Here is a 115,343-nt window from a genome sequence, read left to right as displayed (position 1 = left end):
CCGTTGTGTCGCACTTGATCCATCAATGCATTGTTGGCTTGCAGTGGTGATAACAAGAGCCCAGCTTGATGGGTGGATGTGCCATTGATAAGCGGTCCAAAAGGAATGGAATCAATGATGATGGGTTTACAATTGCTGATTGTGGAATTGGCGCGCTGAGTTGGTTTCTCGTGATAAAACTGGAACCGCGTGCCGCGTGTAGTACTCGAATTGTGCCAAAAATTGGCGATTGAGAAATTGTCGGACAGGTGTTGGCCCGCAGGCCGTCGGTTAAATACACGTGTACCTGATCGTGGACTAGTGTCGTTGCTGGTAAGCGCGTCGGCACTCAGACCATAAAAATCACCATGAATAGTAATACTTTGATTATTGTGTGAGTGGCTATGTGATGGCAGGGGCTTGGGAGTGTTTCCAACAAAGCGGGGTACCATCCGCGCATGATCGTTTAGCGCTGTAAAAATGACACCATTATCGGAAAAGGCAGCGATGGTGTCCGTCGCAATGGCTGCGTGAACGGTGGCCCAAAATTGTTGGCTGCCATCGATAGATAACGCGCGTAACTTTACACTCATGCCATTCTCCTTTACTCACTCTCTATTTAGTGTAGTGCCTAAAGCAAAACAGGTAAACACAGTGCAGTTTTCCTGGGAGGGTATTGGTGATCTGCGCAGCTAGTTGGCTCTACGAAGAGGGCCCCCCCAGATGAAAATAATTAGCCCTATCAAACCTGCCAATGCCGCAAGCCAATAAGCGCCGCCGTAGCTACCGCTAAAACTAAAAGCCAAACCCAATACCATTGGGCCTGCTGCAGTTCCCCAAGAAGAAAGTAAGCTTGCGAAAGAGAATATTTTTGCATAGTCACGTGGACCAAAAGCTTCGGCGATCAATAGAGGCTGGAGCATCAATAGATTACCGACGGTAATTCCAAAACACGCTAGTCCAAGGCATAGCGTAAATGGAGCGTAATCCGTGGCTAATAAAGTCAGTGCGAACACCTGCAAGAACATGATATTAAGAGCAAATACTCTTAAGGACATAAGCCCGATAAGCCAGCCCCCGGCTAAACGCCCAATAATACTGGCAGTGGGCAAAATCGCGACGGCAAGCGCGGTTTGTGTTTCGCTAAGTAATTGTTTTGCGAGACCATACTGGTGGGCAATACCACCCACCTGGGCCAGCATAAGCAAAATAAAGGAAAGACTCACTCCCCAAAAAAATCGCTGATGCTTGGCATCACTGTAACTGATGCCATTGGCTATTTTGGTCGAGGATGTGTTTAGTGTTGTTTCCAGTGTGACTGGTTTCTCATTGATTGGCTTGTCACCATCTGGGAGCAGGTTCATGTCGGCGGGATATGGACGAAGCCACAGCCAAGCTGTTGGGATTATGCCAATTAAAAATACCAAACCAAAAACCGGTGTCGCTGCGCGGAGTCCCCAGGCTTCAACGAGTGCTGCGCAGGGGGGTGTCACCAGGATGCCGCCCAATGACAAGCCGGTAGAGGCGACGGACAATGCAACCGCTCGTCGACGAACAAACCATCGCGTGATGAGGGTTGTTGCAGGCAATAAACCCGCTGCCGAAAAACCTGCACCGAAAAGACTGTAGCTCAAATACAGTTGCCACAGAGCATCGGAGTAACGAACACCGATTAATGCCAAACAGCTGAGTGCAGCGCCTATCGAAATGAGAACTCTAGGATCTACTCTGTCAATTACTTTGCCGATCCAAAGCCCCGCAAAACCACTACTCAGAAAAAATATAGTTACCGCTAGTGACGCATCTTCTAGATTGAATAGCCCTTCTTTGGCGAATGCGTCGAGAAAAACGGCATGATTGTAAAAACTCAGGCCGGAGGTGAAGGTAAGAATGACCAGCAACGCCAGTGCTACTTTCCAGCCAAAAAACATCGGCTGTTTGCTAAGACTAGAATGACTGTTGCTGGACATAGTGATCGAAAATCAATGTAAACGAGGTGACTAATTTTGGGGATACAAAATCATTTGTGTGCAGCGAAACAGCGCGATGGTTTTGCCGGTATCTCGATGGACAACCTCGGCATCCCACACCTGCGTGGTTTTGCCTTTGTGAAAAACCCGTGCCGTACACTCAACCGTGCCTTCTCTTGCGGTACCCAGGTGATTAGATTTTAACTCTATGGTGGTAAAGCCTTGTGCGCCTTCCGGTAGAATGGCCATGCAGCCTAACCCGCAGCAGGTATCCGCAAGACTTACAACACTCCCAGCATGCATAAAACCGTTGGGTGCCATAACGTGTTGGCTAACCGGCAACTCTGCAGTAAAACTGTCCTCATCGACATTTAATACTTTGATGCCTAAGTGTCCTGGAAGGTAAGATCGGATACGTTGATTGAAATCATCAGGGGTCATATGCTGGGGCCTTTTCTCAAAGTCTGGCGAAGTATTTTAGCCAGCCAGAATATTTTAAATTGGTGTAAAGTGCGAGTTAGAATCGCCGAATGTAAGGTTAGAATAGCTAAAGAGTGGCGGTGGATCATTTAGATCGTAGAACGAGGTAAGAAAGTGAGTGAATTTGACGGAGAGTTGCTCGTGGCTGCGGTAAACCAGGTGATGCCATTTGGAAAGTATAAAGGGCGTATTTTGTTAGAGTTGCCGGAGCCGTACTTAGTTTGGTTCAATCAGCAAGGGTTTCCTAAAGGCAAGCTTGGCGAACAGTTAGCAATGATGTATGAGGTCAAAAGAAATGGCCTTGAAGACATTTGTCGGCCGTTGGTTACTGCACGCACAGTTGGCAGCAAAACCTAGCTGGGACATAAGTGTATTCGTATTTAGTTTGACAGGTGCTTTAGGGCAATAATCGCTGCGCCAGTACGGTTTTCTACATTCAATTTGCGAAAAAGTTGCTCTAAGTGTTTGTTGACGGTGCGAGGACTCATTGAAAGAATTGTGGCGATTTCCCGATTGGCTTTTCCTCGAGCGACCCACAAAAGAACCTCCGCTTCACGTCCGGTAATCGCTAGTGATTCTTTTAAGATTTCGCTTTCTTGGGGCTTTTTCATATCGACTATTTGCAGGAGAACCTCGTCACTGTGAGTTTGTCCTAAATAATCGACACGTAAAGGCTGGGTGCCTTCGCTCACATTAATGCCTTTGTCTTTGTTAAAATGCGGCGACAAAAGTTTGCGAATTAATTGGGGTAGCGAATCTATTAGCCAAGCTTCATCAAGGCCGGCACGACTGAATAACTGGTGAGCTTGGGGTGTTCCCCATTTCAGTTCACCCAGGTTGTTGGTCGCGAAAAGGAACTGTCCCGCATTATCTAGTGCTGAGCGAGCACTGAGAGTCAGTCTGGCATTGTTTAAGTGAGTTTGCATGCGTGCGACTAATTCAATACCGTTTACCGGCTTTGTAATGTAGTCGACACCTCCCGCATCGAAGCCTTTGACGATACTGTCGCTGTCAGATAAACCGGTCATAAAAATTACTGGTACATGTTCTAATTTTCCGATTGCTTTCAGTCGCTTGCATGTTTCAAAACCATCCATGTTGGGCATGAGCGCATCCATTAATATAATGTCCGGGGTGATATTACTTGCGATCGTTAACGCCTGTTGACCTTCTAGAGCAACCAGTACAGTAGCGCCCGCTTGCTCTAACGTATCATTTAACATGCTTAAGGTTTCAGGCGTATCATCAACCACGAGAACGACATCACGCTTCTTCGATTGGCTGGTCATGCCTCGACCTCCAACACCTGAATCAGCGCGGCGAACTGGAATTGATCTGACAGGTTCTGTAATTTTTTGACTAAGCATGGATCTGCCTCGTTATTCATAGTGAGTTGTCGTAGCTTTTCATTGATGCCATTGGCATAGCCAATTTTTGCCAAGCGAATAAGCTCATTGCGAACGTCATTATTGAGGTCAATGGTTCGACGTTTGATATTGATAACCTCAGCTTTCGAAGGCGTTAAGCTGTGTTGGGTTGCTTCAGTGAGTTCGGTTTGAACTTCGCCATTCTCGCTATAGGACCAGTTAATTGAAGTGAAATGCGCAATGTTTTCTAGTAATTGATCGATAGTAATGGGCTTTACTATGTAGCCGTCGTGAGGAGAAACCTCAAATTCATGGGGCGGTTGTGGGTGGGCATCCGCAGAAATCATTAGAATGCTTGCGGAGGGTGCGAGCTTTCTAAGTTGCTGGGCCAAAGACCAGCCACTCATTCCCGGCATGGTGATGTCGAGCAAAAAAACATCGGGTGGAGAATCGAGATGGCTGAGCATCTCGAGACAGTTTCTACCGTCCGAGGCTTGTAAAACGTTAAAGCCTAGAGGAGCCAAAATATCATTTAGAAGGCTGCGATGGCTTGGTTCATCATCAACAATAAATAGTGTTTTTTCCTCGCCTTCGTAGCCGGTTGGCACTTTTTTGGTTGGAATTGTTGACGCTGTGTCAGTACTTGACAGCATCAACGATACGGTAAAAGTACTCCCAATACCTGGTTGGCTATTAACTTTAATATCGCCGCCTAGTATCTCAATGAGAAGGTTAGTAATGGTCAGGCCTAAGCCTGTCCCCGCAACATAGGGGCCACCAGCTTTTCTCACTCGCTCAAATGGTCGAAAAACTCGATCCATATCTTTTTCGGCAATGCCTACACCTGTATCGCGAATGGTGAATACCGCTACTTGGCTGCGGTATGAAACGCTGAAGTCTACTGCACCCTCGTGAGTATATTTAACGGCGTTAGACAATAGGTTGATTAATATTTGTCGCAGCCGTTTTTCGTCAATTTTCACAGTGTCAGGTAAAGGCGTTAGGCGAGAATAGTGAAAACCAATGTTTTTATTGTGTGCTTGCATTTGGAACATGCTGACGATTTGTTCCAGCAATGTACTTAATTGAACACTGGAAGGCGCTAACTCGAGGCGTCCTGCTTCAATGCGTGATATATCTAACAGCCCTTCAATTAAATCCGCTAGATACTCGCTACTCCGTCGAATGATACTTAGAGCACTGCGTCGTTTTGTAGGCAGGTTACTGTCTTGTTCGAGTAATTGCGCGTAGCCCATAATGGCATTCAGCGGACTGCGTAGCTCATGGCTGATGCCTGTTAGGTATCGGCTTTTAGCTTGATTTGCAGATTCCGCCACTTCTTTGGCTTTTTGTAATTCCCTATCGGTCTCTTTATGCGCTTTGATTTCAGCAATAAGCAATTCGGTTTGGTGTTGGGTTTCTTCCAGTGCGACACGGCGTGCTTCATGAACGAGCGTAAACATCCATGAAACAACCCCTGAAACGATAAAAAGAATAAAAAATACATTGACTAGTGCGCTGGATATGAGGGTATTTTCAACATCCTGCTCCCAAGAAATTTGTACATAAACCAAGAGCAACAAGCTTGCGATGACAAGATTGATCAGTATAAAAATGCCAATAAAGTGACCAAAGCGGCTTTGCAATAGGCGAGTCCAAGAATTCGGTAGGAGTAGACCTAACCAGGATGTGAGTTGATCTGATAATCGAGATTCTGTTTTGCACATATCATGGCAACGACTGTCCAACGAGCAGCAAAGTGAACAGATTGGACCTGCATAGGCTGGGCAATTTGCCATATCTTCGCGTTCAAATTCATGATTACAAATACAACACTCGATTTTGTTGTGCTCGCTAAACGGAATGCTTTCTCGTGCTATGTAGTACTTGCCTTTCGTTAAGTAAGCTATGGCAGGAGCACTGACAAATGTTGATCCTAAGGCAATGTAAGATGAAAGCGCTTGCGCGACTTCACCAAATATTCCGAAATGGCTGGCAAAGCCGAGGCCGCTTGCAATGATCATTGATCCTACGCCAACGGGGTTGATATCGTATAAATGGGCGCGCTTAAATTCCATTGTAGCTGGACGTAAACCTAGCGGCTTATTAATGACAAGGTCAGCAACCAAGGACCCAACCCACGCGAGTGCGACAATAGAATAAACGCCCAATATTTCTTCGAGTACCCGATACACCCCTAATTCCATAAGCATTAATGCGATGGCAACATTAAACACAACCCAGACCACGCGACCTGGGTGATTGTGCGTTAAACGAGAAAAGAAGTTAGACCAGGCAATCGATCCGGCGTACGCATTAGTCACGTTAATTTTTAGTTGCGAAAGAATGACGAACGCACAAGTTAGCCATAAGGTAAGTTGAGGTGAGCCGTTTAGGTAGCCAAATGCGGTTAGATACATTCGGTTAGGGTCTGATGCGCGATCGAACTCTATGCCATGGCTAAGCGCTAGTACGGCCAGGAAAGAGCCAATTAGGATTTTGGCAGTCCCAGTGATGATCCATCCGGGCCCTGCTGCAACCATCGCAAACCACCAACGAGCACTAGGTTTTTCTGTGTGCTCCTTAGGTAAGAACCGTAAGAAATCGACCTGCTCGCCGATCTGAGCAATGAGCGAAAAAAGTACCGCCGACGCTGCGCCAAACGCGAGAAGGTTGAAATCACTAGTTTGGGTTGCCGGAGAATAGCTGGTCCACAGATCAATGGCGTTATCCGATTGGAATGCGATGCAGGCAAGAGGAATGATCTGCAATAGTATCCATACTGGTTGTGACCAAACTTGAAAGCGACTGATTAGTGTTATTCCGTGTGTTACCAGCGGAATAACCACAATCGAGCTAATGACATAACCGATGGTTAAAGGAATACCTAATGTTAGTTCTAGCGCAAAGGCGAGAATGGCGGCTTCCAAAGCAAAAAAGATAAAGGTAAATGACGCGTAGATGAGAGAAGTAATCGTGGACCCGATGTACCCAAATCCTGCACCACGAGTAAGCAAATCTATATCTGTGCCCTGTTTCGCAGCATGGTAGCTAATAGGCAACCCGGTCAGAAAAATGATAACGCCTACCACCATGATGGCCGTCACAGCGTTACTGAATCCATAACTCAGTGTAATGGCACCGCCAATGGCTTCTAGGGCAAGAAATGAAATCGCACCCAATGCGGTTTGTGAAACATGCGCAGCACTCCAACGGCGAGCGCTTTTTGCGGTGAAGCGCAGGGCATAGTCTTCTAACGTTTCATTCGCGACCCAGCGATTGTAGTTGCGTCTCACGCGAAAGACTTTTTGGTGTGGATTCATAAAAACGGAATTGCGCCGTATGGCAATGATGACAATGAATGGTCAAAAAAATACGCGGTTAGGTTAATAGCTCGTGCTTGCTAAACGCCCCCAGTGCTACCTTTGTATGCTTAGTGCAATTCTTAGACCCTATGGGTTTACACCCTTCACATTCTTGTGACTGAAAAGCCGCAAAATTTCTCAAAGCTTGGTTTCGTCGTATTTGCCCTGCAGCCGCCAAGAACGTCTCAAAACTATCTTGAAAACGAGATTTTCCATATACGTCAATTGACGTACTTGGTTAGAGCATCCTGCGAATAGCCGAATGCGGCACTCCCGCGCACACTATCCCTGAATTTACATACCAGGCGAGGCGACATTGCATAGAGCGATGTCGGTAAATGCCTGCGACGGGGGAGACGTTCCGACAAGAGCGTTGCCGCTATTTCAAACTGAGGAGAGCAAGACTATGAGCAAGTTTTCTGTAAAAAAACGAATACTGCTTCGAGCATTAAGCGCAATACCAGCCGGGCTGCTGATGGCTGGTGTGGCGTCAGCTGAAGTCAATACAACTGGCCTCGCGGTGACTGACGACACAGTCACCGTCGGAATTTTACATTCAGTGACCGGCACCATGGCCATCAGCGAAACAGGTTCAGTGCAAGCCGAAAAGCTTGCGATTGAACAAATCAACGCAATGGGCGGTGTGCTGGGTAGAAAGATTGAGTATATCCAAGAAGATGGCGCTAGTGATTGGCCCACCTTTGCAGAGAAATCCAAAAAATTACTGGTAAACGATAAGGTGGCGGCAGTGTTTGGTTGTTGGACTTCTGCTTCACGTAAAGCTGTATTACCAGTATTTGAGCAATACAACGGCATGCTGTATTACCCAACATTTTATGAAGGCTTAGAGCAGTCGCCGAATGTAATCTATACCGGCCAAGAAGCAACGCAACAAATTATTGCTGGAATCGATTGGGTGGCGAAAGAAAAAGGAGCAAAAAGTTTTTACTTATTAGGTTCAGATTATATCTGGCCTAGGACATCCAACAAAATTGCGCGCAAGCATATCGAAAAGTTAGGGCTCAAAGTGGTGGGTGAAGAATACTACCCGCTAGGCCACACGCAATTTAACTCAGTAATCAACAAGATTAAATTGAAAAAACCTGATGTCATCTACGCGATTGTCGTCGGTGGTTCCAATGTTGCGTTTTACAAACAGTTGAAGGCAGCGGGTATCAATCTCACGAAAGAAAAACCATTGTTGCTCACCATTTCGGTTACAGAGGATGAGATTCTCGGTATCGGAGGTGAAAACATTGAAGGCGCTTATGCGGCGATGAAATATTTCCAAAGCCTTGACAACCCCAACAACGAAGCATTTGTGAAAGCGTTTAAAGCCAAGTACGGAGACGACATCGTGATCGGTGACGTAACGCAAGCTGCGTACCTCGGGCCTTGGTTGTGGAAAGCAGCTGTCGAAAAAGCAGGATCGTTTGATATCGATAAAGTACGTGAGGCATCACCAGGTATCGAATTGACAACAGCGCCAGAAGGCTACGTCAAGATTCACCCCAATCATCACCTCTGGTCTAAAACCCGTGTAGGTTTAGCGAAAAAAGACGGCCAATACGATGTGGTCTATGAAAGTTCTGACCTCATCGAGCCAAACCCTTTCCCTGAAGGTTACCAATAAATCTCACTGCGGAAATATAGGGCATAGAGAGCACTGCAAGAAAGGTGGCGGCAGTAGTCGCCACCAATTGACAACACAGTATCCCGTCGGTGTGATTATTGGAGTATTTCGACATGTTTTCAGAATATAGTACCTCGGAGTTAACCGCGATATTCGCAATGCAAGGCTTCGCCGGCCTGATACTATTTTCCGTCTTAGTCTTAATGGCGCTCGGTTTGGCGATTATTTTCGGTCAGATGGGCGTTATTAACATGGCGCATGGAGAATTTATGATTCTCGGTGCATACATGACATATCTCACGTCTAACGTTTTTTCTAATTATATGCCGGGTTTGTTTGCCGGCTACTTCTTTGTCGCGATGGCTATCGCCTTCGTTGTCACGTTTTCCCTAGGGGTTTTCGTGGAGTGGAGTTTGATTCGCTTTTTATACAAGCGTCCACTCGATACGTTACTCGCTACCTGGGGTTTAAGTCTTATATTACAGCAGTTGTATCGTACGGTATTTGGTGCGCGGGAGGTTGGCGTAACGCTACCGGATTGGATGATGGGCTCCTATCAACTGACAGAGATTGTCGAAGTGCCTATTAATGGAATATTCGTCATGGTACTGACTTTGTGTATTGCAATTGGTGTGTATTTTCTGATGTACCGATCGCGCTGGGGTAAAAAAGTACGCGCTGTTGTGCAAAACCGACCAATGGCAGGTGCAGTGGGTATTAATACCGAAAAAGTCGATCGCTATACCTTTGGTATTGGTTGTGGCATTGCTGGTATAGCGGGGAGTGCATTTACCATGATTGGTTCGACCGGACCAACAGCAGGGCAGCTATACATTGTCGATACTTTTTTAGTTGTAGTGTTTGGCGGTGCGCAAAGTTTATTGGGAACCATCGCATCAGCTTTCTCTATTTCGCAAGCACAATCCACAATGGAATTTTTCCTTAGCGGCTCGATGGCCAAAGTCCTTACGTTGTTGTTTGTGGTCGGCATATTAATGCTGCGTCCACAAGGTTTGTTCGCTTTGAAGATCCGCCATTAAGGAGGCTGTTATGTCGGACCATTCTGTATCTACCTTTATGCCGCGCAAAGACATCGTTAGCTTTGCGTTACTGGCGTTCATCCTATTTGCGGTGCTGCCGATGTTTCTCGACGTCTTTCGGTTAAACCTCATTGGAAAGTACTTAACCTATGCGTTTGTCGCACTGGGTTTGGTGTTGTGTTGGGGTTGCGGCGGCATTCTAAGTTTGGGCCAAGGCGTTTTTTTTGGCTTAGGCGGCTACTGCATGGCAATGTTTCTGAAATTGGAATCGTCAGACCCTGAGTCGACAAAAATTCAATCGACACCGGGCATCCCAGACTTCATGGATTGGAATCAGATAACTGAACTACCTTTTTGGTGGGAGCCCTTCTACAGCTTGCCATTTGCTTTAATCGCCGTCGTCATCGTGCCCACGATTTTCGCTTTTATTATTGGCGTGGCGATGTTTAAGCGCCGAGTTGGCGGTGTCTATTTCGCGATCATTACACAGGCGATTGCGGCGATTTTGACAATTTTAATTATCGGCCAACAAGGTTACACCGGTGGTGTAAACGGGATCACCGATCTCCGTACATTGTTGGGATGGGACATTCGTACCGACGGTGCCAAAGTAATTCTTTATTACGCGTGTTGTGTGCTGTTGTTTGGTTGTTTGTTTCTGGCGCAATTTGTTCGCAAAAATAAACTGGGTCGAATTCTAGTCGCGATGCGCGACCGAGAAGATCGTGTGCGGTTTTCAGGTTACGACGTTTCAAATTTCAAGATCTTTGTTTTTTGTCTAGCGGCTGCGTTCTCTGCCATTGGCGGAGCCATGTTTACCCTTCAAGTAGGCTTTATGTCGCCTTCTTTCGTCGGCATCGTGCCTTCAATTGAAATGGTGATTTTTTGCGCTGTCGGTGGCCGACTGTCCATCTTGGGCGCGGTATACGGCACGCTATTGGTTAACTGGGCAAAGACCACCTTCTCGGAAAGCTTTCCAGAATTGTGGTTGTTCGCAATGGGTGCGCTATTTATCGGCGTTGTCATGGCATTTCCGAATGGCATAGCTGGACTATTCCAAAAGTTTATCGAGCCAAAATTACCGCAGTGGTATTCCGGCAGCACACCTGAGGCTTTAGGCGAGAAGAACTCGGCTTCGGTAGAGAGCGTTAGCGCTGAAAGCGATTTAGCTGGCAGCGTCGACGGGTCAACTGAATCCAGTGTCGAAGAGGACGCTGATAAAACCGATACGGCGCAAGCCGGTGCCGCCTAAGGAGAACTAACAATGACTGCTTCAAACACAGATTTTGTTCTGGCTGTAGAGGGCCTAACAGTTTCTTTCGATGGCTTTAAAGCTGTTAACGACCTTTCGTTCTATGTTGAAGAAGGGGAAATACGCGTAATTATTGGTCCTAACGGTGCAGGCAAAACGACCGTACTCGATCTTATTTGTGGCAGAACACAAGCCACTGAAGGTTCAATTAAATTCCGTGGCAAAGAACTGACCAAGATGAAAGAGCACGCCATCGTGCATGCAGGTGTGGGTCGCAAATTCCAAAACCCATCAATTTATGAAGACCTAACCGTATTTGAAAACCTAGAAATATCCTATCCCAAAGGCCATACCGTCATAGGCGCATTAGCGTTCAAACGCGATGCAGACGTAGTCGCTGAAGTTGAAAAAATTGCCGAGACGATATTTTTAACCGAGCAGCTGGATATGCAAGCTGGGTTACTCAGTCATGGTCAGAAACAGTGGCTGGAAATCGGCATGCTACTTATTCAAGACCCTGAATTACTGATGTTAGATGAACCTGTCGCTGGAATGTCAGTCGCTGAGCGTAAAAAAACGGCGGAGCTATTGCGGCGCATTACTGAAGGACGATCAGTCATTGTTATTGAACATGATATGCAGTTTGTCGAAGACATTGCTGATCGGGTGACGGTACTTCACCAGGGTAAGGTGTTGTCGGAAGGCTCAATGAGTCGAGTAAAAACGGATCCTAAGGTTGTTGAAGTGTATCTGGGTCACTAACTGTCGGTATTTAAAGGTCGAGGAAACACTATGTTATCGGTGAAAGATTATCACGTGTCATATGGGCAAAGCGAAGTGTTGCATGGTCTTAATTTTGAGGTTAAGCCAAAAGAAATCGTCGCCATTATGGGGCGCAATGGCATGGGGAAGTCCACGTTGATGAAATCGTTGATTGGCATGTTGCCGACATCGAAAGGTAAAGCGACGTTGGAGGATCTGGATTTTACTCACATGAAAAGTCATGACCGAGTTAAAGGTGGTATTGGATTCGTACCACAAGGGAGAATGATTTTTTCCACTATGACGGTAAAAGAAAATATTGAAACTGGATTGACTGTAACCGGTGAAAAGAAAGTGCCGGAAGACTTATACGAAATATTTCCGGTGCTCAAGGAAATGGGGTCGAGACGTGGCGGTAACTTATCGGGTGGGCAGCAACAACAACTCGCCATCGCGCGGGCTCTAGCAAGTAATCCAAAGATGCTCTTACTCGACGAGCCTACCGAGGGAATCCAACCATCAATCATTCGCGAAATGGCGCGAACGCTCAAGAAGATTCGGGACACTCGAGGATTGTCGATCATCGTGTCGGAGCAAGTATTAAGTTTTGCACTGGATATCGCCGATCGAATACTGGTGATTGAAAAGGGAGAGATTGTGCACGAAGAATCAAGGGACACATTAGATGAAGCCAAGGTGGCTTCCTACTTGGCGGTTTAATTTATTCAAACTTGTACGAAGACTTTTTTATAGAAAGACATTTTAGATTAATCGAATAGGAGCATCAGCTATGACCGAGACCATTATTAAAGTCGACCTAAACTCATCACCCTATGATAACGACAAGATTCATAACCGTTGGCATCCAGATATCCCTATGGTTGAAACCGTGAAACCGGGGGATGACTTTATTGTGGAGTGCGTGGATTGGACCGGCGGCCAAATCGCTAATGATGACTGCGCTGATGATGTGCGGGATGTGGATCTATCAAAAGTCCACTTCTTGTCAGGGCCGATAGCGGTTGAAGGGGCAGAGCCAGGTGATTTGTTACAAGTAGAGATCCTAGATATCGGTACGTTTGACGAAAGCCAGTGGGGTTTTAATGGCTTTTTCTCGAAACAAAATGGTGGTGGGTTTTTAACAGAGCATTTTCCAGAGGCACAAAAGTCTATTTGGGATTTTAATGGAATGTTTACTAAGTCGCGGCATGTCCCCGGCCTTGAATTCGCTGGTTTAATTCACCCCGGACTAATTGGCTGTTTACCATCGCGCGAGATGTTAGATGAATGGAACGCTCGCGAATCTGCCTTAGTCGCCACCGACCCTGACCGAGTACCAGAACTAGCAACACTTCCTGTAGCGGATACCGCGCACATGGGGCGTATGCAAGGAGATGCCAAAGATGCAGCCGCTGCCGAAGCTGCGCGTACGGTTCCACCACGCGAGCATGGTGGGAACTGTGACATCAAAGATTTATCTCGTGGCTCAACCGTTTATTTTCCTGTGTATGTCGATGGCGCAGGCTTAAGTGTGGGTGATCTACATTTTAGTCAAGGTGACGGTGAGATTACGTTTTGCGGCGCAATTGAAATGGCCGGTTGGGTTCACATGCGTGTCAACCTTATTAAAGATGGTATGTCGAAGTATGGTGTTAAGAACCCCATCTTTAAGCCTAGCCCTATAACACCGAAATATGACGACTACTTGATCTTTGAAGGAATATCGGTCGATGAAGATGGTAAACAGCATTATCTTGATGTGCATATTGCCTACCGACAAGCCTGCTTGAATGCGATTGAGTATTTGACGAAGTTTGGATACACCAAAGCACAAGCCTACGCGATTCTTGGCGTTGCGCCCGTACAGGGGCACATTAGTGGTGTGGTCGATATTCCTAATGCCTGCGCCACGTTGTGGTTACCAACGGATATTTTTGAATTCGATGTGAAGCCCAATGCAGACGGACCGAAGATTGAATTAGATGGCAGTGTTGATGTGCCTTTGTCCAAGGACGTGTAAGGAACGAGATACATAAGACGAGACTACCATCAGCGAGTGCAAGCTCGATACGTGAATAGCAAAACCCGCATTTACGTTCCGAGCTTGCGCCACTAAGGAGAATGACAATGCCTTTGTACGATTACAAATGTAAAGACCACGGTGTGTTTCACCAGCTAGCTACCATGGCTGACAGCGGTAAGCCGCAAGCTTGCCCAACATGCGGTGTAGCGAGCGGACGAATTATTATGATTCCGCCGGAAGTTTTAGCGATGGCGCCAGAAAAACGTAAAGCGATGGAAAAAAATGAGAGGGCGCGTCATGAGCCTCATTTTTCTACGACTGACAGCCGCGCAGAAGAGGCAGAAAAAAAAGCATTTGAATTAAAGCGTAGCGGATGTTGTGGACACCGCGCTTCTGGAGCGCATCATCATGGTAAGCCACAGATCATTGGCGCCGCGCCGGATCAAAGTAATCTAAAGCAACAAGTAATTTATCTAGCGGATGGAAGTAAGGTGTTTCCTTCACAGCGGCCGTGGATGATTAGCCACTAATCGTTTATGACCAAAAATTTCCCATAGCCCTCCGGCTAAACAAGCCTCGTGATTGTAGGTTTAAGCCCTTTGGGCAGCTTCGCTGCCCTTTTTTTACATTTTCGATAACGAACTTGTTTATCGCAAGTGGCCTTCTCGTCGGACTGGCAGCTCATAAAAATAGATATCTTTACCTACTGATACACTCAAAGAATCAATCAGCTTATCAACTAAACTGGCTGCCATGGTGATTTCAAACTGAATGCGTTTGCGCCTGCCTGTCACCTGTTCTACTAAATGCCAAGCACCAGCTTCACCGTGGCCATTGACCCTATAGCTGGTAAACCCCGAAATATCGTCTTGCTCGAGTAAAAAATCCACCATGTCTTCTTCTAATTCGAGAGACGTATTCAGAACGAGTAAGCTTTTCATAATAGTTGCCTAAACTGGGTAGCGATGGGTATAGCGATAAACGATCGGAAGTAAAAATAGCGTTAACAGGGTTGAGCTAATTAACCCTCCTATCACCACGATTGCCAGTGGTTTTTGTATTTCGGACCCTGGGCCTTCGGCAATCAGCAGTGGCACTAAACCAAATGCACAGGTGCTTGCCGTCATCAATACTGGGCGCAGGCGTCGTAGCGCACCTTCTCGGACTACCTCTTCAATAGGAATCCTCTTTGCGTGTAGGTAGTTAAAATGCGACATCATCACCACGCCATTTAACACCGCGATGCCGAGCAACGCGATAAACCCCACTGAGGCTGGGACGGATAAATATTGACCTGTGACAAAGAGGGCAAAAATTCCACCAATCATGGCGAAGGGTATGTTCGATAGAATAACCAGTGTTTGTTTTATTGAGTTGAACGTTAAGAATAGCAGTAAACCGATAAGGGCAATCGCTACTGGGACAACAATACTTAAGCGAGTTGCGGCACGTTGTTGATTCTCAAATTCACCGCCCCAGGAGAGGGAATAACCTTCTGGTAATTTGAGTTGCTCGTTGATCGTTTGTTGTGCTTCGGCAACAAAGCCGACTAGATCCCGTCCTTCTACATTGCTGCGAATGGTCGCAAAGCGTTGGCCTGATTCACGAGATATAGAAACTGGGCCTTCCACGCGTTGTATCTCTGCTAGCTCAGAGAGCGGAATGATTGAGCCGTCGGGGAGGTTGATGAAGTCATTGTTGAGCTTCATTTGACCATCACCTTGTAACTTGTCATACCTCAGCACTAACGGTACCCGCGCGCCTTCGTCGATGATCGTCCCGACTTGCATTCCCTCTATCTCGGAGCGCAATTGACGCTGTAGTTGATCCGCATCGACACCAAGCTGTCCCGCACGAGTACGATTAATATTGACTTGTAAAAATTGGGCGCCTTCATTGAGTGTTGCCATCGCGTCAACACTGCCTGGAACTTGACTGACAATTTTTTGGATACGTTGGGCGTAATCGTTGAGTAAATGAAGGTCAGTGCCAAAAAGTTTGATGGCGACGTCTCCCCGGGAGCCTGTGAGCATTTCGGAGACGCGCATATCGATTGGCTGTGTAAAGCCAAAATTGATGCCTTTGAATGACTCCATGACAGTGCGAATGTTCTCTTCCAGCTCAGCCTTGTCGTCAACGTGCCACGCGTCGGTTGGCTTTAGCTGAAGAAACATATCAGTTTCGTTGAGACCCATTGGGTCCATGCCAATTTCGTCGGAACCACTGCGTGATACGACGCGCTCAATCTCTTGAATATTGTCCAATAAAGCTTTCTCGACTTGTTGCACCATCCGTGTGGTTGTAGATAGGTTTATTGACGGGATAAATTCAAGCTGAATAATAATGTCACCTTCATCCATTGTCGGCATAAAGGTTTTGCCAATAAAAGGAAACGTACAGGCAGCAGAGAGTAGTAGTATTCCAGCTGACACAAAAACAGCTTTGGGCTTTGTCAGCGCTTTTATCAATAGCGGCTCATATAGTTCATGTAGTTTTCGGCTTAGCCAAGGTTCGATGTCTTCTTGCTTATTAATTAAGTACGAAGCGAGGACAGGGATAACTGAAAGCGAGAGAAATAAAGCACTCACCAAGGCGAATACGATGGTCAGTGTTACGGGGCCAAACAATTTGCCTTCGAGGCCCTCAAGCGATAAGAGCGGGAGAAAAACAATCACAATGATCGCCACCCCAGACGTCACAGGGATAGACACTTCTTTGACTGCTCGATAAATAATATGAAGTCGTGGCAGTTTGTTGTGCGCATTGCGACCAAGTGACGCAACTATGTTTTCGACAATAACAATCGATGAGTCAACTAACATGCCGATCGCGATGACCAGTCCACCCAAGCTCATGAGATTGGCCGTCATGTTCATTTTTCCCATGAGTAGAAACGTGGCTAGCGCTGACAGCGGTAACACAGTAGCAACTGTGATAGCGGCGCGTATATTTCCCAAGAACAGGCCGAGTAAAATTAATACTAATATTACAGCTTCAATAAGGGCTTTCGACACCGTACTGACAGCGCTATTAATGAGCACGCTTCGATCGTAAAACACATTAATACGAGTGCCGTCGGGGAGGGTATTTTCTAGTTCTTCAAGTTTGGTTTGTACACCGTTAACGACTTCGCGTGCATTTGCACCACGTAGACCAATCACTAAGCCTTGAACCGCTTCAGAATCTCCATCGGCAGTTACAGAGCCATAACGTTCGAGGGAGCCGATGTTAACGTTGGCAATTTGATCAAGCGATACTGTCTTTTGCTCAACGTTGGTGATTTGAATTTTTCTAAGATCGTCTAATGACTGTATTGCACCGTTTACACGCACGAGAATGGCTTCCTCGCCCTGGTCTATGCGTCCAGCCCCGTCGCTGCGATTATTGGATCGTAGTGCTACGGTTATGTCGTTGTTTTTAAAGCCCAGTAAAGCCATGGCTTCGCGTTTAGGCGCTACTTGGAATGTTTTTACGAATCCCCCAAGCGAGTTAACATCCGCCACACCAGGTACGGTACGTAAGGCCGGTCTAATAGTCCAATCCAGTAGAAATCGTTTCTCAGAGTTGCTGAGATCGGGGTTGTCGATAGTAAACATGAACATGTCGCCTAACGGTGTGCTCATAGGCGCAAGACCACCGCTTATATCGCCTGGTAAATCATTCCATACGTTATTGACGCGTTCAGCGACTTGTTGTCGTGCCCAATAAATATCTGTACCTTCGTTAAAGTCCAAGGTGATTGAGCTGAGTGCGTATTTAGAAATAGACCGCAACATGGACTGTTCGGGAATGCCCAAGAGTTCTACTTCGAGAGGTTGCGTGATTAATGTTTCGACCTCTTCTGGTGTCATTCCCGGGGATTTGACGATGATTTTTACCTGGGTTGGTGAGATGTCAGGGAATGCATCGATGGGCAAATCACGCATAGCTTTCACGCCAAACCCCAGGAGTACGGCGGCAACGAGTACTGTCATTAAACGTTGACTGAGGGCAACCTCTATTAATTTTGATAGCATCATTCACCTCCGCCTAGGCCGAGAACAATACCTTTAACGACAGCGGCACCTTTCACAATCACTTCGGTGTTGGCTTCAATATCGTCAGTGGCAAGATAGTGATTGCCAGCGGGTATTAGGTTTACGTCTTGTGCTCTCACACCATTATTCGTCTTTATAAACACAGTGGCTTGATTACCAAGGTAAACGACGGAATCTGCAGGAATTAATACACCAGCTTGGGCTGGCGGAATAATGAGGGGGATAACTTGCCCAGGCATCAAATTATTCGGTGCATTGTATTCGGCAAATATCTGGATCGTTTGTGTCGCGGTATCAACTTCATAGTCTCGTTGCTTTACCGTTAGGCCTGCACCACTGCGCCCGTCTGTTAATTGCTGACCAATGTAAACTTGAGACCCAATCGTTGCGGGTAGACGGGCTCGCAACCACAGCTTGCTGGATTGTTGAACTGTGGCAATCGGGGTGTTTGCCTCAACGTATTCACCTATTTCAGCTGCTCGACGTACGAGTACACCCGTTGCGGGAGCGCGCACGTAAAAAATGCCTAATGCTTCGGCATCCGTTTCAAGTAGCTGTAAGTCATTAGTGTTTATGCCAGACTGATTGAGCAGTTGTTCGGTACTTAGCTTGTCAAATCGAATTTGGTTGTAGGAATTTTCTGTGTTCAACAGCCTTTGTTTAGCAATAACGCCAGCGTCAAAAAGCGACCGGTCTCGTTCGAGAGCTGTTTCTTGTTTAACGAGTTCTGCATTCAAAACCATCCATTGATTTTGAAGTGAAACAATATCTTCGCTAAGTACACTGCCTATGATCTCGCCTTTGTTAACTTTTTGTCCTGGTTGGATGCGCCATTCACTGACTATTCCTGCATGCCTAATAAATACTTGGGCGGTTGTATTCGGAGCGTGAACAGTGGTGCCGGGCAATTCAATCCCGTGACTAGCGTCAACTGTTTGCAGTCTCGCATATGCGATGTCAAGGCGTAGTAAATCTTCATCATCGAGCGTAATATTTTCTGCTTTCAAACCCGGTGAGATGAAGCCTAATGAGATGAAGCATGTTAAACATAGAGATATGGCATAACTTTTCATGATTACAGTCCCAGTAGGTGATTAAATTGTACGAGTAGCATTCTTCGTTTTTCTTGCAGGAGCAGCGCATCGCGCTCGGTAGTGTGAACATGCTGAAGGGTGTAGAGTGTTTCCGCGAGGTTGGTTTCGCCGGCGTCAAATGCTGTTAGTGCCATCAATTTCTGTTGCTCAAGGGCCGCAACTTGGCTTGCCATAATCGCCAATGCTTGTTGGTTAACATATAAAGAATGCTCTAGTTCATGCATCAGGCGCTGCATCTCGCGCTCTTGCTGATGTAAGGCAACTTTCGCGTTGGCAATTTCAATCTCCACCTCACTGGTTACTGTTCGTATATAACGGCTAGAGGCGATAGGTAAGCTAAAACTGAGGCCTACACTAGTGATGGTGTCGTCTTGGTAGGTGGATTGTTGCTTTCTAACACCAAGCCTCATTTGAGGCGATGGTGCCGCTGCGAGCTTAGCTTTGTTGAACTTTGCTTCCGCTACCTCGAGTTCTGCACGATATAGCTTCAGCGTCACGTTATTGTGTACGTGATTCTCGATCTCCTGATCGGAGAGGTTGAGATCGATAGCACTAATAGATTGGTGTGGGCGTCGATCAAGCCCGGTAAGTATTTGATACTCGCGTTCAGCGTCTACCATCGCTGCCTCGTGTTCCAGCAATAACGATTGTTGACCCGCTAAAACAGACTGTGCCTGCATGAGTTGCAGCTGAGAAATGCTTCCAGCTTGGTAAAGCTGTTTGGAGGCGGACACAAGGCGCTCGGCATCGTCGACAGCCATTTTTTGAAAACTGAGCAACGCTTCAGCATGCGATAACGCAAGTAGCGTTTGGTTAACCTGACCGCGGAGATTCCAGTCGATGAAGTCTCGCCAATCCTGAGTCAGTGCCTGGTAATGGCTGGCAAGGGATTGGCTTGCGGATCTTTCCTTCCATCGCCAGAGGTCAAATGTGACGCCGGCCTCCCACTCCTCTAAGCCGATATCGTCTAACATCTTGTCTTGCCAATAGATAGCATCAACAGACGGTGAACCGTTGGTCCAGCGCTTTCCTAGATCAGTAAAATTGTCCGCACGTTGCTGTTGTGCCGTTAAAATCGGCTGTTCAATTGCTCGCTGACGCGCGCTGTTAAAAACATCTGAAATGCTGAGCGCTGGATCCAGGGGTAATGATTGATGTTGCATACCTGAGCCGACGGACGATAACGGGGTTACCGATAACAAAAATAGGATGGCAGGGCGGAGTAAGGGCGCCAGGTAGGTGACAAGACATGTGCTAATTGACGTATTTTTCATTGCTGTATGGCTATCATGAGATTGGTGATGGCCATAGTAAAAATGGGTATGTCAAAATTATGTCGACAAAAGGCACTAAGAAACGTAAATACAGCTTTATCAGTCTTCACATTTGATCTTGGTCAACTAGCTCGGCATGATTTGACCAAAATTTCACATTCAATAATTTATAGTTAACCCTTGGTATCAACACACTCATGGCTCACCGTAATGAAAGTACTTATCATTGAGGATAATAGGGATATCGCGGCGAATATTGCCGACTATCTAGAGCCCAGAGGGTTTGTGCTGGATTTTGCTCAGGATGGAGAAAGTGGACTACGCCTAGCAAGTAATGAACAGTTTGACGCGATTGTGCTTGATCTTATGTTGCCGAAAATGGACGGCATCTCGGTCTGTGATCGCCTACGAAGCCACGCTCATGTCTCTACTCCAGTTATTATGTTAACGGCGCGCGATCAACTGGATGACAAATTGGAAGGCTTCTCTGTTGGCGCTGATGATTACCTGGTCAAACCCTTTTCAGTAAAAGAGCTTGAGGCGCGACTGATAGCGCTCGCAAAGCGTTCACAAGCCATAGGGCACGGAGACAAGTTGGAAGTTGCCGACCTGCTTTACGACCTCAATACGAAAGTGGTTAGTCGTGCTGGCGCGGTTATTGAACTGAACCCTATCTTACGCAAGTTGCTCAAGTTACTGATGCTAAACAGTCATCGCGTGGTTACTCGAGCAGAGCTAGAAGATGAAATTTGGGGGGATTCCCCGCCCGACAAGGATATATTGCGAACCCACATCTACAATTTGCGCACAGCAATTGATAAACCCTTTTCAGAAAAATTAATTCATACTATTCACGGTGAAGGCTATCGGCTCACACAGCAAGTCGACCTGTTATAGTTTTGGGTAAAGATTTTATATGAGTATCAAAACGATTCGTGCTCGCATTATTTTAACGTTGGTGGTTATTGTAACCATTACAAGCGTAGTGTTTGCCGTGGGGTTGTTATTAATCAAACAAAAGCTCGAAGAGGCAACCTTTGGCAATATGGTGCATGGTCAAATGTTGTCATTGGTGGCGCAATTAGATCAAGGAACAGAGGTCAATCCACATTTTCTCGGTGGTTGGGATTTATATGGCATTACTGATTCGCAGCCCGTGCCAAAGGAACTAAAACAGCTCGCCGTTGGTTCGTATCACAGTCTTAGAATTGCTGACCATCATTATCAAGTCGAAGTATTGGAGTATCGCGGCCGACATTTGGTGCTGACCTATGATATTTCTGAATGGGAAAATCAAGAGCACGCTATCTTAGAAATTCTGCTGTATGGCGGAGTGATTGTTTTAGCATTCGCAGTTATTGTCGGTTTGCAAGCTTCGTCTTCCATTTTATCGCCAGTACGTGCGCTCTCTAGCCAGCTTTCGAAGATAAAACCAGCGCAGCGCAATTTGCGTATCGCTCCTGCGTATAGTGGAAACGAGATAGGAGAAATTGCATTGGCTATTGATAGTTACTTACAACGATTGGATGCTTTTGTTGCCAGAGAGCAGTCTTTTAGTGCAGCGGCTAGTCATGAGCTACGTACACCGCTCTCAGTAATTATTGGAGCCGTTGATATACTAGAAGGTCAGCCATTGTCGGACATCTCGCACCGAGCGGTGGCGAGGATTCAACGCGCAATTACAGAAATGTTGGGTTTTATCGAAGCAACATTGTTCCTCGCGCGCGAAAACTGCAGCACGATCACGGCCGAATCAGTCAGTCAAGTTAAGGTAATCATTGATGAAGTGATTGACGATGCTGATGTCTTGGCATCATCCGCTAATAACCAATTAACTTTGCGCACATTGGCGGAGCCAACGCTTGCCGTCCCTCCGAGTATTGTGAAAATAACTATCGGTAACATTGTACGCAATGCGCTCGAGCATACTCACGAAGGTAGCGTATCGATCACGCTTGCGGAAAATTATGTTGATGTGGTTGACACTGGTGAAGGCATTTCCGCTGATCATATCGGGCAAATATTTGATCGCGACTATAGCACTAAGTCTGATGGCACTGGCATAGGGTTAGACATCGTAAAACGCGTATGTGAACGGTTTGATTGGAAAATTGATGTTGATAGTCAGGCTGGCAAAGGGACGCGAGTACGCCTATGGTTTAACGCGTCTTCCAATTAAGGTTGTGTGTAAACTTGAGCTTCCGGTGTGGGAAGCGCCTTTTCTGCAATGATGCAAGTCACTACATCGCCGAGCACGTTCACCGCAGTTCGACACATATCGAGAACTCTGTCGACGCCCAGAAGCAATGCGACGCCTGCAGCCGGTATGCCCACGCCTTCTAGAACCATGCTTAAAATTACGATGCCTGCGCCAGGTGTTGCTGGCGAGCCAATGGATGCAGCTACGGCCATAGAAATGACAAATAAATAGCTGGCGAACGACAAATCAACGTGAAATACCTGGGCAAGAAACACGGTTGCTACACCTTGATAAAGGGCCGTGCCAGTCATGTTGATGGTTGCCCCAAGTGGGATTACAAAACGAGCGACGCTTGGGTCTATCTTTAGGTTATCCTCTGCGACCTTGAGTGACAGAGGCATAACCGCAGCCGAACTGCTCGTTGAAAATGCCAGTAGCAAGAGTTCTTTTAAATGGGAGGCAAAACTAACTATTGATTCGCGCGAAATAATGATGGCAATGCCCAAATAGATTAACATCATGCAGGCCAAGCCGAGTAACACAGTGACAACGTAAAGTAACATCCCGCCTAGCACGTCTAAACCGAGGTTGGCCACTAGTTTGGTAATGAGTCCAAATACGGCAAATGGGGCAAGCTGCATCGCCCAGGACACAACTCGCATACTGACTTCTTGTAAAGCGCCAAGTAAATCAAACAGGGGTTGCGCTTGCTTCGCGGGAATAGCTAGCAGAGCAAAACCAAGCACTGCTGAAAACAAAATCACTTGTAGCATCTCGCCTGACACCATTGATGCCATCGGATTACTAGGGAAAATTGTCAGCATCTTGTCGGGTAATTCTGCAATACTTGGAAATGCCCCCGTCGGGGTGATCGGTTGTAATTCAAAATCTAACAGGTCACTGGCGTTAACATGTGACCCTGGTTGAATGAACTGCCCGAATGAGATGCCGATGGCCGTTGCGCAGGCAGTGGTTAAGAGGATGAAGACGATTGCGACCAGTCCGATTTTTTTCAGCGCATCAGGATTGTTATTGCTTGCTAATCCACGCACGATAGACGCCATCACTAGCGGGACGACTATCATCTGAATTAGCGCGAGAAAGATTTGTCCTGGGAGCGCTAGCCACGCAGTAATTGCATTGACCGTGGGCTTTGAGGCCCATCCAAGATTAGGGCCGAGCAATAGGCCTAGAAGAATTCCCGCGGCTAAACCGAGAAGCACTTTTAGCCAAAGTCTTCCTTCGACTAACTTTTCTAGTCGTCCAGATAAAAGCTTAATGGGATTAAAGCGTGCGGTGCTCATGCGTATCACCATCGCATCTATGAATGGTAAGTGGCCAAGTTGATTGAACGAAATCAACTTAAAATAAATCGACGAACTGAGTGCTAAGATAATAACTCGATAGAGTGAGGAATATGAATGCCACATCAGCAAATTGCAAGGCTGCTAAATGATCTAGAACATGAAATGCGGCGAATAAATATTTGGTCAGATAGCCGCCCTAGTGATGCGGCATTGGCCAGCCTACAACCCTTTTGTGTGGATACGCTCAATTTTATGGAGTGGACGCAGTTTATATTTATCGAGCGCATGCGACAGGTTATTGAACAGCAACACCCATTACCTTCAGAGTGTGGTATTGCGCCGATGGCTGAAGAGTATTTCAAAGGGCAGGTGTTTGATGGTCTGGCCGTCATTACTGCGATGCAGGCTATTGATCAGATACTATCGACGGGTAATCAGAATTAATAAAGCCAAAAAAAGGGAAGCCCGTTAAAGGGCTTCCCTGAAAATGTGCGCAATATCGGGCGCACTTGTCAGTTGCGTAGCTTAAGTGGTTTTATTGGTCGCCTAACAACGCATTCCAAAAACCGCATTTATGCGTTTGCGCAAAATTGTTGATTGTTTGTGGGAAGGGAGGTTCTAGTGATTTGACCAGCTCGCTTGCGCCGAATCGTGGCCATATCGGCGCGAAGGTGAAGTTTGGTGTGCCGAAGCGGGCAAAGCTTGTCCAATAATTTTGCATGATATTGGATAGCATTTCTTGATCAGCATCAAATGCGGGTGCCCCAGTCGCTGGATCCATTAAATATTGGATTTCTGTCGTATGGGCTGAGCGATAAGGAACCCCCACAAATGGTAATGTCGTGAATGGGGCGTTCGGGTCATTGAATTCAAATGCATAGGTACGCGTGTGTTGCGATAGTAATTGCAACGACGTACGGGAGTTGCAAGAGAACAAGAAATCAGTCCCCAACGCAGTGAATGCGTCGCTTGGCGATGCATAGTCAGTCAGCGGATATTGGCTGGCAATTAATGCAGCGACCTCAATTGGAAAGCCTAATGTCGTGATAAGGCTAACAAAATTTTCTTCAGTCACTGGGTTGCCGGCGAGCGCAAACTGTAGGGCAACGAACAAGCTGTACTCATCACGTGTCGTACCCTCCATCACCGGCACTTTGTTAAATTGGCCTGTGGCGAGTGATGTCAGTACAGACGTTGGTAATACATCGCCATCTACAATGGGCAGAAACCCGAGTGCGCCAGGGTCGGCATTTGCAACGATGGTATTTACGTCTGCGTTGCGTAAACACTCTAGAGATTGATCAGGGCAGCCGATAGCATTGGCCATGGCTAGACCGAGGTACTCCCAGTCTTGCAAGCTTGGTTGTTCCAGAAGGTAGGCACCACTTTGAATAATGGCTCGATGAAACAATCCCTCTGATTGAGGCGAAGCCAAGTGTGCGTGGACACTCAATCCACCGGCGGACTCACCAAAGATTGTGACATTGTTGGGATCTCCACCAAACGCACGGATATTTTCCTGTACCCATTGTAGAGCCGCTTGCTGATCCATTATCCCGTAGTTACCAGATGCCCCAGTACTTGATGTCGCAGAGAGTGCTGGGTGAGCCATAAAGCCCAAGGCGCCTAAACGATAATTAAACGTTACAACGATCACGCCTTCATCCGCTAATTTAGCGGGATCGTAAGAGTGACCTTCGCCATAGGTGAAAGCACCACCATGAATCCAAACCATAACGGGTCGCTTGCGGAAATGGCGATGATGTCCACGAGATGACGTGTAGACATTGAGATAGAGGCAGTCTTCACTCGCGCTGGGCTGGCCAAATGGCGAGATCGACTGAGGACAACCGTTGCCCACCGTACCTGCAGTTAAAATACCTTCCCAGGGTTCAACTGGAGCAGGTGGTTGCCAGCGTAAATCACCGGTAGGCGCTGCTGCGTAGGGGATACCTAAATACTGGGAACCGTAGTCAGTTGTGACTCCTCGAACTTTGCCCGCGTTAATTTTGACAACGGGAGTTTTGGTGCTTTTTCCGTGAGATGTCAAATGAGATGTAAATGGCGTCGCATAAGCGAGGGAAAAGCATGATAGACCGAGGGTCAGAGCGGTAAGCGCAAGACGAAGTTTTTTAGTCTTTGCAGTGAACGAAACCATAACAGCTACACTCCATATTATTATTTGATTGGCTAGTGTGGCTGGATGTTAACACTCGGTCTTAGTAAAACATTTATACGATTCTATCGTTTTTGGTGCACTTTTATGATGTGGGTAGCCGCTACGCTGAAAAATATCTGAATATTGCTGGACGTAGCCGCCGAGATTGATGTTTGAGAATATTGGAATGGCTTGAGACGTTACCGATTCTCAAGCCGGTTGTAATCCAAAATGCCTGCACGCAGTGGTTCCATTACACGATATTTTTCGTGTATCTCATCGCTTATAGCCCAAAACCTAGAATCTGTACGTCTTACTCCAAAACGGTCTAATAAATGTCGGTAGCTTTCCTCTGAGGTAACGCCTTGTACCATTTCAACAAATTCTGGGATTTGAGCGGTAGACAACTGAAATATTGTATTCGGATAAGCACCGATAATTCCGTTGGCGAGTAGTATGGTGTCTTTTGCTGGCACGCGACGGTCAGCTGAGCCAAAAATAGAAGAAATGTTGGTGTAGCGACGGTTCGCCAATAGCGTCAATACGCCATGATCTTTAATGTTGATGAACGAAGTATCTGAAAAATATTGTGCGCCTTTTACCGGTGCAATATTCAATTTATCTAATTCTCGAATCGTACTGTCGGGAAGTCTGCTTTCTTTTACTGCGTATGGATTTTTTAAAACGTCTTTGACTTGATGTGTAAGCAATGCGAGTAACTCCGCTTTGGGGTTGTCGGTTTTGTACTCGTAGGGTGCTCTTGCTTGGTTATTGTTGTAATAGTCTGTGAGGTATTTGCTGACATCATCTTCTGCATCAATGTACCACGGTGCCATTACGTTACTGCGCTGATTAGCAGGTAAAAAGCCAGTGAAATTGAGCTCTGATTCCATCCGTAAAAAATCCATATAGAGTCGAGTCATTGCCTGATGTGATGCTGTTCCAAAGACATCAAACCCGGCTACTAAAAGGTAATGAATCCGTTCGAGAACAGAGTAATCTATCACCCACGGAATAGTGTCCGGTTGGCCCACAAGGCCTTTCACAACAGTTGCACTATCGTGATGACGGAATACCGTAAGCGATGCATTGTCGTTGGTCTTATAGCCGTCCCACACGAGATTGATTTGCTCTTTGGAGATAATGTCGTGGTTCTCACGCAGAAATTCTCCCTTTGCTTTGATGTAGTTTTCTTGCGCCTTAGCGTACCGACGCCAATGTGTAATTGACCACACGCCACTTTCTGATTCGGCTGGAAGCCGCAGATGATCCGCTTGCTCTGCCAGGAAATCATTTTGTGCACTTGAGGCTTCTTCGAGCGGTGCGATGAAAAATACCCAAAAGTGATCTTGAATGACATTTAGCGCTGCATTGCCACGACAAACGGGACCTTTAATAAAGTTCATGATGGTGAATTGTGCTTCGTCTAATAAAAAACGATGCCGGTATTCCATAGGAATTGCTTTGAACGTTGCAAAGGGATTTGATGCCGCAGCGCCGTAACTGGGTAGTTTTTCTACCGTATAATCAGAATCGAAAAACCAGCGTTTCCAATTTTTTAATTTTTTATTATCGAGAGGATAAGGCATGTGTGTTTTGGCGGTAATACTTGAGGGTTCTCGCCATAAACGGTAGTAAAAATCATCTGTGCGAGGGTGGTCGTAGGGTCGCACGGTGCTAATAATAGAAATAGGCTCACCTGGTGGGGTGTAAGACCTAACTAGTTTAAAATATACAGTGTCCTGCCCTTTGTCTTCAAAATACAAATTGGCAATAAATAAATGCTCATAAAGGTATCGAGCAGCGAGTTGATGTTTGAGCGAGCCGCCATTAAATATTTCTTCCCACTGCTTTACTTGGCTGTCGATATGCTGAGGCAATTGTTCTCGAGCTTCGGCTTCTGCACCGTTGGCAAGCCAATTAATGAGTGTGCGGTGCTCTGATTGGCTGAGGCCAGGTAAGGCAAAGGGCATTCCCCATAGTGGATAGTCCTCAGCAAAATCTGCGAAATTCTCGATATCACTACACTGTTGGTCGCGATTGATCGAGAAGTCAAAGGTATCCGGCAATTGATCGGCCTTAGGTAGTGGATTTTGCTGTTTTAGCTCGAGCATTTGCCCAATTAGCCCGGCCTTAATATTTGTGTTGGCTGAATTGGTACGTTCGTTGATGACGGGGTGAAAGTCTCTCGCCCGCCACGCCGCGGTGGATTGAGCATCAATGAATAGGCGCGTAGGGTAAACAGAAGAAAGTCGGGCTCCGTTATATACTTTTTGTGGGCTAGCTCCGCGTAAGATGCCTTCATATGATTCAAGCTTCAGCTGGCAGGGGGCGTCGTAGCACCCATGGCAAACCACGCAGCGCGTTTCCAAGATAGGTTGTACATCACCATAAAAGCTTGGAGACGGTGTGGTCGAGCGCTCTGTGTACTCTTTGGGCACTGGAATGCCATAGAAAGTATCAAAGTTTTGATAGACCAGACTTGAACAGCCGACGAACAACATCGCAAAGCAGGCTATAAGGATAGGTCGTGTAAACTTAGGTGAACTTTTCGTGACTTTCATAAGTGTGGTTTCGCGGTGATTGGAGCTGCTTCGTTTGGCTTTGAGTGATCTTTCTGAGTGTCTATGGTGTGTCAGAGCTTATGCGTTACGACTATAAAAGCGTACCCCTATAGAAGCAAGCCTTCAGTCCAAGGAGTGGTTTAGCTAGTCGACTGAGGAGGCGTAGTCTACGCTTGATAGTAGGGTTCGATACGCATTACAAGTCGGTATGGATCAATTGGATAGGAATAGCATCTAAAATGGATCGCTTAAAGACAACACGCGGCCTAACCCAGTTATGCTTGCTTATCCCGCTGCTATTTAGTTCTTTTGAAGTCCTTTCACAACAGTCCACAGAGATATTAATCGCCGAAAACAAAACCTACCGATTTGCTCGTGGCAACACTTACGTTTTTACTGGAAATCAGTGGGATTGGCGCTCGGTCGCCAATGCGGACCTCGCCGACGTCAAAGCCAATGAGGGTGATACCGTTTTGCTACTTGACGGATTCCCAGCCTGGCTCCGCGTTGATTTTAAAGTCGCCGAAAGCATTCCGGATAGCAAGTGGTTTTATAACATCGGAAATGCCTTTGCAGGCGATGTCACTTTATACAAAGTCGTTGATGGTAACTTAATTTCGCAGCAGACTATCAATGGCTATGAAGGTTTTACAAGCCGTCCTTTTTTACATCGCTTTTCATTGTTTCCTATTGACCTGGAACCCAACACAACAACCCAACTGTTACTTGAGGTTCGGCGAACGCCTCTTCCTGTTTACTTTACAAACATGACTACTCAAAAAACGGTTCTCGAGAACGACCTTGGCTACTCCTGGTTTCAAGGGATTCACGTAGGGATTACACTGGGGTTGGCGCTATATCACCTGATGGTCTGGTTCGGGACTCGCGATAGAGTGTATATCTACTATTCTGCTTATCTTGCGTTGTCTGCGATTTATAGTTTGCAATTGAATGGTTTCGGATTTGCGTATATATGGTCGGGAATTCCGTGGCTGCAAATTAAGGCAGGCACTGTTCTGAGCTCGATCACTTTGATATTGGGTATTTTATTTACGATAAATTTTTTGGACCTAAAACAACACTGTCCGAAAATAGCCAAAGGCTATTACGTGCTCATTGGTGTGTTATTGGTATGGGGCTTTTTACGCTACATTCAAGTTGATACTAGCCCAGTGATCATTACGATCTTCACATTGTGGGTTTACATTTCATTTGTGGCGTCCGCATTATACACCCACCTAAAAGGGTCTGTTTATTCTAAGTATTATTTGCTGGCATGGGCTGCTTACTTGTTTTCTGTGATCAACTGGATGATGGCCACTGTTGGTGGCCCTCATATTTTTACCTACCATGCGTCAGTAATCTTGCAAGTTTCGGTCGAAGCTCAAGCGATATTGCTGGCGTTTGCGATGGCGTATCGTATTCGCCTGATGCAGGACGAAAAAATCATTGCAGAGTCTGATAATAGAGCGAAGTCCTCATTCCTCGCTAAGATGAGTCACGAAATACGCACTCCTCTTAGCGGTATTTTAGGAATGTCTGAGCTACTGGCTGATCGACTAAAAGATTCGACGAGTCGTCATTACAATGACATTATTCGTTCCTGCGGTGCTTCGTTGTTAACGATCATCAATGACATATTGGATTATTCAAAGTTTGTTTCTGGGAAGGTTGAATTAGAAACTATTCCTTTTGATTTATCTCGAACCGCCGTTGACTGCTTGGAAATATTTCGGCCTCAGGCGGCTGAGAAGCAGATCGAGCTAATTGCTGATATTGAGATTGAATTTCCCGAGTGGGTTGAAGGTGATCCAACGCGCGTGAAGCAAATCATGATGAACCTGGTTGGTAATGCCATCAAATTTACTTCCGCTGGGCAAGTTACTTTACGCGTAGAACACCTCGAACATGAATCCCGAAACGTTCTCATAGAAGTGGTAGACACTGGTGTTGGAATTGCTGCTGATGAGCAGGAGCACCTCTTTAATGAATTTCAGCAGTCGAATGCAGCAACATCCAGGGAGTATGGCGGTACTGGTTTAGGTTTAGCAATATGTAAACAACTCGCGAATTTGATGGGTGGAGAGATAGGCGTTAGAAGTACGCCAGGGGAGGGCTCATGTTTTTGGGTGCGTATTATGCTCCCAGTTGCCCATAAAGAACCGGCTCATAGTGATACGATTGCCTCGGTAGAGGGAAAGCGGCTGTTGGTTGTTGAAGACAACGCAGCGTATGCTCAGTTATTGACGAGCCAAGCCAATAGTTGGGGTCTACAGTGTGAGTGGGTCAAATCGGGGCAGGATGCGCTGTCTGCATTAGAGGAAAGTCACAGGCAAAAAGCGCAATTTGATTTAATTTGTATCGATTTACGCCTTCCGGATATGAATGGTTTAGAGCTGAGTCGTCGTATCATGCAGGATGACGATTTAAAGAAAATTCCACGCATGCTGTTGACGGCTGCTGCGCAGCTGCCCATGGTGAAAGATTTAGTTAGCGTCGGTATTTTAAAGGCCATTGAAAAGCCAATCCTTCCTCAGGATTTACTTAAAGCATATAAAGAATTACTCAGCGATGAACCAGCGCAATTATGCGTAGATGACGATAGCCTTTCAGTGGCTAAGAAGCCAGGCGGTATTTTTCTGGATATCTTAGTCGCTGAGGATAACTCGGTAAACCAAATGGTGATTTCTGGATTACTCAAACGATTTGGGCATAAAGTGGAAATCGCAAAAAATGGACAGCAGGCCTTAGAAAAAATAGAGCATAGAGAAAAGCCATTTGATTTGATTTTAATGGATTGTGAGATGCCCGTGCTTAACGGTACTGACGCCACGGCTGAACTACGTGATTGGGAGAAGCAACAAGGGCAAGCGCGACATGTAGTCGTTGCACTGACTGCCCATGCGGTCAGTGAACAAATAGACCTTTGCCGCAACGTAGGAATGGATGCCTACCTCACAAAGCCTATCGAAATGGATAAGCTGACTCAATTACTTGAGGTCATTAAAAATAAACAACCGCCAACAAGTTTTTGGCCAGTTGTTGCCGAATAGCGAGCAATGGCGTTATTGCCGTATTCAATGATTTTATAGCAAGAAAAGAGGGGGAGAGCCCTCTTTTCTTCGCTGTAATACTTACTTTGGGTCTCGCTTGAGATAGAAAAAGAAGCTGCTTTCTTCGCTGCCTTTAACATCGCCCCAACCAATGATCAGGTCGTCGTTCACTTTTCGGAAGTAGTCCATAATGGGTTGAGTATCATAAATCAGTGATGCGGAGACAACGCCTTGGTATTTAATTTCTCGAAGACGCGCTGCGCCAAGCTTATCGAATACGCCAATTGAGCCGTCTTCCATTCTCACCAAAAGCGGTTTCACATCTTCTAATGAATTAAATTGTTTACCATACCAGTTGATAGGGTCGGGCTTTCCACCATCGAATTTACCACCGTTCCAAGTGCCAATAATGTCTTCTGCGCTTATTGGACCTAGCTGTTGGTAAAGTGGTTGCAACTGTTCCTTGCTATAGGCTTTTCCGCTAGCGATGATATCTAACCATTGTTGCTCAATCGTATCGGAAGAGGATTCAGCAAAACATTGGGCCGCAAAAGCTAACCATGTAACGGTAATAGAGCGTAGTAAAATATTCATTATTGTATCCCCTCCATATAATATGTGTGGCGGCCATATTAAAGAAATTAGGAACCAATCACCAGGCTAAAATATTCTACATGCACATAAAAAAGGCCCTTGAGAGGAAACCTCAAGAGCCTTTGATTTTCCGATCTTGTAGTATTGTTTAACGCATTCTCAAAACGACCACATCATGTTTGGTTGGATCCGTAGCGGTTCTTATTACAGCGACATCTTCGGCTGAAACACCGCTTGCTTTATGTCCCCAAGACTGGCGCATAAATGTGACAACATCAGCAATCTGTTGATCATCCAGCAAGCCTCGGAAGTAAGGCATATCGAAGGTTTCCGGGGCGCCATCGCGTACTAAACGTAGTGATCCATTGAGCGTTAAATTAATGAGAGACGAGGGGTCTGGATCCATAATGACAGGATTACCGGCAAGTGATGGCATGTCTAAACTATGCCCTGCACCATCGTAGGCATGGCAAGAGCCACAATATTCAAAATACACTTGACTACCGGTAGCGGAAAAATCAAATGCCTGAATCGCTTTGGCGGTTGCGTCGCTGTATTCCCAGGGTTGGTCGTTCTTTTCATTGACCGCTGGCAGAGACTTCAAATACACGGCCATTGCTTTTAAGTCAGCATCGGTCATGTATTGGGTGCTGTTATTAATTACCTCAACCATTGTGCCGAAGGCGGTGCCGAAACGATTTTTCCCGTCTCTCATAAATGCGACGATGTCTTCCTCGCTCCAGCGTCCTAATCCAGAATTTATATCGCCGTTAAGAGACGAAGCAGACCAATGATCTAAGGGCGCCCCGGCGAGGAACGCGGAGTCGCTTTCGTCCAGGCCTTTTTCCTGCATCATGATGCCGCGCGGCGTATGACATGCACCGCAATGGCCTAGCCCTTGAGTCAGGTATGCACCGCGATTCCACTCGTCAGATTGATTTGGATCTGGGCTGTAACGGTCATCGTCGAGCATTAATAGATTCCACACTGACAGCGGCCAGCGCATGCTTAAATGGTCTGGAATTTCATTAGGGATATTAGGTTGGTTGACAGGCTCAACTTCGTTCATGAAGTAATCATAGAGCGCCCGCATATCAGGTTCGGTAATTTTGGCGTAGGAAGGGTAGGGCATGGCGGGATATAAGTTATGGCCGTCTTTTGCTACGCCAAGCCGCATTGCATTGTCGAAATCTTCGAAGGTGTAATTGCCAATTCCTGTTTCTTTGTCTGGGGTAATGTTAGTGGTATAGATGTTGCCAAGCATTGGGACAGCCATCTTAAAGCCACCAGCGAAAGGCTCGCCACCTTCAACGGTATGACAGGCGACACAATTCCCCAGACGAGCGATGTATTCCCCATCAGACATTGAGTCTTGCGCCATTGCATCTGCAGCAGAAAGAGCGAAGCAACCGATAGCGACAAGCGAAGTAATATTTTTCATGCGCGGTCTTCCCAAGTTTTGTCATTATTATCGAATGCGCAAAGTTTAAAGAAGATCGTCACGAAGTACCACGCCTATTGCGGTGAATCTTGAGTGAATTGATAAGGAAATGCCGTGTGAGCAGTAAAGAATGTAAAGCTTTACATTACTTGATTGCCATGGTTTACAATCCTTATCATGAAATCTGAATTTACCTGTCGTGCGTGTTACACCATGCACAATTATCGGTATCCAAGCGACGGTTTCTTCCTGTGAATATCTCGCTTCCAGTAAGGATTTTCAATGGCCTCCACTACGCTCACATCGTGGGCACTTTTAGTCTGGCAAACATTGCAGGAAAAAGGTCTTAATCCTAGGTTGGCCTTCGAAAAAGCAGCCCTTGATCCAGCGAAGCTTGGCGATGGAAATGCACGTTATCCCATCACCGGCATGGTGAAGTTATGGGATGCAGGGTTGGAAATGTACGGTGATGAGACGTTCGGTATGGATGTTGGTGATCACTGGAGTGTAACCACCTACCACGCATTGGGTTATTCTTGGTTGGCCAGCAGTTCGCTGAAAGAAGCGATGCAGCGCATGGCAAGGTATGCTCGGATCGTGAATAGTTACAGTAATGTATCGCTAAAAGCTGACGGCGAAAACTATACTTTCAGTTTTAGTTCAATTGAAGTGCCCAAGTATGCGCATGACATGGCATCCGATGCTGTCAATGTGGCGGTGCTGAAAATGTCGCGTTTGCTCTGCGGTCAAGGCTTTTCACCCAAAGCTGTATTTGTTTCTCGGAAAGAATCACCGATTAAGTCAGCGCTGGAATCACTTTTTCGATGCCCCTATTATTTAGACGCGCCTATTAATCAATGGGTGATTGATCGCCATAGCATGGAAATGGGCTTGCCTACAGGTAATGAAGCCTTGGCCCATGTCAATGAGTTGCTCGCGTTGAAGTATATGTCTCAACTTGAAAAACAGTTGATTGTTCCTGCTGTGACCCAATATATCACTGAAACGCTACCATCAGGTGATGTGTCTGAAGTTGGAGCCGCTGAATCAGTTCACATGAGCGTGCGAACTTTGCAGCGTAAGCTGGTGTCGGAAGGATATCGATTTTCAGATCTTTTGGCAGAAGTTCGCCGAGACCTGGCCGATATTTATATGAAAAATTCGCAACTATCGTTAGGCGAAATTACCCACTTGCTAGGATTCTCAGAGCCTGCCAGTTTTACGCGCGCATTTAAGCGTTGGTATGGTGAAGCACCGAGTGTGTATCGTAAATCACTCGATGTTGCGCTGGAAAATTAATTAATCTGGAGTCGCGTAATGAAACGACTATCTACTTTTGCTCTAGTGGTACTGTGTATTGGTGTTGCGGGTTGTACGTCGATGCGCGTCGCGACTGATTACGATATTGCCTATTCTTTTGTCGGTAAAAAAACCTTTGCATTGGTTTCGCCTAATGAGCACGCTATGGAAAGTGACGATTTAATTAAAGCCCGTATCGAACGAGCCATTGTTCGTGAGCTTGAGGCAAAAGGGATGCAGTCTGTGGCTGAAGGTGAGGCCGACCTTATAGTAAGTTACTTGTCGACCTCTGAGCGAGAGAAGGATATTCGAACTTACCGCAATTACAATGACTACTATGGGTACCGTACTTGTTATCGTTGTTATGATCCGCGCTGGAGTGTGTTTAACACAACGACTGAAGTTAGGACAGTTGAATATATCGAAGGCGTATTGATGATCGATTTTATCGATCCCGAAACCCAGGTGCTCAAATGGCGTGGTCAAACCAAGGCAAGATTTACTCCAAGGGAAGTCAGCCGTATGAGTCCTCAGGAAAAAACGGAACTAGTCAACGAAGCCGTTGCGATTGTGTTGTCTGAGTTTCCTCCGTCCGGCGATTCCTGAGTTGTTACTACCCCGCTGATACAGTTGATTTGCAGTCGCACGCCCCTTGCTCTGATTCTTGTGTGTTTTTCAGCGGGCCTTCTTTGCTATTCTGAATACGGTTAAAAATCTCTTCGCGGTGAACGTCGATATCCTTGGGTGCTTCTATACCTAAGCGAACCTGATTCCCGCGAACCGCTAATATAGTAATTGAGACATCGTCTCCAATTAAAATCTTCTCTCCCGTTTTTCGACTTAGTACTAACATGCATCACTCCTTACCTATTGTCGATCATACTGTCTGCTGAGTACGCTAAATTTAGTTTCGTTGCGTACTAGTAGAGGTATGTTGGGGTGATCAGTCGTATTTATTTGTTGTTTTACGTCAAGCCGTTGTCTTCGACCCAACAATGTTTGGTTGAGAGTAAGTAGTGGGGGTCTGTTTGCAAGTCAGGGAGTGCGAGTATTTGGGCAGGATTAGGAGCGACAAAGGCCGCTCCGGTAGCATAGCGAGGGATTACTGTAATTTCATTTCGAAGCCGATGTTAATGCCGTCTTGGAATTCCGCGTCGCGTTTGAAGCCCTCAAATTTGGCTTCCGCTGTTTTCACGCCTACATAAATATGGGTGTTAGGGATAAGGTCAAAAGCAACATGTACTCCTAACTCGCGATATCGATCAACGTCACCAAATGACAAAACGCTCGGTGCTAAATGGCCGCGTACTTGTAAGCTGATTTCCGGGTGAAAGTACCAGCGGAATTCTCCGCCTAATGCCAGTGCACCACCGTCGACAATATCGGCGTCAATTAACATCGCTTTGCCGCCTAGGCTTCCGGATATTTCACCTTTGGCTCCGCCACTATACAAACCATAGGCGAGAGTATAACCGTCTTCGTCGCGATCTAGATCATCGTTATATTGAACGGAAATAGATTGATGGGTGTTTTGCCATGGGCCGCCGATGTCTAAAGTGCCTTCGACTGCGTGCTCGCTCAAATTAATGTCGAAGGAATTGATTTCAGCCTGACAAAAAGCGGTTGGTAGCAGGCTGCTACCAATGAGTAGAGCGGTTGCGCTAATCTTGAGTTTCATAGATAAAGTGACCCTGCGTTAAAATGATTTAAGCGCAGTATTTTATGTGAGGTGCTTGGAGAGTAAAACCCTTCATTGTTGTGAAGAAACAATACTGATTCACAGTTTATCAAGGTTGGTTTTTAATTTCGGCGGATGAAAGGGCAGTAGCCACGAGTGGCTACTGCGTTGATCGCTGTGAACTTTCGTTATTGCATGGCCCTGAGCATCCAGGCCGTTTTTTCATGGATACGCATGCGATCCGAAATTAAAGCCGTAGATGATTCATCGTTGGCCTCTTGGGTTTTCGAAAGTGCTTGCCGGCATGTCCTGACGACTTGCTCGTGACTCTTATTCAGAATCGCAATCATGTCACTGGCCGAGGGGACACCGTCGACTTCTTCGATAGAGCTAAGTTCTGCAAACGCTCGGTAGGTGCCGGGGGCTGCTACACCCAGGGTACGGATCCGCTCAGCAATATCGTCAACTGCCACGGCGAGTTCGGTGTAGTGTTCCTCGAACATCAAGTGCAGCTCTCGGAACTGCGGGCCAGATACGTTCCAGTGAAAGTTGTGAGTTTGCAGGTAGAGTGTGTAGGAGTCTGCGAGTAAGCGTTTTAGCTCATCGGCAACCTGTCGTCGGTCTGTTTCACTGATTCCAATATCCATAGTGAGCCTCCTATTGGCATGTGTGCGTTCTGTAGTAGAAGCGAATGATCAAGCTCAATTGCTTAACGACCATACTAACCTGCCATTAAAAATAGTTAAAATAGATCATTGATATCGGTGTTATAGCTATTGCTAATGGATCGACTCCTGCCAATGAAGGGATGTCGCAATGTGTCTCTATCAATAAGTCGCGGCCAAGGTTAATGAAAAGTTACGATTACTCGAGCCAGCCACCAGCAATTGCAATGGGAGTTGGGCTAGAAGGCGTCTCAACAAAGGCGACGATGGCTAGTGAGTTGGTTTTATAGCGTTGTTTGAATTTTTCATGGTTTATTGTGAATGTGCTAACACTGTTTTGCTCTTTCGATACCTCATCAACGGTGTTTTCGATGGGCTTTGATTGACTGTGTAAAACCACAAAATCATGGGAGAAGCGCTTGCCACGGTTTTCGCCACGAGTCACATTTGAGCGCACATCAAAACCCAGGACTAACACCGTTGCTTTAACGTCGGGTATTTGAAGGTTTTCAGCCGCCGTTAGCGAGAGTGTTATATGTCGCTGCGCTACATTCATCTTTAACAGCGGGCTTTGGGGCAGTTGCTTGATACTTTGTGAAACCTCGCTGCCTCGTCGCCAGCCACGGTATTCTTGTCCATTTACAATCACGCCGGGTGTGTATACCCCGGTGAATTGGTCATTCTTTGCGTAACGTCGTTGCCGATTGGCATGGCGTGATTCGGCAAAGTCGTCTTTCCAGCCTAAGTAGTCCCAATAGTCGACGTGCCACGCGATGGGGAAGTAGGTTTGCCATAATTCGGGATGATCGCGATAAGACCCTAGCCAACGCTCTGCAGGTGGGCAACTGCTGCAACCTTCGGATGTGAATAGCTCGATGGCATAGCTGTCACTGCGGCTGTGGAATACTTGGGCGGCGGTGACGGATTCGCTGAGTACTAACCCGGCAAGCAAGCTCAGTAGGGTGGCGCGCATAGTCTGTCTCCAAATTCGGATACTGCGCTATACGCGTTTAGCGGTGCGAAAGTTACCTATTTATCCTGGTGGTTTTCAGGAGCACTAACTCTGAAATTGGATCCATCCGCGAATTTTATCTGAATAAATAAAGTCTACGCCCAGTGAGCTGACATGACGCACATCGCCTGCGCTGGGTGGGTCGTAATCTTCAAGCCCCTCGAGCGCTAAGGCATTGGCCATTGCCGGTTTGCTCTGTGTCGTGGCGCTAGTTTCGTTTAGATGCAGTTCCTGTGCATTCCAGGTTTCTCCATCGCGCTCAACGGGCGATGCGCCTTGATAATCTGAGCACAGGAATACAGCCGACGTGCCTGCCATCTTCTTATAGGTCGCGCCTTGGTCTTGCATGTCGAGGCTCCTCATCGATGAAACGGTGTAAGGCAGGTATTCTACTCACGGATTCGCAGGGTGGTTTTGCGATAAATCAATTAATTGAGAGAAGCGTTTCAACGCACATGACTAGAGAGTTTGGTAAACTCGCGGTCTTGATCGATAGTGAGTCGGTCCATCCGACAACAAAGTAGGAACCTAACGTGGCTGATCGACATAGCAACAGCAAGCTTTGTAAAAGCGTTGCCGTATTTTTGATGAGCTGTTCGGTGTTCGCTACTGCCAACAATGATTTTACCTCTATACACACGGTGAACACGCCTTGCGCGACTGTGAAAGATCGGCCTTGCGTTGCGCTAGTGTTAGGTGGCGGTGGTGCTCGTGGCGGTGCGCACATTGGAGTGTTGAAAGCGATTGAAGAGCACAAGATCCCTGTCGATTTTATTTCCGGTACCAGTATTGGCGCATTTGTGGGATCACTCTACGCCACGGGCAAGAGCCCTCAAGACATAGAGGCGTTATTCGCAAACGCTGATTGGAATGCAGGGTATAAAGATAATCTCAGTCGAAGCGATATACCCATCAGGCGCAAACGCCAAATTGATAGTTTTCCTATTCAGTTAGATATTGGTTTAGGTCGGAGCGGAATCAAACTTCCCCAGGGCTTTCTGCAAGGGCAGGGGATGAAAAAACTGGTGGATAGTCTACTTGGCAAATACGCCGAGTTTTCGAGTTTCGACGCACTGCCTATCCCATTTAGAGCGGTTGCTGCGGATGCTGAAACAGGGCAGGCGGTCATCCTCGACGCTGGTGATCTTTCTATAGCGGTTCAAAGTTCGATGTCGCTGCCCGGTATTGTTCGACCAACAGAACGTGGAGGTCGTCTATTGATTGATGGTGGCGTCGCCAATAATTTACCAATCGATGTCGCTAAGAATCTAGGCGCCGATATTGTGATTGCCGTGGATATTGGAGCGCCTCTGTATGAGCGGGATCAACTTGCGTCCGGAATTACTATTCTGCGCCAGTTAACGGGATTTTTGACACATGGCAATGTGGAATATCAAAAATCGTTATTGTCTGAAAGCGACATCATTATTGAGCCGGTGTTAAACGATGTGGGCATGTTGGAGTTTGGCGAAGTTGTCACCGTCGTCCAGCAAGGTAAGGATGCTGCGCAGCAGGCGTTAGCGGGAAGTGATTTACTGGCGCGTCTGGGTGATACAGTTGACTACGGCGCACAGCCGCGAGCGCGGCTTGATCCGCTCGCCGGTGAGCGAGTGATTAAGCGCATCGATTTAAAAAATGATACACGCCTGTCTGATGAATACCTGTTGCGCAAATTGGGTTTGCGCGGACAAACGGAACTAACGCAACGGGATATTCAAGATGGCGTCGATCAGCTCATTGGTCAGGGAACTATCGCCCGTGTGTCTACATCGTTGGCGTCCGAGGTTGATGGCGAAGTGTTGAAGATTGATGTTGACGAAAAAGAATGGGGGCCAGGCTACTTTGACCTAAAGTTTACATTCGAGGACGATTTCAGCACATTCAGCCGCTACCAGTTTGGCGGGTCTTACCGTCTTACCAATATTTCTGAAAACGGCGCGGAATGGTTCTCGGCGGTTGAGCTAGGGACAGAGAAATATTTTCTAACGGAAATATACTGGCCGTTAGGTAATAGTGACTTTTTCGCTAATGCCATCGCCAACTATGAAAATCAGGTGTCTGCCTATACCGATGAAGAGGGCGAATCACTTGGTGAGATTCGCAGCGTCGAAAAAGAATCAAAACTTGGGCTGGGCTGGAACCCTCGGAATCGACTCGACTTTTTGCTGGGCGCATCGCATTTAAATGCCGAAGTGGAAGTCCCCAAGGTTTTACAAACCGACGTGGGGTTTAGTAAGTTTTCACTGAGGGAAACGGGCGGCTTTATCGATATTAATTTTGATAGCTTTAATGATGCTAGCTTTCCAACACGGGGATGGAAGCTGGCGGCAGAATTAAAGCGAGCGCGAACGGATTTACTGGATGTAGAGCAAACGACGACGCGATTTGATGCCGAATATAATGGGGTGATATCGTCAGGTCGTCATAATCTGCGCACCCTCGTGCGAGCGCAAAGTTTTGTCACTGAAGATGATGTCACCACACTTGGGAGTTTTGAGCTTGGAGGGTTTCTCAACCTGTCGGGTATTCCCAAAGATGCACTCAGCGGAAACCATGTACGGTTCTTTAGTTGGGTCTATACCTACGAAGTCGCACAAAATGATTTTGGCGCGATCAGTTTGCCCCTCTATCTCGGAGCATCAATCGAAGCGGGAAACGTTTGGGCGCGTCGTGAGGATATTGAGTATTCGAACTTACGCGAGAGCGGAAGTATTTTTGTGGGTTGGGATAGTCCCCTTGGCCCGGCCTATTTGGCTTATGGTCAGTCAGATAAAAAAGAACGATCCTTTTACTTGTATTTAGGTGTTGTGTTTTAAGTTTGCTGAAGAGCGATGTGCGTTTCTTCGGCCAGTTAAGTCACTGTCAATTCATTATTCCTGGTAGTTAATGTGTTAGTAGAAAAAATCAATAGCCGTGCCGATGGTATCGTGTTGTACGGTTTGGTTCCCCCTAAACAGGGAACGGAAGCCGCTTTAGTGAAAGAAATTGCCGACCGCCAGGTGGCAAGATTAAAAGATCTCAATATTGATGGGCTTGTACTCTATGATATTCAGGACGAAGCGTCGCGAACGAGCGAGGAGCGGCCCTTTCCTTTTATGGAGACAATCGACTCATTCGAATACAGTCGTCGTTATATGGGCAACCTTTCTGTACCCAAAATTGTGTATCGAGCCGTAGGGCGATACTCGCAACCCGAGCTATCAGAATTTCTTGGCCAACTAGACCCCAGTCGGGATTTAACCGTCTTTGTCGGTGCGGCCTCCTCGGGGCAGCAAGTGTCAATGTCGGTGAGTGATGCCTATTCTCTTAAGAATTCCGAAAGCCCTGATACGCTGTTGGGCGGGGTTGTGATTCCAGAAAGGCACAAAGTGAAAGGTGATGAGCATTTGCGCGTCTTCAACAAAATCGATAAAGGGTGTCGCTTTTTTGTTTCTCAGGGTGTCTATGACGTCAATGCATCGAAAGATTTCTTGTCGGATTATTACTACTACGCCAAAGAGCATAATAAGCCACTCGTGCCGATTATTTTTACCTTTACGCCTTGTGGTTCAACCAAAACCTTACAGTTTATGGAATGGTTGGGTATCGCTATTCCTCGTTGGCTTAAAAATGATTTATTGCATTCAGATGATATCTTGCAAAAATCAGTAGATAGTTGCGAACACAATTGGCGGGAACTCAAAGACTTCGCGCAAGCGAAAGGTATTCCTATCGGCTGCAATATAGAGAGTGTTGCGGTGCGAAAAGTCGAAGTTGAGGCCTCAATTGAGCTTCTAAGGCGTGTTACTCAGTAAGTTTCCCCTTTGAGTTGTTGCGCCGCAGCCATTTAGCCATTTCCACTAACAATGCTTAGGTCGAAAAGGAGATCGTCATGACCAGCACCACAGCGCACCAACATGAACACATGCAAACTGCAAATGCCGGCGAGAGACTTCATTCTCTTGATGCCGTGCGCGCAATCGCCTTGCTGTTGGGTATCTTTATACACGGTACGATGCTGTTTCTGTATCAAGATGTGTCGGCGTCGGATCTGGTGCCGGACAATCATTACAGCGATACGCTTTTTGCATTGATGTTTGAAATTCATGTGTTTCGCATGTCAGTGTTTTTTTTGCTGGCAGGCTTTTTTGCTCACTTGGTTTTTCATCGGCGCGGTGCTAAATATCTGGCGAAAGATAGAGCAAAACGGATTTTATTGCCTCTCATTGTCTTTTGGCTTATTACATTTCCTTTAACAGCCGCAGCGTTGTTTTGGGCCTATTTTAAAATGTATGGCAGTCTCGACAACCTTCCCGAATTTTCTAACTCTGACACCGAATCACTGAGCTTAATGCATTTATGGTTTTTATACGTGCTGCTTGGGTGCTATCTGTTCGCATTTATGCTTCGAGCGCTCTATAAGCAAATTGACAAGCAAGGGCGCATTAGCCTGTTTATTGATGCGTGTCTCCACAGATTAATGAAAACGCCCGTCGGGGCATGGGTGCTTTCGATCCCGGTGTGTTTGATTTTATTGAGTATTCCAGAATGGCAAGCGGCAGGTGGTGTTGTGACACCGATGGTCAACCTCGACGTGCATTGGTCGACCTGGCTTATCTATTTTTATTTGTTTGTCATTGGTTGGGTTCTTGATCGTCAGCGCCATAAAATTGCAACACTATTCTCTCATTGGCAGCTAAATATGATAGTAGGGACTGGGCTGAGTCTCGCAGCGCTTTACATTATATGGCCTTATCGGGGAGATATCGCCCATGTATTAGCGCCAGATGTTAATGTTATCTACGCCGTGATTTATGGTAGTGCGCTAATGATGTTGACCTTTGGTACCATCGGCATGGGGGTGAGGTTTTTTACTCGAGAAAGCCCATTCATGCGTTTTTTGGCCGATGGTTCTTACTGGGTTTACCTTATGCACATGCCGCTCATCGCCTTTTGGCAAGCACTATTTATCCTATGGCCTGTCCACTGGGCTATTAAGTACAGCCTATGTGTCGTGTTAACGGCGGTGCCATTGTACTATCTATATAACGGGTTTGTTCGCACAACATGGGTTGGTGTAATGCTGAACGGTAAGCGAATGGCGAGGGGCTTTGGTGTGAATGCAGAAAAAAAGGTATCGCAGACGGCTTAAATAAGGCGCTAGGGGAAAATGGAGAAATATCAATTAGCACAAATGAATATCGCTCAAGCAAAGGCGTCGCTTGACAGCGAAATAATGAAAGACTTCGTTGCACGAATTGAAGAAATTAATCATTTAGCGGAAACATCCCCAGGGTTCGTTTGGCGCTTTGATCCCGATCCAAGTGACGATACGAATGTTCGTGTCTTCAATAATTCATCTCTGGTTGTGAATATGAGTGTCTGGGAAGATATTGAATCGCTAAAGCACTATGTCTACCGAACCGCTCATATTGAACTCATACAAGATCGGGATACATGGTTTAACAAAATTCAATCAGCACACCAAGTGCTCTGGTGGGTGACCGAGGGCTGCGTGCCAACTCCGGAAGAAGGTAAGGCACGTATGGATCACTTAACTAGCTGCGGACCGTCTCCCTATGCGTTTACGTTCTCGAAGCCTTTTTCCGCTGAAAAGCACGCCTGACTTCAAGCTGCAAGTGATATGTGAGTAGATGAATGCATTCTCAGTTTAAATTTTTCATTATTTGGTTTGTATCGCTCTTGTGCGCAATCGGTTTCCTGGTCGCAACGGAACGTGAGATTGCGAAGATTATATTATTACTCTTGTTGGTTATTTTAGGTGCAGTCATGATGGTAACCACGATCAGGGACGTCACGCTGTCTAATGCCAGTAAACAATGGCCAACCACGCATTTTGACGTGGTGAGTTCTCAAATTATGCGAGCCACTGGTAGCAGTGGTGGAAACTATCACGCTTATCTAGAATTAGGTTACCAGGTAGAGGGGCAGGCCTATCGTTTGGACTGCAACAATTTTAACATTCCAATCCACAACAGTGTCGAAGACGCTGAAGACTATATTCGGAAAGTCGCCGCTGGCGAGTTTGGGAAAGACGTACACTATAACCCCGAGAACCCAAGCTTGGCATTTGTTAAACCAGGCATTAAACCTCAGCATGTCTTCGCAATCATTATTGCTCTTGGCCTAATTGGAGTGCCTATTACAATAATGTTTTTACAATAGTTGTTGTGTAATAGTGCTGGGGGTTTTTATTGCCTATTCCGATGGCAAGCGGTTGAGTAACACAGAGAAACCGGAGGCTTGCTCGCTGTGAGGTGACACGCTATCTACTCGTATAACAACCTCAAATGCATACGATAAGCTTGTACTTGCTTTATCAGCGCGTCATTGTCGCCATACAGTCGAGCTAATATAATCCCGCCTTCTAATGTTGAGGTAAACATATCCGCTAAGGTATCGATGTCCGTTTCCAGCTTGGGGGAATACTTTTCTTCAATTTGTTGCAAGCGGCCCACCATCATTGCTCGCCATTCAAGAATGCCGTCTCGCATTCGGTTATATATCTCTTCATCGATTTGCTGGGTTTCATAGACAAAAGCGGCGACGAGGCAACCGGGGTGAATAGTGGTCATGCCGGCGACCATTTCCGCCATTAAATTGAGGAAAATAAGTGTTTGTTGTAGAGGGTCTTCACTGAGCGAATCAGCTCGCTCGTTAAACTCGTGGAAGACTTGGTTGTCCAGCGCGATATATCGCTCGACCAGTGCGCGAGCGAGTTCCATCTTGCCATTGAAGTGATAGAAAAAACCGCCTTTCGTGATTGCTGATTTATCCAATATTTCATCAATGGTGGTCCCGGCAAAACCTTTCTGAAGAATTATTCCCTCGGCTGTGCTGAGTATGCGTTCGCGGCTGCTATTCGCTCTGGTGGCCACTGTCCCTCTCCAAATTCAATAAAAGACGATAGTGATAAAGCCAATGGTGGGTCGTTAACTATACCGGCGGTCTAGTTAACAACTGCGATCTCACTTGTATCTGCCTGAGATAGACGGAAAGTTGGCTAACTATCTGAAAATTAAAATAAATTACAGGTAAAAAAGTTCGTACTTTTAGTTCACTAGTTTACATAGAGGGCAAATCATACACTGCTCCCCGCTTGAGAGCAGCCCGCAAGGGCGATTTAAAACGACTTTTCAATGTAAACATAATGGAGGATTTGACTATGCCGATCTCAGAGTTGCCTAGTCCTATGGAGATATTGCTCGACCCGCTAACGTTCATCGCTGCCGGTATTTATCTGGCGCTGATCGCCTGGGAAGCGCTATGCCCTGCACGCAAACTACCGGCAGTATCTTTGTGGAAAACAAAGGGCTTGTTGTTTTTTGTGATCAATCTATTGGTCTCAACTTATTTGCCGTTGATGTGGGATGGCTATTTAGCTTCTTACCAATTATTTGATCTCACTGGGGCTAATTTTGCAGTGCAGGTCGCGGTTGGTTTCTTAACCTACGAGCTGGTGCTGTATATCTGGCATCGTTCGCTGCATTCATCAGACTTCCTTTGGCAGCACCTCCACCAAATGCATCACAGCGCTGAGCGGTTAGATAGCTTTGGTGCATTTTGGTTGAGCCCAATTGATCTCATTGGTTTTAGCATGGTTGGTAGTGTTGCGTTGGTTCTGGGCGTCGGTATCAGTGCAGACGCTGCAACCATTGTAATAGTGGCAACATTTTTCTTCGCGATTTTCCAGCACCTCAATATACGTACCCCGCGATGGTTAGGTTATTTCGTGCAGCGGCCAGAAAGCCATAGCCATCACCATGGTCGTGGTGTGCATCGTAACAACTACGCCGATGTGCCTTGGTTCGATATGTTGTTTGGCACCTTTGTGAATCCCAAAGAGCATCAAGACAACGGATTTTATCAGGGAGCTAGCACTCGCGTATGGGAGATGTTGATGGGGCGTGATGTAACCAAACCGCCATATGAACAAGACTTATTGCCATTAAAAGAAGCTATTTAAAAGGAATAAACACAATGAAATATCGTAATGAACTACCGCAGCTGGGCGACAAAGTATTCTTAACCGACGGCGGGTTAGAAACGACGTTGGTCTTTCTTGAGAATATTGAGTTACCTTTGTTTGCCGCCTTCGACCAACTATCAATTGATGAAGGGCGTGAAAGGCTGAATCGCTATTTTGAAGACTATATCGCTCTTGCGGCAAAGCATGATCGAGGTTTTGTCCTAGAGAGCGTCACCTGGCGAGCAAGCCAAGATTGGGGTGATCGCTTGGGCTACAACCCGATTGAGCTATCGGATATCAACCGCGAAGCGATTAACATGTTGGCGGCACTACGCGACCAATATGAAACTCAAGAAACGCCACTCGTTATTAGTGGTTGCGTCGGCCCAAGAGGCGACGGATATGTTGCAGATAATCGCATGAGTGTCATTGAGGCGCGTGATTATCATGCACCACAGATTAATACGTTTGCGGACTCACCTGCTGACATGGTGTCGGCCATGACCATTAATTATGTGGAGGAAGCCATCGGTATAACCTTGGCGGCAAAAAATGCCAACATACCCGTGGTTATATCGTTTACGACCGAAACGGATGGTCGTATTCCTTCTGGTGAAACTTTGCAGGACGCAATTACTCGTGTTGATCAGGAAACCAATAACGGCCCTGTCTACTACATGATTAATTGTGCGCACCCCGATCACTTTCGTGAACAACTTATACCGGGTGCGGCGTGGGCTAACCGAATACGTGCTATACGGGCCAACGCCAGCCGTAAAAGTCATGCGGAGTTAGATGAATCTGAAACGCTTGATCGTGGCAACCCTCACGAGTTTGGGCAGCTGTACCGTGAGTTGCGTGAAAGCTTTCCGCAGTTAACCGTATTAGGCGGTTGCTGCGGGACAGATAAAGAACATATTGAAAGTGTGCATCAGCACTGCTGCGACTAGGGTTTTACTCGGCATTGTTTCGTATGTGGTAAAGCCTGCTAGACAAGGACGCTAGCAGGCCTTATCTCTCGCTAAAAATGATCCAGCAAGACGGTTAGGGTGATATTGTTTCTTGCACGTTCGCCCTCAAACCCTTGATAGCGCTGAACCTCAAACTGATACCTGTAACCGCGTTTAGGGAGCCAGGCTAGCCCCAACTTTATGGTGGCATTATGCGGGTCGTCGATGACATCGTTCATATTGTTTTTAAACTCATAGTCGTACATCAACTCAATAAAGGGGTTCCACTGGTTCTGTTCGCCGCGGACCCACGATAAATGTGCCCCTGTACGTAGAAAGCCTAAGCGCTCGGTGGCACCAAATGGTTCTACAACCGGTTGATCGAGGCTGTTGATTTGATCTTCGTAGTCATTTTGAAGGTAATAAATACCGCTTCGCCATCGTAACCGAGTATTGTCGATAAAAAAGTTATCTAAACTAAACCGGCCAATAATATCGCCATTAAAATACGTGCGTGTATAGTCTACGGGTTGCGTGACAAGAATAGGGCCGCTCATCGAAGGCCGGTAGCTTTCGCTATCGCCTTGCCACTTCGCGCGCTCTAATTTGAGAGAATAAGCCCAAGTGCTTCCTAGCACCTCGCCGAATTGGACGCGCGCTCCAATGTTATCGCCAACACGTTCGCCGTCGACGAATAAAATGTCCGCACGATTTTTGTCGTAAAAACCATGCAGTGCAAAGTATCCCGCTCGGTGACTGAAAATATTTGCTTGCCACACCAATCCAATATCAAGGTGATCGCTGGTGACATCGAGATCGTCACCGTCCCTTACTGCACGACGCACCATACCCTCTAACGCGGTATGCCGACCAAATTGTGGTGTAATCGCTGTCATTGTACCGAGTTGTGCAACAATACCGTCAAAATCGGATTCGTATGTGAATGGCGCAGGTGTGCCAGGAAGCGCGCTTTGTTGAGCAAGGTGGATGCGTTGCTGCTGTTTGCTAATCCGATAGGTTGCGGTGCGATTGGCCAGCTCGCCCAAGTCGCTGAAGTTTGCCAGGGAACGTCTCAGCCCGTGTGCGCCGAGTTGTCCGTACCATTGTCCATAAGTGAGGTCACTTTCTGATGGGGTTGTGCAAAAAGCACTATGAGAAAACAGTGCGAGACAAAAGGATGACGCTATGCCTAAAGATGCCTTTATTATCATGGTTGTAAGCTCTAAATTTCACGCTAGTAGTCAGTGTACTAAATCGAAGAGTTAATCGACGATTGTTGCATGTTATACAGTTCAGTTATAGAGACTCTTTAAGCGAAATCCAAGCGCTAAGGGCTTAATTTGAGGTTAGGTTTTTTAAATTGACAGGATTGCCGCTGGTCGAATAAAGCGTAACGTTACACGGGCAATGTGCAGTGAGCTGACTAAACATAAAGAGAGGTTTGACGTTAGGATGGTTTACCGGCGGCGTATTGAATATACGCTGTGGTTCTATTGCGACCCTGGTTTTTTGACTGATAGAGTGCTTTGTCGGCATTAATTAAAAGATCGTCAGCCGTGGCTATGTCAGGTGTCATGTGGGCGAGGCCAATACTGCACGTAACATGGTCGATATTCGGTGATCGCTCCAGGCTCATATCCTCAACGCTCTCACGGATTTTGTGTAACACCGGTAAAGCATCCTGCTGATCCATTTCGGGAAATATAACACAAAACTCGTCTCCACCCAGACGAGCGACGATATCGGAATGTCTAACGCAACGTTTTAGAGATTCGGCAATCTTGATGATGACTTGATCCCCAGCGTTATGGCCCAGAGTATCATTGACGACTTTAAAAAAATCGATGTCAATCATCGCGATGGTGAGGCTGTGATGGTAGCGTGTGGCACGAGAGAATTCTTCATTTAAACGTTTGGCAAATTTACGACGATTGTAAAGGCCTGTCAGCGGGTCTTCCGATGCCTGTTTTTCAAGCTGGTGTCTGGCTTGTTGTAATTGGTTAAGAGTTTTTTGGTCCTCTTTTCGTAATTCCAATAGCTCTAGTTTTGCTTTTCCCATTTCTCCAATAATTTGAGCCAAGTTAACTAAAAAAGCCATAATTTTTTTTATATCTTGCTCGCGGAAGGTGGGTACCTTTTGCAGTGCGTCGACATACGGAATTAAATCAAAACCCAGTTCTTTGCCCTGTTTAATAAAACGATTTTGATCTGGTGGTTCAAAAAAGAATTGGCCGGTAAAAAAATTGGCAACATGTTCACCATCGATAATGACAGGGACCGCCACATCGACCAAGCCATTTTTACAACAGTACACATTGTATTGCTGGCCTTCAGATAATTGCTCTGCGAGAACGGTATCGCTTTCGGTGCAGCGTTTGGATGACACAGGATGAACGCGATGAAACTGAGTGCAAATGTCCTGCCAGCCAGATTTAACATGAACATTGCCCTCAAGGTCGAGCAATGCCGTTACGACTCCATTGGTCTGTGTATAGCTCTCGCATAACTTGGTTAAGCGTGGAATATCAAAAATATCTGTGAAGGCATAGTTCATCGGGCAACCGTTCGTAGCCAACGGGCAAGAGGCCGAAACATAGCGGCACTATAATAATCCTTGCTTCATTTAGGGGTGCTGTCAAGGCAGGCCCTCTATCAAGGTTCTATAACGCAGTGTCCTTGCTAGAGGCCTTGGCTATAAAGGCGCTAGGAGCGTCATCTCGGTGCCCAATATCGACTATATAACACGATCTATGCATGCGAATGGCATGGGTAGGCTTAAAGGACATCTCCGGAGTCACCAGCGAATATGCTTGTTTTCACTAAGCCTGTTCTACGCCATATACCTGCGCTAGTTGTTCAATCAAACCCGCCTGAACGGGTGCCGTTGCATCATTAATGGCGGCTACACCCATATCGTCACCAACTTGCGTGCGGATTGGTCGAGGGCCTTCCATCTCGATCAAATCACAAATTCGATCGGCAACATTTTGTGCATCGTTGTCAGCATTACCTTGTTCAAATAAGTCTGTGAACATGCCGAGTAATTTTTCTCGACCATTTGCGTGTGGTCCATATTGTTCAATCGTGCTATCAATGGAAGGGCTAGGAGGGTTATTCACTAGTTCTGTTGCATGTCCGCTGGGTTCGACTAAAACAGATTGAATATTAAAGGGAGCTAGTTCGTAATTGAGGCTTTCTGAGTAGGCTTCCATGGCCCATTTCGACGCGCAATAAATGCCGAAGTAAGGTATAGCCAGTCGACCAGCAGCAGAGCTAATATTAATGATAAGCCCGGATTTATTATTTCTCATACTCGGTAATACGGCTTGGCTCGTGGCGGCTAGGCCAAACATATTGACATCAAACAGTTCTTTGGTCTGTTCAATTGAAAATGCTTCGGTGACCCCAACTGGCATAATACCCGCGTTGTTTACCAACACGTCGATGGGTCCGTTTTCTTCAATAGTGGTTACTGCACTGGTAATACTGGTTTTTGACGTTACATCGAGTTCAACCACGCCGAGGTTAACGTTTGATTGTGTGGCCCACTGTTTCAAACGTTGAGCTCGCTCAGCATTGCGACCTTTCACATCACGCATGGTGGCGTAAACTGTGTGACCTTTTGTGGCGAGTAACTTAGCCGTTAACTCGCCGATGCCCCGGCTCGCACCGGTTACGATAACGGATTTTGGGTGTGACGTTTTCATATGCGGTTCCTGTTATTTAGATGAGGGCGTGAATACAGATTTAATAAAGAGGGTGAGTGGTGTTTTATCCCCAGTTGCTTTCATGCGAGTCAAAGCGCCGCTCCATGCGTTAAGTAGCCAATCTGCGGCTTCTTTGGGTTTTAGGTGGGCAAGCCCAATGTCCGCTAGGTCGGCTTCGCCAAGGCAGTTGGCAAGCGCTGTCGATAGCGCCTGCCAATTACTATTGAGTTCGTTTTGAAACGCGGGGTATTCATCAGCAAGTTCCGTAGTCAAATTACACATGAGGCAACCTTCAGCGTATTCTCTCTGCTCCATTTGCTTTAATGCGTTAGAGAAAAACGTTTTCAATCGTTTTAAAGGCGCTTGTTTCCCATTTGTTAGAACCGCTTTCGCGAACGCTACTTGCTGATCGGAGTAGCGACGCGCGACAGCAACTCCGAAAGATTCCTTATTATCGAAGTAGTGATAAAACGACCCTTTCGCGACCCCTGCATGTTTCAGTACATCGTTAATGCCGGTTTCTGCGAAGCTGTGTTGCCGAAACAATTGCTCACCGACGTCGAGTAGCTTGTCGCGAGCGGCATCGTATGCGTCTTGATTGCGTGTTCTAGCCATGGATATCTCCTTGTTAGTATTTATAATAGACCGGTCTGTTATTAATGATCAATAACGATTTTGTAATGTGTAAGTATTATGTGATTTTTGGGAGAACCCCTCTTGTCCAGAGGCGCAGATATTGTTCTATATACCCCATTACAAGCCGTCGAGTAACGCAGCAAGCAAGGGATAAACGCTGAGGCCTGTTTGAGCGAAGCGAGTTGCCGAAGCTTCCCTTGCTTGTGAGTAACGCAGAGAAGCCGAAGGCCGGCTTGTTGGGTGGGCTTTTCTTGGTTACTTCTTTTGACCAAACAAAAGAAGTAACTCGCCGAAAGGCGAAACTTTTAAATAATCCATATATTCTCGCGTCGAGAAAAAGACAGATAAATCAACACCATTTAAAAAAACGAGGGGAGCAACTGGGACCATGGCGATAGCCCAGCTCCCCTCCAAGAAATATCACGCGCCATGCACGCTTGCATCAAACTGAGTGACTTTGGGAAAATCGTGTTCAGGATTAGCTATATGTCGAATGTAATTCAGGCTGGTATAGATGCCGACAACGCCAACGACTTCTAACAGTGCTTTCTCACTAAAGCCTTGCTCTCGGATAGCGATCAACGTTTGTTGTGAAACGCGACCTCTATTTCTAACTAGCTCGTTGGTGTAGTTGAGGAGCGATTGATCGCGAGCGCTTTGCGCACGAGCTGACATAGCGTCGATTAAATCGTTTTCCGTAAGCCCGTACATTTTGCCTACTTGCATATGAACATTGACGCAATAATCACAGTGATTCAACGCCGACGTCAGCATGGCAACTAATTCAATTTCTCCCTTAGTAAGTTCCATGTCATTTGACAGCTCTTTGTTGTATGCAAGTATGCCTTTGAGTGTGTTGGGAGCATTGGCTGTTACTTTACACAGGTTTATTGCGTTACCAAACTGCGATTTAGCTTCATTTAGCGCGGCGAGCGCTTCGCCTGTCGCAACTTCTGGGTGGACTGGATTAAACATTCGGATCACTCCATTTGTGGTAAGTGGGTAGAGCCGTTGATACTATGTGAGCGATTACCAAAAATATAGTACGCACCTTTTAGTAACTATAAGATAGTAACCATAAAATTCTGGAGCCTGCATGTATCAACTGCCAAAAGACCACGCTAAAGCTGAGCCGAATGTGTTTAATGCAAAATGCCCTGCACGGGGACTACTCTCTTTTCTTGCCGGTAAATGGCATCTTCTGGTCATTGATGCGCTGGCCAAAAAGCGCTGGAGAAATGGTGAGCTACTGCGAAAAATTGACGGCATCTCGCAGAAAATGCTTACCCAAACGTTGCGTGAACTAGAGGATATGAACTTGGTACTTCGGGTGGACATGGGAACTGTTCCACCGCATGTTGAGTATGAACTAACAGCACTGGGGCAAGATCTACGAAAAAAGATTTGTTCGTTAGATCGTTGGATAGAGAACAATATGTTTGAACTCATAAAGAACAATGCCTCTGTTCCCCTGGATTACATCTAGCATGAACTCGCATCATGTTTAACAACAAAGCGAATACGCTTGTCATATTCGATGAGTTATAGTCGCCTAGCGTACTAAAACCCATAACCTTCTTTACATAAGAAACGCTAGATATATTGGCATTTTCCGGTCATTCTTAGCGTGCATCGCCATTCGCTTTCCTAGTTCGTACCAAATGATTGTGGGGCATACTTAAAATGAATAATAAAAAAATACTTCGGCCGCTAACGATTTTTGTCTCTTCTGCAATGAGTTTTTTACTGTCTATTGTAGTCAATGGGCAAACGGCGGTAGCGCTTCCCCATGTGTCGCCTCCATTAGTAGTGACCGAAACATCTAGACCGTACCTTGATGCGAGTGAATATTTGCGGTCGGTAGATTATGTTGAGGAAGAATTTTTTCTATCCGGAATGGCAAACGTGTATGACTGGGCGGGGGAGGGGCAGCAAGTCAAAGTTGTTGCTGGCCCAACGGATTACACCACCAGAATTTTAGTCCGTCGTCCGAAAGACCCGAGCCGTTTCAGTGGCAACGTAGAAGTCCTGATATTGAATGCAAGCGGCGGCGTGGATTTAGGTGGGCCGATTGATGTTGAGCGAATGGTTGCGCAGGGGGATGCATGGGTGGGCATTACCAGCAAAGCGATCAGCGCGCGTGCCTTACAAACCTTCGATAGCGAGCGTTACTCGTCGCTAAACTGGAACACCCCATTCGAACTGTCAGACCGATGCGATAAACCTTCCATTATTCCGACCTACATGACAGGCGATGGCTTCATGTATCGAACCATGGATGCGATTGGCCTCGTGCCAGCATCGTCGTTTACTGAGACGGAAGATGGCCTCATTTGGGATATGCTGGCCCAGTTGGCACTCTTATTAAAAAGTGAATCGCGCACAAAAATTTTGCCCGATTTTCAAGAGCCAACACTCTATATGGTTGGGTTATCGCAATCCTCAATCTATCTTCGAACCTGGCTTGTCGCGTTTCATGATCAGTACCGTACACCAAAGGGTGAACCACTTTATGACGGCTATCTTGGTGTGATTGGCCCGGCGTTAGTTCGTTTGAATCAATGCTCCGATGACGTGGCGCTCGAAGATCCTCGCCAATTAATCAATACATTGGAAGTCCCATTTATTTCACTTTATTCCGAAGGCGAAATGTGGCTGGGGATGCACACCCGTCAACCGGATGCATTCAGTGAAACCGGCGGCCGTGTAACCTACGAAGTAACGGGCGGGTCGCATATACCTGGAGAAATACCTGGCAAAGACGTGATTCGTCTCGGTCAAGAAACAACGGGTGAGGCTATAGATGCGGGCGCGGTTATGCGTTGGGTGACAAACTGGATGCGTGACGGCGACGAACCCAACGACCTCATCTGGACACCACTCCTGCGTGGTGCCTACCACAACCTACAACGCTGGGTACGGGAAGACATTCGCCCGCCAACCGTCGAAGGTATTCAATACAGCGCAACGTTTGAAATCGAACGCGACGAAAACGGCAACGCCAAAGGCGGCATACAAATGCCTTACATCAGCGTACCTACCGCCGCCCACCGAGGTTATTTGAGCGCTGGCGGACTAGGCGGCATCATGGGCGCAAAAGCGCCGTTCTCTGAAGCAACACTCAAGGCACTTTATCACGACCAAAAAATGTATAGTGAACAATTTAACGCCGCGACCGACAAGCTGCTTAAAGGACAATGGATTTCAGAAGACGACGCCGAACTAATGAAGCAAAGCATATCTGAACGTGAGGTGGATTAACTCCACCTCGGCTACTTCTCTCCGCTGCTCCGTTACTCGACTGCTTGAAAGGGGAGATTGCAAGTTGGGTGGGGCTTGATGCATGTTGGTGGTGCAAATAGACTAGAGCGCTCATCAACTAAGAGAATTGGCGGTGATGCAGTTTTTATTGTTGGTATGATTGTTCTGTAGGGCTAGCCTAAAATGCTTTGTATCATTCCCTTAACACCGCGGTTCCGTTTGAACATCCAATTGTGAGCGTCTTCAAGTAGGCCGCGGGGTATATTGCTGGCGGGAACGCCTTTGCGTATATAGAGTTGATTATCTCCTGAATCACCTTCGCGGTGATCAGCGCAGGAAAGATCCAGCACTCGGTATTTGTTGGCAATGGTTCCGTGAGAATTAATGATAGGGATCACCGATGCGCGCAGGCGGCGCTCGTAATCCTGGGAAAAGATAATTCCCTTTTGATCATCACTCAGCTCCACTAATGTGCCTGTAGGATATATTCCAATCGCCTTAATGAACTCTTCGACAAGACTCGCATCAAAAAATTTTCCCTTGTAGCGGTTGAGATAAACAACGGCACTTGAGGGCGATACAGCATGGCTTATATCGTAAGGCGAGATCATCAATTCATAAGTCTCGATAAGCCCTGCAACTTGTGACAGAAACGGTATTTCATTCACCGTTTTATTAAGAGGAAATCCACTGCCATCAATGCGCTCGCAATAGTTTTCAATGGTATTGATCACGCCGTCAGTGCTGAAGCGAATCTGTTGTAGTTGATATAACGTTTCATGGAGGTGACATTGATACTCAAGACGCGCTTTTGAAGGATGATACCCCTCTAGCACTTGTTTCGATAAAGTGCTTTTACCAATACCCGTGAATAGCAACGCTGAACTCAGGTGAGTCAACGAATAATGGTTTAACCCTAACTGCCGACCCACAATCCCACCCCAAATGGCGAGCCGAATAATATGTGTATAGATGGGTTCGCGGGTATCTCGAATCCGGCATAGCCAAGCAAAGGCATCGGGGTTTCGTATAATGCTGTCAACAACCTGCGATGTACTGTCTACTAATTTCTCTATGTCGGAAGTGTGGCAGTGAATAATATTGGTACATACGTTGTGAATTTGCTTTTCTAGGCCATCGAAAAGCTTGGCTGAGCGAACTATTTCTCGCTTCATTGAAGATTGAATTGCATATTGTTCAACGCAATGCTTTTTTTTCCAGTTATAGGCAATCGAATAGTCTGCAAAATTCGCTGCGATTTTTGCCTTTGTTTTTATTCCCGACTTTGGCGGAAAAGAATTATTTTTGTGTAACTCGCCGCGAGACCTCTCCTCGTCAATCCAAACGCGTTGACAATATTGTGATAGTTTTTCAATGTCAGCCACCGACTTAATCAACAAACCTTGCAGTGGAAAATCAGTTTGTTCCCACGGTACATCCAACCGTGAAACGTACATTCCAAGCTTCAAATGGTTGACGGGTAATCCTTTATAGAACGGTAGTTTCATATTGTCGCACTAGCTCAATGAAATCTAAAAGGTCGGATAGAAGGGCGGCTGCATCGTAGGTAAAGGGATAACAACGCGGGGTCAAAATTCCAATGCGAAATCAAGACAGGAGAAAAGCACGGAGAGCTTCGTGTCCAATCTGGCGATCCCGCTGTCATAGCTATACATAAGCCTTAGACCGGTAATTTTGCGTGCTGCCCTTTCGGATCAGCTTGCCCTTATCAGATTAACTATATTCCGATTAAAACTAACACATATCTGAAAAATGTGAAGTGCTACTCACTAGCGGTGGGCAAATGCTACCGCGCAATAAATATTTATAGAGCGACCAAAATATTACGGTGAATCAATAAGTTATTTTGTTGAACGCGAGAAGGGGTGAGATTTTTACAATCCAAGGTTATAACAACGCGGGGCTTATGGAGAACTAATCGAACAAATTGAATAGGTAAAGTTTTGGGGTTTCGCTCGGTTTATTGATTTGGCGCTCTATTCATCTTGTGTGGCGTGCTTGCGCAGAGTGTATCCGATACACAGCTCTAAACTATTCGAATGGTATTTTTTAAATTTTTCGTCTTTAAGACGAGTTCCTATGCATCCATGCATTCGCGGCATTCGAACATCCCTGTACATCAAACGACACCCCTCTAGTCGGCCTTGGGCTTCTCTGCGTTACTCACAAGCAAGAGACGCTTGAGGCTTTTTATTTCTGGTCGCCGTTGGCTCGGTCGCTTCGCTCAAACAACCTCAGCTCTACCTCTTGCTTGCAGCGTTACTCGACGGCTTGAGGGGGAGCAAGAGCGCAACCCTCGCGATCACATGAGTTAAAAGGGACGGAGGGATTTAATAATGATCAAATGCTGATTATTCAATAATCCCTCCGCCCCCGTTTCCGTCGTTTTTGGTCTAAACTGACTTGTTATTCCATTCAGTTCATTTAGTTCATGTCGCCTGTGATCAATTTTCTGCTCCACACAGCTCAAACAACTCTTTCGCAGGCCTTCAGGTTGCTGCTGGCTGCTGTGTGGTTATTCTCTGCGGCTACCGCAGTACGTGCTGATCCGCTGTTGATTCACCATCCTTCCATTAGTCAGGAAACCCTGAATAGCGGTGCCTTGGTGCGAATCTACGCCATGCAAAAGCGCGCCTGGTCGAATGGTTCCAGGGTCTCTGTATTCATAATGCCGAAAGACATCACGTTGCACAGACAATTCGTACAACGGTACCTGCATATGCAGCCTTATCAACTCGATCGTTTCTGGCATCGGCTGGTTTTCAGTGGTACTGGAACGATTCCACAAGTGGTGGCTTCGGTTGAAGAAATGATCGAAAAAGTGGCCGCCACTCCAGGTGCGATTGGCTATATCGATAGCGCAGAGGTCGACCGGATTGATGACGCGATGCTAACGGTGAAAGCACATGAGACGTAATAAGCTAAAGCGTTTTTCAGTAGCTATTGTGCTGCTGTTAGTGTCCAGTTGGGGGTGGACAGCGGAACCTCAATTCCGAGGCTTCATCAGCCAGTCCGTGGTGTTTTCCGACGATAATCCGTTGTTTGATGACGATACCGGTGTCAATTTCAATCTTCGGGAAATTGGCTTGAACACCTCCTGGCAGATCACTGATCGGTTTCGACTGGCTGGCCAATTGATGTCGCGCAAGGCCTGGGAGATCGATGATGGAGATCCGACCGTAGATTTTCTATTGGTGGACTACAAATATCTGGTGTCCGCTTCTGCGATGGTCGGCGTGAGGCTCGGGCGCACTAAGCTACCCTACGGAGTTTACAATACCACCCGTGACGTGCCCCATGCACGGCCAGGCATTTTTGTTCCACAGTCAGTTTACTTTGAAAGTATGCGTAATGTTCTGCTGGCCACTGACGGCGGGCACCTTTACTTCAATTTCAACCATGCACTGGCGGACATCAATGTTGACTTGTCCTATGGAAAGATTGGTCTGGATGGCAGCTCATTGGAGTATCTGATTTTTCAGCGCGAGTTACCCGGCGACTTTGACTCGTTGGAAAGTCAAATCTTCAAGGTTGAATTTTTGCCCAGCGGTGCCCTACGAGATATGACGTTGGCTTTGTCGCTGGTAGATGCCTCTTCCGATTATGATGACGCTCCGAATTTTACACCTGCGGAGCAGTTTGCTGGGGGAGTGGCACTGGCCTCGGATCCCACATTGTTTACATCCTACATTACTCAAATGGAAATCTCCGCCCTGCTTAAGCTGTTATCACTTCAGTATTCAATGGCAGATTGGATTATTACGGCGGAATACCTGAACGCGGATATAGCAATCAACAATGCTGAAGTGTTACACATACCCACAGTTCTAGGAGACAGTCGTAGCGATTCACAGCTCGAAGGATACTACGGGCAAGTGGAGTGGTTGCTATCCAGTCAAATCAGTCTGTATGGGCGTTACGAAGAGTTGTATTTCAATGATCAGGACAGGGATGGCGAGGATTACCAACGAACAGTCGGGGGCAATCCGGTGACCCAATACCAAAAGGCGCTATCGCTGGGCGCTCGCTGGTACTTCACGCCGGACTGGAGCGTAACCGGTGAGTTCTCCAGCAATCGAGGTGCTGCATTTATCAACGGCAGCGAGGAAGTGGATTACAGTGCGCTGAAAAAACGCTGGCATGCGTTTATTTTGCAAATGTCTTACCACTTTTAGAGTGTGCCGGGAGTAGTAGTCGATTTTTATCAGTTAAGATGGAAGTCGGTGGTTCTCCTCAGTTTGTTGTGTGTCTGCATGACGGCTGTCTGGACCTGGCAAATCGCGAGCAAACAGCTGGATGTTTAATAATCCCTCCGTCCCCTTTTTTCCTTGTCCCCTTTTTTCCTTTTTATAATGTTCCGCCTTTTAGCGATGTGCTTGTAAAAATAGTTTCGTCTTTAAGACGAGTCCCTTTTCTTTGCTTGTCCAAAGAAAAGGAACCAAAAGAAACGACACCCCACCAAGCCGGCCTTCGGCTACTCTGCGTTACTCACATCGGAGAGCCGCCTCGGAAACTCGTCGCTCCGCTCCTCAAACAGCCTCGGCTACTTCTCTCCGCTGCTCCGTTACTCGACGGCTTGAAAGGGGACACGATTAACCTGCCCTCACTGGTTGTGAAGAAATATTCGCTATAGATTAAAGGTTTCGCCTTTGGGTGAGGTAGTTGATTCGATGCGTCCTGCATCTCAGACCTGCGGTCCCGCTAAATAAGCGGTCCAAATTTGTTCCTGCAAATTTTTCTTTTATTTGGCTAAAAGAAGTAACCAAGAAAATGCCACCCTACAAGCCGATTTTTGGATACTCTGCGTTACTCACAACCGAGAGAAGCTTGAGGCTTTTTATTTCTGGTCGCCGTTGGCTCGGTCGCTGCGCTCAAACAGCCTCTGCTTTTGCCTCTTGCTTGCTCCGTTACTCGACGGCTTGAAAGGGGAGAATGAAAAACAGACAAGATAGTTAAATGAGAAAACCGATAAAGAAGGAAGTAAAACCAAGTAGTAGGATAGTGGTTCCGATATACTTTGGTGACTTTGGAAAGGTTGTGCCCAATAAAATAGCCGCACCGAAACTTAGTGGTAGGGCTGCAACTAAAAAAACGCCTAACCCCTCAATATGATGCGGCCTTGCGCCACCTCGGCTTGGTATAGTTATAGAATCAAATAAAAATAACGAGACACCAAGTCCGATAAAAAGTAGCGCAAGAAGCCAGTTTAAAAGTCTTGAGTTCAAGTGATTTCTATTGGTTAGATTAGTTGCTAGTGTTTTTAAGCTCACTACTACAGGCGATACCATCAATTGTATATACAATGCGGTGATAAAAAACCCACTGATGTGACGCCGCTTTACATTCTATGTATCTGTTGTTTGCTGCGTACTGTGCGACTTGCGAATGAACAATGTAGGGCAGGACAAAAGCGATTGCGATGCCAGCAATTAAAAGCGTGCCGATAACGTTATTGGCTCGTTTTGAAGGCTGCGACTTAGTAATTGGCTGATAAAGTAAAGCGACTAAAAAGCCGATTGAAGAAATAGCAAAGCCGGGCATGTAAAACCCGCTTTTATCAAATGTCATTACCGGAGTATTTTGAAAAACCGCTGACAAAATTGTTTGAATGGCGGTGAAACCCCAAACAGTGGTCAACAGCAGTATGCCCGCGAACAACACTACCATTGACCATTTTGCGACAGCCGAGTATTCCTGATCTTGCATTAAAACGCTCTATCTCAATGTTGGTCTTAAGAATCTTTCCAGGCCATGTCGTGCAAAGTCAATTGCTATTCTTCTGGCCGTTTCTGCGGTGTAATCAATAACGGATGCTAGCGCCTCTGTTGCAAGCTCTTCGGCTTTTGACTCTATACGATCTAGAAGAGTTTGATTTATTTCTTCGAGGGCAGCTACAAGTCGATCGGTGATGTGGAATTGTTCATCAATGGCAGTCAGTATTATCGTCGAGAGCACTCCAACAATTAGAACAGCGGCAATAGGGCCTACTGCAACGGTAACACCTGCAGTGACAATGGCGTTCGCAGCCATAATTGAAGCGCCGGTTGCTATACCTACTTTTACTACGTCTGTTGCTAAGCGCCCGATAAGTTGCCCTAGAGTCGCTTCATCCGTAAGCACATAATCAGCAACTCGATAGCCAGTTAATAGCACGACACTGAGTATGCCACCCATTTTAGCCGAATGTGCAGCGCCAGCCTTGCCTAAACCCATGGCAATTACCTTCGGGTTCTTAACACCATACTTAGTGCCAGTAAGCACCTTTCTCAATCCTGGTCTTCCCCCAATAATAATGTGGGGCTTTCCTCCATAGTGTTTAACATAGGCTTTTGCGCCAGCACCACCGAGATCGGCAATGAGCTTAGTTAAAACTACTGCATCTCCGCCAGCTCCGGCGTAATTTGCAGTCGTTTCAAGCTTCGACTTCTGATCGTCCCACGTATCTCGAAATATCGGGTTAGAGTATCGAGCCGAAGACCTGATAATTGCATCCATCTCGTGGACTGAAACTACAAAAATCTCGTGTTGGTTAGCTTGAAGAAGCTGCTTGGTTCGTGCGACTTGTCGTCTAGTCGGCATATGGCAAATCCTTTTGAATTAATGTTAGATATGTCTGTGGGTGAAAATCAGCCAATCAGGTTGGCTAAAGTAACCAGACGTATGATACCTACTTGCGTGGAATAGGGTACGCGCTTGTTGAATAGTGTGACGCATTTACATTTTGTTTAAGGTAAGTGGGAGCTCAGAATCCAACTTGTAGATGAGTGGTCTATACCAAACCCACAAGCCTCAAGCGGCGAATCAGTCGTCGCGCGCGCACTTTCAACAAGCTTCATAGGCGCACTAGACCCCGAAACCCAACAAAAAATATCAGAGAAAATACGACATATCGTTTCTGACCTAGGCGACTCTTTCAGCTTCCCTTATGTATCAGAGATGCAAATTTGGAAGAAAATAACCTAGCAAACTCATCAAACACCAAGAAAGGCCCTTTACCCCGCCTAATTTCCAAACTAGAAAGAAGCCCCACGAGAGTGCAACCGATACGTCGCCATAACCCCAATGTTGAATTTTGTGCCATCCAAAGAATACTTAACATCCCTGTAACAAATGCAAATGAAAAATCACTAGATATATTGGGGCTATCCGGTTACTTTTGATGCTCAAAATTAATCAAGTATTTCTGCTGCCGAATCAATTAGTTGGTTTGAGTGCGAGACTGCTTATCAAAAGGGTGAAATTTCACTTCGTTAATCATAGCTACCTATTTAGCAATTTATTCCGCTGCAATTAGCGCGAATTAATTTCGGCTGCTGGCATAATTTATATACGTAATTTACGTGAAGCTTAATTCAAAAAATGTACAATAGAGAGCAATTTCCGTCAGATATTTAATTTATTATGGATCATTTCGAAGAGTTAATAGAAATAGTAAATGATGCTGGTTCCGAAGTTGGGGGTGGGCATGGTCAAAAGGGCGTTGATTTTCAGCGTTACTGGGCAATATCAACAATGTTCTCTTTAGTTGGCGGAAGTGATGATTTTTTAGTTCTTTTTGAAGTTATTCAAGATGTTGCCATTTATGATTCTCTGAAAAGCCCAACTAATCTAAAAATATTTCAAATAAAGAAGAAAGATCGAAATGAGTGGGGCTGGAAGGATCTGACGGGCCTCTATGTACCCTCCAAAAAAAATGGTAAACCACAGCCTTTCGAAAAAGTTAAAGAAAGTACAATAGGCAAGCTATACACTTCCGTTAGTTCGTTGAAAAATATTGAAGTGTCCGGCCATTTTGTTTCGAACGCGGGTTGTAATTTATCTTTGACCGGTGGGGGCAACGCCGCTACTACAGCTATATGTTATTTGTCTGACCTAGAAGAAGAGCATCGAAAACTTTTAGTGGACGCACTAGCTATGATGGGTAAGCCTGAAGACTTACCTCCCGACTTAACTAAGATTCAGGTCTCTAAAACAAGCATTCCAGTTGATGACCCTAGAACTTATTTAGTAGGTGAGATTCATAGTTTCTTAAACAAGCGCAGTCCTAAGCACGCAAATCAAGCCCACTCGCTCGTTGATAGTTTACTAGCTAAAATAGGCCCCTTAGGTGCTAAAACAGACAGATGTATGAGTTTTTCACAATTAGCCGAAAATCAGGGATTTTCCAGAAGTCAGTTTGAAAATGTTCTTTCAGATTTAGAGACAGTTCCTGACATATTAGATCATCTAAATGAATGGCTTAAGCAGTTGCAAGATGAGGGTTTGAGTTTTTTTGAAATTACTAGCATTAAAAGCGCGGCTTCTGAGCTATATCGCAATCAATTACTGGGTACACGGGATTACACAATTCAGTCTTTGGAAAATAGGTGTGATGAGTTAATAGGGCTAAATTCTGACCCAAAAGAGTTAAAACCGTTTTTTGAAAGTATGTTTTCAATTTTGGAAAAGGAGTTTCCTGATGTTAGAAAACCTGCAATATTTGCTGTTATCGCGTTGAGGGCTATTAAATCATGCGTGGACCAAATCTAAGGAAATTAACAAGAAGCCTCCGGACAAAATCTTATGAAAAGATTGGAATTAGAAAAGGTATATCTTCTATCTCAAAAAGAGAAGAGAGCGAGAAAGATAGAGTTTCACCCAAAGACAAATCTGATAGTAGGGGTTAATCACACGGGAAAATCCAGTCTTATTAAAAGCATATTTAAAACTCTGGGGGCTAAACCGCAAGGAAAATTGAAGAAATGGGATGAGGCAACTATTTCCATTGTACAGTTCAAAGTTCAAGGTAAAAGCTTTAAGGTAGCTCAACACATGGGGTATCGGGGGCTGTTTGATGAAAGCGATCAACTATTGACCGTCACTGGGGATCATGTTGAGTGGAGTAAGGCGTTTGCTGAGGTTACAGGATTTAACCTACTTGTAACAAATAAAGGTGATCTCGAAACAGTTGTTGCTGATCCTGCATGTTTTTTCCTTCCTTTTTATATTGATCAAGATGGAAGCTGGCAAGCTGGTTGGGACACATTTCCAAGCTCCAAAAGGTTTAAAACACCTATGGGAGCGATTTTGGAATACTTTACCGGGATAAAGCCGTTCGAATGGTATAAGCATGATGCTAAAAAAAAGCAAGCACAGTTAGCATTATCAGATCTTAGGAGCGAGAAAAAATTTTTAGACAGGGCTAAAGTTCGTCTAGAGAATTCTTTACCAATGTCAGGACCAAAAGTCGATGCGGAAAACTTTAGTCTTGAAATTGATCAATTGACAGAGGAGGTATCTTTTTTAAATGCGGAACAAGAAAAACTACGAAAAATGCTTGTCAAAGAACGAGAGTTAATATCTTCTGTTCGGGCGCAGATAGTGTTGTCTCAGGATGCGCTAAAAGTGTATGAAGGAGACACTAATTATTTAGAACACGAGAGAGAAAAACTAGTATGCCCGATATGTGATGCAGAGCATACTGAGAACTTTCTAGATTTATTCACCTATGCGGAAGATGCGAGAATTCTGCGTACAATGGTGTTAGAACTTAACCACGATTTAGTTGGTCTAACAAAAACGCATCATGCATCGCAAGATGAAATGAATAAGCTAGAAGCGCGTTACAAAAAAATATCCGAAATACTAGAAGCTAAAAAAGGAGAAATGAATTTTAAAGATGTCGTAAACAGCATGAGTGCCGAACATGCATTTAATGCATTTTCTACGGAGCTAGCTGACCTTGAGAGTCAAATAGGTGTTAAACTGGGTGAAATTGAAGTATTAGATGAAAAGCTTAACGGTCTTAAGGATAACAAAAGGTCAAAACGAATACTTGAGGATTATAGAAAAGCTTATTCTACTGCACTTATATCACTTAACTTGCCATCAATTGAAATGAAAAGGCAAAAGCTTACTAGCAGGCCCGCTCTTTCAGGAAGCGGTGGTCCTAGGCAGATCTTGGCATATTATGCTGCAATTTGGCAAACAGCTGTTAATAATGGAGACTTTCTTATTCCAATAGTAATAGACTCCCCAAATCAGCAAGGGCAAGACCATATTAATTTACCTAAGGTTCTTGAGTATGTATCAAAAAAGCTGCCAACAACAACACAGTTAATAATAGGGTCAGAGATAGATACAGAATACGAGTTCGATAAAAAAATAGAGCTTAGTCAACCGTATCAGCTTTTAAGCGAAGACGAGTATGATGATGTAGAAAAAATGATATCGACATATACCGAAAGTATGGTTGGGTATTTGGAAGATTCTTAAACCTAGAGTTTATCCTTGTTGTTTATATATGTGGGCTCCATGTGCATTTTCGGTGAGAATGGCGAATAATTAGCTCAAGCATTCAAAAATTATGTCGATTTACTCGAAATTTCCTACAGTCGTGGGCGTCAACATTCCCCTTTTAAGCAGTCGAGTAACGGAGCAACTGAGCGGATAAGCCGAGGACTGTCTGAGCGAAGCGAGTTCCGCAGGCCCGCTCAGTTGTGAGTAACGCAGAGAAGCCGAAGGCCGGCTTGTAGGGTGGCATTTTCTTGGTTACTTCTTTTAGCCAAATAAAAGAAGTAACTCGCCCCAAGGCGAAACCTTTACTAAAACTATTTAGGTCTTAAAAAGCTCGCAAAGAGTAAAAACTCTTAGACGAGCCCAAAACAAAAGAATAAAACCTAAATAACCAACATCTCCATAAACTCATTAACCGGCGTAGCCGCCAACGTATCCGCATCCTTACAAAGCCCAAACACCTTCCCACTTCTAGCCGCAGGAAAACGCGTCGCCAAGTTATTCTTAAACTTCTGCTCAAGCAAAGGAATACCTTCCTCACGACGACGGCGATGCCCAACGGGATATTCCACTTCCACCTTCTCGGTGCTGGTGCCATCTTTAAAGAAGATTTGAATGGCGTTGGCGATTGAGCGTTTATCCGCTTCGAGGTATTCACGGCTGTAACGTTCGTCTTCGACGATTTCCATTTTCTCGCGTAGCTCATCAATTTCTGGATGGGCCGCATGGAATGAATCTTCGTAATGTTCTGCTACCAAGTCACCAAAGATAAGCGGAACAGCTGTCATGTACTGCAAACAGTGATCGCGGTCGGCTGGGTTATTCAGTGGGCCGACTTTACTGATGATGCGAATCGCCGATTCGTGCGTGTGCATGACGATTTTGTCGATCTCGCCAATGCGATCTTTCACTTGCGGGTGAAGAATCACAGCGGCTTCGGCAGCGGTTTGTGAATGGAACTCAGCCGGGAACGAAATCTTAAACAGAATATTTTCCATTACATAGCTTTCGTAAGGGCGGCTAATGGATAACTTGTTGCCTTTAAAGAGTACGTCTTGGAAGCCCCAGGTTGTTGCACTTAATACGCTGGGATAACCAATTTCACCGCGCATAACAAAATCCGCTAAGCGTACGCCGCGTGACGTAGCATCGCCGGCTGCCCAAGATTTACGTGGGCCTGCGTTGGGTGCGTGGCGATAGGTGCGTAAGCTGGAGCCGTCTAACCAGGCGTGGGAGAGGGCATCGATGACTTGTTCTTTGGTGCCGCCCATCATGTGGGTCACGACCGCTGTGGTAGCAATACGCACTAACATGACGTGACATAGGCCAACGCGGTTGAATGAATTTTCTAACGCGAGTACGCCTTGAATCTCGTGGGCTTTAATCATGGCGGTGAGGACTTCGCGCATGGTGAGTGGCGCTTTACCCTGTGCGACATTGCGTTGCGAAATATAATCCGCGACCGCGAGAATGCCACCTAGGTTATCGGAAGGGTGGCCCCACTCGGCGGCGAGCCAGGTATCGTTGTAATCCAACCAGCGAATAATACAACCGATATCCCACGCGGCTTTGACAGGGTCCATACGGAATTGTGTGCCGGGTACACGCGCACCGTTAGGTACGATGGTCCCTTCGACTTGTGGGCCGAGTAACTTTGTACACTCGGGGAAGCGCAGCGCTAAAAAGCCGCAGCCTAACGTATCCATCAAGCAATTGCGGGCGGTGTTGTAGGCTTCTTCTGAAGTGACTTCATAATTGACGACATATTCAGCGATATCGACAAGTTCTTGATCCGGCGCGGGGCGCTGGTTTAGATCTACATTAGCAGACATAGTTTTACCTCTTACGATTGAGCATCTGACTAAGCATATTTTTCCGTGCTGGTGGCGTCAGTCCGGTCCTCACACCCTCATTTACTACCAGTAAACTCCGGTGTTGTGCGCGGTGTCTTACTTGCCAGCACGAAAATTTGTACGCATTCAGACGCTCAAGAATTTAAAAATTGATGATGTTTAATCTCGATCTTCGATTCTTTACTTACGATTTTCCATCGCTCTTTCCCTACTTGCGATCTTCTATCGAGATCCATTCCGATGTTTCTGGGCCGGTGTAGTTGGCGCTGGGGCGAATGATGCGATTGTTAGCGCGTTGTTCTTTTACGTGCGCAGCCCAACCGGTAACGCGGGACATGACGAAAATAGGGGTAAATAATTTCGTGGGAATGCCCATGAAATGGTAAGCCGAGGCATGGAAGAAATCGGCGTTACAGAATAGTTTCTTTTCTCGCCACATCACGGATTCGCAACGCTCGGATACGTCGTAGAGGTGTGTGTCACCCACTGTGTCCGATAATTTTTTTGACCATTCTTTAATGATGGCATTGCGGGGATCGGACTCGCGATAAATGGCGTGGCCAAAGCCCATGATTTTTTCTTTGCGTTCTAACATACCGAGCATGGCTTGTTCGGCTTCATCGGCGGATTGCCATTGTTCGATCATGTCCATGGCGGCTTCGTTTGCGCCACCATGAAGTGGGCCGCGCAAACTGCCGATAGCGCCAGTAACGCACGAATGCATATCGGATAATGTCGATGCGCAAACACGTGCAGTAAATGTTGAAGCGTTAAATTCGTGTTCGGCGTAAAGAATTAGAGAGACGTTCATGACGCTGGCAAATAGATCGCTAGGTTTTTCACCGAGTAACATATGCAAGAAGTGGCCGCCGACGGTTTTATCGTCGGTTTCGGTTTCAATGCGCACGCCGTCGTGTGAGAAGCGGTACCAGTAACAAATGATGCTGGGGAAGATGGCTACTAGGCGGTCAATGACGTCGTCTTGTTGTGCAAAATCGTCTTCGGTTTCGAGATTGCCTAACATGGAGCAGCCAGTTCGCATCACGTCCATAGGGTGGGCGGTTTTGGGAATGCGCTCTAATACTTCTTTTAATGCTTGAGGCAAGCCGCGCAGGGATTGCAATTTGTTGAGGTAGCTATCGAGTTCGGCTTGGTTGGGAAGTTTGCCGCGCAATAACAAGTAAGCGACTTCTTCAAATGTGGCTTTTTCTGCGAGCAAGCTAATGTCAAAGCCGCGATAGGTTAACCCTGTTCCTGTTTTTCCGACAGTACATAACGCAGTATCTCCTGCGACTTGGCCTCTTAGACCGGCACCACCTAGTGCTTTATCTACCATGTTGTCCCCCGATTTTGTGCTGTGTGAGTGGCGTTAAGTGTTAATAAAACGATGAGTGTTTGGTTTTTGATTAGGTGTCGCAAACCTTAACTATTTCTCTTTTGAAAAAAGTGCATCGAGCTTGTCTTCGTAAGCGTGGTACCCGAGTACCTCATACAATTCGGCACGTGTTTGCATTGAATCAACAACCGCGGTTTGGTCACCGTGTTGTTGTATCGATTGGTATACGTTGAGCGCGGCTTTGTTCATGGCGCGGAATGCACTGAGTGGGTAAAGCACCATCGCGACGCCCTGCTCACCCAACTCTTTGCAATTAAATAATGGTGTTGCGCCAAATTCGGTAATGTTGGCCAGTACCGGTACTTTGACGGCTTCAACAAACGTTTTGTATTGCGCTAGCTCGGTCATTGCTTCGGGAAATATGGCATCGGCTCCGGCTTCTACGCAGGCTATGGCGCGCTCGACGGCTGAATCCATACCTTCCACGGCCAAGGCATCGGTTCGAGCCATGACAACAAAATCTGAATCTTGTTTTGCATCCACGGCGGCTTTAATGCGGTCGACCATTTCCTCTTGGCTGACGATGGCTTTGTTGGGGCGGTGGCCGCAACGTTTTTGTGCGACTTGGTCTTCAATATGGACAGCGGCAACGCCGGCTTTTTCTAAGGTTTTAATGGTGCGAGCAATATTAAAAGCGCCGCCCCAGCCGGTATCGATGTCGACTAACAGCGGTAGGTCACAGGCATCGGTAATCCGCTGTGCGTCGGTAGCAACGTCATTTAATGAGGTGATCCCTAAATCGGGTAGGCCAAAAGAGGCGTTGGCGACGCCACCGCCAGATAAATAGATCGCGTGATGACCGGCTGTTTTGGCAAGCATGGCGGTGTACGCGTTTATGGCACCGACGATCGGTAAAGGGGAATGATCTGATAAGGCTTGTCGGAATTTACTGCCGGGAGACTGTGTACTCGTGCTGCTCACGTCGCTGCTCCTATTGTTCGTCTTGCTGGGGGTTAGAAGAGGCTTGATTCAGCTGCGAGACTAACTCTCTTTGTGCACCACGAATGTGACGGCGCATTAAAATTTCAGCAAGCTCGCCATCGCGATTAGCGATAGCCTCAAGGATGTGTTGATGTTCTTTAAACGCCTGATTGGGGCGTTGCGGTGTGGTGCTCGCACGCACGCGGTACATGCGCATAACGTGGTACAGCTCGCCACATAATGTATCGAACAGGCGTTGATTGCCGCTCATGGATACCAGTTGGTAGTGGTAATCCCATTCACCCTCAGCCTGATAGTAGATCTCACCGTGAGCGGATTGGATCTCGCTGTGATGTGTGCCCAGCAACGCCTCGAGTTCTTCAATTTGCTGGGCGTCGGCGCGCTCTGCGGCAAGCCGTGCGGCGAGACCTTCAAGGGCTTCGCGAATTTCATAAATCTCGAGAAGCTGCTCGGCGTTGAGTTGGATAACTCTGGCACCGGCGTTGGGTTTGATTTCGACAAGCTTACAGCCTTCCAAACGGCGAATGGCCTCTCGCAACGGGCCGCGACTGACACCTAGCTGCGTCGCCAATTGCGGCTCGTTGATTTTGCTTCCAGGCGCGATCTCGCCTTTGACGATGGCGGTTCGTAAGGCCAGGAACGCATCATCGGCACGCGTTAAATTGCTTGTTTCGAATGGAGCGCTGTGTGATGTCATGAGAAATTGTCGACAATCTTGGCTAAGTTTCGAGATTCTAACTCCAAAATGGGCGGTTTATCAAAGATTGTGTAGACAATAATGGTCTCAGGCGCGCTTTTTTAAGACGCAAACGGCCTTCATGAAGTGATTGCGACTGTTGTTGAGGCAATGCATTGGGGAGTGAGCGAAGGCGGGGCCTGTTGGGGGAGGTTGAGTACAGAGTCGGTGATGCTATGGGACGGGGTATGAGCTGATTGCGTGAAAGTGTGATTGGCGTCACGAATATCTCTATATACGCAAACGTTATTGATGTAATGGGATTAATTCCAAAAACAGGTGGTAGAATCCGCTCCCGCGTTAGACTCCTCGGTGCTTGTTGGGGAGGTTTTCATTTCATATTTTCCTTTTGCCAATTTAGTGGAGGGCAAAAGGCGTACAGGAGGTTTGTCATTATGATGTTTCGTGTTCAATCTTTAGCACCCTTGCTGTTAATGGTTTTTGCGCATTCCGCGTTTTCGTCGATTATTTCCGTCAGTTTTGGAGAGATGGGAGATCGTGTGAATGAGGGGGCAGGGACAGTCTTTGTCGATCTGGAATGGCGCTTAGAAGATGAGCAATTCCCCAGCGAGAGTTGCACCATTAGTGGCGCACTGGGTGTCGCCGCTTCCGACAGTACGGCCGATCAAGGTGAAGACTTTACGATCCCGCAGCCTAATTTTACCTTTTCGGTAATTGTAGATAATGAAAGCGAAGGTGTTCCCTTTGCCCAGCCAGTTAGCGTTGCACTTCAAGTAGTCGATGACACTATTGGTCAGGAGGGGCGGGCAACTGAAGGCGGATTCGAAGAGTCTATCGTGCTAGATGTGAGTTCCGTTACAAGTAATTGTGGTCTAAACCGTACAATCTTTTCTGAATCAGACACGTTGTGGATTGTCGACAACGATGAGGCTCAACCAGAGCCAGAACCCGAGCCGCAGTTTGATGCCAACCTACAAAACGCTCAAGGCCTAACTGAAAAACAACGTCGTACTGCTGAAGTGCTAGATCAAGCGTGTTCAGCGATTGAGTCTCAAGGGTTCACTCGCTTGGATCAACAAGACCTATATGATAGCTGCGTCGCGTTGCAGAACAGTGAAAACATCGCAGCGGGGCTCGATCAGCTAGCGCCAACAGCGTTGGCGCCGATGGGGCTTTTGGGTATGCAGAGCAGTCATCAACAAGCGGAAAATATTTCTCAGCACCTGTCACGGGTACGCCGAGGGCTAAGAGCGGTCGATACGTCTGGTTTAACTTTCAATGTTAATGGTCAATATCTCCCCGGGCGAACTTTAGGGGCCGGGGCGGGCGACGTTCAAAGCAACTGGGGTACATTTATTGGTGGTAATGTGACAGTGGGCGAATCGGACACGTCTTCGTTTGACATTGGTGCAGATAATCTTTACTTCGGTGTTGATTATTTATTTAGTGATCGTTGGGTAGGTGGTGCTGCAGTGGGTTATACCCAGTCAGATATTACTCACTATACAGGTGAAAATACGATTGAATACACCGATGCAAATGTGTCTATTTTTACCAGCTTTTATCCAGTGCGTAATTTTTATCTTGATGCAATTTTTAGTTATGCCGACAGTGAATACAGTACTGAGCGGTACATGAATTTTGGGGCTATCAACCAATTTGGCGTGGCGGATACCAAAGGCGCGCAGTTAACTAGCGCCGTTAATTTAGGTTATACGTTTAACTTTTCACGTTTTTATCTTAACTTAGTCAGCGCTGTTGAATACGTCGAAATCAGTATTGATGAGCTCAGAGAATCGGCGCGTGGTAATACCAACAACCAAGGTGTATTAGTATCTTTGCAAGATCAAGATTTTGAATCGTTCAAATCTAACCTAGGTGTTGAGTTGGGTTGGACGATCAATACCAGTGTTGCTGTGTTCGCTCCTAAATTGATTGCCAATTGGGAGCATCAATACCGCAATGATCCTTTAGCAATTGACAGCGCCTATATTGGGGATCCAACGCAAACTGTGCTTACTCTAGAAGACGATCTGCTGGATGATAGCTTCTACAATGCCGGGTTGGCGATTAATGCTATTTTCCCTAATGGTTTGTCAGCTTATCTGCTTTACGATACCGATTTGAAACGCGATTACTTGGATTCCTACAGCGTGAATTTGGGTGTTAAGTTAGAGTTTTAAGAAAAAAGCGCGAGAAGCGTTGGGCGTGATTGGATAAAAATGGGGCGAAGGCCCCATTTTTTATGGTTCTACTTTTGCAATAATAACGTTGGGCTTTCTATTGTCGCTGCTACCCAGCGTTTGTTTCGGAACCAAGTAAAAGTCTCCACCGCTGTGACCGGCTGCTCGAATTGGGCGCATCTCCGGTGTTTGATTCTCGCCGCTGTTGTCCCTGTGTCGAACGTTGACGGCAAGTTGTGAAAACAGCATGTTATCTCGCAAGATACTGTCGTTCTTTTCAAGGATGTCGATTAGTGCTCCTGCAAACAATGAATATTGACTTTGCGTCCCATCCAGAACGGGTTTAATACCGCCGGAAGAAATCACTAACCGTGAGCGTCGAGCGAGGCCGACTTCAATGGATTCTTTCGATAGTTTTTTGTTAACGCTTCCGAGTAAAAAAGGGCTTTTATCCGACGCCATGTTGCCCGCATAGCAAGAGTCGGCGAGTACAAGTATGGAGCGCGCTTGTATGCGGTCGAGGTGGTCGCTGATTACAGAGTTGCTGATCCAGTTTGAAAAGCGATCGGCCTGCGCGTCAACTGGCAACCAGTAACCGCGCTGACGATTACTAGAACTGCTTTTGCGAATATTGCCGTGGCCAGCGTAATAAATCAAAAGGTTGTCTTCGGGTGTGAGTTGTTCATGTAAATCATTGAGCGCGTTGAGAATGCTTTTTTCGTCAGCGTCTTGAATGAGAATAGTACTAAAGCCATATTTATCTTCGAGTACACGTTGTAAATTCAACGTATCATTTTTGGGAGATCGCAGGTCTTCAATATACCAATAATCTTGGTTGCCAATAATTAGTGCAAAGTAACGCCCAAATTGAATGTCATTGAGTTGCACAGGGTTAGACTCTGATAATCGATACGGTTCTAACAATGGCGCTGGTTCCGCCGCGCGATAGGCGATAGTCGGTAGACTATTGAGCTCGCTACGTAAGCTTTGGCTTTCCATTTCAGCGCGCTCATATAGTTGAGTGAGAACATCAATTTCCCGTTGTGCCGAAGCTAATTGTGTCTGCGTGGTTTCTAGTTCGATTTTCGTCGCATTAGTATTGGCTTCAGTTAAAGCGCTTTCCAACGCTTGTTGGCTGGCGAGAAGTGTTTGTTGTTCGTTGCGCAATTGAGCAAGTTGCTTGTTGAGGATTTGTGTTTGGCTTTCTGCAACGCTGATCTTGCCATTCAATTCATTGCGCAGTTCATCTAGCGCCTGGTTGGCGGATGATTCATAAACTAATTGATCCTCCGTAAGGCCAGAGGCTTGGCGGTACCAATTCAGTGCTTTTGAAATATCTTTTTCTACACCAAGGCCTTTTTCGTATAGGTAACCGAGATTAATTTGAGCACGTGTAAAACCTTGCTCGGCTGCTCTCTGATACCATGCAGCGGCTGATGGGTAGTCGGGCTCTGAGCTCAGCTCATCGCCACGTAAGCCGCGCTCGAAAATTTCACCAACGTTAGTTTGTGCTTCGGCGTCGCCCTGTTCGGCGGCTGGCAACCACACTTTTAGTGCAGTGCGGTAGTCTGCGCGATCGTATGCGACGTATTCACCACCACGGATTCGACAATCAACGGCGGTCGTTTTGATGGCGCGACGTGCAGCGGAATAGGTCATTGCCCCGAGTTTGCGAATTTGGCCTGGCAGTAAGCAGTCGACGATATATAAATCTTTCGATTGGATTCCGTCGTTTGTGACATTTTGGTTGTCGTCTAGGGCGCTACAGCTGACAAGCAGTGTGGATACGACGGGAAGCATTGTCGCTAGTACTTTGCGTCGGGCGAGAGTTGAGTATCTTCCTTGTTTATGGCTGTTAATCATGCTTGAATCCCTTCGATCAAAATAGTGGTGTATTTGCTACGTAGGCCAAGAACTGGGTCTGATTTTACTGACCAATATGGCGTGGTAGGAGTATACCGAAGATGTTTCTTTGGTCGAAGCTCTGGTGTGTAATCATGTGCGTTCATTCAAATAAACTTTGGTTGTGTGTTTTTCTGTCGCTGCTTAGTTGCGCTTCGCCGGTCGAAGACTTAGATAGAGCCGCTGCAGGTTTTCACTTCGACGCTAAAACCCTAACAGCGACTACTGATGCGGAGAGGGGCGAGGCCGCTCTATCCCTTCCTATACGCATTTACAAAAATAATGTGTTGAAAGAAGAGGCTGGAAAAGAGTACGCGCTGATATTTTTAGAGGGTGATGGCAGACCCTGGCGCCGGGTGATCCCGAATAAAAATCCAAATACGCATAACTCGGTAGTCTTGCCTTTGATGGCCGCTTCCTCATCCTATCCGGCGGCGTATATTCATCGTCCGTGCTATGGCTTTAAAAAGATGCCGGAACGTTGCGACGCTTCATGGTGGACTTCTGGTCGTTATTCTCTTCGGGTAGTTGAGCTGTTATCCAACACTATTGACCAGCTACAAGTGTCGTGGGGTGGCAGGCAACTCATTTTAGTTGGCCACAGTGGTGGGGGAGCATTGAGTCTGCTGGTCGCGAATCGACGACATGATGTGGCGGCGGTTGTTACTTTGGCTGGCAACCTCGATCATTCTGCATGGACTAATCACTTTCATTATTTGCCGCTCAGTGAGTCGTTGAATGCACAGGATGTGATGTTGCCGAGTAGCGTCCTTCGGTGGCATTTGGTTGCTGGTAACGATAAAACCATTCCGGCAAATATCAGTGTGGCCTCGGTTGCCGAAGACCCACAAGCTAGGCTGCTTGTGTATGATGACTTCGATCACAATTGTTGCTGGGACAGGGTGTGGCCTGATATCTCACGGCAACTGTTGCAACGGTTAGCTCGCTAACCCTCGCAAATTTTGAAAAGGCAAAGTAATTTATTTGAGCCTGGAAATCTTGGTTTGTAGTTTTTCTAATGCTAGCTCAATATCGTTGTTGCGGGTTCCCACGTCGCCACGTAATAAAAACTCCAGCGTTAACTGGAGCTGAATAAGCCGAAATACGTCATTGTTTTCGTTTTCGGCTTCTGCCATTACGATACTGGCAATCCTGTCAATGCGTCGGTCGATAATTACCTTGAATTTAAATTGGTCACGTGGGTCGATATTGTTCAGTTCTTGGAATGCTTCCCATGCTAAAGAATATAATTTGTGGGCTTGATCAATATCGCCATTTTCAAAGACTGTGTCGCCTTGTTTTATTGTGTCCGCAAGTGTTGCCATTGCAGGTGGTAAGTCATTAAGGCCAACACTGGCCTTAGACTGATTGGCTGCATACCAGCTGGAGGCAATAACTGAGACAATCAACACGGCGATACTCGCCAACATCCAACGGCGTATCTTCGTTGGCGGTTTGATTGCGTCGATGAATTCGCCCGCATTGCTATAACGTTGATTACGATCGAACGACAAGGACTTTTTAATCGCTCGCCAATAGCGAGCTTTTAATCCTGGAATAGGCTTGGCGACGAGGTTTTTTCGTTTTGCCTCTAATGCTGTGACTTTGTTGCCATCTTTATCGGTGAAAGGGTGGTCGCCAGTCAGCAGGGCGTAGGCAACACAGCCCAGCGCATAGATGTCATCGGCGGGAATGGGCGCGCGGTCTTGAAGCATTTCGGGGCTGGCATAGGCCGGTGTAATGGCTCCAAGGGTGTATGGGTCGAAATGCGTTTCGTCATTGCTTGTATCAATTTCGGCACCGGTGTTGCGAACCGCTTGTGCAATGCCAAAATCGAGAATCTTTACCGTTGAATCATCGGTGAGAATGATATTGTTGGGCTTCAAATCGGCATGTACGAAACCTTCTTGGTGAGCGTATGCGAGTCCGCGAGCGACCCGTTCAACTAACGCCATGATAGTTTGATGGTCGGCATGCTCAAATTGCTCATCTAAAATAATTTGATCTAACGTTTTGCCTTCCAAATACTCCATGCAGATATAGGCAACATCCTCGTCTCGGTCAAAGTCATAGACGGTAACAATATTGGGATGTGACAGGGTTTGGCTTTTCTTGGCTTCACGCTGGAGGGCGTACAATGCTTCGCCGGTATTACGTAGCTCGGGATTAAGTACCTTAATGGCTACGTAGGGGTTTTTATCAAAGAACTCTTCTTTGCGAATGTCGCGGGCCTTGAATACGGTACCCATGCCGCCGTGTCCAATGTTTTCTACCAGTACAAAACGCTGTTTAAGTGTGTCACCGACATTAATTTGCGATTCTTGGTCTGCCCCCTCGGCTAACCGGCCGTTCGGCCCTCGAGTTGCATCATCGTCAACTTGTGTGATTGCTTCGATGGTTTGTTTCAACGGCGCGATGACGGTTTCCGCAAGATCTTCATTTGCTCTAGTGATTGTTTTATCGTCTAACGCTTTTGGCTGTATGGATGAGTTTGTGACAGCGATGCGTGTCGCATCCTCATCTGCAGGAGGCATTCGGCGATCGATAATGATCGTATCTTCGTCTTCGGCAAGGTCACTCGGTATGGAACGGTCAACCTGGTTACCATTATCCTCAGCAGAGTCATGTGAGGGTAAAAATTTCGGCACAATGGTGCGATCGGCAGCTATCGCCCATTCTATGACGGCATCCTCATTGTCCAGGTTGGACGCATTTTTCTCGCTGATAAGCGTCAGTATTTTCTGGAACAGACGTTCTCCCAACATTCCTTTGTCTTGCGCATCTATAAGGTCGTTAACCACTTCAGTTTCACTTAGAATCTGAATGTTTAACGCATTATCAAGCCATTCCAATAACCGCTGTTCGCTAATGGTATCGCTATCGTGTGCGACGAGAATGTCTTTAAAGGTTGTCATGGAGGGTAGTCGATCCTTCGAGCTGTTGGGTTTAAAGCGTCTGCGATTATACGTATGAATCTACCCGATGTCTTGGTCGATGAAAAAGGCTAACTATTCGAGGTTTTCCTAAAATAACTCCGTCCTGTTTCTAACCTTGAGATACATCAAGAGTAGGCTGTATTTGTGTGTAGCCCCATTGCTTTTGTGCATAAAGTGCATCAATCCTAGGTTGGGTATGTGAAAATAGTTAGCACTATCTACGAAAATTTGTTCTCGGAGGATGCATGAGTCATCAATATCTACTGACGAAGTTTGTCTTAGGGTTTTTTACAATAGTCATGATAGGGGGCTCTCTACAAGCCCAGGCGCAAGACGATCGTATCGACAGATTGGAACAACGACTCGCGGCGCTAGAGCACCGTATTACGCTGCAGGAAGATGTCCATCAAGTGCGTCAGGTGGCGTTCACTTATGCCTACTTAATGGACAATGTGCTTTACGATCAGGTCATTGCGATGTTTTCTAAAAATATCGAATCCTGCGAGATCAGCGGTTACGGCGTGTTTAAAGGTTATGATGGCTGTGTTCGTATGTGGAAGGATTTGATCGGCAAGCCTCTAGGTGCTGATGATGGCCAGTTAGCGTTTGGGCGTTTGGCGAAGCATTACATGATTAAAGATGTTGTCACGGTATCACCGGATGGAAAAACGGCAACGGGTCGATTCGATTACCTGAGCGCGGGTGGTGCTTTGGGTGCGGACAATTACACCGGTAGCCAACTGGGGATTTATACGTTGGATTTTGTGAAAGAAAACGACGTATGGAAGTTGAGTAAGTTTTGGTTAGTGTTCGACACGATTAATTACAATCATCGGGATTGGGCCAGTAATCCTCGTGTTCGTTGTCCAAGCAACACCGTGAAGCCCGATGGCCCCAGCACGTTTCATCATCCGTTTCCCGAAACCGGGGTTGTGCCGTTTCACTACCCTAACCCAGTCACTGGCGAGCCTATTGAAACGCCGGTAACCGATACGAAGTATTGGATTGGTAATTGGCCGGGTGAGTTTGGTGGTCCTTGTGGCAAACGTTCAGATTTTGAAAAAGCCGCTGAGTAGGAAATAAAATGATGAAGAGAAGTAGACTTGTTGTCTTAGCTTGGGGTTTGGTACTGGTTGGTCTAATCGGCTGTGATGACCAATCACAAAAAATAAGTGAGCTGGAAGCTCGACTAAACGCCATCGAAAATGAAGCGCGTTACACTAGCGATGTGCTCGCAATCTGGAAGTTGCAATCCCGTTATCAGCATTACATTAACATCGGCGCACGGCAGGACATTGTCTCGCTGTTTGCCGATCACCCCGACGTAGAAATTGAATTAAGTAACAAAGGGATTGTGCGCGGCGCGGATGCGCCTCATCGCTACTTTTTACGTGCTGGCCAGCCTAAACCGGCGACGCCACCGAAACCGATTCCTGGTTTTATGGTGATGCATATGTCGGTTAATCCAGCCATTGAAATCAATCACGATGGCACTCAAGCGAAAGCGGTTTGGTTGAGCCCGGGTATCACCAATATTTTTCGTGAAGGGAAAATGAAAGCGGGTTGGAATTTTGGCAAATACGAGATGGAGTATATTAAACAAGAATTACAATGGAAAATTCTCTCGTTTCGTTGGCATCAAATATTTTTGACGCCTTATGATAAAGGCTGGGTGGAAGAGAATATACACCCAGGTTCGGTCGGTGCCGCCGTGAAGCCGGATCAGCCATCCGCGCCAGATTTTTATCGCCCCTACGACGCGACGAGTACAGACAACCGCTTTGATCCACCACCGCCCGAACCCTACTAACGTTAGCGCTGTCACAACATGTGATTAATACAACTTTATTACTACAAGTTATTGAATGCGACTTTATAGGCGCTTTCTTTTTATGGGGCGTTTAAATACTCATAGGTCGCAAAAAGGGCTTATCTTTGGGGTAGGAGAATGTTATTGTCGCTAACTTTCACAACTAGGAAGAATCAAGTAATTCTGAAGAAAGGATATTTATGAGTAGTATAAAAGTGACTTACATTTCACATGATGGTAACGAACAAACGGTTGAGACTGCAGCTGGCACCAGTGTGATGCAAGCCGCTGTAGATAACATGGTGCCAGGTATCGACGGCGACTGCGGAGGCTCCTGTAGCTGCGCTACATGCCACGTGTTTGTAGACGATGCTTTTACGAGTAAGCTCGATGAGCTATCCGAGTCGGAAGCCGATATGTTAGAGCTGCGTCCAGACCGCCAGGCAAACTCGCGCCTAGCCTGTCAAATTATTCTTGATGACACACTCGACGGAATTAAAGTCACCACACCTGAATTTCAATACTAACGAAGTCTTGGGGCATCATCGTTTAACGTTAAACAAACGGAGGGGGTTTAGATGGAACAGTCAATGAAAGAAAAGAAAAACTGGAGCATGGTCGGGCGCAATGCTGACACCATGCCGCTCAGTGAAATTGATATTTCTCACCCAGGTATTTGGCGAGAGGGCACCTATAAACCCTTTCTCGCGCGCTTGCGTCGCGATGCACCAGTCCATTATTGCGCCGAGTCAGCGGTTGGATCATATTGGTCTATCACTAAGTACCGTGACATCATGCATGTCGATACCTCTCACGATGTGTTTTCATCGGAGCCGACAATCGGCATCATCGACGCCCCTGAAGATTTTCAGCAAGCGATGTTCATCGCCATGGATCCACCAAAGCACGATGAGCAACGTAAAGCCGTACAAGGTGCGGTTGCTCCCCCTAATTTAAAATTGTTGGAAGGCGTCATTCGCGAGCGCGCTGCGAAATTGTTGGATGCGTGTCCCGTTGGTGAAGAATTCAATTGGGTTGACTATGTGTCGGTTGAATTAACGACACAAATGTTGGCTACTTTGTTTGATTTTCCATTTGAGGACCGTCACCTCTTAACTTACTGGTCTGACGTGTCGACGGCAATTCCTGGGGGTGGAATCATTGATTCCTATGATGAGCGCGAGACGATTCTGCAAGAATGCGCAGAATATTTCGGTCGCTTGTTTGTGGAGCGTTCCAAGCAGCCACCAAAAGGGGATTTTATTTCGATGCTGGCGCACTCCGAAGCCACTAAATCGATGCCGCCTCATGAGTTCTTAGGTAACCTGCTGCTATTAATTGTTGGTGGGAACGATACAACACGGAACTCAATTTCCGGTGGTGTGTTGGCGCTTAACGAAAACCCGGCTGAATACGATAAACTCCGGGCTAACCCTACGATCATTCCAAATATGGTGTCTGAAATTATTCGTTGGCAAACACCGTTAGCGCACATGCGTCGCACGGCCAACATGGATGTTAACCTCGGTGGTCAGACGATCAAGAAGGGTGACAAGGTTATCATGTGGTATGCGTCAGGTAATCTTGACGACGAGGTTATTGAAAATGCCGACCAGTTTATAATTGATCGAAAAAATGCACGTCAGCATTTGTCATTTGGTTTCGGCATTCATCGCTGCATGGGAAATCGCCTAGCCGAAATGCAATTACGTATTGTCTGGGAAGAGATTATGAAGCGGTTTTCGTTTGTTGAAGTTGTTGGTGAGCCGCAACGAATTTATTCGAGCTTTGTAAAAGGTTACACGCATTTACCAGTGAAAGTGCATCCTCTGTAAGTTTTTTAGATGGCAGTTGTTTTAAAAACCCGAGTTATTGAAAAAATGCTCGGGTTTTTTCGTATTAGAAGTGGTGTTTAGTATGGTGGTTCTAGTGCCGGGTAATTGGGTGGATGGCCTTTCCTAGGCACGCAGTTCGGCATCCATGCCGCTCTCTTCGGCGTCCTGCCTCAGGCCAATTTGCATGGAGCAAATTGGGACGCCGTCTTTTGTGGCGCCCGCAGGGTGAAACACAGGAAGTGTTTCATCAACGTCTTGAAAAGGCCATCCACCCAATTACCCTAGCCCAGCGCCAATCTTTTGAGGGAGAGGTTGAAGTAGTTGCAGCTGATCGCAACTGCGACAGCTGAACAGTGATAATGCACCTCAAAGATGATTAATAGAAAGTATCATTGTGAGTTTGTTTTTATTGATGAAATAAATGCCATTCTCCCGTTTGCGGAGTTAAAGAACGCGCCTATATATGGATACATTTTTCCCCTGAATTAAAGAGCGCGCCTATATATAGACAATTGTGCCTAGATGTGGATACTTGGTGTCCATATTTGGATATTTGTGCCTAGATATGGAGACAGTATCCATATCTAGGCGCGTTCTTTAATAAACTGTTAGCACTAGCATGATAAAAATAAGTAAGCCAAAAGCTGCGGGTATGTTGGTCTTAGGGGTATTGATTATTCTATTCGTGGACCATTATCCGCACTTGTATCGACAAAATATAAATAAAGTTCCTTATATCGAAGGAAAACTTACAAAGAAAGACACGCGCAAGGTGGTAGATAATCCATATAGTCTGAGGCACAGAGCAGAATATTACCAAGCAATATTTGTAATGGAGGATAGGGGTGTATTCTATGTAAATAACCCATCCAATTATGAAACAAACGAACTATGGAGTAAGGTTAAATACAACCTCAATTACAGATTCTATAGCGCTGCGTGTGAATATGAAAAGGAAGCGTGTCACGCCGTTGCAATTAAAAATATGGAGCGCGACTATTTTCCATTGCCTTTTAGTGAATATGTAGATAGAGCTAAAACTTCTGATAAGGTTATACAATTCATGGGGCTTGGTATGGCTTTAGTAGGGGCTTTAGTTCTCGCCGCACCTAGAGAGAGAAAGCATGGTGAGTCTTAGTATCAAGTTTGAACCGCGACAGTATTTATTAAATTCCAAAATACATCTCCTCTGGTGTTTTGTATTTGAACCTTTTTCGTGCGGAGAGTGGCCTCGAATTATTTTTACGGCGATTAAACCAAAAATATTTGCGAAAACAGTCCAATTTTCTAGTATATAAATTGGAAAAAATGGGTTGTTTTAATTTTTCGACAGTCTCGTTCAGTCTGTAGAAATACCGACAACGGCCTCAATCCCTATGGGCTAAGAGAATAAGATGAAACACTTTTTAGGTGCAATCTGTCTCATACTAATCAGCTCACTAGGAATGGCCGATTTGCCTCCGCCATTTTCTATTGATAGATCACAAGTTGTCACGCTCGACTCCACGCTCTTGGAGCGGCGTTACGACCTTTTCATACAGCTGCCAGAGTCTTTCGATGAAAATGCTACACGACGCTACCCGTTTATTTTCATCAACGATGGAAATGCCTGGTTTCCATTGGCCACGGGTGTGGTGCGTCAGCTGGTTCGTTCTAACAACATAGGCGAGGTGATAATCGTAGGGATTTCCTATTCGGATGAGGTGAGTTGGCAGATAAGTCGAACGCGGGATTACACACCGACTTATGCGCCCAACGAAACAAACTACCATTCGAAAGAGGCTCGGGAACACTCCGGAGGGGCGGATGCTTATCTCAAATTTATCACAACGGAGGTATTTCCGTTTCTGGGTAAACACTATCGTGCTGACCTTAATAGAAAAATATACGCTGGCCATTCCTTTGGTGGTTTATTTGGTGGGTATGTCTTGAAGAAGGCGCCGAGTGCTTTCGATTACTATATTCTCAGCGACCCTTCCTTTTGGTATGACAAGGGTTCAATTTTTAAGATAGAACAAAATAAAGAAGACGATTTTCAAGAGCAAGTCAGCGTTCTAATCGTCTCTGCCAACCCCGATCCATCAAAAGAGGTATCAGGGCCATTAAAAATGAAAGAAAACGCGCTCGACTTTGGTGAGGCGCTGAGAAGTAATACAAAAATCGATATTGAAATTTCTAACCTTATCTTTGATGGCGAGACCCATCAAACTCTTTTTCCTATCGCGTTGTCTAGAGGGCTGAGAGATTATCTAGGTACCAAAAAATAATATACTAAAGCTTTAATGCGCCGTGGTGTGACGCTCAGATGTTTCGTCCTTTAAGTCGTCGAGTAACGCAGAGAGGCCGAAGGCCGACTTGAGGGGTGAGTGCGTAGGATCGGTCTCGGTTACTTCTTTTAGGCAGATAAAGAAATAACTCCCCCGCGGGCGAAACCTATTATAAAAATTATGCTCTTCAATATTTAAGGCGCTAACACCTGGAGAATGTAAGATGATAATTAAACACCTACTTACGTTCGTCGTTGGAACGCTAGTCTTAGTCTGTGCTGCAAACAGCGCTAGCGCAGCGTCTGAAGCCCAACGAATCGCTACGGCAAAGCGCTTTTTTCAAGGAGTTTACAGCTCGGATTCATCCGTTGTTGATGAATTAGCGTCCGAGAACATCACCATAAGTTACCCCGCTTTCGAAAAACTATTTGGTAAGACCGCGCTCCATGGTCGAGAAGATGTGCGAGGTCTGCTCACTTGGTTTCCAGCCTGGTGGTCTGTGACGCAGATCGATTTTCCGGAGACGATGGCCGATGGCGATAAGGTATTTTTAAAGTGGCGTTTAGTCGCAAACTATATGGGCCCAATACGCGAAGATCAGAAACACATTGACCCGGCCCATATCTGGGAGGGAATAACCCTATTTCGATTTGATGAAAGCGGCAAGATCGTCGAGGAAGTGGGGTTTGAAAGTGAGCCCCAGCCGTTCAGGGTTGTAGACTAGACTAAAGGGTCTGACTACACTCCACCATATTCCGGCTTTCCGCTTCGCATAATCGAGATAGCTAAAACATCGCATCGCGTGTTGTTTTGCACTTGGATGTTCAGCGAAGTCACCCATTAGTTCACCTGGTGCCTCCTCACAGAACCCGTTTATTGATTGCTATTTGATATATCTCAAGTAACGACTGTATTCCTGTTCAACAGGGAAACTCCGGGTTTGGTTGGTTACACTAAGTGATAATATACAGGGGATTAAGTTGTGGCATTGGCTCTGACAATCTCCATTTACCCAAGCGGTTGAGTTACCAATAAGGAATAAGCCTGTGAAGTTTTTGATAAAAATGAGAATTGTTTCTTTAACGTTCTGTGCCTTCGTTGCTCAGGTGAATGCACTATCGCCGGAAGCGGAAGAAGGGAAAGGTTTATTTCCCGTTTGCAACGCCTGTCACAATGCATCCATTGACCCGCCCTTGGCTCCGCCGATGTGGGGCGTGCAGCGGCAGTATAGAAAAATTGCTGAGAGTGATGAGCAATTCATTGAATTGGTTGCCAGCTTCGCGAAATCGCCGAGTCTGGATAAAGTAAGGTTCCAGCATGCGGTGGATCAATTGGGCCTTATGCCAGCGGTGGCTATGCCATTGGATGAGCTTAAAAAAGTGGCCGCGTATATCGCGGAGGAACAATTCGAACCTCCGTGTGCTCATTGGGAAAACAATGCAGTGCGTGCGGAAGCCGCGGGTGATTTGCAGCATGCCAAAAAAGATCGTCGTAAGCTTCAGCGGTTTTGTGCTCAGTAGCACGCTGGTTCAAACCAAGTGGGACAGGTCATCGTGATTTAGCGATCGTTTGCTGGGACATCAGCCGATCGCTAAAGGTGCTAGCCGCTGTCGGTCTATTGGACTTGTCGACGAATAAAATTAACCATCAATTGAATACAATCGTCGGTCGCCGCCGAAGCCTTGTGGGCAAATGCATGAGCCTCGCCGGGATAGAATGCATAATCCACTGCGCCACCGGCGGATTGATACGCACTCACCAAGTTTTGTGTCATTTCTAGAGGAATATTTTTATCTTCGCCCGGCTGTACAATTAATGTCGCGGGCGGTGTTACGTTCAATTCACCCAACACACGCACAATGTTCGCGTCTTTCATGGCGGCTTCATCACCAAAATAATTTAGGTGTGCTTTAATCAGTGGTTCTCGCTGAATTCGCTTTGCATAATTAAATCGGTAAATGGGATCTGATACGGGCCACAGCGCGATAATGTAGTCTACGCTGGCCGAGGTGGATGGCTTGATGCTCTCGTCCGCGAAATGTTGCGGATGATCTGGGAGCAAGCCACTTAGCAGCGCTAGGTGTCCGCCTGAAGAGCTGCCTGCAATGCCGATGGTGTCAGGATTTAGGTTGAGCCTACTGCTGTTATCTCTTAAATAGCGAACGGCTGATGTGGCATCCAGGCTGGCTAGCGGGTGTTTAAAGTTGGGGCCTTGACGGAAATCAATGGCAAGCACATACAGGCCCGCTGACGCGAGCGCGCGATTGTAGAGTTCACCCGCGGTGCGATCATATAAATTCCATGCCCCGCCATGCACTTCAACGAGGGCATGTAGCGTCTTCTCTGTGTTGGGTCTATAGCTGCGAGCCATTAGTTCAATGCCGTCCCCAACGACCGAATAAACAAACTCTTCTTCGATCACCGAGTAATCTCCGACTTCGCCTACCGCCAATGTGTTTGATGACATTGTGTTTGAGGCCATTGTGTTTGACGCCAGTGTATTTGCATATAAACACTGTGTGGTGGTGAGTGCGGCTAAACCTAGAATGGTGGCGATGAGTGGCTTGAGAACCTTGGGTGTTGTGATGAGCAAACGCATGTTGGGAGCCTCTACATTAAGGAGTTGGGATACTAACTCACGACCAAGGATCGGGCTAGCAGACGCCCTTTGCTATTGTCGGTAAAGGACTGTTAATACATTACACATGGCTTGGAATGGCTGGGTAAAAAACATATAGTTTGTTAAGCAAACTAATAATAAATGCAGCTAGTCAGTCACAATTTTCTCGCAGATTCATCGACTCAGGTCCCGCTAGGAGGCGCAAACCATGGCGTGCGATATTCAGTGTTTTAAAACAAAGTCACAACTTACCCTATTCGGCGTCGGTCGCGCACTTATCACAGCGGTGTTGGTCATGGGGAGTGCGCTCATCCATGCTGATACTTCACCGGTTGCAACCACCGCCTATGGCAAAGTACGCGGTGTGCAAGAGTCAGGCATCAATGTGTTTAAGGGTATTCGCTATGGTGCCGATACGGCGACCACACGTTTTCAAGCGCCGAAGAAGCCCGCCGCTTGGTCAGGGATAAAAGACGCTTTGGATTACCCTTCTCAAGCGCCACAAGCGTCAGGTGGTATGGGGGGAGGCTTATTCGCATCATGGGCGAATAGAAAAGATAACGACGAAGATTGTTTGTTCCTCAATGTGTGGACTCCCGGTTTAAATGACGGCAAAAAACGACCGGTGATGGTGTGGTTGCACGGGGGTGGTTTCTCCGCAGGGTCGGGTGCGAGTCATGGTTATGACGGTACGCGATTAGCGAATCGCGGCGATGTGGTGGTGGTCACCATTAATCACCGCCTCAATGTATTTGGGCATCTCTATCTTGGCCAGTTTGATGAACAGTTCGCTGACTCAGGCAATGCTGGGATCCTTGATATTGAACTTGCGCTGGAATGGGTGCGTGACAATATCGAACAATTTGGTGGCGACCCTGACAACGTGATGATTTTTGGTGAGTCCGGCGGCGGCGCTAAGGTGACGACGTTAATGACTATGCCGAGTGCAAAAGGCCTATTCCATAAAGGGGCGGTGCAAAGTGGTGCTTGGCTGCTGTTTATCGAGCCTCAGACGGCGAGTGATTTAGGGAAGGCAGTCATTACGGAGTTGGGTTTAACGCCAGACAGCGTATCAAATATTACAACATTCTCAACTCAGGAAATTCAGCAAGCGGTGGGCGCGGCGATGCGTAAAGGGGCCCGCCCAAATTGGGGGCCAGTGATTGACAATAGAAATCTGTATCGTCACCCATTTACACCCGATGCCCCTGAAGTTTCTAAAGATGTGCCGATGCTGATTGGGTTCAATAGAGCCGAGAGCAGTATCTTTCTAGGACCGAGATTTCCGCAATCGTTCACGTTGAGCTGGGAAGAGTTGCCAGAGCTATTGGCGAAAAATGTTCGCGAGACAGATCCAGCAGACATCATTGCTAAGTACCGACAGCGACATCCAGACTATAACCCGACGGATGTGTTTTTTGCCGCGACAACCGATTCGCAATTTGTGCGCGCACATACGGCGCAAGTCGAACGCAAAGCTGAGCAGGGCGGTGCACCGGCCTATTTTTATATGTTGAATTGGAATACGCCAGTCGATGGTGGCAAGTGGCGTTCGCCTCATGCGTTAGAAATAGGTCTGGTGTTTGATAATGTTGCGAAATCCACATCGATGTCTGGCACAGGCGCTGAGCCACAACGTATCGCCGACTTAATGAGTGAAGCGTGGATTGCATTTGCGAAAACCGGAAATCCAAACCATGAATTACTCCCTGAGTGGCCCGCTTACAATACTGATACGCGTCCGGCGATGGTATTCGATTTAGAGCCCAAGGTAGTGAATGACGTACGCGGAGTAGAGCGTCGTTGGTTCGATCATCTCATTATGGGTCCCAACGGCTAACAGGCGAATGAGAAGCTATCTGCGATGCTTTTATGTATGGGGAAGGTGTTAAAAATTTCTCCTAGCGGCCTAGACTATGCTTCTCAGAATCCTGCGCATCAATTTAACGGCTTCGATGACGTTTTGTTCGCGGACAGTAGCAATAATTTTAAAGAGATAAAAAATGTATAAAAATAAAATTAATCGACGTTCTTTTTTGAATCGCAGTGCACAAGTGGCCGGTATTGCTGGCGTGGGTTCTTTGTTATCAAGCAATGCGTTGGCGTCTGTGATTCCCGATCCACGATCTGTTGTCAACATTGAAAGTGGAAAAATTCGCGGTGGTGTTGCCGACGGTGTGCATGTATTTCGCGGTATTCCCTACGGTGCGGATACCGGTGGGAAAAATCGCTTCTTGCCTCCTCAGCCGGCTGCGAAATGGACAGGGGTACGCGATACCGTCGAGTTTGGTTTTATGGCGCCGCAAGGCGGTGGCGGTCCGGCAACCTTGCCAAGGTCTGGTGCTGGGGCGCGCATAACCCGCGAATTGTTTGCGCCGCTAAATTCACAGCCGCATTCTGAGGATTGTTTATATCTCAATATTTGTTCGCGCGGTGTGAAGAAGGAAGCCACTAGGCCGGTGATGGTGTGGTTGCACGGTGGTGGTTTTATGTCGGGCAGTGGCGCATCCAGTTTATACGATGGCATTAATTTATGCCGTCGAGGTGATGTGGTCGTCGTTACAATCAATCATCGATTGGGCGCGTTGGGTTACTTACACCTTGGTGACTTAGATCAAGATTACCAGCGATCCGGTATGGTGGGGATGCTCGATATCATCCGCGCTTTGGAATGGGTCAAAGATAATATCGCGCAATTTGGTGGTGATCCCAATCGAGTGATGATTTTTGGTGAATCTGGTGGCGGCAGAAAAGTGTCAACTATGTTGGCGTTGCCTGGCGCAAAAGGGCTTTTTCACTCTGCAGTTGTACACAGTGGTCCAGGTTTACGATTTTCTTCCAATGAAACCGCTCACTTGCGGACATTGGCTTTACTGGATGAGCTAGGGATTAGCCGTAGCAATTATAAAAAGCTATTGGACGTACCGTTCGACAAAATAATTGCAGCCCAAGGAAAAGCAGAGCGAAAAGTGTTAACGCAGTTGCCCCAAGATGCGTCGTTCTTTGAACGATATGGTTGGGCACCCGTCATGGGGCCTGATATGCCTCATTGGCCCTTTGACCCTACCGCCCCTCAAGAATCAATTGATGTACCGGTTATTGTTGGCTGTAATCGTCACGAATCTTCTTTGTTTCTTACGCCGAACCCTCGGCTGGATAATGTTGATGAAAACATGCTGCGGGCACACGTTGAGCGTCTGGTCGGCGATAAGGCGGACGAACTGATTGCGGTGTACCGCAATGCCTACCCTGACAAGAGCTTGCGTAGAATTTTAATGCTTATTGATAGTGATGATCGATACCGCATGGATTCTATTGTGTTGGCAGAGCGAAAAGCGACGTTAGGCGCGGCACCAACCTATATGTACCGCTTCGATTGGGAAACACCAGTTTGGGATGGTTTGTTGATGGCTCCTCATGCTCTAGAGATTCCATTTGTATTTGATAACGCGCAACTGAGTAGTGCATTTACGGGCGGTGGCCCTGATGCCGTTGCACTATCGGCGATTATGGCCGAAACATGGATTAGTTTTGCGCGAACCGGCGATCCAAACAACGCTGCATTGCCTACCTGGAAGCCGTATGAAGAAAATAATAGAGCAACAATGTTATTTAACAATGATAGCCAGCTTGTGAACGACCCAGGCCGCGCGGAAAGAATTGCCTGGCAGCCGTTGAGAAAATTCTAACGTTGAAAATTTAAAATACGGTTAGTTAATTTTTAGCACGATAAAAGAATAAATACATCGAGGGAAAATAATGTCTCATTTTGGTAAAAGTATAATGGCGTCCGCTGTGGTTTTGCTTGCAGGTTGCGGTGTGCAGCCAGAAAATAAATCAGGCGCCGCTGCGTTAGACGAGAAAAAAATATCGAAGCCCAGTGCCTACCGTGGGTACTCAGACATAAAATACGATGGTTACGATTTACAGTCTCAGTACATTGAAATGCGCGATGGGACGAAAATTGCTGTGGATTTATATCGCCCCACTCTCAATGGTGAGGTAACGACCGATAAAACCCCGGTGTTATGGATGCATACACCGTACAATCGGCGCAACTATGGGCCTGCGTTAACGGGTGAAGCCTATCCGGGAAAGGCCGCAAACCTGGTGAAATATGGTTACACAGTAGCAACCGCCGATTTTCGCGGCCTGTATGCGAGTTACGGCACAAACGAAGGCTTTAATCGCGGTGAATGGCAGGATGCAGCGCGTTGGGATGCGTACGACATTACCGAATGGTTAGCTGCTCAGGAATGGAGTACGGGTAATGTGGGCATGTGGGGCTGTTCTGCAACCGGCGGCAGTCAGATGCAGGCACTGACGGTAGCGCCCCCGAGTTTAAAAGCGGTTTTCCCCATGAGTTGTGAGTGGGATGTGTATCCCTTTGCTAATTTTGGCGGCATGGCCCCGCCTGAAGGTGTGCCAACACGTGTGATGCGCGGCGGTAGTCGTGAAGCGCGCGACAAGTTAGCGGCACCTGTCAGTGCAGACGAGGATAAAAGTTTACTCGCGGCCGCTATTGCCGAGCATAAAGACAATATCGAAACAGCGGGCTATACGCCATTTCGCGATAGTGTTGCTGAAAATTTTGGCAGCCAATGGTGGATTAAAAGTAGCCCGTACACCTACAAAGACACAATCGAGAAGTCCGGTATTGCGATATATACCGTTGCCAACTTAGATGAAGAAGGTCCAGGTTATGGCCCGTATTTTACATTTAATAATGTCAATAACCCCCGTAAATTGACAGTCGGGCCTGCAACGCATTGTGATTGGACAAGCGTACAAAAAGACACGGGTTTTGACATCATTGTTGAAGAATTACGTTTTTTTGATCGCTGGTTGAAAGGTGTCGATAACGGCGTGATGGATGAAAACCCCGTTACCTATTACACCTACAACTTAGAAACATCGTCAATCGGTATTCCGGGCTGGCACACGGCAGCGGCCTGGCCCTTGCCTCAACAGCAGTCGACGGAATTTGTCTTGTCAGAAGGGCAATTAACTGCAGATGGTATTGCACCGGGAAGTGTCGCACAGGGTGAGGTATCTCAGACAGTTGATTATGACATTGATAATAAAAACTTCTGGGATAAAGGCTTACAGTTTGTCACTGCACCATTAGCTAACGACATTCAAATTACCGGTCACCCGGTGTTGCGTTTGTGGTTGTCTAGTTCAGTGAGCGATGCTGATGTGGTTGCTCGTATTGACGATGTTGCGCCTGATGGCAGCGCAACTTACCGAACGGTGGAAGGGCGTTTGCGAGCCTCTTTGCGACAAACGGCCGACGCGCCTTATAACAATTTGGGTTTACCCTATCACCCGTTTACGGAGGCATCTGTACAACCGTTGCAAGCGGGTATGCCAGTAGAATTAGAATTCGATTTTTACGTTATGTCGAATGTCTTTAAAAAAGGCCATCAAATTCGCCTCACACTTAACTTTGCTGATAAGCGGGCCACGCCTCGCGTCGAACCGGCCCCTGAAGTCACTGTGTATTTTGGTGGGGATACATCGTCAGCGCTGGTTCTACCGGTTATTCCACACAACTAAGGCGTCAGTCGAAAGGGAAACTACTATGACATTAAAAAACAATAATCTTCATGCAAGTTGGGTCTATCGTTTGATGCTCGCCATGGCGAGTTTGGTCTTGGCTGCTCATGTATCGGCTGCACCCTGTGATCGCGCCTGTGTACAAAGTAAGGTCACTCAAACTATCGATGCGATGGTCAATCATCGTCACAGTGATATTAATTTCTTCGCATCAAAGTTACGCAGTACCCAGAATGGGGAGGTAACTCAACTGGGCGACGGTGTTTGGCAAACGATTACCAGCAAAGGTGGTTATCAACAAACGTTCATCGACCAAAGCCTGCAAGAGGCAACGTTTTTTGGTGTCTTTACCGAACAGCATGATGGCGTTGAAGAGCCACTGTTAATGGCCGTTCGTTTTCGTTTCAGTGATGGAGAGGTAACGGAACTGGAGCATTTGCTTTCTCGCCCGGATAAGCGAAATCGACTCATTCGAATAAGCCAGTTGAAAGCGCCCAATCCGATTTACGACGTGGTGCTGCCAGAAAGTGCACGTAGTTCACGAGATCAATTAGTTGCCGCCGCGCACGCGTACTTTGATGGCATTGCGAAGAGCACCGATGAGGGTGTGCCTATGCACCGAGAGTGTGTTCGGCGAGAAAATGGTGTGACTTTACTCAAAAATCAAAACCCAACCACGGAAGACTGTCCGATTGGCTTTCACCGTTTCAACTACATTACCGACATTCGTGACCGGCGCGTGTCAGTCGTCGATGAAGAGCGTGGGTTAGTGCTGGCCTGGGGAATTTTTGATATACCGGGCAATATCGAGGTGGCTCCTGGTCGCTTCGGGCCTTCTGACTTACCTAGCGATGGACCGCGTGTCGATAGTCGAAAGGTGCCGCGCAGCCTCTACATTGCTGAGTTATTCCGGGTAGTGGATGGCAAGATTCGAGACATAGACGCCATCATGTACAACCTGGATTTGGGCTTCAAAGCCGGTTGGTAAGCTCCTTGCAGCCACTTGAGCCCTGAGTGTTGAGGTCGGTTATAGCCTACTCCGGCCTTGACCCTTTGGGTTTATTTCCCTGATTTTCCCATAATTAGTTCAACATACTAATCAATTCTATTATCATGCCTTGCTCAAAAAATAACATGCAGCATGGGTTGATGAATTGATGAAGCCAATCATTATTGCAGGTGCAGGCCCGGTAGGCCTTACCTTAGCTCTTCTTCTGAACCAACAAGGTAAATCGGTACTGGTGCTTGAAGCGGTTGATGAAATACAGCCGCTTGGTGTAGGCATTAACTTGTTGCCCCATTCAGTTCGAGTGCTTTGCGGGTTGGGGCTAGAGCCAAAATTGGACGAAATCGCCATTCGCACTAGCGCGCTTCACTATTACAACAAATTGGGTCAGCAAATTTGGGCTGAGCCACGTGGTTTGAATGCGGGCTATCACTTTCCACAGTTTTCTATTCATCGTGGCGAGCTGCAGATGATGCTATTGCGCGAAGCACGATTCAAATTGGGAGAAGAGCAGGTTCGCACTGGTTACAAATTGGATAGCTGGAAAGACACAGCTGATGGTATTGAAGCGACCTTTGAAAAAACAAATGGTGAACGTGAGGTCATTGAAGGAGCCTGTTTAATCGCTGCCGATGGTATTAAATCAACCGCCAGAAAAACCCTCTATCCTGATGAAGGCTCACCTATCTACGGGGGCCGTATTTTGTGGCGCGGCGTCACCATCGATAAACCATTCCTTGATGGCAGTACCATGTTCATGGCAGGTCACCAAGATTGTAAATTCGTCGCCTATCCATTGATGCCTGTTGGCGAAGATAAAGTCTTGATTAACTGGATTGCCGAATTGAGTGTTCCAGATTACGTGCAAAACGAGCAAGATTGGAACAAGGAAGTCTCAATTGATGTGTTTAGACCATCATTCGAAGATTGGGATTTTGGCTGGGTGAATGTGCCAAGCATTATTGACAATTGTGAGCATGTTTACGAATTCCCGCTATCTGATCGCGACCCGTTACCGCAATGGACATTTGGTAATATGACTCTCATTGGCGATGCCGCGCACCCGATGTACCCGATTGGATCAAATGGTGCATCTCAGGGCATCCTGGACGCTGAAAAGTTAGCCGATGAATTTGCCAAGGGGGATGATCTAACCACAACTTTTGCCAATTATGAGAAAGAACGTCGCCCGGCGACTGCAAACATCGTCTTACTTAACCGTAAAAACGGCCCAGAACAGGTGATGCAAATGGCCGAAGAACGGTCGCCCGACGGTTTCGATCATATCCATGATGTGATTCCGCAAGCGGAGCTTGAAGAAGTCGCTGCGCGCTACAAACAAACCGCGGGCTTTAATATTGAAGCCGTCAACAAAGACGCTAAAGAAACTCAACCTAGCTAACCATGGACACCTTGACGACACCGGTACAACCGTCACTCGAACACTTTATTCGCGTTATGTTAGAGGTTGGAGCGCCGACACAGATCGGTGAAACAGCCAACGGTATGCGTCGCTATGTGCCGATTCTTGGCGGCATATTTGAAGGCGAAGGTATACGGGGGAAGGTGCTAGCGGGCGGTGGCGATTGGCTGCTACAGCGGCAAGATGGTAGCACGTTGATTGATGCTCGATATTCTCTTGAAACAGACCACGGGCAGATTATCTATATTCAAGATCGTGGTTTTCGCCATGGGCCCGAACAAGTGATGGCAAGGCTCGCGGCTGGTGAGCCTGTTGACCCTAGCGAATATTATTTTCGTACCTCTGCAACCCTCGAGACCTCTGTACCGGAACTGATGTGGCTAAATCAAACACTATTTGTTGGCTCTGGTATGCGCAAAGCGGCTAATGTTATTGTAGATTTTTACATCACCGAATAAATTCTTCTGACGGGCGTCAATCAGTTCTACGTTCGCTATTTTAATAAAAAGGGAATACCGATGTTTAAATCATGCAGTGTTTTAGTGAAGACCTTATTTTTACTACTTTCCACGGTTGGTTTTACGATGAATAGCTCAGCAGATACCTGGCAAAAACCGGATGTAAAAATCCCTACCACTGAGTTGGTAATGGACTTGAAAGTGCTCATTGGTGCGCCGGTTCGAGTGGGCCCTAGTGATGCGGGAATGCGTCAATTCATTCCCATTACTGGGGGTGAATTTGAAGGCCAACACTTGGATGGTGCGAAAATCAGCGGTGAAGTGATACCGGGCGGTGCAGATTGGCAGCTGGTTAGACCAGATGGTGTGCTTGAAGTCAAAGCGATTTATGCGATTAAAACCGCTGATGGCGCTGTGATTGAAGTCGATAACCGAGGGCTGGTTGCCTCTGTCGCGGCGGATGAGGAAAAAAACATGCCCGCCTCACGTTATGTTCGTACAACGCCAACGTTTAAAGCCCCTAAGGGCCAGTACGAATGGCTTAATCAGCGTGTCTTTACAGGGACAATCACGCCATCACCCAAAGGTGATTTTGTGCAAATTAGAGTGTTTGTGATTCACTGATCAGCGAATTAATTCATCACCAGGCGCGCGCTATCAAGCCGCCTGATCTAAAAACCGCTAATGAGGCCGGTCAATTAGGCCCAGCTGCATCGCTTCAAATACAGCCTGGCCTCGCGAGTTCACCGATAGTTTTCGATAGATGTGCTTAACATGCGATGTCACTGTGTGGGTCGACATGGTCAGCATGTTGCCAATCTCTGCGTAGGTAAAGCCTTTCGCCACTAAGTTCAATACTTCTTCTTCGCGTGAAGTTAATTTTGGCGCTTCATCATCGCCGTTGTTGTCAGTGGGGGCGCGAAACCGTTTGAGCAGATGACGGGCAATGCTTGGGCTAATTGGTGAGCCACCGTCTAATAGTTGTCGTATTGAATTGAGAATATGATTTGCTTCATGATCTTTGAGCAAATATCCCGACGCGCCGGCTTCAATGGCCGATACCACATGCTTTTCATCGCCAAAAATAGTGATGACAACGATTTCAGATTTAGGTGATAAAGCCTGGGTTTCCTTAATGAGATCTATGCCACTTCCGTCAGGCAACCCCAAGTCCACCAGCAATACTCGTGGCTTAGTGTCTGCGATTAGCTGTCTCGCTTCGGCGCAATTTTGCGCGACACCACTCAGGTGAAATTCATTGGAGCGGAAAATCACTTCAGCCAAGCGTTCGCGAGTTGCTTGGTTGTCTTCCACTATAGCAACCGTTGGCGTTTCCGTGTCATTCATGGTTGGGCATTCCTATATAGTCAATCGCCTATAGCGTGGTTGCTTCACAGTTGACGGCCGATAGGGCCATACATTGAGGTGCTAGCTTGCGTTAAATGGTGCCGTTAAGCCATCCCCTATATGGGGGATAGGACTATCGCTTTACGACCGCTAACTTATCCGCTTATGAGGGACTTATTATCTCTGAGAGTGCGAGGAATGCAATGAATGGGGCGGAAAAGGGTACTATGACTAGGAAGAGGCTGTTGGTTTGTGGGCTGATGAGTGGATTGGCTGCATGGACATCTGTTGTGGATGCAGGGTTTATTGAGCCGTTGTCATTTCAACAGGGCGAATGGATAAGCGCTGCTACATCGATACGATTTCGTGTGGTTGATGACTCCGATGTGAAAGCCGAGCGGTTGGCGTTTTTTATTGGTGGGCGTGACGTAACAGCGTTGATTCGTCAGGAAGCGCTAGATGAATTTCTTTACCCCTCAAGCGACCTGCCTTTGCCGAAGGGGGAGCAGTCGCTCTTGGTCTATGCCATTACTCAGGACGGTCAGTGGCAGGTTATTGCAGAGTTACCGCTTAATGTTTTAACTCGCGGCGGCTTTGAAACGGCTGAAGTTCGCGTCACCGGCGATGTCACAGAAAGTTCTCAGTTTTCCAGTCGCGCGAAAGGTGACGCTCAACCCACTGATCCAGACACCTATCATCACTTGTCAGGTAACTTTGGGGTGTCGACCCGGCACACCCGCGCAGATTGGGAAATTCGCAGCAATGCGAATATCGTTAGTACTAGCGAGCGAGAGCAAGCGCTGCGTTTTAATGAGCTTGACAATGAGGCTCCCAAAACCGACCTTTCTGACTATTTAGTTGAAGTTCAAAAAAATAATACCTTGCTTGCTGTAGGGCATGTTAGCTACGGCAACAACCCGCTCTTGGTAAGTGGCATTTCAAATCGCGGTGTTGTAGCGAGAACCAAATTGTTGGGCGTTGATGTTTCGGTAACAAGCCAGAGCGGACAAACCATTACGGGCTACAATAATATTTTAGGTACTAAAAATTATAGCGAAAATAGTATCCAGGCAACGACATTCGGTTACGACCTGCTATCTAACAACCTCGGTTCTTTGCGCGCCGAGTTGAGTTATCTCACGGCAGAAATTACGTCAGATTTAGGATTTAATATTGGTGAGGTAGCCGACGCGGAAAAAAGCCAGGGCTACGGTTTGGTGGTTTCGGGGCAATCTGCCTCCGGGGCATTGCGTGTCAATCTTAGCTACGCTAACAGTCGTTATGAAAACCCCAATGACCCTTTTCTGTCCCAGGGGGATGATCTTGTTGAGTCTCTCGAAACGAAAGACGACGCCTATAGTGCGTCTCTTGACTGGTCTTTTCTACAGCCAAATTATGAAACTGGTTCGAATTCGAATCTGACCCTGAGTTTTAAACAAGAAGAGACCGATCCCCTGTACAAAAGTGTCGGCGCGTTTGTGAATGCCGATACCCGAAGTCGTGTGATATCGTTGAGTGGTCAGTTAGGGCATGTATCACTTCAGTTGGCAACAAATGAAAGTCGAGATAACTTAGATGACCTCGACACGGTATTGACGACAGTGACCAAAAATAATTCAATTAATCTGAATATGCCTGTTAGTGCGTTTAGTGAGGATCCCAAAGTCTACTTACCAAGTAACGTTGGTTATAGTCTAACTCGAATTCATCAATACGGTGATAACCTGCCGGTCGGTTTTGATCCCAATTCCCACATTCCAGATCAATTTAATATCAGCCATAACCTTAACTTTAATTGGCAGATTGGTATGACCAGTATTGGGTATACCTTCAGTTGGTCTGATCAAGATAATCGTCAGCCCGGGCGAGCGGAAGCAGACTTTCGCGATATCAATCATGGTATTTCTATAAACACCCAAATAGCGTCGACGGTTAATTTGGGGCTCACTTTGGGGAAGGTTGCTTCGAACGATTTCGAGCAATCCCTCAAGCGTTACAACGACACGGCCAGTCTCAACCTGGGTTGGCAAATGACCAACAATTTATCATTGAGTGGCAACTACAGTTACTCAGAATCTGAAGACTCACAAAATTTTAATGATGCTGAAAATTACTCTATGCAAACCCAGCTGTCCTATCAATTTACTATCCCGAGCTTTGGTGGCCACAGCATGCCAGCGCAGATGTATTTAAGACATTCGCTGAATGATAATTACAGTATCGATAATCAATTTCTATTTGAAAGTAGTGGACGAAACTGGTCGACCCATGGCGGTCTTTCGATCAGCTTATTTTAAGGAGTCATGCAATGATTAATGTAAAATCCACAACAAAAAACCTAAGGGTTTATCTCGCATGGCTAATTGTATCCGCTCTAGTCAGTGCTGAGGTTGGCGCTGTGTCTGGCGTCAATCCATCGGGTGTTAACGTTAGCCATACGGGAGTAACAACGGTATTTTTAACCTTTCAAAATATTGGTGCTAACGAGGTGCCGGTTGAAGCGTTTTGGTGTAGCGAAGTGACCTCGACGGGTGTGAGTGCCTTTAATCCTTGTGTGCCAGGGACCTTGTTGGGGAATCTCCCGGCGCGGAATAATTTGGCACAAACGAGTGGTACAGGCGGTGTTAACAACTTAACGGATATTATGACGATCCCTGCCTCGGTTACACGCAAGGCATTTCAGTTAGCGCAACAAAGCAGCAATGGCAGCTTCTACTACGTCCGACGTTTTAACGATGGTCTAACGGATGCCTATGTGACGGTTACATGTCGGCTCGCAGGTGGCGGGGCACGATCTCCGCTCGCGTTAACGGATGTTCGGATTGAGTTTGACGCTCAAGAAGGTATGAGGCCTGTGTATTTTTTATCTCAGGAAGATGCTGTCCCCGCTATTAAGGCGTCCATTAAATACAATGGCACGGGTCGTTTTAAAGGGCGTTGGGAAGTCGTTATGCCTGGCGACCCCGAGCCATCAGCCTTAGATTTATTCACCGAGGCAACGCTTCCCGTTGAGCAACGACAAGCACAGCGTCAATACACCGTCTTATCGCACTTTGATGTATTTCTTCCTCCATCGGGTGAATTTACTCTCTCTGGGCCGAATCCATCACAAATACCCAAAGATATAGACGGACCATATAAAATATTACTGCGTGTGGAGGCAACGGCCGATAAAGAGGGTAATTCGAATACGTTGAGTGGTGTCGCCAACTCCGGTGGCGTTGCTGGTTTTCCCATGCCGGTGTTACGTTATTTTGTAGGTAGTGGGGACTCGATCGATGGTTTCGAAACTCGCCGTAACGCAAAAACGTTATTAGTGTTATCCCCTTCACCCGCGTTAGTGACAACCTCAGATCAATCAACTGTTTTTAGCTGGCAGCCAGTCCAAGAAGCCCAGCTTTACGAATTGCAAGTGAAGTCGGAGCAAGGTGTTGTATTATCTGCAATCGTCAAGGAGGGGGCTTATCAATATGTCGCACCGCCCTGGCACATAGTCTCTGGCTTTGGTGCGATGAAGTGGCAAGTGAAAGCACTCAACACATCGGGCCGCGTCATTGCAGAAAGTGATTGGCGAGAAATAACCGTCGAATAACTTGCTATTTAGCAATTAAAAAAAGCCACAGTGTGGCTTTTTTTGTGTCCGTACTAAAGAGATTTAATTCGCAATGAGTTTGTCTTTATAGAAGACGTGCTGCGGTTATCTACTAAGGACGTTATTAATGTCCTGTAAGCTATACCCAGAATATTGTAGTGCTTGACGAATTGTTTGCTCATCAGCTCGGTAGATGTTTTTACAAATTTCGTAAGACGCTTGAAAGGAGATATTGAACTCGGACTTAAGTGCTTTCAATGTCTCGTTGAGCGGGTAGCCAACGCGTTTAAGCAGTGATGCGCTGTTAGTGCACCTGGATGTAGTGCAGTTCGTCGTATCGATTGCGACATTCGCGCGTTTCAGCACAGAAACAAGCTGCATTGCATTGGGGTTATAGGCGGTTTTAATCGCTTGTACAATTTTTTCTGGGTTACTTTCAATGCTTTGGAGCGCCGACGGTATTTGGGCTAATGGGTAGTTGGCACTCTTTAACCAAATCGCCGTTTGCGACGCTGAGCCGCGAAAGAGTGCCTTAGCAATTTTCGCGGATGTTTGCGGTGAGGCACGCAAAGCTTGGTTACAGGCTAAGATTATGTCGCTTGCGGGATACCCTTCTGCTTTGAGCGTGCTGGCAATGCTTTGAGTGGAGGCGTTATAAACGCGTTGTAGAGCGCCTGCGATGTCTCCAATGCCATGCCTAGAACTCATCAACAGTTTTGTGGTTTGCTCTGCATTTAGCGTGTATTGCGACTTCAAAACACGCGCAATATCGATAGCGCTGCGCCCCTGGCGTGTCCAATCAGTCGTTAGCGCTTGCGGACTAGTGGCGCTATCCAATGCTGAATCGATGCATTTTACTGAGACCAGTTTTTTCGGTGGGGTGTGAAGCCCTCGATGCGGACTGGATTGGTTGGTAGGAATCAGTAATGGTCGCCCGCCTTGAAAAATGACTTCCAGTGATTGCCTGCCAATATTCTCCACTCGCAGTGTATCGACTTGATTGATGTTTCTCGTTTCACCAGTAGAGAGTGACAGTGTTCTTTGGGGATTACTGGAGCCATTGGAAAACTCATATTTGAGTCTACACTCATTGGCTGCGGAGGTACTCCCGCTTGCTAGCAACACCGCAACAAACAACGGGTGAAACCTGGTAGATAGTGATTTCCGCGCGGTCATGTAACGGTTTCCTCAACTGTGATATAGCCATTTATACAGAGAGCATACGCATGTTGTGGAGTGACCCATATCACCTAAATAGGGGATGCCCAAAAGGGCTCTGTCCCTTGTTTGGGGGATATCAGCACTGCCGCGGGCTGTTTATGATTCTTAACGTTGTAAAAACACACGTTAAGGAGACTACCATGTTACATATTACTAGGAAGGAATTGGGATTAACTGTAAAACCGTGCGTATCGAAAACACTTTCTGTTGCGACGCTCATGATGCTGAGCGGAATGAGCCTGTCAGCGTTTGCCGCAAATGAATGTCGAATTGAATATGGTTATCACACGGGCTCGGGGTTTAATAGACAAGATAAAGTAAAGAGAGTTTATCTTGACGTCAACGAAACCAAAACCATCAATCAAAGTAAGCTGAACTACGTAAAGAACCTAAAAGATAATAAAGCGACTTTTTATCTAACAGGTGTTTCAGATATCACGCTTGACAAAAATTCGATTAACCCTCTGGTTGGATTTTACCTAACACCTGTCAGATTAGACAAAGTCAGGTGCCTTAATCAAACAACCCAATCTTTTAATGCACCGGAAGCGCTGATTCAAGCGTTCAAACAAGCCAATAAAACCGCGAGCCAAATAGCGGAAGGTTTGAATGATACGTTCAACCTTGGCGGTCAACAAATTGCGCAACTACTTAGGGCGGCGAACTACAGTGCAAACCAAGTTGCAAAAGCCTTGCAGGACACCTTTAATGCCTCTGCTCAGCAAATTGGAGGGTGGATGAAGGCGGCAGGCTATACTGGCGCGCAGGTTATATCCGCAGTGAAAAACGTGGTTGGCGCGAGTGTTCAAACCGCTGCCAGAATTGCTAAACAAACATTCAATGCTGCAGGAGCGACAGTAGCGGCTTGGCTAAAGGGTGCCGGTTATGCTGCAAGAGATATTGCTCAAGCGTTACAGAGTGAATTAAACGCGTCTGCTCAGCAGGTGGCGACATGGTTAAAGGCGGCAGGCTACACTGGTTCGCAAGTCATCGGTGCTATAAAACAAGGCGTTCAAGCTAGTGCTCAAGTCGCGGCGGATATCGCAAGTTCAGTATTTAATGCTGGTGCGCAGACGGCGGCGCAATGGATGAAAGCAGCCGGTTATACAGCAGAACAAATTGCGGCGAGTGTTATTAGTGCTTACAACATGGGAGCTGCCCAAGTTGCCGAGGTTCTAAAAGCGGTAGGCTACTCAGGCGCTCAGGTGATCGCTGCAATTAAACAAGGTGTTCAGGCCACTGCGCAGACGGCGGCGGCAATTGCTCAATCCGTATTTAATGCATCGGCGCAAACCGCGACCCAGTGGATGAAGGCAGCAGGTTATACAGCTGCACAAATTGCATCGGGCTTAGCCAGCGCTTACAACATGACTGCTGCTCAAATTGCGCAAGGAATGGAGGCCGTTGGCTACTCAACAGGGCAGATTGTTGCAGCACTAAAATCCGGTATCAATACTTCAGCTAATGAAATGGCCGCACTCCTCAAGCAAATGGGTGTCACCAAAGAAAATGCCGAGCGTGCGATGCGAAGCGCTGGCTATACTGCGCGTCAGATTGCTGCTGCCATTGCAAGTGTGTGGAATGAAGCGGGACGAGCGACGGGCAAGGTTGTTGATAACGCAGCGCGGGTAGTAAAAAATCCAACAACTATCGGAGTAAAAATTAATTGCGTACTAGGCGCAGCGAGTCACGTGTGCAAAGAATTTAGCACTAAAAAAACGCCAGAGGGAACGATGTTTTTGCGCTATCAACTAAGACAGTTTGACTTTGAGTTGAAAGGTTTAAACTTTCAAGGCGTCACAAGCGTATCGGGTCTCCCTGGTCGCGTCAGTATCCGCAAGAAAACGCCAACAAACATGATCATCCGTGTAACGTCACGTTACACAGGTCAGACTTGGCAAGGAGCAACGACAGGGATTGCGCACTTAATGGTAAACGGCCGCCGAGTCGCGGGTGGTGAATTCCGTTGGACCGTAATTCCTGAGCGCTATCAATCACAAGGAACTGGCGTACGTGTTGTTGGTGGTAGCATGGGTTCAAGAACCACTAATAGCGGTTCAAACAATTCGCAAACTTCGTCAAAAGCCGATCTAAAACCCGAAAGTTTGATGAATCACTGGAGCTACAAATCATCCGTCACCAAGTATGATAGCCGTGGAGGCAGCTACGTTTATCATTCTGTTGACCCTAGTTTTTGCAGCACAGGTATGACAACGCATACTAGTAATAATACAGAAGGCTCTGGGCTTCTGGGTAGCTACCAGCGTCGTAATTTTACCCTTCCAGCAGTCATTGGTGTGAACGTACGCAACCAAGGATCGGCAGCTTCTGGTTCTTCCGATGTAAAAATGAAGTCAGGCAATCAAGTGGTTGGAGAAACGGCTCTACCGGCAGTTCAGGCGGGTCAAACATTTAACGTATCGATTCCTCGACCTAGTAACTACAATCGCAGCAAGTGCGTTGTTCGCGGAGGGGGACTGTCGAATACGGGTTGTTATGCCTGCTTGTATGATTCGGGAGAAGATGGTGATTTACTCATCGAGGTGGATAGCAATAATAGTGTTCAAGAAAGTAATGAGAACAATAACTCAGCGCTATTTAATTAAACACTAAGTAAACAAGAGGGACTAAAGGCCGCGTAATCACGCGGCCTTTTTATTTTGAAAGTGTTACGGGAATCCATAGCGACACGCTGGTACCGTGAGTATTGTGAGTGCTTTCGTCTTGAGCGCTGGTAACATCAAGCACACCATTTAATAAAACCGCACGGTTTTTCATGTTCACTAAACCATAAGAGCCAGATTTTTTTTCACTTTGAAAGCCAACACCATTATCGGTCATAGTGATATGGACAAAATCATCTTGATCTTGGCGGTCAAGTTTGCAAGAAAGGGTGATTGTGTCGGCACCGGAGTGCTTGACAACATTGGTTATAGCCTCTTGCAGGATGCGCATCAATTGCAAAGCATGTTCTGAATTGAACCAGGCAACATCGGGGATATCGTCAATGTCCCAAGCCAGTTTTATCCCTGCTTGATTAAGCCGGATCTCTAGCCTTTCACGAATCGTCGCAAGTATGCCGAGAATATCGCCTTGATCGGAGGTGGGCTCAAGGCTGCTGATGATGAGTCGTAAATCGTCTAGCGACGTCTTAACATAATCCATGATGTCTTCATTCGTGACATTTCCTTTTTGAAGTACGGCAATCGTGTTGACTAACTGTCCGCCGACACCATCATGAATTTCTCTGAGTAAGCGCTCTCGCTCCTGAGTAATGGCGTCCTTAACTGACGATATATTCGTGCGCATATCTTCGTTCTCTTTGTTGAGAGACACGATGCGACGGAAAAAAATCAGTCCGCCTAGAAGACTAGCGACGAGTGGAATAAACGGGTACTTTGGGGTAATGGCCGTAATCCTAAAGAAATAAAAGGTCATGTCGTATGCAACCATCGCACAGATGATGAGGCCGCTAGATAACATCCATAGGCCTACCTCTTTTCGGCGTAGCCAGCCGTGAACGCTCAACATACCGCCAGTGACAAAGGTAATCAGTGCGGTGATACCAAGGAATAATACCGTCAGGCCTGAATAGTCTAATGCTGATTTAGATACGACAACCAACACGTGAAGCAGAAGCAAACCAACGAGAACCCATTCTATGATACGGCGGTTGAGATTAAGCATCCTCGCGACTGCACCGTAATAGCATGTTGCGGCCGCCTGAAGGCTGAATTGAAATAAAAACAGCCAATATTTTTCCGGCAAAGGGACATCTTTAACGAAGAGCTTAAAACTATAAATTAGCCAAAACACAGAACCGGCGATAAACCATATATAGCTTTTGGGAAGACGTAGCGAGAAATAGAAAACTGTCATGATGACAATGCCTATCGCCATCAAGAGTGAGAGAATTTGCGCGGTGGTAATTTTTAGGAAAGTTGCTCGACTATGCTCGCTTTCCAAGTTGTCATATAAATCCAATACCGGCTCGTATATGCCGTTTGTATTGGTCAGCATCACCTTCAGTCGGATGTATAAACTGTTCTCACCCTCTTTCAAAAATTCTGCGGGTAGTTCAAACAGTTGTGGATAGTTCCAATTAACCTGCGGCGGCCCATCGATGTCACCGGTTGCCCCAACCTCGACGTTATTTACCCAAATACTCGCTTGTGAATTAATACGACCAAAAAATAAGCCAAGCTTCTCTTCTGGAATGGTGTCTAACGTAAACGTGGTTCGATACCATGCTTCCCGATAAATGGCGCGCCTTTGCGGTAGCCAAATATCTTTTAATCGTGTTGGCTGCCAGCCTTCGATGACATCCTGAGGCGGTGTAGCGCGATCAGCGATAAACAGGCGCTCGAACTGCGTTAATGTTTGCTTTTCGAATAGGGCGCTTTGCGCAAATAAAGCGCCGGTATAGATTGCAAGCGCACCTGACAAAATCCAGGCAAGCAGATGTCGTGCATCATAGCCACTGAGGCTGCCTGTGTGGGGAGTATTTGTCATTTCTGTAGGCCTAGTGTGTTACGCAATAAGTGCCTTGCTGTGAGCGCAGCGGGGAATAGATATTTAGCATGACTAACGGGCGTCAATATACCGAATTCGATACATGTCCACAATTTTGTTGTTGGGCGAGCGCATCAGCGCTATGTCCATTTCGATAGAGCCATTCGATTGGCTCTCATTGTGTGATGTATTACTCAAAACCTCGCGCGGAGCTCGCAGATACTCTTGATCTGGTTACTGGTGCGCGACGTAGATTAGTGACGATCGATAGGTTGTCGTTAGGTGGGTTTACATTCGATCAGCTGATATTAACGAGTACCAGGGCGGCCGCCTTAATCAGCGCTTGGTGATGCAGCCTAGCTTAGACTTCGCTATTCCAGTCGGTGCGTATCACGCGCCAATATACGCGGTTGACCGCGCTAGCGGTACGCTTGGTAGTCAGTGGAATATCGTGGTTGGAAACGTGAATGAGCGCCTCAGACTCACAGAGTTTATCGAGTATATAATAATCTTGAGCGGAGATTATTTTGCTCTGATAGGCGGTTTTGAGTAGTGTGGCATATCGTGTTTTTTTCCCGCCGTAAAAAGACCCCAGTATTCCTTCGATAACCCCAGTTGCCATGACGCAATAGGCGGTCCACGCTTCGGAGTCAAAACATTTGTCGGCTTCTTCGGCTAATGCAGCAAGACGCTTCAAGCGCTCATTATCTTCAATGTAAGAGAACAAATCGCGATAATTTTTGATCTGAGTGAACTGGATGGTGAGGTGTGCTGTGGGCAAAGCCTGGCGATAGCCAATAGTCTGATTTTGAACGCGCAGAGACCGGCTTGTTAGCTCAAATTGTTCTTGTGGAATCGCCACTTTATGGTTCCGTGGGCGCGCAACTTGTAGTTGGTGGCCAACTACATCGTAGGCGGCGAGATAGGGAATACTATACACAAGGTCGTACTTTTCCGTGGGATCGGAGGAATTACCTATAATCTTCGGATTGCGGAGGACGAGTGATTCACTTTTAAGGGGGGTACTGTTCATGCTGCTAATTCTACGCCTACTAAACTCGGCCGCCAAGCAGTAGTATTTTAGAGTTTGACCATCATCATACCTAGGTGATGAAAGCTGTATGTTGGCATTGCAGTTAGGTTTTGCTTGCCATACAACGGATATATAAGTGCTATAACTATTTGGGTCGAAAAGTGATTGTTAAAATTGGTAAATTTCCGGGATTTCGTTTTAGCTATAGGCCTTGGGATTACTCTACGAAATCTATGAGGGAGGGTTGTTGGAGCTTGCGTACTTGAAATCAATTAGCGAACAGAGGCTGACGAAAATTGCAGAAAATATCTAGACGCTAAAAGATTCAAGTGCAAAACATGCTAGAAAACATTATTCAACGTCATACTCTACTAGCAAATCCTCATCGCGCACAATCATTTGGCAGGCTAATCGCCAAGTGCAGGGGAAATCGTCTACAAGCATTTTGTCGACTTCTGCTCGAGTGATTTTACCTAACTCGAGTAAGACTGAACGCTCCTTTTCGGTTAACGGTCCTGCCATGCGTTCTTTAGTTTCGAGAGAAACAACCTTAACTAGACACGTACCGCATTTCCCATCCTGGCAATTAAATTGGATGGGTATTTTGTGTTCCTTGGCTATTTGTAGAATGGTTTCCGTATGGCTTCCGGCAACAGCATAAAGAGTTTTGGTCTTGTAGTTTGGGCTACTGAACATTATATCTGGCATTGTGTCTACCTCTTCATTAAAAACTAATTTGAAATTAAGCTGGGCTTACCGTGACATCACCCAACACTTGTGCCTGGCAGGCTAAGCGATGGTGTCTACCTGCTGCGTTATCAGCTAGCACTTTTTCCTCGATAACAGATTTCTGGGAAAGATTCTCCCATCCTTCTTGCACTTTCATTATGCATGTTCCGCAATCACCTTCTCGGCAACCATAAACTATTCCTGATCCAAGCTTGTCCGAAATCTCGATGACTCGAACGCCGACTGGTACGGTTACGGTTACATCAATATCTTTAAATGTTAATTTGGCTTTTGCCATGACTATATCCCCTTTTTAAAGTTGTTGGCCCTAGCAAAAGACAACCTGATGCCGTGAGCAAAAATGACTAAGCGGTGGTCATCTATCAATCGACTGGTCGATGATTTACGAATTCAAATTGCTTGCTCATTGAGTGATCGTATCGATTAAACGTCAACCGACAGCATCCTATAAGCAATAGCTGCACCAAGTTAATGGCGAAATTCTAAGTCATTGAATTTATGGAAGTTTAGTAATATCCATTCCCTCAAAAAAAAGTGGGCTTTCCAATTATTGTCTTGTTTACAACAATTTGAGATCAAAGGATTTTTTTTTTGATTCTGGATTGCATGGTATATGTCGTTTTCACGACAAGTTTTGCCAATATGGAGTTTTGAGAGACTTATAAATTTTCTCGTTGGAAGAAAAGAAACAAAGGCACGTTAGATAAGGGTGCTTTGAACTAAATCGAGCAGGTATTTGATTAACCTGAGATGATTTTTTGCTGATTGCAAACCTAAATCCGCTTGATTAAGTTGCCTGCAAGATATGGCCTGCTTTCGAATTTATTCGCCTGATAGATGGAATTGTTGAAAATCGTTGTCTCAAGTGATGTATCAACCAAATTAAAATTGAACGCGTCTTGTCGCACCGCCATCTACAACCAGGTTGCTACCGGTGATGAATGATGCCGCAGGGCTAGCAAGGAAAAGCACTGCATTTGACACGTCGCTTGGACGGCCCATGCGCCCGATACGACACCGCTCTTTCATGGCGTTGTAGACAGGTGGGTTGTGCTGCCGAATGTTGTCCCATACTCCGCCGCTGAATTCTACAGGACCTGGCGATACACTGTTGACGCGGATACCTTCCGGCGCGAGCTGTGTGCTTAACATCGAAGCGAAGTGAAGCAAGCTGGCTTTAACACTGCCATAGGGCGCGACATTATTGCCACCCATAACATCAACAGCGCTTTCTACACTGGCCGTTGAGTTGATGAAGGTGATTGACGCGTGATCTGAATGAGCGAGCTGAGGTATTGCACTTGTGACGAACTGAATGTTGCCGAGTAGGTCACTGTCGAGCATTTGTTTCCAGCCCTCCAGGTCAGAACCCGTCACCATAGCACTGGCATTCACGACAATACCGTCAATACCTCCCCACAACGACGCAGATTCATTCACCCATTGCTCGACACTGCTGTGATTTGAGATATCTACCTGGTAAGTTTTTAGTGAATCTCCGTGGTGTGCGTTGAGTTCTGAAGCGAGTGAGTCTAATGAGTCTGAAGACCTACCGCAGGTTGACACCCTGCAACCCTCTTGAAGCAGCGCGGTAACGATTGCCTTACCGATCCCGCGTGTGCCACCAGACACCAAAAAACGTGCCTCTTTTAGTTCTAAGTCCATCGTTTAATTTCCAGATTGGTTGAAGTTACGAAGGCGCGGAATCTGTAGTGCGAGCCCATTTTTGTTTGATGCCTTGCTGAAAGTAGCGCTCATCTTCGTAGGGCAGTAGACGCACAGTGGGATCCACTTTTTTCCCTAACGCTTGAAGGTTGTTTGCATACTCGGAGCTGTGGTGAGCCAGAGAAGGCCGAATGTGCTCTATGAGTTCTTTAACGAGAGTAGGGGTACTCTCCTGGCCATTTTTCAACTCAATGGAGACGACTAGTCGTTGATCACCGTGACCGTCTTCATCAATTTCCATGCAGAATCGACCGGTTAAGTATTGTTTGAATCGGCTGTCTTGTACCGGCTCGCGTATGTGCTCCGGGAAGATAATAGCACCATAAAACTTTACCGAGAAATCAACGCGCTCGTGAACATAAACAAAAGGTAATTCGGGCAGCGGGCCTGCGCCTCGTTCTTTCGCCTCACGTTCAAAATCGATTCCACTTGCGGCTAACATTTCTTTTGCTTGAGCAAAGCTAAACACGCCACCTCGGTCGCCAAGTGAGTATCGAATGAGTGGGAGTGCGCTATCACCTGACACCAAAATATTACTGTCTTCGCAGTCGAAATTTGTAAAGTGCGGATTGTATTGTGCGGCGGTAGGGTTTTTGCTCGCTAAGAAAAAGTCTGAGGCAACTTGCGGGTTTTCACTGGCCAGCTTTTTAAGGAGTATGCCAGCTGCGCCTTCGATAGCCATAGCGCCTATGTCGGCAGAGCCATAGATGTTGTGGATATCGGTGAAAGGGTTCGAAATCCCAATATGATCACACAAGTATTGTCGGAAGGTTTCCGTAATTGCTTCCGCTGCAAACATCAATTTGATGTTTAATGAACGCACATCAATATTTTCGTTGATAGCGGTATCAAAAACATCTTTGATAAACGGCGGGTAACCTAACAGCACGACCTCTTCATACTGTGGTGCGAGATTCTTTAAGGCAGAGAGAATTTCGGGTTTGTTGATTCCCGGCGCGATAATGCTGATTGCTCGTTCATCGCGTTGTTGTAACATCTGTAGCGCGCTGTAGATTAACACCCCACCAATCCATACGCCCATGCCAAAGCAGACGATGGTTAATACGGGGCCTTTGCAGTGGGACTGGTTCAGGAATTGCTCCAATAAATAAGAGCCTTGCCGATCCAATTGTTGCGTGCGTGGAAAATAGTAGGGTGCGCCCGTGGACCCGGAGGTGGAGCACAGCATTAAACCGCGATTGATATGTCCATCCCAGCATAACATCGGCATCGGGTATTGCCGTAGATAGTTGTCTTTGCTTACAGGAGGGACAACAGAGAGATCGTTATAGTGTTTAACTTTACTAGGGTCAATTTTATGTTTTTTTAAAAAATCAGCGTAGGCTGGTACTCGTTGGCTTACTTGTTGAAAAAGCAGCAGAAGTGTCTGCTGCTTTTCTTGTAGCCACCAGTCGCTTGATTGCGAAAAGCCACTGTGGGTTGTATTACGAGTGGCCAGGTTGTTTAGGTGCATACTAGTAACCTCTAAAACTTCAACTTCGATACTAAAAGATGTTCTGGCCCAACCTAGTTAATAGCTAAGCTGGTTCAGGCTCTTTCATTAATGAAGTTTTCAGGTCTTTAGCTTGCTGCATGCAATAGTCAAAGAAGCGCATGTAAATGGTTGATGACTCTGTGCCTACTTCTATAAGCGGCTCGATAGTTTCGGGGAAGTCCTTGAGGAATTTACTCAACACTTGTTTGTTGAACTCAGTATGCGCAATGTCTATTTCAACATGATCGGTAATGAAGGACAGTTTTGATAGTACGTCCTCTCCGCAAATGTCGCGTGTGTATTGTATTAATTTAGGCCCAAGAATTGGTGCCAGACTTTCAATTTCATATTGAATAGCAACTTGGCAATAGGGTGTTGGTCCCACAATGTTTTCTTCGTGAATGTCTTCATACTCTCGCACTACGCGTGGTCTCGTATTTCCGTCGAAATGGCTGAGCGATATTTTTTCGTCGTGAGTGGCATTCCAAAGGTCGATTAAATTGGCGTAGTCGCGTTGCATCATCTTTTGATGACCGGCTTCGTGGCGTGCGTGCTTTAGGAGATCTTTGCCGAGGATTTCATATCCCTTGGCGATTGATGCTTCTCCCGCTCGGCAAATCCAGTCTTCAACTGGCTCGGTCATATTCACACCCAGCACATTATAGAAAATCCAAAAAAGGTGCACGGTATCACGGTCGAGTGAGTAGTCTAAGATTCGTTCAGCAATGTCAGAGTTGAGCGCCTGGTCTCGAACGGGTTGCAGTGCGTTTTCGTATGTGTCGATTAATGATTGGTTACTGAATTGATTTTCCATTCTCACCCTCTATTGGTCATTGATAAGTAATAAAACACCCCTAGTACAACGAATGGTATGTATTCATTGTTAAAGTAGTCTGTCAAAAAATTGACGACAACGATTTATATAGTAGAGAAATGAGTAGAGCGCCAAAAAAATTCTGAAAATAATCGCAAACTTGATAAAAATGTATTTAGGTTGGCGTGTAAATCATCTGCCTGGCGGGTAAGGTAGCTTTCAATGAAAGGGCTATTCGAGGGGAGATAAAAAGACCAGCAAATGCTGGCCTTGATAGTGTGCAGGGTGTTTTCTTTTTGATCTTGCCTAGTTAGCTCAACCCTAAAACGTCTTGCATTATTTCTCGTCGTGACGCTATGGGATCAATGACATTTTCACTGTTATTGTTAATAACCATAGTGTTTCTCTGTGTTCTCGTGAACGGTTTCCATGTTGGTAGAGTCCCGGCATTAGGGTTTCCGCTGCGCGCAAATTCTATCCATGTGGAGCTGACTTTAGCGGCGAGTGCTCTTTCTTCTTCAGTGCCTGTCGTGAATCCTGCGGTGGTGTGTTCGGTTTCTGTGTTGTCAAACACAAAGGGAATGTCTAAAGCATGGGGTGTCATTAACGAACCGCCAAAAGTGTTGGTCGCCCAGGTTAAATAGTAGGAATAGACCGGTGCCGTCTTGAGGTCCGAGCGTCTTTCGGCAATTGTTGTGCAAGGCGCGACGTAGCGATGATCGCTCGCAATGAGGAAAAATACTTCCGATGGTGAGGCTTTGGGTTGTGCGGCTTTATATACCTCGATAACGTCTTTCGCTTTGTTTGCGCCAACCAGGCCCGCTACGCTTTTCATTAGGCCTGCATCATCAAGGCTAAATAGAGCTCGATTTCCTCGGAGAAATAACGTCATCTCGGTGCGGTTTGCACCAACAATTAACGGTACGTCTGGGTTCGCGGTGGAGGCTGTTGGATGAAATGAGCTAGCCGGTAATGTAATGCCATCAACAACCGGCGCAAAACCATTGAGCATCGGTTGAAACCCAGGCTCTTGGCTTAGGCTTTGATATGCAGCAATTATTTTTCCTGGGTCAAGTGCTTGCAGGGCGCGCATATCGCCTTTCTTTAAACCCAATTTGTTCATTAGTTTTTGAGCAAGTTCAGCGCCGTCGGTTTCAGATACTAGTCGCAGAGAAGGTCCGCTTTGTATAACGGCTCGATGAAATAATCCTTTGGCCGCAGGCATGGCTAACAGTGTTCCGACTTTTCGGCCACCGCCTGATTCTCCAAAAATCATCACACGTTCAGGATCTCCACCAAATTGTTCAATGTTGCGTTGTACCCATTTAAGGCCTGCGACTAGATCGAGCATGCCTGCAGCACCTGCACCAGCGAAGTCTTCACCGCCTTGGCTTTCCATATGGGTGAATCCCATTGTATTGAGTCGGTGGTTAATGGTGACCACCACAACATCACCACGGATGGCTAGGTTCGTTCCATCATAATTGGGAGTTGAACTGCTAAGCGTCGTAAAGCCACCACCGTGACACCAAAACATCACCGGACGCTTTTTGTTGCTGTTAGGTTCAGGTGTCCATACATTAAGCTTCAGACAATCTTCGCTTTCTCCCGCATTGAGAGCACCGCTGGCATCGATTGATTGTGGGGCTATCGGGCCATATTTCACAGCCTCTAATACTCCCTTCCAGGCTACCGCTGGGCGCGGCGGTTTAAAGCGGTTAGCGCCTCCCGTATTGGCGCCATAAGGAATCCCTTTGTAAACGCTGATACCTTCATCGATATAACCTTTCACTTTTCCTTTATCGGTCTCTACTACTGCCGACGGTGTGCTGGCATACGCTTGAGATGGCAGCCAAAGACCATTGGCTCCCACTGCACCTGCGCTAGCCAGCAGGCCGCTTCGTTTTAAAAATTGGCGGCGAGTTTGATTGTATAGTTGGCTGGGTAGCAGTTGGCTAGGTAATAGTTTTCGCATGGAAACCCCTTTTAGAAAAAATTCTATTATTTAGAACAGTTGTCTGTTTGATTTATTTTTCATTATTCTAACCAGCTTAGATTTTTAATTGAAATCTTATGATGCTTCTTTACTCATGGCGCTGGAAAGCTTTAGGTGTGCTCATTGAAGCTGGTTCACTTAGCCTGGCTCAGTACGGCGTTACCTCAAAACATGCTGAGTTTTTCGTGAGCCAGAAAATAATATGAGCGGGCAAATTTAAGAGGGTAATAATAACAATCAAGCTGAATATTAAGAGGAGAAACCGTCCCTAGTAGAGGCAATGATTTACCAATGACTGCGAAGCCTGCTCACTTTTAGGTTTAGTTTTGAGATTCGGAGGCATCGTATAAACGTATGTTGTTAAATAATGGTTTATTCAAAACGTTTTGGTGATCACACAGTCTGTGTTCTCGAAGGGTTTTTGGAATACCATTTTTTTAGGCACAAGAGGCTAAATTTTAAGATGTAAGTATTCAAAAGCCGAAGTATGTACTTGCACTTAAAGAAGTTTTGTCTTCCAATGCCATCGGGAAGTTGCAACTAATTGGGTATAACGCTGGAAGGTCAATCATGAAAAGTTTCTCAGACAAAACGGCAGCGATTACTGGGGCGGGCTCGGGAATCGGCCGAGCTTTAGCGATCGAGCTTGCCACTCATGGTTGTCAGCTTGCATTGAGTGATATCAACATGACATCGCTTCAAGAGACGCAAGCTCTACTAGGGGATTCGTCCATTAAGGTGTCACTGTATGAGTTAGACGTCGCCAACCAAGAGGCCGTTCAACAATGGGCAGACCATGTTTATGCTGAGCATGGTCAAGTTAACCTATTGTTTAACAATGCTGGTGTTACCTATGGGACATTGCTTGAAGATTTAGAAATGGACGCCTTTGAATGGCTAATGGGTATTAATTTTTGGGGCGTGGTTTATGGAACGCAGGCATTTCTACCATACCTTAAAAAATCCGGCGATGGACATGTGGTCAATATTTCTAGTTTATTTGGTTTATTGTCGATGCCACAACAAGGGTGCTACAACGCTGCTAAATTTGCAGTGCGCGGTTATACGGAAGCATTGCGGATGGAGCTAGAAATGGAGGGGGTCCCTGTATCTGTGACTTGCGTGCACCCCGGCGGTATTGCAACAAATATAGCGCATAGCGCCAAAGTGAACGAGAAATTATTGATGCGGCGAAATGCTTCCGTCGCGGACATGCGCCAGGCCGCAAACGCAATTATTCAGGGAACTCAACCGAAGAAGGCGGCCCAGGTTATCTTAAAAGGCGTGCAGAGAAATCGCCGCCGAGTGCTGATTGGTAAAGATGCTTGGATCCTCGACAAAATAGTGCGGCTATTAGGGTCTTGGTATCAGCCGCTCATTATCAAAGCTGCTCACCTTCGTAACGCCGGTTTGGCTAAACTGCGGTGATGAGAATTTTCGCGGTCGTGCACGAGTTTAATCGCTATTTTTACACACGGCCCTAAACCCTGCGGCGACAAACGGTACCATGTGTTCATAGGCTGAGTCGAAATCTGTGGAGAGACATTTACCATTCGACAGTTGGTCTATTCGGCCGGTTTGAGCCAAGGTTAGGGTGAGCGCGCCTGATAGGTAATGGTAGCACCAGTAGATGTGTTCATCGCTAGCGCCGGGAAGCGCGGCGCGCAGTGCATCGATAAACTCTATAACTAGTTTATCGTATATGTTCGGCATCATTTCTTTACTCCACACTGGCGATGCCATGATGTAAGCGAGTAGCGCTAGATAGTGTCGCCAGCCTGGGTCGCCGGTTTCCTGTGCAAGCTTCAGAGGAAGCAAGAATGCTTCGATAATCTGTTCGATAGTTTGAGGCTTGTTTCCCGCTTTTTCTTTGCTGGCATAGAGTACTTTTCGGCGCGAATTGTTGAGCAGATCTGCCCGACGCATGAACACAGCGTCAAACACATCGCGCTTTTTGCCGAAGTGGTAGCTGGCTAGGGCTACATCGACCTGCGCACCATTGGCGATATCCCTCATGGTCACGCCGTCAAACCCATGTAATGCAAATAGCTCTTCTGCTACGTCTAGAATTCGGTCACGCTTGCTGACGCTTTTAGCTGTATTCATTCCCCGCCCTTAAAGTCCCCATTAAATATCTTAGTTACTACTTGATAGGGCGTAACAATATCACACTTGCAAATTCAACGCTTGTTGAATAGACTGTATTTTGATCGATATGAAGCATCTAATAACAAGGATAAATGCATCATCATGAGTGGTCCTGAAATATTTAAATACGGCTTAATGAGTGCCTATATGGGGCTGGTGTTCTGGCTATCGTGGATAGGTATGCGCCGCACTCGCGATATCCAGGGGTTTTCCATTGGCAACAAGGATATGAGCCCCATCTTGGTCGGTATCACCTTGGCCGCCTCTATCGCGTCTACCTCCACCTTTGTTATCAATCCGGGTTTTGTTTATACCCATGGTCTTTCGGCTTACATTCATTACGGCATTGCGGCCCCCCTCGGTATTTTGAGTGCGTTTCTATTGCTGACTAAAGGTTTTTTACGGCTCGGTGAAAGCAACAAGTCTGCGACGATTCCTGAATGGATTTTCCACCGCTATCAGCACCGGGGTCTAAGCGTGTTTTTTACAGTGATCAACCTTTTGTCTATTGCCTTTGTCGTGTTGATCCTGGTGGGCTGCAGCATGTTGATGGCGAGTTTGTTTCCGGTTTCAGAAAAGGCCGCGCTGATTATTATCCTGTTGTTGGTATTTTCTTACGTCATCATGGGTGGGACTTATGCCCACGCATATACCAATACCTTGCAAGGCATCATGATGTTAATTGTCACGGTGTTTCTATTTGCTACAGGGTTTAAATACTTTGATGGCGGCTTTACTAAAGTGATTGATGCGGTCG

General features: G+C 46.5%; 96 protein-coding genes and 1 riboswitch (2 of these 97 only partly in view). Of the genes, 49 read left to right on the top strand and 47 right to left on the bottom strand.

Annotated elements, in window-relative coordinates:
* The 3 genes from ACZ5NB_RS15435 to ACZ5NB_RS15425 form a co-directional block, all read right to left on the bottom strand.
* Positions 1–572 carry the 5' portion of a hypothetical protein gene (locus ACZ5NB_RS15435; RefSeq protein ID WP_460233151.1) on the bottom strand. It extends 289 nt beyond the left edge of the window, so the window shows 572 of its 861 coding nt (coding positions 1–572); it begins with the start codon at positions 570–572; its stop codon lies beyond the left edge, outside the window.
* 99 nt (positions 573–671) lie between these two features.
* The gene (locus ACZ5NB_RS15430; protein ID WP_460233150.1) at positions 672–1,949 is read right to left on the bottom strand and encodes an MFS transporter; all 1,278 of its coding nucleotides are present in this window, start codon (positions 1,947–1,949) and stop codon (positions 672–674) included.
* 30 nt (positions 1,950–1,979) lie between these two features.
* Positions 1,980–2,390: a PaaI family thioesterase gene (locus ACZ5NB_RS15425; protein ID WP_460233149.1), complete on the bottom strand. Its 411-nt coding sequence runs from the start codon at positions 2,388–2,390 to the stop codon at positions 1,980–1,982.
* A 153-nt stretch (positions 2,391–2,543) separates the two neighbouring features.
* Between ACZ5NB_RS15425 and ACZ5NB_RS15420 the strand changes: the two genes are divergently transcribed.
* Positions 2,544–2,786, top strand: a complete 243-nt coding sequence (locus tag ACZ5NB_RS15420; protein ID WP_460233148.1) for a DUF3820 family protein — start codon at positions 2,544–2,546, stop codon at positions 2,784–2,786.
* Positions 2,787–2,809: 23 nt separating this feature from the next.
* Here the strand turns inward: ACZ5NB_RS15420 and ACZ5NB_RS15415 are convergent, their stop codons facing one another.
* Both ACZ5NB_RS15415 and ACZ5NB_RS15410 read right to left on the bottom strand, forming a co-directional pair.
* The gene (locus tag ACZ5NB_RS15415; protein WP_460233147.1) at positions 2,810–3,718 is read right to left on the bottom strand and encodes a response regulator; all 909 of its coding nucleotides are present in this window, start codon (positions 3,716–3,718) and stop codon (positions 2,810–2,812) included.
* The gene (locus tag ACZ5NB_RS15410; RefSeq protein WP_460233146.1) at positions 3,715–7,092 is read right to left on the bottom strand and encodes a hybrid sensor histidine kinase/response regulator; all 3,378 of its coding nucleotides are present in this window, start codon (positions 7,090–7,092) and stop codon (positions 3,715–3,717) included. Before ACZ5NB_RS15410 ends, ACZ5NB_RS15415 begins: the two co-directional genes overlap by 4 nt.
* A 475-nt stretch (positions 7,093–7,567) precedes the next feature.
* On the opposite strand from ACZ5NB_RS15410, the gene urtA reads away from it, so the two are divergent.
* From urtA to ACZ5NB_RS15375, 7 genes are all read left to right on the top strand, one after another.
* The gene (urtA, locus tag ACZ5NB_RS15405; protein ID WP_460233145.1) at positions 7,568–8,794 is read left to right on the top strand and encodes an urea ABC transporter substrate-binding protein; all 1,227 of its coding nucleotides are present in this window, start codon (positions 7,568–7,570) and stop codon (positions 8,792–8,794) included.
* 113 nt (positions 8,795–8,907) lie between these two features.
* The gene (urtB, locus tag ACZ5NB_RS15400; protein ID WP_460233144.1) at positions 8,908–9,834 is read left to right on the top strand and encodes an urea ABC transporter permease subunit UrtB; all 927 of its coding nucleotides are present in this window, start codon (positions 8,908–8,910) and stop codon (positions 9,832–9,834) included.
* A 10-nt stretch (positions 9,835–9,844) separates the two neighbouring features.
* Positions 9,845–11,086: an urea ABC transporter permease subunit UrtC gene (urtC, locus tag ACZ5NB_RS15395; protein WP_460233142.1), complete on the top strand. Its 1,242-nt coding sequence runs from the start codon at positions 9,845–9,847 to the stop codon at positions 11,084–11,086.
* Positions 11,087–11,098: 12 nt separating this feature from the next.
* The gene (gene urtD / locus ACZ5NB_RS15390) at positions 11,099–11,848 is read left to right on the top strand and encodes an urea ABC transporter ATP-binding protein UrtD (protein WP_460233141.1); all 750 of its coding nucleotides are present in this window, start codon (positions 11,099–11,101) and stop codon (positions 11,846–11,848) included.
* 30 nt (positions 11,849–11,878) lie between these two features.
* Complete coding sequence (gene urtE / locus ACZ5NB_RS15385; RefSeq protein ID WP_460233140.1) at positions 11,879–12,568, top strand: urea ABC transporter ATP-binding subunit UrtE; 690 nt, start codon at positions 11,879–11,881, stop codon at positions 12,566–12,568.
* A gap of 70 nt (positions 12,569–12,638) precedes the next feature.
* Positions 12,639–13,868, top strand: coding sequence for a formamidase (gene fmdA, locus ACZ5NB_RS15380; RefSeq protein ID WP_460233139.1), 1,230 nt, complete (start codon positions 12,639–12,641; stop codon positions 13,866–13,868).
* A 107-nt stretch (positions 13,869–13,975) separates the two neighbouring features.
* Positions 13,976–14,401 carry an FmdB family zinc ribbon protein gene (locus ACZ5NB_RS15375; protein ID WP_460233138.1) on the top strand — a complete coding sequence of 142 codons (426 nt, stop codon included), beginning with the start codon at positions 13,976–13,978 and terminating at the stop codon, positions 14,399–14,401.
* 117 nt (positions 14,402–14,518) lie between these two features.
* Here ACZ5NB_RS15375 and ACZ5NB_RS15370 read toward each other — a convergent pair whose 3' ends face one another.
* The 4 genes from ACZ5NB_RS15370 to ACZ5NB_RS15355 are packed head-to-tail and all read right to left on the bottom strand — an operon-like array spanning position 14,519 to position 20,276.
* The gene (locus ACZ5NB_RS15370; protein ID WP_460233137.1) at positions 14,519–14,812 is read right to left on the bottom strand and encodes a DUF3240 family protein; all 294 of its coding nucleotides are present in this window, start codon (positions 14,810–14,812) and stop codon (positions 14,519–14,521) included.
* A 9-nt stretch (positions 14,813–14,821) separates the two neighbouring features.
* The gene (locus ACZ5NB_RS15365) at positions 14,822–17,890 is read right to left on the bottom strand and encodes an efflux RND transporter permease subunit (protein ID WP_460233136.1); all 3,069 of its coding nucleotides are present in this window, start codon (positions 17,888–17,890) and stop codon (positions 14,822–14,824) included.
* Positions 17,887–18,981 (bottom strand): efflux RND transporter periplasmic adaptor subunit, encoded by a 1,095-nt coding sequence (locus ACZ5NB_RS15360; RefSeq protein WP_460233135.1) that lies wholly within the window; start codon positions 18,979–18,981, stop codon positions 17,887–17,889. Before ACZ5NB_RS15360 ends, ACZ5NB_RS15365 begins: the two co-directional genes overlap by 4 nt.
* Before the next feature lie 2 nt (positions 18,982–18,983).
* Positions 18,984–20,276, bottom strand: a complete 1,293-nt coding sequence (locus ACZ5NB_RS15355) for a TolC family protein (protein ID WP_460233134.1) — start codon at positions 20,274–20,276, stop codon at positions 18,984–18,986.
* A gap of 210 nt (positions 20,277–20,486) precedes the next feature.
* Here ACZ5NB_RS15355 and ACZ5NB_RS15350 point away from each other — a divergent pair, with 210 nt between their 5' ends.
* Together ACZ5NB_RS15350 and ACZ5NB_RS15345 are read left to right on the top strand one after the other, a co-directional pair.
* Positions 20,487–21,173: a response regulator transcription factor gene (locus ACZ5NB_RS15350; protein WP_460233133.1), complete on the top strand. Its 687-nt coding sequence runs from the start codon at positions 20,487–20,489 to the stop codon at positions 21,171–21,173.
* Positions 21,174–21,192: 19 nt separating this feature from the next.
* Positions 21,193–22,455: a sensor histidine kinase gene (locus tag ACZ5NB_RS15345; protein ID WP_460233132.1), complete on the top strand. Its 1,263-nt coding sequence runs from the start codon at positions 21,193–21,195 to the stop codon at positions 22,453–22,455.
* On the opposite strand, the gene ACZ5NB_RS15340 is transcribed toward ACZ5NB_RS15345, so the two are convergent.
* On the bottom strand, positions 22,452–23,780 hold the full coding sequence (locus tag ACZ5NB_RS15340; RefSeq protein WP_460233131.1) for a dicarboxylate/amino acid:cation symporter: 1,329 nt from the start codon (positions 23,778–23,780) through the stop codon (positions 22,452–22,454). The genes ACZ5NB_RS15345 and ACZ5NB_RS15340 overlap by 4 nt on opposite strands.
* Before the next feature lie 117 nt (positions 23,781–23,897).
* Here ACZ5NB_RS15340 and ACZ5NB_RS15335 point away from each other — a divergent pair, with 117 nt between their 5' ends.
* Positions 23,898–24,227 carry a YqcC family protein gene (locus ACZ5NB_RS15335; RefSeq protein WP_460233130.1) on the top strand — a complete coding sequence of 110 codons (330 nt, stop codon included), beginning with the start codon at positions 23,898–23,900 and terminating at the stop codon, positions 24,225–24,227.
* A gap of 91 nt (positions 24,228–24,318) precedes the next feature.
* Here the strand turns inward: ACZ5NB_RS15335 and ACZ5NB_RS15330 are convergent, their stop codons facing one another.
* The gene (locus tag ACZ5NB_RS15330) at positions 24,319–25,941 is read right to left on the bottom strand and encodes a carboxylesterase/lipase family protein (protein ID WP_460233129.1); all 1,623 of its coding nucleotides are present in this window, start codon (positions 25,939–25,941) and stop codon (positions 24,319–24,321) included.
* 200 nt (positions 25,942–26,141) lie between these two features.
* Positions 26,142–28,505: a fatty acid cis/trans isomerase gene (locus ACZ5NB_RS15325; protein WP_460233128.1), complete on the bottom strand. Its 2,364-nt coding sequence runs from the start codon at positions 28,503–28,505 to the stop codon at positions 26,142–26,144.
* A gap of 239 nt (positions 28,506–28,744) precedes the next feature.
* On the opposite strand from ACZ5NB_RS15325, the gene ACZ5NB_RS15320 reads away from it, so the two are divergent.
* Positions 28,745–31,558, top strand: a complete 2,814-nt coding sequence (locus tag ACZ5NB_RS15320) for a hybrid sensor histidine kinase/response regulator (RefSeq protein WP_460233127.1) — start codon at positions 28,745–28,747, stop codon at positions 31,556–31,558.
* 81 nt (positions 31,559–31,639) lie between these two features.
* Here the strand turns inward: ACZ5NB_RS15320 and ACZ5NB_RS15315 are convergent, their stop codons facing one another.
* Both ACZ5NB_RS15315 and ACZ5NB_RS15310 read right to left on the bottom strand, forming a co-directional pair.
* The gene (locus tag ACZ5NB_RS15315; protein ID WP_460233126.1) at positions 31,640–32,152 is read right to left on the bottom strand and encodes a DUF4334 domain-containing protein; all 513 of its coding nucleotides are present in this window, start codon (positions 32,150–32,152) and stop codon (positions 31,640–31,642) included.
* Between the two features lie 148 nt (positions 32,153–32,300).
* Positions 32,301–33,593, bottom strand: a complete 1,293-nt coding sequence (locus tag ACZ5NB_RS15310) for a cytochrome c (RefSeq protein WP_460233125.1) — start codon at positions 33,591–33,593, stop codon at positions 32,301–32,303.
* Between the two features lie 282 nt (positions 33,594–33,875).
* On the opposite strand from ACZ5NB_RS15310, the gene ACZ5NB_RS15305 reads away from it, so the two are divergent.
* Positions 33,876–34,892 (top strand): AraC family transcriptional regulator, encoded by a 1,017-nt coding sequence (locus tag ACZ5NB_RS15305; protein ID WP_460233124.1) that lies wholly within the window; start codon positions 33,876–33,878, stop codon positions 34,890–34,892.
* An 18-nt stretch (positions 34,893–34,910) separates the two neighbouring features.
* Positions 34,911–35,498 carry a DUF4136 domain-containing protein gene (locus ACZ5NB_RS15300; protein ID WP_460233123.1) on the top strand — a complete coding sequence of 196 codons (588 nt, stop codon included), beginning with the start codon at positions 34,911–34,913 and terminating at the stop codon, positions 35,496–35,498.
* A 7-nt stretch (positions 35,499–35,505) separates the two neighbouring features.
* Here the strand turns inward: ACZ5NB_RS15300 and csrA are convergent, their stop codons facing one another.
* From csrA to ACZ5NB_RS15275, 5 genes are all read right to left on the bottom strand, one after another.
* Positions 35,506–35,745, bottom strand: a complete 240-nt coding sequence (gene csrA / locus ACZ5NB_RS15295; protein ID WP_460233122.1) for a carbon storage regulator CsrA — start codon at positions 35,743–35,745, stop codon at positions 35,506–35,508.
* Between the two features lie 249 nt (positions 35,746–35,994).
* Positions 35,995–36,570 carry a YfaZ family outer membrane protein gene (locus ACZ5NB_RS15290; protein WP_460233121.1) on the bottom strand — a complete coding sequence of 192 codons (576 nt, stop codon included), beginning with the start codon at positions 36,568–36,570 and terminating at the stop codon, positions 35,995–35,997.
* A gap of 188 nt (positions 36,571–36,758) precedes the next feature.
* Positions 36,759–37,217 (bottom strand): Dps family protein, encoded by a 459-nt coding sequence (locus ACZ5NB_RS15285; RefSeq protein ID WP_460233120.1) that lies wholly within the window; start codon positions 37,215–37,217, stop codon positions 36,759–36,761.
* A gap of 217 nt (positions 37,218–37,434) precedes the next feature.
* Positions 37,435–38,208, bottom strand: a complete 774-nt coding sequence (locus tag ACZ5NB_RS15280) for a DUF1223 domain-containing protein (RefSeq protein ID WP_460233119.1) — start codon at positions 38,206–38,208, stop codon at positions 37,435–37,437.
* Positions 38,209–38,292: 84 nt separating this feature from the next.
* Positions 38,293–38,595, bottom strand: coding sequence for a hypothetical protein (locus ACZ5NB_RS15275; RefSeq protein ID WP_460233117.1), 303 nt, complete (start codon positions 38,593–38,595; stop codon positions 38,293–38,295).
* A gap of 185 nt (positions 38,596–38,780) precedes the next feature.
* Here ACZ5NB_RS15275 and ACZ5NB_RS15270 point away from each other — a divergent pair, with 185 nt between their 5' ends.
* The 5 genes from ACZ5NB_RS15270 (at position 38,781) to ACZ5NB_RS15250 (ending at position 44,412) form a co-directional block, all read left to right on the top strand.
* Positions 38,781–41,063: a patatin-like phospholipase family protein gene (locus ACZ5NB_RS15270; RefSeq protein ID WP_460233116.1), complete on the top strand. Its 2,283-nt coding sequence runs from the start codon at positions 38,781–38,783 to the stop codon at positions 41,061–41,063.
* Between the two features lie 72 nt (positions 41,064–41,135).
* On the top strand, positions 41,136–42,041 hold the full coding sequence (locus ACZ5NB_RS15265) for a methylenetetrahydrofolate reductase (RefSeq protein ID WP_460233114.1): 906 nt from the start codon (positions 41,136–41,138) through the stop codon (positions 42,039–42,041).
* Positions 42,042–42,118: 77 nt separating this feature from the next.
* The gene (locus ACZ5NB_RS15260) at positions 42,119–43,378 is read left to right on the top strand and encodes an acyltransferase family protein (protein ID WP_460233112.1); all 1,260 of its coding nucleotides are present in this window, start codon (positions 42,119–42,121) and stop codon (positions 43,376–43,378) included.
* A gap of 18 nt (positions 43,379–43,396) precedes the next feature.
* Positions 43,397–43,852, top strand: coding sequence for a DUF3291 domain-containing protein (locus ACZ5NB_RS15255; RefSeq protein WP_460233110.1), 456 nt, complete (start codon positions 43,397–43,399; stop codon positions 43,850–43,852).
* A 164-nt stretch (positions 43,853–44,016) separates the two neighbouring features.
* Positions 44,017–44,412, top strand: coding sequence for a DUF3592 domain-containing protein (locus ACZ5NB_RS15250; protein ID WP_460233108.1), 396 nt, complete (start codon positions 44,017–44,019; stop codon positions 44,410–44,412).
* 104 nt (positions 44,413–44,516) lie between these two features.
* On the opposite strand, the gene ACZ5NB_RS15245 is transcribed toward ACZ5NB_RS15250, so the two are convergent.
* On the bottom strand, positions 44,517–45,125 hold the full coding sequence (locus ACZ5NB_RS15245; RefSeq protein ID WP_460233106.1) for a TetR/AcrR family transcriptional regulator: 609 nt from the start codon (positions 45,123–45,125) through the stop codon (positions 44,517–44,519).
* 287 nt (positions 45,126–45,412) lie between these two features.
* Here ACZ5NB_RS15245 and ACZ5NB_RS15240 point away from each other — a divergent pair, with 287 nt between their 5' ends.
* Together ACZ5NB_RS15240 and ACZ5NB_RS15235 are read left to right on the top strand one after the other, a co-directional pair.
* Positions 45,413–46,213, top strand: a complete 801-nt coding sequence (locus ACZ5NB_RS15240; RefSeq protein ID WP_460233104.1) for a sterol desaturase family protein — start codon at positions 45,413–45,415, stop codon at positions 46,211–46,213.
* A gap of 14 nt (positions 46,214–46,227) precedes the next feature.
* The gene (locus ACZ5NB_RS15235; protein WP_460233102.1) at positions 46,228–47,166 is read left to right on the top strand and encodes a homocysteine S-methyltransferase family protein; all 939 of its coding nucleotides are present in this window, start codon (positions 46,228–46,230) and stop codon (positions 47,164–47,166) included.
* A 71-nt stretch (positions 47,167–47,237) separates the two neighbouring features.
* On the opposite strand, the gene ACZ5NB_RS15230 is transcribed toward ACZ5NB_RS15235, so the two are convergent.
* The 5 genes from ACZ5NB_RS15230 to ACZ5NB_RS15210 form a co-directional block, all read right to left on the bottom strand.
* Positions 47,238–48,377, bottom strand: coding sequence for a hypothetical protein (locus ACZ5NB_RS15230; RefSeq protein WP_460233100.1), 1,140 nt, complete (start codon positions 48,375–48,377; stop codon positions 47,238–47,240).
* A 236-nt stretch (positions 48,378–48,613) separates the two neighbouring features.
* Positions 48,614–49,720: a diguanylate cyclase gene (locus ACZ5NB_RS15225; protein WP_460233098.1), complete on the bottom strand. Its 1,107-nt coding sequence runs from the start codon at positions 49,718–49,720 to the stop codon at positions 48,614–48,616.
* Positions 49,721–49,985: 265 nt separating this feature from the next.
* Positions 49,986–50,873 (bottom strand): SDR family oxidoreductase, encoded by an 888-nt coding sequence (locus ACZ5NB_RS15220; protein WP_460233096.1) that lies wholly within the window; start codon positions 50,871–50,873, stop codon positions 49,986–49,988.
* Positions 50,874–50,885: 12 nt separating this feature from the next.
* Positions 50,886–51,488, bottom strand: coding sequence for a TetR/AcrR family transcriptional regulator (locus ACZ5NB_RS15215; RefSeq protein ID WP_460233094.1), 603 nt, complete (start codon positions 51,486–51,488; stop codon positions 50,886–50,888).
* A gap of 441 nt (positions 51,489–51,929) precedes the next feature.
* On the bottom strand, positions 51,930–52,484 hold the full coding sequence (locus tag ACZ5NB_RS15210; protein ID WP_460233092.1) for a carboxymuconolactone decarboxylase family protein: 555 nt from the start codon (positions 52,482–52,484) through the stop codon (positions 51,930–51,932).
* Between the two features lie 121 nt (positions 52,485–52,605).
* Here ACZ5NB_RS15210 and ACZ5NB_RS15205 point away from each other — a divergent pair, with 121 nt between their 5' ends.
* Complete coding sequence (locus ACZ5NB_RS15205) at positions 52,606–52,995, top strand: winged helix-turn-helix transcriptional regulator (protein ID WP_460233090.1); 390 nt, start codon at positions 52,606–52,608, stop codon at positions 52,993–52,995.
* A gap of 197 nt (positions 52,996–53,192) precedes the next feature.
* The gene (locus ACZ5NB_RS15200; protein WP_460233088.1) at positions 53,193–54,770 is read left to right on the top strand and encodes an alpha/beta hydrolase domain-containing protein; all 1,578 of its coding nucleotides are present in this window, start codon (positions 53,193–53,195) and stop codon (positions 54,768–54,770) included.
* Between the two features lie 173 nt (positions 54,771–54,943).
* Here ACZ5NB_RS15200 and ACZ5NB_RS15195 read toward each other — a convergent pair whose 3' ends face one another.
* The gene (locus tag ACZ5NB_RS15195; protein ID WP_460233086.1) at positions 54,944–56,278 is read right to left on the bottom strand and encodes an HD-GYP domain-containing protein; all 1,335 of its coding nucleotides are present in this window, start codon (positions 56,276–56,278) and stop codon (positions 54,944–54,946) included.
* Between the two features lie 138 nt (positions 56,279–56,416).
* Positions 56,417–56,505: riboswitch (cyclic di-GMP riboswitch) on the bottom strand.
* Positions 56,506–57,300: 795 nt separating this feature from the next.
* On the opposite strand from ACZ5NB_RS15195, the gene ACZ5NB_RS15190 reads away from it, so the two are divergent.
* The gene (locus ACZ5NB_RS15190; protein WP_460233084.1) at positions 57,301–57,708 is read left to right on the top strand and encodes a hypothetical protein; all 408 of its coding nucleotides are present in this window, start codon (positions 57,301–57,303) and stop codon (positions 57,706–57,708) included.
* On the top strand, positions 57,698–58,966 hold the full coding sequence (locus tag ACZ5NB_RS15185) for a hypothetical protein (protein WP_460233082.1): 1,269 nt from the start codon (positions 57,698–57,700) through the stop codon (positions 58,964–58,966). Before ACZ5NB_RS15190 ends, ACZ5NB_RS15185 begins: the two co-directional genes overlap by 11 nt.
* Before the next feature lie 1,069 nt (positions 58,967–60,035).
* On the opposite strand, the gene ACZ5NB_RS15180 is transcribed toward ACZ5NB_RS15185, so the two are convergent.
* Both ACZ5NB_RS15180 and ACZ5NB_RS15175 read right to left on the bottom strand, forming a co-directional pair.
* Positions 60,036–60,497 carry a hypothetical protein gene (locus ACZ5NB_RS15180; protein WP_460233081.1) on the bottom strand — a complete coding sequence of 154 codons (462 nt, stop codon included), beginning with the start codon at positions 60,495–60,497 and terminating at the stop codon, positions 60,036–60,038.
* Positions 60,498–60,506: 9 nt separating this feature from the next.
* Positions 60,507–61,370 carry a hypothetical protein gene (locus ACZ5NB_RS15175; RefSeq protein WP_460233080.1) on the bottom strand — a complete coding sequence of 288 codons (864 nt, stop codon included), beginning with the start codon at positions 61,368–61,370 and terminating at the stop codon, positions 60,507–60,509.
* Positions 61,371–62,192: 822 nt separating this feature from the next.
* Between ACZ5NB_RS15175 and ACZ5NB_RS15170 the strand changes: the two genes are divergently transcribed.
* The gene (locus ACZ5NB_RS15170; RefSeq protein WP_460233079.1) at positions 62,193–63,320 is read left to right on the top strand and encodes a dsDNA nuclease domain-containing protein; all 1,128 of its coding nucleotides are present in this window, start codon (positions 62,193–62,195) and stop codon (positions 63,318–63,320) included.
* Positions 63,321–63,353: 33 nt separating this feature from the next.
* Positions 63,354–65,045: a hypothetical protein gene (locus tag ACZ5NB_RS15165; RefSeq protein WP_460233078.1), complete on the top strand. Its 1,692-nt coding sequence runs from the start codon at positions 63,354–63,356 to the stop codon at positions 65,043–65,045.
* 404 nt (positions 65,046–65,449) lie between these two features.
* Here the strand turns inward: ACZ5NB_RS15165 and prpD are convergent, their stop codons facing one another.
* The 4 genes from prpD to ACZ5NB_RS15145 form a co-directional block, all read right to left on the bottom strand.
* Positions 65,450–66,898 carry a 2-methylcitrate dehydratase gene (gene prpD / locus ACZ5NB_RS15160; protein ID WP_460233077.1) on the bottom strand — a complete coding sequence of 483 codons (1,449 nt, stop codon included), beginning with the start codon at positions 66,896–66,898 and terminating at the stop codon, positions 65,450–65,452.
* 229 nt (positions 66,899–67,127) lie between these two features.
* Complete coding sequence (gene prpC, locus ACZ5NB_RS15155; protein WP_460233076.1) at positions 67,128–68,255, bottom strand: bifunctional 2-methylcitrate synthase/citrate synthase; 1,128 nt, start codon at positions 68,253–68,255, stop codon at positions 67,128–67,130.
* 90 nt (positions 68,256–68,345) lie between these two features.
* A complete protein-coding gene (gene prpB / locus ACZ5NB_RS15150) occupies positions 68,346–69,236 on the bottom strand; it encodes a methylisocitrate lyase (RefSeq protein WP_460233075.1) in 891 nt (296 codons plus the stop codon).
* Positions 69,237–69,246: 10 nt separating this feature from the next.
* Positions 69,247–69,954, bottom strand: a complete 708-nt coding sequence (locus ACZ5NB_RS15145; RefSeq protein ID WP_460233074.1) for a GntR family transcriptional regulator — start codon at positions 69,952–69,954, stop codon at positions 69,247–69,249.
* 434 nt (positions 69,955–70,388) lie between these two features.
* Here ACZ5NB_RS15145 and ACZ5NB_RS15140 point away from each other — a divergent pair, with 434 nt between their 5' ends.
* Complete coding sequence (locus ACZ5NB_RS15140) at positions 70,389–72,137, top strand: autotransporter outer membrane beta-barrel domain-containing protein (RefSeq protein WP_460233073.1); 1,749 nt, start codon at positions 70,389–70,391, stop codon at positions 72,135–72,137.
* 60 nt (positions 72,138–72,197) lie between these two features.
* Here the strand turns inward: ACZ5NB_RS15140 and ACZ5NB_RS15135 are convergent, their stop codons facing one another.
* Positions 72,198–74,000 carry a caspase family protein gene (locus ACZ5NB_RS15135; protein WP_460233072.1) on the bottom strand — a complete coding sequence of 601 codons (1,803 nt, stop codon included), beginning with the start codon at positions 73,998–74,000 and terminating at the stop codon, positions 72,198–72,200.
* Positions 74,001–74,134: 134 nt separating this feature from the next.
* Here ACZ5NB_RS15135 and ACZ5NB_RS15130 point away from each other — a divergent pair, with 134 nt between their 5' ends.
* Positions 74,135–74,989 (top strand): alpha/beta fold hydrolase, encoded by an 855-nt coding sequence (locus ACZ5NB_RS15130; protein ID WP_460233071.1) that lies wholly within the window; start codon positions 74,135–74,137, stop codon positions 74,987–74,989.
* Between the two features lie 30 nt (positions 74,990–75,019).
* On the opposite strand, the gene ACZ5NB_RS15125 is transcribed toward ACZ5NB_RS15130, so the two are convergent.
* Positions 75,020–76,954, bottom strand: a complete 1,935-nt coding sequence (locus ACZ5NB_RS15125) for a serine/threonine-protein kinase (RefSeq protein WP_464107571.1) — start codon at positions 76,952–76,954, stop codon at positions 75,020–75,022.
* 266 nt (positions 76,955–77,220) lie between these two features.
* Here ACZ5NB_RS15125 and ACZ5NB_RS15120 point away from each other — a divergent pair, with 266 nt between their 5' ends.
* From ACZ5NB_RS15120 to ACZ5NB_RS15105, 4 genes are all read left to right on the top strand, one after another.
* Entirely contained in the window at positions 77,221–78,051 is an 831-nt protein-coding gene (locus ACZ5NB_RS15120; RefSeq protein ID WP_460233069.1) for a nuclear transport factor 2 family protein, read from the top strand.
* 8 nt (positions 78,052–78,059) lie between these two features.
* Positions 78,060–78,785 carry a nuclear transport factor 2 family protein gene (locus tag ACZ5NB_RS15115; protein ID WP_460233068.1) on the top strand — a complete coding sequence of 242 codons (726 nt, stop codon included), beginning with the start codon at positions 78,060–78,062 and terminating at the stop codon, positions 78,783–78,785.
* Between the two features lie 200 nt (positions 78,786–78,985).
* Positions 78,986–79,312 (top strand): 2Fe-2S iron-sulfur cluster-binding protein, encoded by a 327-nt coding sequence (locus tag ACZ5NB_RS15110; protein ID WP_460233067.1) that lies wholly within the window; start codon positions 78,986–78,988, stop codon positions 79,310–79,312.
* A gap of 51 nt (positions 79,313–79,363) precedes the next feature.
* A complete protein-coding gene (locus ACZ5NB_RS15105) occupies positions 79,364–80,620 on the top strand; it encodes a cytochrome P450 (protein WP_460233066.1) in 1,257 nt (418 codons plus the stop codon).
* Positions 80,621–80,743: 123 nt separating this feature from the next.
* Here ACZ5NB_RS15105 and ACZ5NB_RS15100 read toward each other — a convergent pair whose 3' ends face one another.
* Entirely contained in the window at positions 80,744–80,896 is a 153-nt protein-coding gene (locus tag ACZ5NB_RS15100; RefSeq protein ID WP_460233065.1) for a hypothetical protein, read from the bottom strand.
* 343 nt (positions 80,897–81,239) lie between these two features.
* Here ACZ5NB_RS15100 and ACZ5NB_RS15095 point away from each other — a divergent pair, with 343 nt between their 5' ends.
* The 4 genes from ACZ5NB_RS15095 (at position 81,240) to ACZ5NB_RS15080 (ending at position 84,407) form a co-directional block, all read left to right on the top strand.
* Positions 81,240–81,758: a hypothetical protein gene (locus ACZ5NB_RS15095; protein WP_460233064.1), complete on the top strand. Its 519-nt coding sequence runs from the start codon at positions 81,240–81,242 to the stop codon at positions 81,756–81,758.
* A gap of 256 nt (positions 81,759–82,014) precedes the next feature.
* A complete protein-coding gene (locus ACZ5NB_RS15090) occupies positions 82,015–82,887 on the top strand; it encodes an alpha/beta hydrolase (protein ID WP_460233063.1) in 873 nt (290 codons plus the stop codon).
* Between the two features lie 223 nt (positions 82,888–83,110).
* Positions 83,111–83,611 carry a nuclear transport factor 2 family protein gene (locus ACZ5NB_RS15085; protein ID WP_460233062.1) on the top strand — a complete coding sequence of 167 codons (501 nt, stop codon included), beginning with the start codon at positions 83,111–83,113 and terminating at the stop codon, positions 83,609–83,611.
* 322 nt (positions 83,612–83,933) lie between these two features.
* A complete protein-coding gene (locus tag ACZ5NB_RS15080; protein ID WP_460233061.1) occupies positions 83,934–84,407 on the top strand; it encodes a c-type cytochrome in 474 nt (157 codons plus the stop codon).
* Between the two features lie 95 nt (positions 84,408–84,502).
* Here ACZ5NB_RS15080 and ACZ5NB_RS15075 read toward each other — a convergent pair whose 3' ends face one another.
* Complete coding sequence (locus tag ACZ5NB_RS15075) at positions 84,503–85,486, bottom strand: alpha/beta hydrolase family protein (protein WP_460233060.1); 984 nt, start codon at positions 85,484–85,486, stop codon at positions 84,503–84,505.
* A gap of 229 nt (positions 85,487–85,715) precedes the next feature.
* Here ACZ5NB_RS15075 and ACZ5NB_RS15070 point away from each other — a divergent pair, with 229 nt between their 5' ends.
* The 7 genes from ACZ5NB_RS15070 (at position 85,716) to ACZ5NB_RS15040 (ending at position 94,577) form a co-directional block, all read left to right on the top strand.
* On the top strand, positions 85,716–87,347 hold the full coding sequence (locus tag ACZ5NB_RS15070) for a carboxylesterase/lipase family protein (RefSeq protein ID WP_460233059.1): 1,632 nt from the start codon (positions 85,716–85,718) through the stop codon (positions 87,345–87,347).
* Positions 87,348–87,510: 163 nt separating this feature from the next.
* A complete protein-coding gene (locus ACZ5NB_RS15065; RefSeq protein ID WP_460233058.1) occupies positions 87,511–89,196 on the top strand; it encodes a carboxylesterase/lipase family protein in 1,686 nt (561 codons plus the stop codon).
* Positions 89,197–89,290: 94 nt separating this feature from the next.
* The gene (locus ACZ5NB_RS15060) at positions 89,291–91,066 is read left to right on the top strand and encodes a CocE/NonD family hydrolase (protein WP_460233057.1); all 1,776 of its coding nucleotides are present in this window, start codon (positions 89,291–89,293) and stop codon (positions 91,064–91,066) included.
* 25 nt (positions 91,067–91,091) lie between these two features.
* Positions 91,092–92,054: a hypothetical protein gene (locus ACZ5NB_RS15055; RefSeq protein WP_460233056.1), complete on the top strand. Its 963-nt coding sequence runs from the start codon at positions 91,092–91,094 to the stop codon at positions 92,052–92,054.
* 169 nt (positions 92,055–92,223) lie between these two features.
* Entirely contained in the window at positions 92,224–93,474 is a 1,251-nt protein-coding gene (locus ACZ5NB_RS15050; protein WP_460233055.1) for a flavin-dependent oxidoreductase, read from the top strand.
* Between the two features lie 2 nt (positions 93,475–93,476).
* Entirely contained in the window at positions 93,477–93,953 is a 477-nt protein-coding gene (locus ACZ5NB_RS15045) for a DUF3237 domain-containing protein (protein ID WP_460233054.1), read from the top strand.
* 126 nt (positions 93,954–94,079) lie between these two features.
* Complete coding sequence (locus ACZ5NB_RS15040; protein WP_460233053.1) at positions 94,080–94,577, top strand: DUF3237 family protein; 498 nt, start codon at positions 94,080–94,082, stop codon at positions 94,575–94,577.
* 57 nt (positions 94,578–94,634) lie between these two features.
* Here ACZ5NB_RS15040 and ACZ5NB_RS15035 read toward each other — a convergent pair whose 3' ends face one another.
* The gene (locus tag ACZ5NB_RS15035) at positions 94,635–95,300 is read right to left on the bottom strand and encodes a response regulator (RefSeq protein ID WP_460233052.1); all 666 of its coding nucleotides are present in this window, start codon (positions 95,298–95,300) and stop codon (positions 94,635–94,637) included.
* Between the two features lie 260 nt (positions 95,301–95,560).
* Here ACZ5NB_RS15035 and ACZ5NB_RS15030 point away from each other — a divergent pair, with 260 nt between their 5' ends.
* On the top strand, positions 95,561–97,597 hold the full coding sequence (locus ACZ5NB_RS15030; protein ID WP_464107570.1) for a TonB-dependent receptor: 2,037 nt from the start codon (positions 95,561–95,563) through the stop codon (positions 97,595–97,597).
* Between the two features lie 11 nt (positions 97,598–97,608).
* Positions 97,609–98,892: a hypothetical protein gene (locus ACZ5NB_RS15025; protein ID WP_460233050.1), complete on the top strand. Its 1,284-nt coding sequence runs from the start codon at positions 97,609–97,611 to the stop codon at positions 98,890–98,892.
* Between the two features lie 105 nt (positions 98,893–98,997).
* Here ACZ5NB_RS15025 and ACZ5NB_RS15020 read toward each other — a convergent pair whose 3' ends face one another.
* Complete coding sequence (locus ACZ5NB_RS15020; RefSeq protein ID WP_460233049.1) at positions 98,998–100,068, bottom strand: hypothetical protein; 1,071 nt, start codon at positions 100,066–100,068, stop codon at positions 98,998–99,000.
* Positions 100,069–100,253: 185 nt separating this feature from the next.
* Between ACZ5NB_RS15020 and ACZ5NB_RS15015 the strand changes: the two genes are divergently transcribed.
* Positions 100,254–102,719, top strand: coding sequence for a CARDB domain-containing protein (locus tag ACZ5NB_RS15015; RefSeq protein ID WP_460233048.1), 2,466 nt, complete (start codon positions 100,254–100,256; stop codon positions 102,717–102,719).
* Positions 102,720–102,768: 49 nt separating this feature from the next.
* On the opposite strand, the gene ACZ5NB_RS15010 is transcribed toward ACZ5NB_RS15015, so the two are convergent.
* The 8 genes from ACZ5NB_RS15010 to ACZ5NB_RS14975 form a co-directional block, all read right to left on the bottom strand.
* On the bottom strand, positions 102,769–104,625 hold the full coding sequence (locus ACZ5NB_RS15010) for a sensor histidine kinase (protein ID WP_460233047.1): 1,857 nt from the start codon (positions 104,623–104,625) through the stop codon (positions 102,769–102,771).
* 361 nt (positions 104,626–104,986) lie between these two features.
* Positions 104,987–105,658 (bottom strand): hypothetical protein, encoded by a 672-nt coding sequence (locus ACZ5NB_RS15005; RefSeq protein WP_460233046.1) that lies wholly within the window; start codon positions 105,656–105,658, stop codon positions 104,987–104,989.
* 351 nt (positions 105,659–106,009) lie between these two features.
* Positions 106,010–106,366 (bottom strand): 2Fe-2S iron-sulfur cluster-binding protein, encoded by a 357-nt coding sequence (locus ACZ5NB_RS15000; protein WP_460233045.1) that lies wholly within the window; start codon positions 106,364–106,366, stop codon positions 106,010–106,012.
* A gap of 34 nt (positions 106,367–106,400) precedes the next feature.
* Positions 106,401–106,685, bottom strand: a complete 285-nt coding sequence (locus ACZ5NB_RS14995) for a 2Fe-2S iron-sulfur cluster-binding protein (protein ID WP_460233044.1) — start codon at positions 106,683–106,685, stop codon at positions 106,401–106,403.
* Between the two features lie 605 nt (positions 106,686–107,290).
* Complete coding sequence (locus ACZ5NB_RS14990) at positions 107,291–108,073, bottom strand: SDR family NAD(P)-dependent oxidoreductase (protein WP_460239154.1); 783 nt, start codon at positions 108,071–108,073, stop codon at positions 107,291–107,293.
* 25 nt (positions 108,074–108,098) lie between these two features.
* Positions 108,099–109,607 (bottom strand): phenylacetate--CoA ligase family protein, encoded by a 1,509-nt coding sequence (locus ACZ5NB_RS14985; protein WP_460239155.1) that lies wholly within the window; start codon positions 109,605–109,607, stop codon positions 108,099–108,101.
* Positions 109,608–109,671: 64 nt separating this feature from the next.
* Complete coding sequence (locus ACZ5NB_RS14980; RefSeq protein WP_460233041.1) at positions 109,672–110,442, bottom strand: hypothetical protein; 771 nt, start codon at positions 110,440–110,442, stop codon at positions 109,672–109,674.
* A 310-nt stretch (positions 110,443–110,752) separates the two neighbouring features.
* Positions 110,753–112,417 (bottom strand): carboxylesterase/lipase family protein, encoded by a 1,665-nt coding sequence (locus ACZ5NB_RS14975; RefSeq protein ID WP_464107569.1) that lies wholly within the window; start codon positions 112,415–112,417, stop codon positions 110,753–110,755.
* 591 nt (positions 112,418–113,008) lie between these two features.
* On the opposite strand from ACZ5NB_RS14975, the gene ACZ5NB_RS14970 reads away from it, so the two are divergent.
* On the top strand, positions 113,009–113,866 hold the full coding sequence (locus ACZ5NB_RS14970) for an SDR family NAD(P)-dependent oxidoreductase (RefSeq protein WP_460239157.1): 858 nt from the start codon (positions 113,009–113,011) through the stop codon (positions 113,864–113,866).
* A gap of 27 nt (positions 113,867–113,893) precedes the next feature.
* On the opposite strand, the gene ACZ5NB_RS14965 is transcribed toward ACZ5NB_RS14970, so the two are convergent.
* On the bottom strand, positions 113,894–114,544 hold the full coding sequence (locus ACZ5NB_RS14965; RefSeq protein ID WP_460239158.1) for a TetR/AcrR family transcriptional regulator: 651 nt from the start codon (positions 114,542–114,544) through the stop codon (positions 113,894–113,896).
* A gap of 144 nt (positions 114,545–114,688) precedes the next feature.
* On the opposite strand from ACZ5NB_RS14965, the gene ACZ5NB_RS14960 reads away from it, so the two are divergent.
* Positions 114,689–115,343 carry the beginning of a sodium:solute symporter family transporter gene (locus ACZ5NB_RS14960; protein ID WP_460239159.1) on the top strand. It continues 782 nt past the right edge of the window, so the window shows 655 of its 1,437 coding nt (coding positions 1–655); it begins with the start codon at positions 114,689–114,691; its stop codon lies beyond the right edge, outside the window.

The organism is Aurantivibrio plasticivorans, from assembly GCF_055392955.1.
This window is presented reverse-complemented; position numbering and strand designations above follow the sequence as displayed.

What these genes read in the sequence shown, in the direction of transcription:
- ACZ5NB_RS15365 (WP_460233136.1), bottom strand. Translation starts at nt 17,890, where the DNA reads ATGATGCTATCAAAATTAATAGAGGTTGCCCTCAGTCAACGTTTAATG.
- ACZ5NB_RS15280 (WP_460233119.1), bottom strand. Translation starts at nt 38,208, where the DNA reads ATGCGCGCCACCCTACTGAGCTTGCTTGCCGGGTTAGTACTCAGCGAA.
- ACZ5NB_RS15205 (WP_460233090.1), top strand. Translation starts at nt 52,606, where the DNA reads ATGTATCAACTGCCAAAAGACCACGCTAAAGCTGAGCCGAATGTGTTT.
- ACZ5NB_RS15125 (WP_464107571.1), bottom strand. Translation starts at nt 76,954, where the DNA reads ATGACAACCTTTAAAGACATTCTCGTCGCACACGATAGCGATACCATT.
- urtD (WP_460233141.1), top strand. Translation starts at nt 11,099, where the DNA reads ATGACTGCTTCAAACACAGATTTTGTTCTGGCTGTAGAGGGCCTAACA.
- ACZ5NB_RS15120 (WP_460233069.1), top strand. Translation starts at nt 77,221, where the DNA reads ATGAGTCATCAATATCTACTGACGAAGTTTGTCTTAGGGTTTTTTACA.
- ACZ5NB_RS15195 (WP_460233086.1), bottom strand. Translation starts at nt 56,278, where the DNA reads ATGAAACTACCGTTCTATAAAGGATTACCCGTCAACCATTTGAAGCTT.
- ACZ5NB_RS15060 (WP_460233057.1), top strand. Translation starts at nt 89,291, where the DNA reads ATGGCGTCCGCTGTGGTTTTGCTTGCAGGTTGCGGTGTGCAGCCAGAA.
- ACZ5NB_RS15130 (WP_460233071.1), top strand. Translation starts at nt 74,135, where the DNA reads ATGTGCGTTCATTCAAATAAACTTTGGTTGTGTGTTTTTCTGTCGCTG.
- ACZ5NB_RS15255 (WP_460233110.1), top strand. Translation starts at nt 43,397, where the DNA reads ATGGAGAAATATCAATTAGCACAAATGAATATCGCTCAAGCAAAGGCG.
- ACZ5NB_RS15325 (WP_460233128.1), bottom strand. Translation starts at nt 28,505, where the DNA reads ATGAAAGTCACGAAAAGTTCACCTAAGTTTACACGACCTATCCTTATA.
- ACZ5NB_RS15185 (WP_460233082.1), top strand. Translation starts at nt 57,698, where the DNA reads ATGAGACGTAATAAGCTAAAGCGTTTTTCAGTAGCTATTGTGCTGCTG.
- ACZ5NB_RS15235 (WP_460233102.1), top strand. Translation starts at nt 46,228, where the DNA reads ATGAAATATCGTAATGAACTACCGCAGCTGGGCGACAAAGTATTCTTA.
- ACZ5NB_RS15105 (WP_460233066.1), top strand. Translation starts at nt 79,364, where the DNA reads ATGGAACAGTCAATGAAAGAAAAGAAAAACTGGAGCATGGTCGGGCGC.
- ACZ5NB_RS15010 (WP_460233047.1), bottom strand. Translation starts at nt 104,625, where the DNA reads ATGACAAATACTCCCCACACAGGCAGCCTCAGTGGCTATGATGCACGA.
- ACZ5NB_RS15215 (WP_460233094.1), bottom strand. Translation starts at nt 51,488, where the DNA reads ATGGCTAGAACACGCAATCAAGACGCATACGATGCCGCTCGCGACAAG.
- ACZ5NB_RS15075 (WP_460233060.1), bottom strand. Translation starts at nt 85,486, where the DNA reads ATGCGTTTGCTCATCACAACACCCAAGGTTCTCAAGCCACTCATCGCC.
- ACZ5NB_RS15285 (WP_460233120.1), bottom strand. Translation starts at nt 37,217, where the DNA reads ATGGATATTGGAATCAGTGAAACAGACCGACGACAGGTTGCCGATGAG.
- ACZ5NB_RS15275 (WP_460233117.1), bottom strand. Translation starts at nt 38,595, where the DNA reads ATGCAAGACCAAGGCGCGACCTATAAGAAGATGGCAGGCACGTCGGCT.
- ACZ5NB_RS15360 (WP_460233135.1), bottom strand. Translation starts at nt 18,981, where the DNA reads ATGAAAAGTTATGCCATATCTCTATGTTTAACATGCTTCATCTCATTA.
- ACZ5NB_RS15240 (WP_460233104.1), top strand. Translation starts at nt 45,413, where the DNA reads ATGCCGATCTCAGAGTTGCCTAGTCCTATGGAGATATTGCTCGACCCG.
- ACZ5NB_RS15065 (WP_460233058.1), top strand. Translation starts at nt 87,511, where the DNA reads ATGTATAAAAATAAAATTAATCGACGTTCTTTTTTGAATCGCAGTGCA.
- ACZ5NB_RS15425 (WP_460233149.1), bottom strand. Translation starts at nt 2,390, where the DNA reads ATGACCCCTGATGATTTCAATCAACGTATCCGATCTTACCTTCCAGGA.
- ACZ5NB_RS15145 (WP_460233074.1), bottom strand. Translation starts at nt 69,954, where the DNA reads ATGACATCACACAGCGCTCCATTCGAAACAAGCAATTTAACGCGTGCC.
- ACZ5NB_RS15070 (WP_460233059.1), top strand. Translation starts at nt 85,716, where the DNA reads ATGGCGTGCGATATTCAGTGTTTTAAAACAAAGTCACAACTTACCCTA.
- urtA (WP_460233145.1), top strand. Translation starts at nt 7,568, where the DNA reads ATGAGCAAGTTTTCTGTAAAAAAACGAATACTGCTTCGAGCATTAAGC.
- ACZ5NB_RS15180 (WP_460233081.1), bottom strand. Translation starts at nt 60,497, where the DNA reads ATGCAAGATCAGGAATACTCGGCTGTCGCAAAATGGTCAATGGTAGTG.
- ACZ5NB_RS15335 (WP_460233130.1), top strand. Translation starts at nt 23,898, where the DNA reads ATGCCACATCAGCAAATTGCAAGGCTGCTAAATGATCTAGAACATGAA.
- ACZ5NB_RS15260 (WP_460233112.1), top strand. Translation starts at nt 42,119, where the DNA reads ATGACCAGCACCACAGCGCACCAACATGAACACATGCAAACTGCAAAT.
- ACZ5NB_RS15020 (WP_460233049.1), bottom strand. Translation starts at nt 100,068, where the DNA reads ATGACCGCGCGGAAATCACTATCTACCAGGTTTCACCCGTTGTTTGTT.
- ACZ5NB_RS14970 (WP_460239157.1), top strand. Translation starts at nt 113,009, where the DNA reads ATGAAAAGTTTCTCAGACAAAACGGCAGCGATTACTGGGGCGGGCTCG.
- ACZ5NB_RS15085 (WP_460233062.1), top strand. Translation starts at nt 83,111, where the DNA reads ATGATAATTAAACACCTACTTACGTTCGTCGTTGGAACGCTAGTCTTA.
- ACZ5NB_RS15330 (WP_460233129.1), bottom strand. Translation starts at nt 25,941, where the DNA reads ATGGTTTCGTTCACTGCAAAGACTAAAAAACTTCGTCTTGCGCTTACC.
- ACZ5NB_RS15210 (WP_460233092.1), bottom strand. Translation starts at nt 52,484, where the DNA reads ATGTTTAATCCAGTCCACCCAGAAGTTGCGACAGGCGAAGCGCTCGCC.
- ACZ5NB_RS15170 (WP_460233079.1), top strand. Translation starts at nt 62,193, where the DNA reads ATGGATCATTTCGAAGAGTTAATAGAAATAGTAAATGATGCTGGTTCC.
- ACZ5NB_RS14965 (WP_460239158.1), bottom strand. Translation starts at nt 114,544, where the DNA reads ATGAATACAGCTAAAAGCGTCAGCAAGCGTGACCGAATTCTAGACGTA.
- ACZ5NB_RS15200 (WP_460233088.1), top strand. Translation starts at nt 53,193, where the DNA reads ATGAATAATAAAAAAATACTTCGGCCGCTAACGATTTTTGTCTCTTCT.
- ACZ5NB_RS15040 (WP_460233053.1), top strand. Translation starts at nt 94,080, where the DNA reads ATGAATAGCTCAGCAGATACCTGGCAAAAACCGGATGTAAAAATCCCT.
- ACZ5NB_RS15345 (WP_460233132.1), top strand. Translation starts at nt 21,193, where the DNA reads ATGAGTATCAAAACGATTCGTGCTCGCATTATTTTAACGTTGGTGGTT.
- ACZ5NB_RS14975 (WP_464107569.1), bottom strand. Translation starts at nt 112,417, where the DNA reads ATGCGAAAACTATTACCTAGCCAACTGCTACCCAGCCAACTATACAAT.
- ACZ5NB_RS15305 (WP_460233124.1), top strand. Translation starts at nt 33,876, where the DNA reads ATGGCCTCCACTACGCTCACATCGTGGGCACTTTTAGTCTGGCAAACA.
- ACZ5NB_RS15025 (WP_460233050.1), top strand. Translation starts at nt 97,609, where the DNA reads ATGATTAATGTAAAATCCACAACAAAAAACCTAAGGGTTTATCTCGCA.
- ACZ5NB_RS14980 (WP_460233041.1), bottom strand. Translation starts at nt 110,442, where the DNA reads ATGGAAAATCAATTCAGTAACCAATCATTAATCGACACATACGAAAAC.
- ACZ5NB_RS15315 (WP_460233126.1), bottom strand. Translation starts at nt 32,152, where the DNA reads ATGAATATTTTACTACGCTCTATTACCGTTACATGGTTAGCTTTTGCG.
- csrA (WP_460233122.1), bottom strand. Translation starts at nt 35,745, where the DNA reads ATGTTAGTACTAAGTCGAAAAACGGGAGAGAAGATTTTAATTGGAGAC.
- ACZ5NB_RS15140 (WP_460233073.1), top strand. Translation starts at nt 70,389, where the DNA reads ATGATGTTTCGTGTTCAATCTTTAGCACCCTTGCTGTTAATGGTTTTT.
- ACZ5NB_RS15320 (WP_460233127.1), top strand. Translation starts at nt 28,745, where the DNA reads ATGGATCGCTTAAAGACAACACGCGGCCTAACCCAGTTATGCTTGCTT.
- urtB (WP_460233144.1), top strand. Translation starts at nt 8,908, where the DNA reads ATGTTTTCAGAATATAGTACCTCGGAGTTAACCGCGATATTCGCAATG.
- ACZ5NB_RS15340 (WP_460233131.1), bottom strand. Translation starts at nt 23,780, where the DNA reads ATGAGCACCGCACGCTTTAATCCCATTAAGCTTTTATCTGGACGACTA.
- ACZ5NB_RS14985 (WP_460239155.1), bottom strand. Translation starts at nt 109,607, where the DNA reads ATGCACCTAAACAACCTGGCCACTCGTAATACAACCCACAGTGGCTTT.
- ACZ5NB_RS15115 (WP_460233068.1), top strand. Translation starts at nt 78,060, where the DNA reads ATGATGAAGAGAAGTAGACTTGTTGTCTTAGCTTGGGGTTTGGTACTG.
- ACZ5NB_RS15000 (WP_460233045.1), bottom strand. Translation starts at nt 106,366, where the DNA reads ATGCCAGATATAATGTTCAGTAGCCCAAACTACAAGACCAAAACTCTT.
- ACZ5NB_RS15225 (WP_460233098.1), bottom strand. Translation starts at nt 49,720, where the DNA reads ATGAACTATGCCTTCACAGATATTTTTGATATTCCACGCTTAACCAAG.
- ACZ5NB_RS15175 (WP_460233080.1), bottom strand. Translation starts at nt 61,370, where the DNA reads ATGCCGACTAGACGACAAGTCGCACGAACCAAGCAGCTTCTTCAAGCT.
- ACZ5NB_RS15165 (WP_460233078.1), top strand. Translation starts at nt 63,354, where the DNA reads ATGAAAAGATTGGAATTAGAAAAGGTATATCTTCTATCTCAAAAAGAG.
- ACZ5NB_RS15415 (WP_460233147.1), bottom strand. Translation starts at nt 3,718, where the DNA reads ATGACCAGCCAATCGAAGAAGCGTGATGTCGTTCTCGTGGTTGATGAT.
- ACZ5NB_RS15055 (WP_460233056.1), top strand. Translation starts at nt 91,092, where the DNA reads ATGACATTAAAAAACAATAATCTTCATGCAAGTTGGGTCTATCGTTTG.
- urtE (WP_460233140.1), top strand. Translation starts at nt 11,879, where the DNA reads ATGTTATCGGTGAAAGATTATCACGTGTCATATGGGCAAAGCGAAGTG.
- ACZ5NB_RS15310 (WP_460233125.1), bottom strand. Translation starts at nt 33,593, where the DNA reads ATGAAAAATATTACTTCGCTTGTCGCTATCGGTTGCTTCGCTCTTTCT.
- prpC (WP_460233076.1), bottom strand. Translation starts at nt 68,255, where the DNA reads ATGGTAGATAAAGCACTAGGTGGTGCCGGTCTAAGAGGCCAAGTCGCA.
- ACZ5NB_RS15350 (WP_460233133.1), top strand. Translation starts at nt 20,487, where the DNA reads ATGAAAGTACTTATCATTGAGGATAATAGGGATATCGCGGCGAATATT.
- ACZ5NB_RS15015 (WP_460233048.1), top strand. Translation starts at nt 100,254, where the DNA reads ATGTTACATATTACTAGGAAGGAATTGGGATTAACTGTAAAACCGTGC.
- ACZ5NB_RS15300 (WP_460233123.1), top strand. Translation starts at nt 34,911, where the DNA reads ATGAAACGACTATCTACTTTTGCTCTAGTGGTACTGTGTATTGGTGTT.
- ACZ5NB_RS15290 (WP_460233121.1), bottom strand. Translation starts at nt 36,570, where the DNA reads ATGAAACTCAAGATTAGCGCAACCGCTCTACTCATTGGTAGCAGCCTG.
- ACZ5NB_RS15045 (WP_460233054.1), top strand. Translation starts at nt 93,477, where the DNA reads ATGGACACCTTGACGACACCGGTACAACCGTCACTCGAACACTTTATT.
- ACZ5NB_RS15370 (WP_460233137.1), bottom strand. Translation starts at nt 14,812, where the DNA reads ATGAAAAGCTTACTCGTTCTGAATACGTCTCTCGAATTAGAAGAAGAC.
- ACZ5NB_RS15375 (WP_460233138.1), top strand. Translation starts at nt 13,976, where the DNA reads ATGCCTTTGTACGATTACAAATGTAAAGACCACGGTGTGTTTCACCAG.
- ACZ5NB_RS15230 (WP_460233100.1), bottom strand. Translation starts at nt 48,377, where the DNA reads ATGATAATAAAGGCATCTTTAGGCATAGCGTCATCCTTTTGTCTCGCA.
- urtC (WP_460233142.1), top strand. Translation starts at nt 9,845, where the DNA reads ATGTCGGACCATTCTGTATCTACCTTTATGCCGCGCAAAGACATCGTT.
- ACZ5NB_RS15355 (WP_460233134.1), bottom strand. Translation starts at nt 20,276, where the DNA reads ATGAAAAATACGTCAATTAGCACATGTCTTGTCACCTACCTGGCGCCC.
- ACZ5NB_RS15030 (WP_464107570.1), top strand. Translation starts at nt 95,561, where the DNA reads ATGAGTGGATTGGCTGCATGGACATCTGTTGTGGATGCAGGGTTTATT.
- ACZ5NB_RS15110 (WP_460233067.1), top strand. Translation starts at nt 78,986, where the DNA reads ATGAGTAGTATAAAAGTGACTTACATTTCACATGATGGTAACGAACAA.
- ACZ5NB_RS15430 (WP_460233150.1), bottom strand. Translation starts at nt 1,949, where the DNA reads ATGTCCAGCAACAGTCATTCTAGTCTTAGCAAACAGCCGATGTTTTTT.
- prpD (WP_460233077.1), bottom strand. Translation starts at nt 66,898, where the DNA reads ATGTCTGCTAATGTAGATCTAAACCAGCGCCCCGCGCCGGATCAAGAA.
- ACZ5NB_RS15135 (WP_460233072.1), bottom strand. Translation starts at nt 74,000, where the DNA reads ATGATTAACAGCCATAAACAAGGAAGATACTCAACTCTCGCCCGACGC.
- fmdA (WP_460233139.1), top strand. Translation starts at nt 12,639, where the DNA reads ATGACCGAGACCATTATTAAAGTCGACCTAAACTCATCACCCTATGAT.
- ACZ5NB_RS14995 (WP_460233044.1), bottom strand. Translation starts at nt 106,685, where the DNA reads ATGGCAAAAGCCAAATTAACATTTAAAGATATTGATGTAACCGTAACC.
- ACZ5NB_RS15090 (WP_460233063.1), top strand. Translation starts at nt 82,015, where the DNA reads ATGAAACACTTTTTAGGTGCAATCTGTCTCATACTAATCAGCTCACTA.
- ACZ5NB_RS15005 (WP_460233046.1), bottom strand. Translation starts at nt 105,658, where the DNA reads ATGAACAGTACCCCCCTTAAAAGTGAATCACTCGTCCTCCGCAATCCG.
- ACZ5NB_RS15035 (WP_460233052.1), bottom strand. Translation starts at nt 95,300, where the DNA reads ATGAATGACACGGAAACGCCAACGGTTGCTATAGTGGAAGACAACCAA.
- ACZ5NB_RS14990 (WP_460239154.1), bottom strand. Translation starts at nt 108,073, where the DNA reads ATGGACTTAGAACTAAAAGAGGCACGTTTTTTGGTGTCTGGTGGCACA.
- ACZ5NB_RS15220 (WP_460233096.1), bottom strand. Translation starts at nt 50,873, where the DNA reads ATGAAAACGTCACACCCAAAATCCGTTATCGTAACCGGTGCGAGCCGG.
- ACZ5NB_RS15250 (WP_460233108.1), top strand. Translation starts at nt 44,017, where the DNA reads ATGATGGTAACCACGATCAGGGACGTCACGCTGTCTAATGCCAGTAAA.
- ACZ5NB_RS15050 (WP_460233055.1), top strand. Translation starts at nt 92,224, where the DNA reads ATGAAGCCAATCATTATTGCAGGTGCAGGCCCGGTAGGCCTTACCTTA.
- ACZ5NB_RS15095 (WP_460233064.1), top strand. Translation starts at nt 81,240, where the DNA reads ATGATAAAAATAAGTAAGCCAAAAGCTGCGGGTATGTTGGTCTTAGGG.